This window comes from Streptomyces violaceus, assembly GCF_036014075.1.
GTDB classification, from domain to species: Bacteria; Actinomycetota; Actinomycetes; order Streptomycetales; family Streptomycetaceae; genus Streptomyces; species Streptomyces violaceus.
On the sequence record NZ_CP107911.1, the window covers coordinates 5808333 to 5923675 of the forward strand.

The following is a 115343-nucleotide window of genomic DNA, read 5'->3' on the forward strand; positions in this document are numbered from 1 at the left end:
CCGGTCCTGCTCTCGCAACAGCAGGGCCCGACGGTCATGAGCGGGCTGCTCTCGGACGCCGTGGCGGCCTACTCCCACCTGTGGAGCGTGCTGGAGACGATGCCCGACGACAAGCGGGCCCTGGTCGTCAGCAACAGCTGGGGTTCCTTCTCGCCCCGGTGGGACTTCCCGCCCAGCCACCCCGGGAACTACTCGGACAACCCCGGCCACCCCTTCAACCTGATGGTGACCGCGCTGGAGAGCGCGGGCGCCGACGTCCTGTTCGCGGCGGGCAACTGCGGCCTGGACTGCCCTGACGGCCGCTGCGAGTTCCCCGACCGGCCCATCGTCGGCGCCAACTCGCACCCGCGTGCGCTGTCCATCGGTGGTGTCGACACGCGGGGCAACCGGGTCGGCTACTCCTCGCAGGGCCCCGGCCGGCTCGATTCCAACAAGCCGGACATCTGCGCGTACACCCACTTCGAGGGCTCACACGCCTTCGGGGCGGGCGAACCGGACTCCGGGACCTCGGCCGCCTGTCCGGTGGCCGCGGGCGTGGTCGCCGCCGTACGCACGCAGTGGTCGACCAACGTCATCAAGCCGGCCGAGCTGCGCACCCTGCTGCAGCGGACGGCCGACGACCGCGGCGCCGCCGGCTTCGACCACGACTACGGCTTCGGCATCATCAACGTACCGGCGATCATGGATGCGCTTCGCCGCCGCAGCAAGAACGGGCACGGCACCCGCAGGTAGCCGCTTCACATCGGAGGAGAGACCGATGGCTCCCGACAAGCCAACCAGCCTCATCACGGTCACGCTCCCGTCGGGAGCCACGCTCGAGGACGCCCTGCGACAGCTCGGCATCGGCCGCGACGCGGTCGACACCGACTACGGACTCGTCGACCTGCACAACGGCACCTACGCCCTGCTCGTCACCGAGGCGGTCGCCGAGCGCGTCCACGGCACGCCCGGTGCCCAGGGGCCGTACGCGAACCCGAAGATCGAACCCTTCGGCCCGCCCCATCCCCGCCCCGACGAGGACTGAACCCCCACGACACAGGGGCCGACCCGCCACAACGGCGGGTTAGAGCTCGTTCCAGAGTCGGGGCTGGACGCGAGCGAGCGCGTCACGGCGATGCCGCTCATGTTCCAAGGCGAGTCCGGCGGCATCCTCGCCGGTTCCGTCATCCGCCGGACATGGCGCAACGCCCGTAAGGCGGTACTGCCCCCGCACGCCTTCGAGTCACCCACCGGACGACGCGTCTACGACAAGGGCCAGCTGCCCGACCTGAAGAGGCGGCTCGAAGCTGCCGGAGATCTCCCCGAGCGGCCGTACGCTGACTGACCTCACGGCCCGCAAAGATTTCGGCAGGTCTTCGACACGGCCACCCGCGAAAACCCGATGACAGCCGGGCAGCGCCGGAGCCCCCCTTGATTATCAAGGGGGGGTCCGGGGCTTCGTCGTGTCGGCTGGCGTGCACCCTGACCAGCAAAAAGCCCTCCCCAAAGGGAGGGCGGAGACTTGCGCCCCCGGCAGGACTCGAACCTGCGGCCAAGCGCTTAGAAGGCGCCTGCTCTATCCACTGAGCTACGGGGGCCGGGTGTGGTGGCCTCTGTCGTGGTGCCCTGGTGTGGGCGGATCCGTGACGTTGCCGGGGACAAGGATAGGGCTCCCGCGTCCTTGTCCCTGTTGCTTCGCCTCCGTGGCTCGATGTGGAGGTTCGGTGAAGCGGTCCTGATAATCGCAGGCAGGTACGAATCGTGCACCGCTTTTGGCGTCAGAGGCATCGGGTGTTGTGCACTCGTTATGCCTGGAGTGTGCCTGTGCCCCAGTCGTCCCTTCCATCCCTTGTGTCCTGTCGGCGCGCAGACATGCTCATATGCTTCAGAATTCCCCTAAAATTGGGCATTCTTCACATGTGGTGACCTTGGACGTAAGGCCTCAGCTGCTCGACGCACTCTCCGCCCTGCGCGACCGTGTCGCCGCCGCACGCTTCCCGCTGCCCCTGGCGGGGGCCCCACGCGCGCGTGCCAACCGCGACGAACTGCTCGCGCAGCTCGACGACTACTTGGTGCCCCGGTTGCGGGAGCCCGAAGCGCCGCTTCTGGCCGTCGTGGGGGGATCGACCGGAGCCGGGAAGTCGACGCTGGTCAACTCCCTCGTAGGGCGGCGGGTCAGCGAGGCGGGCGTGCTCCGGCCGACGACACGGACCCCCGTGCTGGTCTGCCATCCGGAGGACCATCACTGGTTCGGCGGGATGAGGGTGCTGCCCGATCTCACCCGTGTCTGGGCGCCCCAGCACGATCACACGGACGACCTGCTGCTCCCCGGCGAGGACCCCGCGCGCGTGCTGCGCGTCGAGAGCGCCGACACGCTGCCGCCCGGCCTCGCCCTGCTCGACGCGCCCGACATCGACTCCCTGGTCTCCGACAACCGCGTCCTGGCCGCCGAGCTCATCTGCGCGGCCGACATCTGGGTCATGGTCACCACCGCCGCCCGCTACGCCGACGCCGTGCCCTGGCACATGCTGCGCACCGCCAAGGAGTACGACGTCACCCTCGTCACCGTGCTCGACCGGGTGCCCCACCAGGTGGTCGCCGAGGTGTCGCGGCAGTACGGGGCCCTGCTCACGAAGGCCGGTCTCGGACACGTGCCGCGGTTCACCGTGCCCGAACTGCCCGAGTCGGCCTTCGGCGGCGGCCTCCTGCCGCTCACCGCCGTCGCCCAGCTGCGCACCTGGCTGATCCACCAGGCCCAGGAGCCCGCGGCCCGGCAGCAGGTTCTGGCCCGTACGGCGTACGGCGTCCTCGACTCGCTCAAGTCCCGGATGCCCGAGCTGGCCGGTGCCGCCGCCGCGCAGTATTCGGCCGCCCTGCGGCTCACCAGCGCCGTCGAGGGGGCGTACGACAGCGAGCACAAGCGCGTGCGGGGCCGGTTGCAGGCAGGGGCCGTCCTCGCCGGGGACGCTCTCAAGCGGTGGCGCGCCTTCCCCCTGGACTGCACCGCCGGTGAACTCCTCGACGCGCTCGTGGAGAGCCTCAGCGCGCTGCTGCTGTGCGCCGTCACCGCCGCCGACGAGCGCGTCGACGACGCCTGGCGGCGCGAACCGGCGGCGGCCGCCCCCGAGCTCGCGCCGCGCGATTCCGCGGCGGAGAGCGCCGAGCACCGGATCGGGCTGGCCGTACGGCGGTGGCGGCGGGAGCTCGAGGAGTACGCCGAGGACGAGGTGAGCGAGCTCGACCGGAACGCCGCGCCCGACCCCGAGCTGGTCGCCGCCCTGGTCGCCACCGGCCTGCTGGGCGGCCGCCGGGGCCGGATGGCGGGGGAGGGGCTCGCCGAGCGGATCGGCGCCCACGGCGCGCTGCGGCTGCGCGACCGGGCCGGACGGCTGCTCACCCAGCACGTCGACCGGGTCCTGTACGCCGAACGCGAGCGCCGGCTCGCCCCGCTCGACGCACTCGACGTCCACCCCGAGCACCAGGCCGAACTCATCGCCGCGCTGTCCGTACTGCAGAAGGAGAGGTGACCGGTGACCGCCGTCACTGACCAGGACCACACCGAGCACGCCGATCAGCCGGGCGACGGGGACAAGGCAGGATCCGCCGGCGGTTCCGCCGGAGGTTCCTCCGGACAGCCCCCTCAGGCGGCCCAGAACGGCTCCCACGCGCGCGTGCAGGATGCCCGTACGGACTCCACCGGCGCCTGGGACGACGGGCTCATCGCGCGCCGCGTCAACGAGACGACGGACGGAAGTCAGTTCGCCGCCATGGACAGCCGGTCCGCCGCCCCGCCCGCGGTGAGACCACTGGTGTACGACGGGGCGTTGCGCTCCCGCCTCGAGGCGCTGCGCGAACTGGTGGGGCTCTCCCGTACCCGGCTCGACAGCAGGACGCTGGCGGAGGCGGGCCGGGTGCTCGACGAGGCGTCCGCGCGGCGCAGGCTCTCCGGGCAGCACACCGTCGTCGCCATCGCGGGCGCCACCGGCAGCGGCAAGTCACAGCTGTTCAACGCGCTCGCCGGCGTGGCCATCTCGGAGACCGGAGTGCGCAGGCCCACCACCGCGGCGCCCATCGCGTGCAGTTGGAGCGACGGAGCGGCGAGCCTCATCGAACGGCTCGGCATCCCGCCCCGGCTGCGTCGCCGGCCGCTGCCGACCGGGGACGCGGAGTCCCGGCTGCACGGGCTGGTCCTGATCGACCTGCCCGACCACGACTCGGCGGCCGTACAGCACCGCGAGCACGTGGACCGCATCCTGGCGCTCGTCGACGCGGTCATCTGGGTCGTCGACCCGGAGAAGTACGCCGACGCCGTCCTCCACGAGCGCTACCTGCGGCCGATGGCGGCCCACGCGGAGGTCATGTTCGTGGTCCTCAACCAGGTCGACCGGCTGCCCGGGGAGGCCGCCGATCAGGTCCTCGACGATCTGCGGCGACTCCTGGACGAGGACGGCATCGCCCTCGGGGAGTACGGCGAACCGGGTACGACCGTGCTCCCGGTGTCCGCGCTCACCGGGGAGGGCATCGGAGACCTGCGCGAAGCGCTCGGCCAGTTCGTAGGGGAGCGCGGGGCGCCCGCCCGCCGCGTCTCGGCCGATGTGGACATCGCGGCGGCGCGGCTGTGGCCCGTCTACGCCACCCGTCGGCGGACGGGGCTCAGCGAACAGGCCCGGGAGGAGTTCGCGGACCGGCTCGCCGACGCGGTGGGCGCCACGGCGGCCGGGGAGGCGGCCGAAAGGGCGTGGCTGCGCAACGCCAACCGCGCGTGCGGTACGCCCTGGCTGCGGTTGTGGCGCTGGTACCAGGACCACGGCGAGCCCACCACGGGCCGGCTGCCCTCGCGCGCGCAGGCCGACGAGGAGGCCACCGCCAGGCAGCGGGTGGAGCAGGCGGTCCGTACCGTGGCCGACCGGGCCTCGGCCGGGCTGCCCGTGCCCTGGGCGCAGGCGGTGCGCGAGGCGGCCGTCCGCGGCTCCCAGGGGCTGCCCGAGGCGCTGGACGAGCTGACCGTGCGCGCGGGAGTGCCGACGGGGCGGCCGCCGCGGCCGGGGTGGTGGCCGGTGGCCGTGCTGTCCCAGGCCTCCATGACGATCCTTCAGTTCCTGGGCGGGCTGTGGCTGCTGGGGCAGATCTTCCAGATCATGTCGCCGAACCTGGGCGTGCCGGTGCTGCTGATGGTGATCGGCATCGTGGGCGGTCCGCTGGTCGAGTGGAGCTGCCGGATGGCGGCCCGTGGCCCGGCCCGCCGTTACGGCCTGGAGGCAGAACGCCGACTACGGAAGGCGGCGGCCGGGTGCGGAAGGGCCCGGGTGCTGGATCCGGTGGCAGCGGAGCTGCTGCGGTACCTGGAGGTGCGGGAGCAGTACGGGAGGGTGGTGGGGGCCGGGCGATGACCGCGGGGGCGTGATGACCGCGGGGGTGTGATGACCGAGGGGGCGTGGCGGCTGTGACGGGCCGCATGCGCGGGTACGGCGAGGGCGGCGTCCGGTCGGGCGTCGCCCTCGCCGCGTCCGTGTGTGGTTCGGCGTCACCCGTCGTGACGTCCCCTTCCGTGAGCTGGCGGGTGCGGGTGCGGGTGCGTCGCGTGGCTCGGCGTCACCCGTCGGGGTGACGGCGTTGTCCACAGGCGGACGGTGATCCACAGCGCTCAGCGGGCTCGGCCCGGTCGCGGCAGTCTGGCGGACACAGCCGTACGGGACGGGCCCGTACGGGGCCCGGCCCGGTGTCGGAGTCCGGGCGAGGGAGGGGTTCACGATGAACGAGACGATGGTCTGCGCGGTCGGCAGGGTGGCGACGCAGCCGGTGTACCGGGAGATGGCGTCCGGCCCGTCGGCGAGGTTCCGGCTGGCGGTGACCGCGCGCTACTTGGACCGCGAGAAGAACACGTGGACGGACGGGCACACCAACTTCTTCACGGTGTGGGCCAACCGCCAGCTCGCCACGAACACGGCGGCGTCGCTGACGGTGGGCGAGCCCGTGATCGTGCAGGGCAGGCTGAAGGTGCGGACCGATGTGCGCGAGGGGCAGAGCTGGACCTCGGCGGACCTCGACGCGATCGCGATCGGTCACGATCTCGCCTGGGGCACCTCGGCCTTCCGGCGCGGAGGCAAGCCGGAGACGGCGGCCGCGCCGGCATCACCGGAGCCCAACTGGGAGACACCGCCGAACGATTCGGCGGAGTCCTCGGATGCAGTCGCTCAACAGCAAACGGAGCCAGCTGTGCTGACGTGACGTCAGTCACCCCGACTCTGTCCGGACTGCGGCTTATCAACGAGTGTGCGCTGTACGGCCAGGGGTGGATTTGTCGATAAGCCCTGCCCGCAAGGGATCTTGGCGATAACGATTCCGAGTCGGATCACTCATCCGACCGTCTGACCGGCGGGCGAGGTCCGACGCCTCCCTAGGATGCCGGACATGGCTCTCGGGGCTCTCGATGCCCGTGAGGCTTCTGATTTCTGCTGGTGGGACCGTACCCCCCACGTCAACGGGTCCTGCTCGAAAGGAAATTTGGTGTTTGCTTCGTTCTCGGCGGTGTTCGTACGCAGGCGAGGGGCGGCGGCCCGCCTCGGCGCCGCGACGCTGATGTCCGGGCTCGTCGCCGCGGGCGTGCTGGCCGGTGCCGGCCAGGCGGCCGCCGACGAGACGACTCAGGGTGAGGGCGGGGCGACCGCCACCATAGCCGGGCTCAAGACGTACGGCACCGCGGTGATACACGGCGGCACCGGGGACCAGCAGGTCTCGGCGGGCCTGTTCGAGATGTCCGTCGAGGGCGGCGGCATGCTGCAGACGTACTGCGTCGACCTCCACAACCCCACGCAGCGGGACGCCAAGTACCACGAGACACCCTGGGGCGGCACGTCTCTGGGCGCCAACAAGGACGCCGGCCGGATCCGCTGGATCCTGCAGAACTCCTACCCGCAGGTGAACGACCTCGCGGCGCTCGCGCGGAAGGCGGGTGTGCGCGGTGCGCTGACCGAGCAGGACGCGGCGTCCGGCACGCAGGTGGCGATCTGGCGTTACTCGGACGACGTGGCCGTCGACGCCCTCGACCCGCAGGCCGAACAGCTCGCGGACTTCCTGGAGAAGAACGCGCGGAATCTGCCCGAGCCCCGGGCCTCGCTCACCCTCGACCCGCCCGCGGTCTCCGGCCGGCCGGGCGAGCGGCTCGGCCCGGTCACGGTGCACACCAACTCGGGCGGCGTGACGGTGGCCCCGCCCGCGGACGCCGCCACGAGCGGGGTGCGGATCGTCGACAGGCAGGGCAGGGCCATCACGTCCGCGGCCGACGGCGGGCAGGTGTTCTTCGACGTTCCCGAGGACGCGGCGGCCGGCACGGCCGAACTGACCGTGCAGGCCTCGACCAGCGTGCCGGTCGGCCGGGCCTTCGCCTCCGAGAGCCGGAGCCAGACGCAGATCCTGGCCGGCTCCAGCGAGTCGACGGTGTCCGCGGCGGCCGGGGCGACCTGGGCGAAGCAGGGTGCGATACCGGCACTGTCGGCGGCGAAGAACTGCGCCAAGGGCGGTGTGGACATCATCGCGGCCAACAAGGGCGACGAGCCGTTCACCTTCGAACTGGCCGGACTTGAGCACACCATCGCCGCGGGCGAGACCCGCACGGTGACGGTCCCGCTCCAGGAGGACCAGGCGTACGACTTCACGATCCACGGCCCCGGCGGCTTCACCCAGCGCTTCACCGGCATGCTGGACTGCCAGACCCGGAGCAGCGAGACGGGCACGGCCACGCAGACCCTCAGCGAACCGAGCCCGGCCACGGTGGGCGGCACGGCCTCCGACACCAACCTCGCCGAGACCGGCTCCACCGGCGTCACCCCGCTCATCGCGGGCATAGCCATCACCCTGGTCGTCATCGGCGGTGCGACCCTGGTCGTCCTCCGACGCAAGGCGACACCGACGAACGACTGACTGGGCGGGACGGGCCTATGGCGGCCGGACAGGGACGCCGGTTCTCGGTGAGTCGCGCTCGCCCTAGGCTCGGCCCATGAAGATCACGGTGCGATCAGCGGCCGAAGCGGACCTGGCGGCGCTGTTGGCCCTCTACCGGGAACTGAACCCGGACGATGCGCCGTTGCCCGAGGCGGCTGCGGATGCCATCTGGGCGGCCATATCCGGGCAGCAGGGGCGGACCGTTCTGGTGGCGGATGCCGACGGCACCGTGGCCGGGACAGCCGACTGCGTCGTCATGCCGAATCTCACCCGCGGCGGCCGGGCCATCCTGTTCGTGGAGAACGTCGTGGTCGTCGGCGGCTTCCAGCGGCGTGGCGTCGGGCGTCAACTGATGGAGGCAGCCGTGCGGCTGGGGGAGTCCGCCGGCTGTTACAAGGTGCAACTGCTGGCGGCGGACGACGCGTACGTCCACAGCTTCTACGAAGCGTGCGGCTTCAAAGCCCTGGCACAAGGGTTTCGCCGCTACGTCGAGTAGCCGCGCGCATCCGTGCGGGAACCGAACCGATCGCCCTGACGTGTTCCTGTGCAGGGGTGGTGGTTCACGCTGCGATCCGATCAAGATCGAGGCAAGGCCGGTGCGGATGTCAGTGCCGGCAGCGATACTTGCGGTGACGGATGACCATGGGGGAGGTCACAGTGACACACCTGCCGAAGAGCAGCCCACCACCACCGGGCCCGAGCCTGCCCATTCTCCCGGCCGTTCCGGCGCAGCCGACACCACCGGCCCCGCCTCCCGGCAGCAGCCCCGCCGCATCCCCACCCCCGGCGCCCCGCCGCACCGCCTTCGCGGAGGGCCTCGACCAACTCCGCGCCGCCGCCACCACCGAGCCCGGCCGCCTGCGCATCATCGGCGCCCTCCTGGCCCTCCTCGTCGTCGCCTTCGGCACCGTCACCGCCTGGCAGATGACCGACCGCGCGGCCGCCGCCGACGACGTCCTCACCAGCAGTCAGCCCCTCAGCTCGGACGCGGCCGACATCTACCGCTCCCTCGCGGACGCCAACACCGCCGCCTCCAGCGGCTTCCTTGCCGGCGGCCAGGAAACGGCCGCGTCCCGAGACCGCTACGAGAAGGACATCCGCACGGCCGCCGACAAACTCGTCAACGCAGCCGCCAACGCCGACCCGGACTCCCCGTCCACCGCGACGATCGCCAAGCTCAACAAGCTCCTCCCGGAGTACAAGGGCCTGGTCGAACGCGCCCGTACCTACAACCGCCAGGGCTTCCCGGTCGGCGGCGCCTACCTCCGCTACGCCAACGAGAAGATGCAACAGCAGATGCTCCCGGCAGCGGAGGACCTGTACAAGAAGGAGAACCAGCGCCTGCGCGCGGACTACGCGGACGCCACGCCCTATCCCTGGGCGGCCATCGCCCTGGGCCTCGCCGCCCTGGCCGCCCTCGCCTGGGCCCAGCACCGCAACTACCGGCGTACGAACCGCGTGCTGAACCACGGCCTGGTCGCCGCCACAGCCACCGCGACGGTGGTCCTGCTCTGGCTGGTCGTCGGCCACAGCGTCGCCCGCGCGGGCCTGAACGACTCCTACGACCACGGCGTCCGCTCCCTGAACGTGCTGCACGACGCCCGCATCGCCTCCCTCAAGGCGCGGGGCAACGAGAACCTGACCCTGGTGGCCCGCGGCGCCGAGACGAAGAAGGTCGGCGCGCAGACCTACGACGCCTACGACTACGACTTCCGCACGGACATGGCCGACCTCGGCAAGTACCTGGCGGACGCCGCGAACCTCGCCGACGACACATCGGGCGAACAGCCCGTCACCGCCGCCGTCGGCAACATGACGGAGTGGAAGAAGCGCCACACCGCGGCCCGCGAGCAGGACGCGAACGGCAACTACCAGCAGGCGCTTGACAAGGTCATCGGCACCAAGGACGCGACCGGCGAATGCTTCGACAGCGTCGACGCGAACCTGCGCACGGCACTCGCTCACGAGGAGACCGAGTTCAAGCGTGCGGCCGGCGACGGCCGGGACGCCCTGACGGGCCTGTCGGCGGGCGCGGCCGTCCTCGCGGTCCTGGGCGCCGCGGGCGCGGTGCTGGGCATCGGCCGCAGGCTGTCGGAGTACCGATGAACGGGGCACGGGGTACAAGGGGAGACGTGAAAGGGGGCGTGAGCATGCGAGCACGACGTCTGCGGGCCAGCCTGAAGGGCTGGGGCGGGGTGGCCACGATGGCGGTCGTCTGCGCCCTGGTGGCGGTCTTCGCGCTGTGCGTCCCGCTGTCCGGACCGGGCATCGGCGACGGCCGGGCCGTCACACAAGCCTCCCAGGCCACGATCGAAAAGGCCGAGGAGGACTGCGAGGCCCCCGAGAAGCAGACGCTGTCCCCCTCCTCCGCCGACGGCGACACCATCCGGGCGATCAAGGACCGCGAGGGCGAGAAGCGCAAGCTGATCGTCGGCGTCGACCAGAACAGCTACCGCTGGGGCTACCGCAACCCCAACAGTGGCAAGACCGCGGAGCTCGAGGGCTTCGACATCGACCTGGTCCACCGCATCGCCGAGGACATACTCGGCGACCCGGACGCCGTCCAGTTCAAGGCGATCCCGACCGACCAGCGCATCCCGGCGATCCAGGACGGCCGCGTGGACATGGTCGTCCGCACGATGACGATCAACTGCGCGCGCATCGCGGACGTCGCCTTCTCCGCGCCCTACTTCAAGACGGGACAGCAGGTCCTGGCCCCGAAGTCCTCGCCCGTCAAGGGCTACGACGACACGCTCGCGAACCGCAGGATCTGCACGGCGGCCGGCTCAACGGCGTACTCCACGCTGGAGGCCGACCAGAAGGACGGCAAACTCCCCGCCACCACCGACATCTCCACGACCGTCCCCAACCAACTCGACTGCCTGGTAAGGCTCCAGCTCGGCGAGGTCGACGCCGTGGTCACCGACGGCGCCCTCGCGGCGAGCCAGGCGGCACAGGATCCGACGGTCCAGCTCAAGGGCGACGCCTTCACTGCCGAGTACTACGGCGTGGCGATGAAGAAGGACGCCGACGATCTGGTACGCCGGGTCAACCAGATCCTGGTGGACTACCGCAAGGACACCGCGAACGGCTGGCAGGCGTCATACGACAAATGGCTGTCGGCGACACTGGGCAAGGATGCGAAGAAGTCGGAACCACCGGCTCCGCAGTATCTCCGCAGTACCTGACCGCTCGACCGGCAACCCGACCGAAACCCAACCGCCCATCCACCCGCCAATCCAACCGCCAACCCAACCGGCACTACCGCAGCGAGAGGTGATCGATGGGCGTCACGGGATCCACCGGGCCGGTGATGGACCGGGACGAGGTGGACCGTGCGCTGGCGCGGCTCGGCGCGGAGCACGAGGCGATCGAGACCTCGCTCCTCGCCCTGCAGGACCACGCGGGCCGCAGACTTCTGGAGGGCGCCGGGCTCACCGGTGTCACCCAGGAACGCTGGACGTCCACGGAGGCGTCGATCACGCTGCTGTGGACGTACTTCGACGCGTACACGGACGCCCTGCGTACCGCTCGCGACATCCGCTCCCGCCGCCGCTGGTCCAGTCGCGAGGATCTGGTGGAGCTGACGGAACTGCTGACCGGCGAGTCCGTCACCGTCGCGGGCAGCGCCACCGCGACGGCCAACGCCCCCACCCTGCACGGCGCTGCGAACAAACTCAGCGAGCGCTTCTCGCTCACCACCCTCGTCGACCGGATGAACGAGCTGTACGCGACGAGCCTGGACATGGTCGTCGCCGCCGACGCGGTCTGGTCGGCGCTGCCCGCCCGGATCGACCTGCTGGCGGCCGAGCTCCAGCGCACCCGCCGGCTCGCGCACTCGGTGGGCGTGCGCCCCGGCGAGCACCCGGCGGGCGACGACCTGGAGCGCATCACGCGCACACTGACGAAGCTGCGCGAGCAGGTGGTCTCGGACCCGCTGGAGTTCTGGCTGGCCGCGGAGGGCAGTTCGGCTCCGGGCGGCGGCCGGCCGGACACGACGGTGTACGACCGTGAGGCGCGCGCCCTGGAGGACGTACGCCGGGAGATCGACGCGGTCTTGACGGTCCGGCAGGATGCCGAGAAGCGGATCGTCCGGCTGCGGGACATCCTCAGCCGCGCGGACCGCACGCTGGCCGAGGCGCGCACCGCCCGCGGCGAGGTCCTCGCGAAGATCGCGGCGACGGAGGTGCCGGTCGTCAGCGGACCGCCGACGGTGTTGCAGGAGCAGGTGGCGGCGGCCGCGGATTACCGCAGGCAGGGGCAGTGGCACCGGCTGTCCCCGCTGCTGGAGTCGCTGGAGCAGAAGGCGGAGGACGAACTGCTGCGCGCCCGCGAGTCGTTGACCGCGGTCACCGCGCCCCTGGCGGTCCGGGCCGAGCTGCGCGGCCGGCTCGACGCGTACAAGGCGAAGGTGGCGCGACACGGCTTCGCTGAGGACGCGCTGCTGGTGGAGCGGTACGAGAAGGCGCGCCGCATGCTGTGGAGCGCCCCTTGCGATCTGCGCGCCGCCGAAGGGGCCGTGCTGCGCTACCAGCACGCGGCCGCGGAGCTGATCGGCGGCCCGCGGGTGCCGGACCAGGGCGTACGCGAGGACGACCGGAGGGGGCCGGGCGCATGAGCGACAAGGGGGAGTCCATGACCGAGGCACGCACATGTCAACGCCCCACCTGCACCGGCACCTACGAGGACGTGGGTGGCGGCGAACTGTACTGCGACACCTGCGGCCTCGCCCCGGTCGTCGGAGCGAACGGCATGGTCGCTTCGCCCCCCACTGGCATCACCGCCGGCGGTAAAGGGGGCTCGCGCGGTTCTGGTACCAGCGGCAGCTCCCGCTCCAGCGGCCGCAGTTCCCGTACGTCGTCCCAGTCGTCGAAGTCCCGCCGCTCGGTGTCGGGACGCCTCTCGCGCTCCCTGTCGGGCAAGTCGACGAGCCGCTCGGTTTCGGTGCGCAGCTCCGGCTCCGGCGCCGGTTCCTCGTCCCGGGGCCGGCTGGGCGCCGGGCTGGTGCAGGTGCCGCCGATCCCGCGGCCCGACCCGCGCGAGATGGTCCTCGACAACCCCGAGGTGCCCGAGCGGAAGCGGTTCTGCTCGCGCTCCGACTGTGGCGCTCAGGTGGGCCGGGCGCGCGGTGACCGGCCGGGGCGCACGGAGGGCTTCTGCACCAAGTGCGGCCACCCGTACTCCTTCGTGCCGAAGCTCAAGGCCGGTGACGTCGTGCACGGCCAGTACGAGGTGGTCGGCTGCCTCGCGCACGGCGGCCTGGGCTGGATCTACCTCGCCGTCGACCGGGCGGTCTCGGACCGCTGGGTGGTCCTCAAGGGCCTGCTGGACACCGGCGACCAGGACGCGATGGCCGCGGCGATCTCCGAGCGGCGCTTCCTCGCGGAGATCGAGCACGCCAACATCGTGCGGATCTACAACTTCGTGGAGCACCTGGACCAGCGCACGGGCTCCCTCGACGGCTACATCGTCATGGAGTACGTCGGCGGCAAATCGCTGAAGGAGATCGCCAACGGCCGCCGCACAGCGCAGGGCAGGCGTGATCCGCTGCCGGTGGAGCAGGCCTGCGCGTACGGCATCGAGGCGCTGGAGGCGCTCGGCCATCTGCACAGCCGCAACCTGCTGTACTGCGACTTCAAGGTCGACAACGCGATCCAGACCGAGGACCAGCTCAAGCTGATCGACATGGGCGCGGTGCGCAGGATGGACGACGAGGAGTCGGCCATCTACGGCACGGTGGGCTATCAGGCGCCGGAGGTAGCCGAGGCCGGTCCGTCGGTGGCGAGCGACCTCTTCACCGTCGCCCGCACGCTCGCCGTCCTGACCTTCGACTTCCAGGGCTACACGAACGTCTACGCGGACTCCCTGCCCGACCCGGACCACATCGAGGTCTTCCGGCAGTACGAGTCGTTCTACCGCCTGCTGGTCCGCGCCACCGACCCGGACCCGGCCCGGCGGTTCGCCTCCGCGCAGGAGATGACCGAGCAACTGACCGGCGTCCTGCGGGAGGTCGTCTCCCTCCAGACGGGCCGCGCCAGGCCCGCCCTGTCCACCCTGTTCGGGCCCGAACTGCGGGTCACGGACACGGAGCTGTTCCCGCGGCTGGACGGTGAGGTGTCCCGGCTGGGGGCGCGAGTGGTGCGGACACGGCGCGGTTCCCCGACCGCTGCCGCGCTGCCCGCCGCCGCTTCCGGCCCGGCCGTCGCCCAGCTCCCCGCTGGCGGGGAGCAGCCCCACGCTCCGCTGCCCGCCGGCCTCGTCAGAGCCGTCGACGCGCCCGCCGCCGCCCTCGCCCTGCCCGTTCCGCGGGTCGACCCGTCCGACCCCAACGCCGGTTTCCTGGCGGGCCTGATGACCTCCGCGCCGGCCGAGCTGCTCGGGGCCCTCGCGGCAGCCCCCGCCCCGTCGACCGAGACGCGGCTGCGGCAGATCCGGGCCTGGCTGGAGACCGGCGACCCGGCCGCCGCACTGGAGGCCCTGGTCGTGCTGGAGGGCGAGCGGCCCGACGACTGGCGGGTGGTCTGGTACCGGGGCGTGACCGCACTGGTCACCGGCGACGACGAGGGCGCCGCGCTCGCCTTCGACGCGATCTACGACGCCTTCCCCGGCGAGATCGCGCCCAAGCTCGCGCTGGGCCTGTGCGCGGAGGTGCTGGGCCAGCTCGACAACGCCGCCGAGTACTACCGGCTGGTGTGGTCGACCGACCCGAGCTACGTGAGCGCCGCGTTCGGGCTGGCCCGCGTACAACTGGCCACCGGGGACCGGCGCAGCGCCGTACGGACGCTGGAGTCGGTCCCGGAGTCCTCCATCCACTACACGGCCGCGCGCGTGGCGGCCGTTCGGGCGCGGCTGCGGCAGCGCACGGCGGCCGCCTCCGACGTACCGTTCCTGGAGGACCTCACGGCCGCCGCGGCACAGGTCGAGGCGCTGGAGGCGTACGGTCTGGACCCCGCGCGGCGGGAGCAGTTGTCGGCCGAAGTCCTCGGCAGCGCGCTGGACTGGGTACTCTCCGGGGGCCAGGGTTCCGCCCCTCCCGCCGCCGGGGGACGGACGCTGCTCGGCAGCGGCCTGGACGAGCGGGGCCTGCGTTTCGGCCTGGAACGCTCGTACCGCACGCTGGCCCGGCTGGCGCGGGGCGGCGAGGAGAGGATCGACCTGGTGGAACGTGCCAATCGTTACCGCCCCCGGACGTGGGTGTAGTTGATGTCGCAGATGCCCCAGTTGTCCGCCTGCCCGAGTTGCGAGGAACCCCTCGAATCGGGTGACCGCTTCTGCGGCGCGTGCGGATATGACCTGTCCGCCGTGCCGGAACGGCCGCAGGACAACCCGACCATCACCATGAACGGCTCGGTGCCCGCCCAGGGCACTGCGGCCGGTGAGTATCCCGAGCGCCCATCGGCGCCACCCGCCGGCGCGCCCTGGCCGGCCCCAGGGCCGCCGAACCCCCAGGCCACGGCCGCGGGTGGCCCCATGCCACCGGAGGCGCCCCCGGCCGCCGGCGTGCGGTTCGACCGGCGGCCCGACGGACATGCCGCCCCGCCGGAGACGTATCAGACCCAGCCCGATCAGATGCAGCCCGACGAGTACCTCCTCCAGGCACCGGACCCACGGGTGTCCGCCGAGCCCGCGGCCCCGGCCGCCGGCGCCGGCGGCAAGGTCTGCGTGGCCTGCCGTGCCGGCCGCGTGGACGACGACGGCTACTGCGAGAACTGCGGCCACGCCCAGCCGCGCGAACGGGACCACATGGAGCAGGAGTCCGGCCCGATCGCCGCGGTCAGCGACCGCGGCCTGCGCCACCACCGCAACGAGGACGCGTTCGCCATCGGCACCACCGCGCTGCCCGACGGCACTCCCGCCTCCGTGGCGATCGTCTGCGACGGCGTCTCCTCGGCGACCCGCCCCGACGACGCCTCCCAGGCCGCTTCGCGGGCCGCGAGCGAGGCGGTGCTGGCCGCCCTGCCGCGCGGCGCGCACCCGCAGCAGGCGATGCACGACGCGATCGTCGCCGCCTCACGCGCCGTCAACTCGCTCGCCGACGAGCCCGCCACGGCCCGCGAGCAGGCCCCGCACCAGAACGCCCCCGCGTGCACCATCGTCGGCGCCGTGGTGACGTCGGGCCTCCTGATCGTGGGCTGGGTCGGCGACAGCCGCGCCTACTGGGTCCCGGTCGACCGGAGCGCTCCCCCCGCCCGGCTCACCGAGGACGACTCGTGGGCCGCGCAGATGGTCGCCGCGGGCCTGATGAACGAGGCCGAGGCCTACGCCGACGAGCGCGCCCACGCGATCACCGGCTGGCTCGGCGCGGACGCATACGAGCTGGAGCCGCACACCGCCGCGTTCAAGCCGGACCGGCCGGGCGTGGTGGTGGTCTGCACCGACGGCCTGTGGAACTACGCGGAGGCGGCCGAGGAGATGGCCCGGGTCCTCCCGCTCGACGCCGCCGCGCATCCCCTGCACAGCGCCCGGGTGCTCGTCGGCCACGCCCTGGACGGCGGGGGCCACGACAACGTAACAGTGGCCCTCGTGCCGTTCCCCGCCGTGCCCCAGGGGGCAGGATCGGCCTGAGGCCACGTACGGGGACGCCTCGGCGGACCGGAGGGGACCGGTCCGCCTACCGTCATCACCCCGCTCCGGTGGGGGCTTTCGAGGGGGATCGAAGCAGGCATGGCCAATTTCTCGAAGTCGAACGTGCCCCAGTTCTCGGTGGACGTGTACCAGAACGAGTACCTGCCGGAGGGCGCCGGCGAGGTCAACGCCATCGTCACGGTGACGGCCACCGGCGGCGGCACGATCGGCACCGCGGTCTCGGCGCCCCATCTCTTCTCGCCCGGCCGGGGCCCGTCCGCGGCCGTGGCGGTCATGGTCGACTGCTCGGGGTCGATGGACTACCCGCCGACCAAGATGCGCAACGCCCGGGACGCCACGGCCGCCGCGATCGACACTCTGCGCGACGGCGTGCACTTCGCCGTGATCGGCGGGACACACGTGGCCAAGGAGGTCTACCCGGGCGGCGGTCGCGTCGCGGTCGCCGACGCCACTACCCGCGAGCAGGCCAAGCAGGCGCTGCGCTCGCTCAGCGCGGGTGGCGGCACGGCCATCGGCACCTGGCTGAAACTCGCCGACCGCCTGCTGTCCTCCGCGGACGTCGCCATCCGGCACGGCATCCTGCTCACCGACGGCCGCAACGAGCACGAATCGCCCGAGGATCTGAAGGCCGCGCTCGACGCGTGCGCCGGGCGCTTCACCTGTGACGCGCGCGGCGTGGGCACCGACTGGGAAGTGAAAGAAGTCACAGGGATCGCCTCCGCCCTGCTCGGCACCGCCGACATCGTCGCCGATCCGGCCGGGCTCGCCGCCGACTTCACACAGATGATGGAGACGGCGATGGGCAAGGAGGTCGCGGACGTCTCCCTGCGGCTGTGGACCCCGGTCGACACCACCGTGAAGTTCGTCAAGCAGGTCGCGCCGACGGTCGAGGAACTGACCGGCAGGCGCACGGAGGCGGGTCCCCGCGCGGGCGACTACCCCCTTGGTTCCTGGGGAGACGAGTCCCGTGACTACCACGTCTGTGTCGAGGTCCCGGCCGCGCACATCGGGCAGGAGATGCTGGCGGCCCGGATCTCGCTGGTCATTCCGCAGCCCGACGGCAGCGCCCAGAACCTCGGCGCGCAGGGCCTGGTGAAGGCCGTGTGGACCGACGACATGGTCGCCTCGACGTCGATCAACCCCCAGGTCGCCCACTACACCGGGCAGGCCGAACTGGCACAGGTCATCCAGCATGGACTGGATCTTCGCAAAGCGGGGGATATGGACGGAGCAACGGCCAAACTGGGCCGGGCCGTTCAGCTCGCGAGTGCCTCCGGGAACGCCGATACTGCGAAACTGCTTGCGAAGGTGGTGGACGTGGTCGATGCCGCGACCGGTACTGTGCGACTGAAGGCGAAGGTTCAGGAGGCCGACGAGATGACGCTCGAGACCCGGTCCACCAAGACCGTTCGTGTAAAGAAGTGACCTAGAAGAGATCGAAGGAGGGACGGGCCGACATGCCGACCTGCCCGAACGGACACCAGTCGGGTTCCGACGACTGGTGCGAGGTCTGCGGTCACCGCATGGCGGGTGCCGTGCCTCCGCCCCCTCCGCCACCCCCGCCCGGCGGCTACGGCTTCCCGCCGCCTGGGGGCCCGGGCGGCCCCGGTGGCCCGCCCGGCGGTCCCGGTGGGCGGCCTCCGCACCTGTCCGCCGTACCGAACGCCGAGCCGGAGCTCTGCCCGCAGTGCCGTACGCCGCGTGAGGGCGGCGCGCCGTTCTGCGAGGAGTGCCGGTGGAACTTCCTGACGAACACGGCGACTTCGTACACCCCCGCGGCCCCGCCCCCGCAGGCGCCCGGCCCGGGCGTGCGTTTCCAGCCTCCGGGCCAGCCCGGTCCCGGCCCGTCGGGTCCGTCCTACGGCGGCGGTGACTCGTACGAGTACGAGGGCTCCCGCCCGTCGCAGATGAACCGCCCGGCCGAGCCGATCCCGCCGTTCGGCAGCGATCCCTCGGGCCCTCCGCCTCCTCCCGGCGGCGGTTTCCCCGGACCGGGCGGACCCGGTGGCCCCGGCGGTTACCCCGGCCCCGGCGGCCCTCCCGGACCTGGTGGGCCTCCTGGCCCTGGCGGTCCTGGTGGCCCCTCCGGTCCTGGCGGTCCTTCCGGTCCTGGCGGTCCTTCCGGTTTCGGTGGCCCCTCCGGTCCTGGTGGGCCTTCCGGCCCTGGTGGCCCCTCCGGTCCTGGTGGCCCCTCCGGTCCTGGTGGTCCCCCCGGCCCGCCCGGATTCGGTGCCGACCCCTCGCGGCCGTTCCCGCCGCCGCCCGGCCCCGGCGGACCTGGTGGTCCCGGCAGCCCCGGCGGCTCCGGTGCGCCCGGCGCTCCGCAGGCCTTCCAGCAGTCCGGCCCGCCGGCCCCACCCGGCTTCCCGCAGGAGACCCAGCGGCCGCCGCAGCAGGGCGGCCCGTTCGGCGGCGGTGAGGACGACTGGGTGATCTCCCCGCCGACCACCGGCCCGGGCGGCCCTGGTGGTCCGGGTGGCCCCGGCGGCCCCGGTCCCGGTCAGGGCGGTGGCTACGGCTTCCCCCAGCCCGGTGCGACGCAGGCTCCTCCCGGTCCTGGTCAGGGCGGCTACGGCTACCCGCAGCCCGGTGCGACGCAGGCTCCTCCCGGTCCTGGTCAGGGCGGCTACGGCTACCCGCAGCCCGGTGCGACGCAGGCCCCTCCCGGCCCCGGCCAGGGCGGCTTCCCGCAGCAGCCCCAGGCGCCGCAGGGACCGGCGACCTGGACCGCGACCATCGGCCCGGACCGCGATTACTTCATGGCGATGATGCAGCGCTCCGGCCCCGAGGCCGCGGGCCTGAACCTGCCCGCGTACTCGCCCGAGCAGCAGCGCACGCTCACCGGCAACCAGATCACGATCGGCCGCCGCCGGCACTCCACCGGCGACACCCCCGACGTCGATCTGGCGGTGCCGCCGGAGGACCCGGGCGTCTCGCACCAGCACGCGGTGCTGGTCCAGCAGCCGGACGGCACCTGGGCGGTCGTCGACCAGAACTCGACGAACGGCACGACGGTCAACGGCTCGGACGAACCGATCCAGCCGTTCGTCCCCGTCCCGCTGCAGGACGGCGACCGGGTGCACGTGGGCGCCTGGACGACGATCACGATCCGCCGGGGCTGAGCCCTTCCGGGCTCAGGACGGGAGGGGCCAGGCGTACGGCCCCTCCGGGTCGTCCAGCCAGGCCCACTCCCGGTCGCCGCTGATCGTGACGCCGTAGCGCTCCCGCTGCGGCATGCCCTCCTGCTCCCACAGCGCGTGCGCCTCCTGCGGGTCGAGGCTGCCGCGGGTCAGCGTCAGCAGGAAGCGGAACAGGTCGTCCTCCCTGGCCCGGCGCGGTACCCCGCCCAACTGGGCGGGTTCACCCCAGGGCCGGCTCCCGCCGCGCAGCGGCACGAAGTAGGCGGGCGTGTGCAGGAAGCGGCCTTCGGCATGCCCCGCGTCGCTCACCGTGAGCACGATCAGGCCGGTGCCGAGCGGCATGAGGATCCGGCCGCCGGGACGGCTCTGCGCGAGCCAGGCGCGCGGCACGGTGCTCAGGGCGCAGGTGGCGATGATCCGGTCGAACGGCGCACGTTCCGGCACGCCCCGGGCGCCGTCGCCGGTGACGACGACCGGCTGGTATCCGGCCACGGCCAGGTGCCGGCGGGCCGACTCGGTGATCTCCGGGTCGAGGTCGATGGTGGTGACCTTGTCGTCACCCAGCCGGTGGGCGAGCAGCGCGGCGTTGTAGCCGGTGCCGGCGCCGATCTCCAGGACCGTGTCCCCGTCCGTCACGCACAGCGCGGCCAGCATGTCCGCCATCAGGGAGGGCTGGCTGCTGGAGGAGAGCAGTTCGCCGTCGCGCAGCCGGGTCGCCAGCGGGGTGTCCTCGTAGGCACCGCGCACCCACCGCTCACGCGCCCGAGGGTCGGGGCTCTCGCCCCAGCGTCGTTCGTAGCCGCCGGCGACGCCGACGTAGTAGTACGGCACGAAGAGATGGCGCGGGACCGCCGCGAACGCCTCGCGCCACACCGGGTCGGCGGCCCAGGCCCCGCTCGCGTCGATCCGGCGCACCAGCGCCGCCCGCGCGGAGGCGGCGAGGCCGCCCGGTTCCGGTTCCCTGTCGGGAGCATGCCCGCCCATACCCCCACAGTAAGGGCCGCGGGGGGCGGTCCTAGGCCTTGAGTCCTATGTCCCCGCGTCTGAGAGCATGGAGGGCGTGAATGAGATTCGGCGCGGCACGCTTCAGGAGCAGACCTTCTACGAGCAGGTCGGCGGGGAGGAGACCTTCCGCCGGCTCGTTCACCGTTTCTACGAGGGAGTTGCCGAGGACCCGCTGCTGCGGCCCATGTACCCCGAGGAGGACCTGGGCCCGGCCGAGGAGCGCCTGGTGCTGTTCCTCATCCAGTACTGGGGCGGCCCGACGACGTACAGCGACAACCGCGGCCATCCCCGCCTGCGGATGCGGCACGCGCCGTTCACGGTCGACCGTGCGGCGCACGATGCCTGGCTGAAGCACATGCGGGTCGCCGTCGACGAACTCGGGTTGTCCGAGGAGCACGAGCACACGCTGTGGAACTACCTGACGTACGCGGCGGCCTCGATGGTGAACGCGCCGGGCTGACCGGCGGGAGGGGGCGGTGGTCAGCGAACGCTGACGTCCAGCGCCCCGAGCCCGGCCCGCCGTACGGCGATCGACCCGTACGGCGTGCGCAGCCTCAGCCACGCGCCCGACGAGAACAGCCCCAGCGGCACCTCGGGCCGCAGGAAGCCGAGGGACTGCGCCGCGTGCACGGCCCGGACCGGGAGGCGGGTGTCTGCGACCGTACGGGACCAGATGTCCCGCCCGATCCGGTCCAGCTCGGCCCTGGTGCGCTGCTCGGACGGCAACTCCTGCGTACGGGACCGGAACTCGGCGACCACGGCGGCGACCAGGGACCGCAGGGCGTCCGGTGCCGGCAGCCCCGGCTCGGGCCGCCAGCCGCCGCGCGGCGGCAGCACACCGGCCCACGGAGGCCCGGTCACGGCACCCGGCACGACAGCGGTGGCCGCCTGCTCGTCCACCGACTCCAGCAGCTCACCGGCGGAGACGGTCACGTCGAGCGTGGCGTCCAGCCCGTTCTCGTACGGCTTGGCCAGCCGCACCGCGCGCACGGCCAGCACCTCGAAGGACGGCGGCCGTCCGAAGACGGCCAGTGCGGTGCCCGCCGCCTGCAGGCGCACCGCGGCTCCACGGTCGTAGTGGAGCAGCCGGGAGAGGAAGGCCGCGAGATCCGCCGCCTCCCCCTCGTCGGCGAGGTGCAGGACCGTCATGCGGCGACGGCCTCCTCCTCGGCGTCATCCGTGTACCCCTGGAGGAACTCCCGTTCCTCCGAGGTGATCCGGCGCGGGCGCTGTGCCTCGAAGTCGAACGGCACGACCACCGTCGAGGCTCGCACGTAGACCACGTCGTCGTCCTTCACCTCGTAGGTGATGGTGAACGACGCGGCCCTGATCTCGGTGATCCACAGCTCGATGTCCACCGGGTGGTGCCGGTGGACGAGCTGCCGCTTGTAGTCGATCTCATGGCGTGCCACCACGGACCCCTGCTGGAAATCCTTCTCCGGCCGGAAGAGGAAGTCGATACGGGCTTCCTCCAGGTAGCGCACGAAGACCGCGTTGTTGACATGGCCGTACGCGTCCATGTCCGACCAACGCAGCGGGCAGCGGTAGATGTGCCGCAAGATCGATCAGCCCCGGGTCAGCTTCTTGTAGGTGGCGCGGTGCGGACGGGTGGCGTCCGGGCCGAGCCGCTCGATCTTGTGCTTCTCGTACGACTCGAAGTTGCCCTCGAACCAGAACCACTTGGACTCGCCCTCGTAGGCGAGGATGTGCGTGGCGACGCGGTCCAGGAACCACCGGTCGTGGGAGACGACCACGGCGCAGCCGGGGAACTCGAGCAGCGCGTTCTCCAGGCTGCTCAGGGTCTCGACGTCCAGGTCGTTGGTCGGCTCGTCGAGGAGCAGCAGGTTGCCGCCCTGCTTGAGGGTGAGCGCGAGGTTCAGCCGATTGCGCTCACCGCCGGAGAGCACCCCGGCCGGCTTCTGCTGGTCCGGGCCCTTGAAGCCGAAGGCGGAGACGTAGGCCCGGCTCGGCATCTCGACCTGGCCGACATTGATGTAGTCGAGCTCGTCGGAGACCACGGCCCACAGGGTCTTCTTCGGGTCGATCTTCTCGCGGCTCTGGTCGACGTAGGAGATCTTGACGGTGTCGCCGACCTTGATGGAACCGGAGTCCGGCTCCTCCAGGCCCTGGATCATCTTGAACAGGGTCGTCTTACCGGCACCGTTCGGACCGATGATCCCGACGATGCCGTTCCGCGGGAGAGTGAAGCTGAGGTCGTCGATGAGGACCTTCTCGCCGAAGGCCTTGCTGAGGTTGTTGATCTCGACGACGACACTGCCCAGACGCGGGCCCGGCGGGATCTGGATCTCCTCGAAGTCCAGCTTCCGCATCTTCTCGGCCTCGGCGGCCATCTCCTCGTAGCGGGCCAGACGCGCCTTGGACTTGACCTGACGTCCCTTGGCGTTGGACCGCACCCACTCGAGCTCTTCCTTGAGACGCTTCTGCCGCTTGGCGTCCTTCTGGCCCTCGACCTTGAGGCGGGCGGCCTTGGTCTCCAGGTACTTGGAGTAGTTGCCCTCGTAGGGGTAGAGGCGGCCGCGGTCGATCTCGCAGATCCACTGGGCGACGTTGTCGAGGAAGTAGCGATCGTGAGTGACCGCTACGACGGTGCCCGGGTACTTGGCCAGGTGCTGCTCCAGCCAGTTCACCGACTCGGCGTCGAGGTGGTTGGTGGGCTCGTCGAGCAGCAGCAGGTCGGGCTGCTCCAGCAGCAGCTTGCACAGCGCGACGCGGCGGCGCTCACCACCGGAGAGGTTGGTGACGGGCCAGTCGCCGGGCGGGCAGCCCAGCGCGTCCATGGCCTGCTCAAGCTGCGCCTCGAGGTCCCACGCGTTGGCGTGGTCGAGCTCCTCCTGGAGCTTGCCCATCTCGTCCATGAGCGCGTCGGTGTAGTCGGTCGCCATCTGCTCGGCGATCTCGTTGAACCGGTCGAGCTTGCCCTTGACCTCGGAGACACCCTCCTGGACGTTCTCCAGGACGGTCTTGTCCTCGGTCAGCGGCGGCTCCTGCAGCAGGATGCCGACGGTGTAGCCGGGGGTGAGGAAGGCGTCACCGTTGGACGGCTGCTCCAGACCGGCCATGATCTTCAGGATCGTCGACTTGCCGGCGCCGTTCGGGCCGACGACGCCGATCTTCGCTCCCGGGTAGAAGCTCGTCGTCACGTCGTCGAGGATCACCTTGTCGCCGTGCGCTTTGCGCGCCTTGCGCATGGTGTAAATGAACTCAGCCAAGAGAAACCGTCCGGCAGCTTGAAACTGGCAGTGGGCAGATACACCCCATCTTGCCGCAACGCCACGTCTGGGTGGTAACTCGTTTGGGCGGGGGGCTGTGACCTGGGGGTTCGTGGGTGGGTGGCTGAGATCGACTGGTGGTGTCGGTTGGTGTCGGCCGGCCGGGGCCGCCCTCGCACGGCCCCGGCCGAGGGTTCCTCGCACCGCGCCGGGCCATCGGGCCGCGGCGTTGCGCTGCGATCTCGTGTGGGCCGGGGAACGTCGGACCAACCGCTCAACACATCAAAGAGACACGCTCTGGCCCGCGCCTCTTTGGCATTTCTGCACGAATGCGGCGTTGTACGCTCGGGCGCCCGGAATTGACTGCCTCGAGCCGGCGGCAAGGAGTGTGGCATGAGTGGGGTGCAGAACCTTGGCAGGGATCCCGCACCTGACCCGACATCCGAAATGATCCAGGCCGGCATCGGAAAGCGCTTGGAAGACGTTGCCAGAATCCTCGCCGGCGCCCTCGTCGCCGTCACGGGAGTCATGACCGCACTCGGGCTCCGCAGTGAGTTTGTTTTCGTGGCTCTCAACAACGAGTCGTGGCCGATCTATGTGGCCTCGCTCTGCGCCATCGTCGCCATCGTGTGCAGCATCGTGGCTCTGCTCATTCACCCCACACGGCGGGGAAATCTGTGGGAGACCGCCGTGCTTATTCTCGGGGTGGTCTTCTACATGGTGGCGCTGAGCGTGGCGGTCATCGGCGCGGCCAAGGCCGCCGGGGGCAACGGGCGGCCGAGCATCACGGATGTCAGGGTCGACGGTTCTCGGTCTTCGTTGCGGCTGAGCTTCGACATTCGCGCCGACGGTGTCGAAACGTGGTCGAGTATCGGCGTCTACGTAGCCGCCGAGACGGCTGACGGCGAGCCGGTCGACGAAAGCGTCGACCTCTACTCAAGCTCCCTCAGGCCGAACGACAAGGGCGTGGTCGAGCAGCGGGTCAGTGTTCCCCTCTCGCCCCCGCCACAGGCAGGGGCCATCCACATCATCGCCCTCAACGCTGGTGACGGGACCGAGGACGAGTGTGAAACTCGTACACAGCAGGGGCCGGCCTGTACGACCTACTTGCTCCCATAGCGGACCGGGTCTCCGACCTGGGGCGTGACTGTCGGCCCGCGCGAAATGCCGCCGCCACGTCAAGCCGCTGGGCGCAGTCCGGCAGGAAGTTCTCGCCCAGCGACTTCGGGGGCCGTTCGCCTGTTTATGTGAGGCAGGTCACTGCCCGTCCTCGGACACGGAGGGCTCGTCCTCTCCGAAGTCCGGGGCCTGGAAGGGGTTCCTGGCCGGCGGGGGCGATGCTGTGGCAGGGCAGTGGGGCGGTCCGTCCGGAGCGGAGAACGGCGAGGTCAGGTCGATGAGAGGTCTCCCTATGAATCCAAGCCCCCCGTTGGGACCTGGCGTGCGGTGAGCGGGTGCTGCGGTCCTAGAGCTTGGTCATCTTCGCGTACGGGCTCAGGATCCGCTGTTCCACCGAGCCGCCGAAATTCACGAGCGCCGCGATTCCCTCCTCGATGCCGATCACCCGGCCGAGACCGTAGATGTCGTGGTTGACCTGGTCTCCGACGGCGAAGTGCTTGGGAGCCGGCACGACCGGGGGTTTGAAGGGGCTGGTGGGCAGGTGACGCTTCGCGGAAGGCTTTGTCATTGCCTCAGTATGCGCCCGCGGGTACCCCAGTCACAGCGCCCGTCCACGGAGGCTGTTCGAGCGCCCGCCCGCCCGGCCCCGTCTCACACCCCGAAATGCGCCCGCAACCGCCCCTGCGCCCCCTCGCTCGCCCCCACTCCGTCGAGCCCGAGCAGGGCCGCGCCGAGGACGGGGCTGGCCGTGACCACCTGCGGGATCGCCTTGGGGGCCCGGTCGGCCAGCAAGTTATGGATCATGGTGTCCAGTTGGGGGTGCTCGGCCGCCAGGACGCCGCCGCCCAGGAGGACCGGCGTCGGTTCGTCCACGAGGTCGAGGCGGGTGAGGGCCACCACGGCCATGGAGACCACCTCCTCGGCCTGACGGTCGACGATCATGCGGGCGATGGTGTCGCCGTCCGCCGCCGTCGCGAAGAGGACCGGCGTCAGTTCGTGGCGGCGGGATTGCGCTACCTGGCCCAGGTGCAGCGCCTCGATGAGCGCGTACATGGAGGGGAGACCGAAGTGGGCGGGGAGGGTCCGGGACAGGGCTGTGGCAGGCCCGCGGCCGTCCTCCGCACGTGACGCATTCCACATCGCCTCCTCCGAGAGGCCCCAGCCGCCGCCCCAGTCGCCCGAGACCCTGCCGAGGGCCGGGAAACGGGCCGTGCGGCCGTCGGGGTGCATGCCCACACAGTTGATGCCGGCGCCGCAGACGACGGCGACGCCCCGGGGTTCCGTCACCCCCGCGCGCAGGATCGCGAACGTGTCGTTGCGGACCGTCACGGTGGTGCCCCAGGCGCGTGCGTGCAGCGCCGTCGCCAACTGGTCCTCCTCGACGGGGAAGTCGGCGTTGGCGAGGCATGCCGAGACGTGTGTGACGGAGGTGAGGCCTGCGGTGGTGAGGGCCTGGGTGACCGTGTCGGCGAGGGTGTTCATGGCAGTGTCCAGGCCTACTGCGGGTGGGCGGAAGCCGGCCCCGCGTGCCGTGGCCAGGACTTCTCCGTCCGCCGTCACGATCGCCACGTCCGTCTTGCTGTTGCCGGCGTCGATGGCGAGGACGGATGCGGTCAGGCCCACGCGAGGTGCTCCCGGTTGTGTGCGATCAGCCGGTCCGTGAGCGCCTCGGCGTACTCGTACTGGCCGATGAGGGGGTGGGAGAGGAGGGCCTGGAAGACGCGCGTGCGGCCGCCGTGCAGGGCCGCCTCCAGGGCCAGGTGCTCGTACGCCGTCACATTCGCCATCAGGCCCGCGTAGAGGGGGTCCACCGGGGCGACGGGGAGGGGGGACGCGCCCTTGGCGCCCACCGCGGCCTGCACCTCGATCACTGCGTCGTCGGGGAGGAAGGGAAGCGTGCCCCGGTTGTACGTGTTCACCACCTGGTACGGCGTGCCGCCACCGCCCAGCAGGGCCGCCGCCAGGTCCACCGCCGCCTCCGAGTAGTAGGCACCGCCCCGCTTGGCGAGCAGCTCCGGCTTCTCGTCCAGGGCCGGGTCCGCGTACATCGTCAGCAGCTCCCGTTCCATCGCCGCCACTTCGGCCGCTCGCGACGGTTTCGTCCGCAGTTCTCGTACGACCTCGTCGTGCGCGTAGTAGTAGCGCAGGTAGTACGACGGGATCACGCCCAGATTGTTCAGCAGAGCGCGTGGGAGGCGCAGGTCGCTCGCGATCGTGTCGCCGTGGTCCGTCAGGAGTCCGGGCAGGACGTCTTCGGCTTCGGGGCCGCCGACGCGTACTCCCGTCTCCCAGGTGAGGTGGTTGAGGCCCACGTGGTCCAGGTGGACCTCCGGGGGCTCCACGCCCAGCAGGGCCGCGAACTTGCGCTGGAGGCCGATCGCCACGTTGCACAGGCCGACCGCCTTGTGGCCCGCCTCGAGCAGGGCGCGGGTCACGATGCCGACCGGGTTCGTGAAGTCGATGATCCAGGCGTCCGGGTTCGTGCGGCGTACCCGGTCCGCGATGTCGAGGACGACCGGGACCGTGCGCAGGGCCTTGGCAAGGCCGCCGGCGCCGGTGGTCTCCTGGCCCACGCAGCCGCAGTCGAGGGGCCAGGTCTCGTCCTGTTCGCGGGCCGCCTGGCCGCCCACGCGGAGCTGGAGGAGGACCGCGTCCGCGCCGTCCACCGCCCGGTCGAGGTCGGTCGTGGTGGTGATGCGGCCGGAGTGGTCCTGGCGGGCGAAGATGCGGCGGGACAGCCCGCCGACCAGGGCCAGGCGGTCTTCCGCCGGGTCCATCAGGACCAGTTCCTCGATGGGCAGGGTGTCCCTGAGGCGGGCGAAGCCGTCCACGAGTTCGGGGGTGTAGGTCGAGCCTCCGCCGACCACGGTGAGTTTCATGTGCGTCTAACCCTTTACTCCGGTGAGCGTGACACCCTCTACAAACGCCTTCTGGGCGAAGAAGAACACGAGGATCACGGGGGCCATGACCAGCACGGTGGCGGCCATGGTGAGGTTCCAGTCGGTGTGGTGGGCGCCCTTGAACGACTCCAGGCCGTAGGAGAGCGTCCAGGCGCCCGGGCTCTCCGAGGCGTAGATCTGGGGGCCGAAGTAGTCGTTCCACGCGTAGAAGAACTGGAAGAGGGCCACAGCGGCTATGCCCGGTTTCGCCATCGGGAGAACGACCTTGAGCAGGGTGCGCAGCTCGCCGCAGCCGTCGACCCTCGCCGCGTCCAGGTACTCGTCGGGGATCGTGGTGAGGAACTGGCGCAGCAGGAAGATCGAGAACGCGTCGCCGAACGCCATGGGGATGATCAGCGGCCAGAGCGTGCCGGACAGGTCCAGCTGCTTCGCCCAGAACAGGTACATCGGGATGATGACGACCTGCGGCGGCAGCATCATCATCGAGATGACCAGCATCAACGCCAGATTGCGGCCCCGGAAGCGGAACTTGGCCAGGGCGTAGGCCACCGGGATCGAGGAGATCACCGTGAGGGCCGTGCCCAGGAACGCGTAGAAGAGGGTGTTCCGCCACCAGGTGAGGAAGCCCGGGGTGTCGAAGACCCTTCGGTAGTTGTCCCACTCCCAGGTGTGCGGGATCAGGTCGCGGCTGAGCGCCTGGGAGTCGCTCATGAGCGAGGTGAGGAAGACGAAGACGAAGGGGAGGGTGAAGAAGAGGGCGGCGGCGATGCCCAGGGAGTGGATCGCGATCCATTCCAGCAACGCCCTCCGGTGGGCCGTGCGTTCCGCGGGGGAAGGCGGCGCCTTCAGATCCAGGGGTCTGTCGAGCAGTTGCGTCATCGGTCACCTGCGGTGATCAGGCCGCCCCTGCGGCGCATCAGGAGTGCGGTGAAGGCCATGGAGAGGGCGAAGAGGACCAGGGCCACCACACAGGCGGAGCCGTAGTCGAAGCGCTGGAAGCCCAGGTTGTAGACGAGTTGGGGGAGGGTGAGGGTGGACTTGTCCGGGTAGCCGGGCTCGAACTGCGTTCCCGCGCCCTGGATCACGCCCGAGGCGACCTTTCCGGCGATCAGCGGCTGTGTGTAGTACTGCATCGTCTGGATCACGCCGGTGACCACCGCGAACATGACGATCGGCGAGATGTTCGGGAGCGTGACATAGCGGAAGCGCTGCCAGGGCGTCGCGCCGTCCAGTTCGGCCGCCTCGTACTGCTCCCTCGGTACGTCGAGCAGTGCGGCCATGAAGATGACCATCAGGTCGCCGATGCCCCACAGGGCCAGCAGGGTGAGGGCCGGCTTCGACCACGTGGGGTCGTTGAACCAGCCGGGGGTGGGGAGCCCGGCCTTCTCCAGGAGGGAGTTGACCGGGCCGGTGCCGGGGTTGAGGAGGAACGCGAAGGCCATGGTGGCCGCCACGGGCGGGGCCAGGTAGGGGAGGTAGAAGAGGGTGCGGAAAACGCCTGTCCCTGTCCTGATCTTGGTGATCAGCAGGCCCACGCCCAGGCCGAAGGCGACCCGGAGCGTGACCATGATGACGACCAGCCACAGGGTGTTGCGCAGGGCGGGCCAGAAGAAGGGATAGTGCTCGAAGACGTACGTCCAGTTCTTCGTGCCCGTCCAGGCCGGCGGCTTGAAGCCGTCGTAGTGCATGAAGGAGAAGTAGACGGTGGAGAGCAGGGGGTAGGCGAAGAAGACCGTGAAGCCGATCAGCCAGGGGGCGAGGAAGGCGAGGGTGCGTAGCGTCGAGCGGCGGTGTTTCGCCCGCAACGTATAGGTGCTCATGGCTACTTCGCCTGCGCGATGTCCGTGTCGATCTGCGCGGCCGTCTTCTTCAGGCCGGCCTTGAGGTCGGTCGCCTTGCCGCTTTCGTAGTCGTAGCCGAACTCCTGGACCGTGGCGAGGTAGACACCGCCGTTGACGGAGGCGGGGGCCGTGGTGGAGTTCGGGTTGGCGGCGATCTCCAGGAACGTCTTGAAGCGCGGGTCGTACTTCAGCTTCGGGGACTTCAGCGCCGCGAGCGTCGACGGGACGTTGTGGATGGCGTTGGAGAAGCTCACCACCGCGTCCGTGTTCGTGGTCATGTACTTCACCAGCTCCCAGGCCGCGTTCTGCTTCTCGCTGGTCGCCGCGATACCGGCGATGGTGCCGGTGATGTAGCCCTTGCCGTACTGGTCGGCCTGGTCGTCGGGGACGGGCAGCGGGGCCACGCCGATGTCGAACTTCGGCTTGGTGTCCAGGGCCATGCCCAGGCGCCACTCGCCGTCGAGCTGCATGGCGACCTGGCCGGTGTGGAAGGGGTGCTTGGGGCCCCACTCGTCGCCGAGCTTGGAGCGGTAGGTCTCCAGCTTGCGGTAGCCGCCGAGTTCGTCGACCAGCTTCTTCTGGACCGTGAACGCGGCCTCGAAAGCCGGGTCCTTGGCGACGTTCGACTTGCCGTCCTTGTCGAAGTACGTGGGGGAGAACTGGCCGAGGTAGTGCTCGGTGGTGGTCTCCCAGCCGTGGTAGTTCGGCATGAAGCCGAGCTGCTCGTAGGTGTCGCCCTGGGTGATCGTCAGCTTCTTGGCGACCCGCTCGAACTCGGACCAGGTCTTCGGCGGGCTGGTGATACCGGCCTTCTTGAACGCCGTCTTGTTGTAGTAGAGGCCGTACGCGTCGCCGAGGAGGGGGACCGCGCAGCGGTTTCCGTCGAACTGGGTGTACTCGTTCATCGCCTTCGGGAAGGTCCTCTCCGGGTCGACGCCGGACTTCTCGAAGAACGGGTTGAGGTCCACCAGGGCGCCGGAGGAACAGAACTTTCCGACGCTGTTCGTCGTGAAGGACGAGATCACGTCCGGGGCCTTGGCACCGCCGGTGCGCAGGGCCTGGTTCATCTTGTCGTCGGTCATGTTGCCGACGACGTTGACGTGGATGTTGGGGTGCGCCTTCTCGAAGCCGGTGACCAGGTCCTTGACGGCCTTCACCTCGGCGGGCGCGCTCCAGGCGTGCCAGAAGTTGATGGTCGTGTCCTTCGAGGCGTCGTCGCTCGCGGCGGAGTCCGACTGTCCCGTGCACGCGGTGGCGAGGAGGGCGAGGGAGGCGGAGGCGGCGAGAGCGAAGGTCGTTTTTCTGTGCATTCCGGGCATGGCAGAGCTCCCTGAGGTACGGGGGAAGGAGGGGAAGGAAGGGGAAATACCGGGAGGGGGGTGGAGTCAGCGGGAGGTGTCGAAGACCTCGTCGCGCGTCGTCGCGAGCGCGCTCTCCAGCGCGCCGCGCAGCACGGGGTGTTCACGGACGTCGCCCACGACCAGGCGGGGGCGTGACGCGGCCAGTTCCTCCAGCTCGGCCTGGACGAGGGCGCGCAGAGTCTCGCCGCCCGAGGTGAGGGACGTGCCGCTCAGCACGACGAGTTCGGGGTCGAGGACCGAGACGAGGGAGGCCAGGCCGGTGGCCAGCCGGGTCGCGTAGGTCTGGAGGAGGTGGCGATGGGGTGCGTCGTCGGTCTCCGCTGCCCGGGCCACCAGGTGTGCGGCGGCCTCGGCGTACGAGGCCGGGGGGATGTCCTCGATGCCGAGTTCGCGGGCCAGCCGGGGAACGGCCTGGGAGCCGGCCAGCTCCTGGTAGCCGCCGCTGTTGGCCTTGGTGACCTGGCGGACCAGGGGGGTGCCCGGCACCGGCAGGAAGCCGACCTCGCCGGCGCCGCCGCTCCAGCCGCGGTGCAGTCGGCCGCCGAGGACCAGGGCGGCGCCCAGGCCCTCCTGGTTCCACAGCAGCACGAAGTCCGCGTGGCCCCGGGCCGCGCCGAGCCGCTGCTCGGCGAGCGCGACCAGGTTGACGTCGTTCTCGTACTCGAACGGCATCGGCAGGGCGGCGGCGAGCTCGTCCAGCAGCGTGGGGGAGTGCCAGCCGGGGAGGTGGGAGGCGTAGCGCAGGCGGCCGGTGGTGGGGTCGAAGGCGCCGGGGGTGCCGATCACGAGGCGGTGGATGTCGTCCCGGGCGAGGCCCGCCGCCTTCACCGCGCCGTCCAGGGCGTCGGTGACCTGCTGGACGACCGGGGTGCCGGTGCGCCTGCCGGGGGTGGGCAGTTCGTGCCGGCCGACCGTGCGGCCGGTGATGTCGGCGACCGCGGCGAGGATCCGCTGGGGGGTGACGTCGAGCCCGGCGGCGTGACCGGCGGCCGGGTTGACCTCGTAGAGCTGGGCGTTCGGGCCCGGCCGGCCTTCGGTGGTGCCGGTGGCCAGGACGAGGCCCGCCGCCTCCAGGCGGGCCAGGAGCTGGGAGGCGGTCGGCTTGGACAGGCCGGTGAGCTTGCCGATCCGTGTACGGGACAGCTGTCCGTGCTCCAGCAGCAGGTCGAGGGCGGCCCGGTCGTTCATGGCGCGCAGGACGCGTGGGGTGCCCGGCGTGCCGGCGGTTCCTGCCATGCGTGTCCACACCTGCCCTTCGGCTGCTCAGCTTCTCAGTGATCAGGCGGGGAAGTCCATCGGACGATCGGCGTCGGCGGGACCCTCGGATCACTGTTAGGAAAGTTTCCTATCGGTGGGGAGGAAGGTAAGCCCGGTGCCGCGCGGGCGTCAATAGGGGACGCCCTGCCGTTATCCGGACATGCGAAAGGGCGGCACCCGGCCGATCCGGATGCCGCCCTGCCGGGAGGCCGCTGCTTCCGCTACTTCGGGTACTTCGTGGTCCTCGTCTTCCGCTACTTCGTGGTGCTCGTCGGCGCCGCGGGAGCGAGCGGGGACGCCGCCGCCGACTGCGGAGACGTGGCGTTCGCGTACACCGACGGAGCCGCCATTCCCGCCGTCGGATCGGCGAGCTGCTCCTCCGTCGGGGCCGTGGCGCCGCCGACGATCCGGATGCCCGCCGCGTCGAAGGCCCGCTTGATGCGCCAGCGCAGCTCGCGCTCCACGGTCAGGGACTTGCCGGGCATCGTCTTGGCCGAGACACGCACGACCATGGAGTCCAGCAGGACGCTGTCCAGGCCGAGGACCTCGATCGGGCCCCACAGCAGCTCGTTCCAGGGCTCCTCGGCGCCCATCTTCTCGGCGACCTCGTCGAGCGTGGCCTTGACCCTGTCCAGGTCCTCACCGGAGTGGACCGTGACGTCGACGTTGGCGGTGGCCCAGCCCTGGGAGAGGTTGCCGATGCGCTTGACCTCGCCGTTGCGGACGTACCAGATCTCGCCGCCGTCGCCGCGCAGCTTGGTCACGCGCAGGCCCACCTCGATCACCTCGCCGGAGGCGACGCCCGCGTCGATCGTGTCGCCGACGCCGTACTGGTCCTCCAGGATCATGAAGACACCGGACAGGAAGTCCGTGACCAGGTTGCGGGCGCCGAAGCCGATCGCCACACCGGCGACACCGGCCGAGGCCAGCAGCGGGGCGAGGTTGATCTGGAAGGTGCCCAGGATCATCAGCGCGGCCGTGCCGACGATCAGGAACGACGCCACCGAGCGCAGCACCGAGCCGATGGCCTGCGAACGCTGGCGCCGGCGTTCGACGTTGACCAGCAGTCCGCCGATCGCGCCGCCGTCCAAGGACGGGACGTTCCGGTTCATGCGGTCAATCAGCTTGGTGATCGCCCGTCGTACGACGACCCTCAGCACCACCGCTATCACCACGATGAGCAGCACCCGCAGGCCGATCGCCAGCCACGTCGACCAGTTCTGCTCGATCCAGCCGGCGGCGTTCGTCGCCTTCTCCTGGGCGTCCTCGAGCGAGGGCACTCTCGGGCTCTGTGAATCCGAGGGGGTCGGCGACGGCGTGGGGCCGGCGGCCATCAGAACGGCGTCCGCAGGGGACATGGACACGGCGGGTACCTCCAGGTGCAGCGGTCTGCCCCGGTGGGTGGTTCGGGGGTCAAGGTCACGACTGGGTCACCAATGGGGCAGAACCACCACACTAACGGGGCATTGTGTGTGCTCCCTCGGAATGTGTGAAGGAGAGACCGTGCTCACCTGGGCTTGAACAGGCCATGATCTGGGGGATGAATCAGATGTGGTCGAAAACACTCCCAGCCCGTTACCGGGACATGGTGGCGCTTCCACCAGGCATGAGGAGAGACTGACTACGAATCGTCCCGGCGCGAGCCACGCGCCGCCGGCGTCCAAGGAGGCATCCGTGCCGCATGTCCTGGTCCTCAACGCGTCGTACGAGCCGCTAGGTGTCGTACCGCTCCGCCGCGCGCTCGTCCTCGTCCTCGAGAACAAGGCCGTATGCCTCGAGGAGTCCGGCGCCTTTCTGCACAGCGCGACCGTCACAGTCCCCGCACCCAGCGTGGTCCGGCTCAAGCGATTCGTCCGGGTTCCCTATCGGGGGCCCGTTCCACTGACCCGCCGGGCACTGTTCGCCCGTGACGGGGGCCGGTGCATGTACTGCGGTGGCGTCGCAACCAGCGTCGACCACGTCATCCCGCGCAGCCGCGGGGGCAAACACGTCTGGGACAACGTGGTGGCGTCCTGCCGCCGCTGCAACCACGTGAAGGCCGACCGACATCTCTTCGAGATCGGCTGGCGGCTGCGCCACAAACCCGCCCCGCCCTCCGGCCTGGCCTGGCGCATCATCGGGACCGGCCACAGGGACCCGCGCTGGTTGCCGTACTTGCAGCCGTACGGCGCGGAGGACGCCATGGCCCGGATCGACGGCATTCCTGCCTGACGACGATCCGGGCTTTCGTATTGCCGCGTGCGGCCGGCTGACCGGCCCGGGGAACCCCCCGTTCCCACGGGCCGGCCTGTCATGAGGAGGCGCCTGCGCGTACCGAACTCGGTGCGGCGCAGCTCGGTCAGTCGCTTCTCGGGCAGTTCCTCCAGACGCCGTCCGTCGTACGTCACCGAGCCCTCGTCCGGGCGGACGATCCCGGCGAGGCAGTGCAGCGGCGTCGACTTCCCGCTGCCGCTCGTGCCGGTCACGGCGAGGATCTCGCCGGGGCGCAGTTCGACCGAGGCACCGCGCAGGGCGGGTGTCCTGCCGTGCGCCTTGGTGAGGCCACGGGCCGTGATCGAGAGGCTGAGGCTCCCCCGGGATCACTCCGTGATGGCGTACGCCTCCGCCGACCACAGCGAATACCCGAACCGCGTGGCCCGCTTCTCGCCCTGGACGCGTACGAAACGCACGTCCCGCTCGTCCATGCGGACGCTCTCCCGGCCGCCCCGGCTGTCCCGTACCGTCGCCGCCGTGCGCCAGCGGCGGCCGTCCGCCGACACCTGGACGCGGTACGCCGAGGGGTGGGCGTCCTGCCAGCGCAGCGCGACCTGGCCGAGCCGCGCCGGGCGGGGGAGCTCGACCTGCCACCAGGCGCCGTCGTCGACCGGGGACGACCAGCGCGTGTCCGGGTCGCCGTCGTTCGCCGCCGACGCCGGGAAGTCGGGCGTCTCGTCGCCCGAGGAGCGCGCCGTGCCGGTGCGGGCCAGGTCGGGGCCGCCGGTGGGCGGGAAGGCGCGGACGGTGAGCGTGCGGGTCGCTCCCGCGAAGCCCAGCCGGATGTCGTACGACCGGATCGGCGTGCCGCGCGCGACGGTCACCTCGACCGGGACCTCCACGGTCGAGCCGCGCCGCACGGTGAGCTCGCCCTTCGGCGCCCGGACCCGCACGCCCTCGGGCGCCTCGACGGTGAGCCTGCCGCGGGCGTCGGCGGGTCGCAGCGAGCCCAGCCCGGCCGTCAGCCGCAGGACCCGGCCGGTCTCCGCGTCCACCTCGTCGCGCTCCAGCTCCAGGGAGGTGGCGGGGGAGTCCGTGAACCAGGGAACGAGGTGGCGCACACGGGCCGGAGCGGGTCCGACGACCCGCACGGCGTCCATCGGCGTGCCGGCCCGCGCCCCTCTCGCGCCCGAGCCGGCGGTGCGGTCGGTGTCCTGCCGGTTCTGTCCCGGCACGGGCCCGTCCGTGCCGCCTGGACCGGGGGCTCGGTCGGCGTGCCGCTCTTTCTGCCCCGGCGCCGGCCCGTCCGTCCCGCCTGGACCGGCGGCCCGGCCGGCGTCCCGCTCTTTCTGCCCCGGCATCGGCCCGTCCGTCCCACTCGAGCCGGCGGTGCGGTCGGTGTCCTGCCGGTTTCGCCCCGGCACGGGCCCGTCCGTGCCGCCTGGGCCGGGGGCTCGGTCGGCGTGCCGCTCTTTCTGTCCCGGCGCCGGCCCGTCCGTGCCGCCTGGGCCGGGGGGCCGGCCGGCGTCCCGCTCGTTCTGTCCCGGCGTCCGCGCCTCGCCCGGGCCTGAACCGGCGGTCCCATCGGCGTCCTGGCCGCCGGCGGTCCCGTCGGCGTCCTGGCCCTGCACCCGCACCTCGGTCGCGCCCGACCCCGAGAGCCGGCCGATCGGGCGCCAGCCCTCGCCCGGGACGTGGGCCTCGACCGTGCCCTCGGTGCCCGGGTCGGTGAGGACCGTCACGGCTGTCAGCGGGCGGGGGCGGGGGAAGTGCAGGGTGCGGCCGTCCGACGGGTCGCCGGGGTTGGGGGGCGGCTCGTGGTCGATGCCGGCCCAGGACGCGTACGCCTTCTGTGCCCGCCGCAGGAAGGGGTCCAGGACGTCCGTGCCGACCTCGACCCGCGCCGACTCCAGCCCGGCCCGCAGGGCGCCCAGCCTGCGGTACGCCGTCCAGGCCGCCGCCGTGTCCCCGGCGCGCTGCGCGTCCAGCATGTCGAGCGCGGCCGTACCCGCCTCGCCGTAGCCGGCCAGCTGCTCGGACCAGGGGGCGACCTCGGAGGCGAGGGCGGTGTCCGAGAGCCGCCGGGGCAGCTCGCGCAGGACGGTGAAGGCCTCGCGCAGCCGCCGCGCGGCGTCGCCGCCCGCCGCACGGTCCCGCCAGTACGCCTCGGTCAGCGGGCGCAGATACGCCGACTCCTCGTCGTCCAGCACCGACGACGCGTCGTTCCCCGCGAGCGCCGCCAGGGCCTGCTCGCGCCGCCGGTCCCCGCCCGCCAGGTCGGCGATCGCCGCGCGCCAGGACTCCCTGGGGCTGTATGCACGCGGGTTCCACGCGTAGTCGGCGGCGGTGAACAGCGGGATGCGGGACGCCTCCGGCTGCTGCATCGCGTTGGCGAGCAGGGCGGCGGAGCCGGTCGCGACGGCCGGCTCACGGCCCTGATAGGGGCCGAGGAAGATACGGCCGGGGTCGTAGTCGTTGACCGGGTAGTTGTCCATCGTGACCAGCGGGTGCCCGAGCGCCTCCCGCGCGTCGGCCAGTTCCCCGCCCGTGATGGTGCGGGGCACCACCCCGACGCCCGTCCACGCCACCTCGACACCCCTGTCCAGCTCGCTCGCCAGCGCCCGCCGGTAGTCGGTCGTGCCGTCCTCGTAGTACTCGGTCGGCATCAGGGACAGACCGGCGGCGCCGGGGTGCCGCTCCGCCAGGTGCCGGGCCACCGCGTTCGCCACCCGGGACTGGGCACGCGCCGCCGCCCGTGGGCCGGAGCCGAACCGGTCGGCGTCCGCGCCGCAGTGCCACTCGCTGTAGCTGACGTCCTGGAACTGGAGCTGGAAGGCCCGGAAGCCCAGTGCCCACATCGCGTCGAGCTTGCGCGTCAGCGCCCGCACGTCGGCGTCCGAGGAGAAGCACATCGCCTGCCCCGGGGCCACCGCCCAGCCGAGCTGCACGTGGTTGCCGCGGGCCCGCTCGGCCAGCTCCCGGAACTGGGCCCGCTGCTTCGCCGGGTACGGCTCACGCCAGCGGGCCTGCCGGTAGAGGTCGTCGCCGGGGGCGTACAGGTAACGGTTCTGCTTGGTGCGCCCCATGAAGCCGACCTGCGCCATCCGCTGCCGGTGCGTCCACGCGGTGCCGTAGAAACCCTCGGTGATGCCGCGTACGGCGGTGCCGGGCCAGTCGCGTACGACGGCCGCCGTGATCGTCCCGTCGGGGCGCAGCAGCTGCCGCAGTGTCTGCACGGCGTGGAACAGTCCGTCCTCGCCGGTTCCGGTGAGGGAGACGCCGCCCCGGCCGACGGCCAGCTCGTACCCCCCTGAGGGGAGGGCGTGGCGGTCGTTCCGGCGGGCGGGCTCCGTCCCGGCCCGCACGACCAGGGCACCGGGCCCGGCGGAGTCCGTGACGCGGCGGGCCCCGGCCTGTCGCAGCAGCGCGCGCAGGGCCTCGACGGCGTGGGGATCCGCCGACGGGTCCGTGAGCAGCGCGACCTCGTCGGTGACCGCGACCGGGTCGCCGTTCGCGCGCAGCGACTGCGGGCGCGGCCAGACGGAGAGGTCGGCTCCGGCCGTGCCGGGAGTCGGTGTCGCGGTCGTGCCGGGGGCGGGCGGAGCCGCCACCACGGCGGGCGGGGCGCCGAGGCTTCCGGCGACGACGGCGACCGCGAGGGCGACCGCCCGCTTCCCACGCCGCAGTCCCACAGGCCCCCTCCAGGTGTGTCCGACCGGAACGACGAGCCCACCACCCGCCCCGTGAAGGTGTCAACGAGAGTGGCCGTTGTGACCGATTTACCGGAATCCTGACAGAGTAGAGGGGAGTGGAATGTGAGCAGCAGCACGATGTTCGGCCTGGGACGTCTGTCATCGCGTCGACTGGGTAGGGCTGCGATAACCATCGAAAGTTGAACCGACAAGCCCGTAACAAGGAGGCCCCCGTGGCTGCGATGACTTTCCTTCCGCTCCCGGCCCCGTCCAAACCCGTGGCGGACACGTCCGCCGACCTCGACCCCCACTATGACGATCCGCGTTACGAAGACCCCCACTACTGCGTCTTCAGCTCCGAGAACACCTGCGCCGAGCCCCCGCTCACCAGCGAGCCGCCGCTCCCCGACGCCGAGCCCCTCACCAGCGAGCCGCCGCTCGCCGAATCCGCCCCGCTGACCAGCGAGCCCTCCGCCTTCATCCCGGACTTCCCAGGCATCTAGGGGCCCAGATGACCGCACCGCGGCCGGCCGAACCGCCCTCCGAGGACCTGTCCCGCCTCGCCGAGCTGCACGGCGTCGCGACCTCTTACAGCCCGTCCCCGGACCGTACGGTCGCGGCCTCGGCCACCGCGGTCACCCTGACCCTGGCCGCTCTCGGCGTGGACGCGAGCACGCCCGGCGCCGTCCGCGCCGCGCTCGCCGCCCGGGAGCGGGAACAGGGCGCACGACTGCTGCCGCCCACGGTGGTCGGCTGGGGCACCAGCCCCCCGGCCGCCCTGGTGGCGCTCCCCGAGGGAACCCTGCTGCGCATCGAGACCGAGCAGGGCGAGACACGCGCCTCGGCCGAGCAGCTCCCGCCCGGCGTCCACCGGCTGACCGCCACTGCCCCCGACGGCCGCACCGCGGACGCCCACCTGATCATCGCCCCGGCCCGCCTGCCCACGCCCCCGGGACGCTCGTACGGACTGCTCGTCCAGCTCTACTCCCTCCTCTCCCGCCGCTCCTGGGGCATGGGCGACCTCGGCGACCTCGGCGAACTGGCCGGCTGGGCCGGGCGGTCGCTCGGCGCCGGGTTCGTCCAGGTCAACCCGCTGCACGCGGCCGTGCCCGGCGCCCCCACCGACCCCTCCCCGTACCGGCCCTCCTCGCGCCGCTTCCCCGACCCCGTGCACCTGCGGATCGAGGACGTCCCCGAGTCCGCGTACGTCGAGGACCCCGAGCGGCTGCGCGCGCTGCTGGAGAGATCCGGCAGGCTGCGCGAAGCGGTGCTGGAGAAGGGCGCGCTGATCGACCGGGACGCCGTGTGGGAGCTCAAGCGAGAGGCGCTCGAGCTGCTGTGCGAGGTGCCGCTCGGTCCCGGCAGACGCGCCGCCTACTGCGACTTCCTCGCCGAGCAGGGCCAGGCCCTGGAGGACCACGCCACCTGGTGCGCGCTCGCCGAGGTGCACGGCCCGGACTGGCACCGCTGGCCGACCGGCCTGCGCGACCCGCGCTCGCCCGACACCGTCCGCGCCCGCAACGGCCTGCTGGAGCGGGTGGACTTCTGGTCCCGGCTCGCCTGGCTCACCGACACCCAGCTGACCGCCGCGCAGCGCGCCGGCCTCGAGGCCGGGATGCCGGTCGGGATCGTGCACGACCTCGCGGTCGGCGTCCACCCCGGCGGCGCCGACGCCTGGGCACAGCAGGAGTACTTCGCCGCCGGCATGTCGGTGGGCGCGCCCCCGGACGCCTTCAACGCGCGCGGCCAGGACTGGGGCCTGCCGCCCTGGCGCCCCGACCGCCTCGCCGACTCGGGCTACGCCCCGTTCCGCGAGCTGCTGCGGGCCCTGTTCCGCTACGCCGGAGCGCTGCGCATCGACCACGTCATGGGCCTGTTCCGGCTGTGGTGGGTACCGCAGGGCCGGCCGCCGACGGAGGGCACCTACGTCCGCTACGACGCCGAGGCCATGCTCGCCGTCCTCGTCCTGGAGGCCTCGCGGGCCGGGGCGCCGGTGATCGGCGAGGACCTGGGCACCGTGGAACCCGGCGTCCGCGAGGCGCTGCGCGAGCGCGGGGTGCTCGGCACGTCCGTGCTGTGGTTCGAACGCGACTGGGAGGGCGACGGCCGTCCCCTGCCCCCCGACCGCTGGCGCGCCGACTGCCTGGCCACCGCCACGACCCACGACCTGCCCTCCACGGCCGCCCGCCTCACCGGCGAACACGTCGAACTCCGCGACAGCCTCGGCCTGCTCGCCCGCCCGCTCGAGGAGGAGCGCGCCGAGGCCGCCGCCGACACCGGCGAGTGGCTGTCCCTGCTCGCCCGCCTCGGCCTGCTGCAGGGCACCGGCGGCGGCACCGACACCTCCTCGGAGGAGGCCGAGATCCAGGCCGTCCACCGCTTCCTGATGCGCACCCCGGCCCGCATGGCCGGCGTCTGGCTCCCGGACGGAGTCGGCGACCGCCGCCCGCAGAACCTCCCGGGCACGTGGGACCAGTACCCGAACTGGAGGCTCCCGATCGCGGACGCGGGGGGCCGCCCCGTGACGCTGGAGGAACTGGCGGCGTCGCCCCGACTGCATGCCCTCGTCGAGGTGTTGCGGGAACCGGCCGGCCCGTCCGGCGGCTGAGGGTGACTCTTACGGCACCCCGGGCGCGCGGCCCGAAGCGGCGTTGGATACTTTTGACACCGTGGACAAGAAGAACGCCCTGCGCGCCGGCGCCCTGGCAGCCGGTACGACGCTCATGATGCTGCTCATGTCGTCCCCCGCCTCCGCGCTCAGCCGCGACGACGGTGACGACCCCGGTCCGGGCCTGAGCGTCATCGAGACGCTGGGCCTCTTCGTCGTGGCCCCCATCGTGCTGTACCTGGTCATCCACGGTCTGGTGATGATCGGCGACAAGACGCACAAGCAGAAGGACACGACCAGCTCCAACATCAACACCAAGGCCAAGGCCGAGGCCGAGGCCGGCTCCAAGGCCTGATCAGGGGCGTTGTGGAGGGGGAGTCACCGCCCGGCTGCCCCCTCCGTCCCCGCCAGCAGTTCCCGCAGCAGGCCGGCCAGTTGGCCGGCCTGTTTCTCGTCGAGGCCGGACAGGGCCTCCGTCTGGACGGTCAGCCCCGCGACGGCCGCCTCGTCGATGAGGCGCAGCCCCTCCTCGGTGAGCGTCACCTGTAGGCCCCGCCGGTCGTGCGGATCGGGGGAGCGGCGCAGGAGCCCGGCCCGCTCCAGCTTGTCCAGGCGGCCGGTCATCCCGCCCGTGGTGAGCATCAGCGTCTCCGACAGCCGGCGCGGTGAGAGCGTGTAGGGCTCGCCGGAGCGGCGCAGGGTCGCCAGGACGTCGAACTCGCCGCGCGAGATCCCGAACCGCCCGTAGGCGTGCTCCAGGCGGTCTCCCATCGCGCGTGCGAGCCGGGAGACCCGGCCGAAGACCTCCATCGCCCGGGTGTCGAGCTCGGGCCGGACCGTCCCCCACTGGTCGATGATCGCGTCGACAGGGTCCCTGCGCTGCGGGTCCTTGCGCTGCTCGGGGCGTTCGTTCATGGCACGAGTATCGGCCGCCTATCGGTCACCCGCAAGAAAGTAGCTTGACGGAAAGTTGCTTAGAGCTAAGCTACTTTCTACCGACCTACTTCGAAGGGTGCCTCCCATGGCCTCCTCCCGCCCCGCCCTCATCGCCCTCATCGCCCTCACCGCCCTCGCTCCCGTCTCCTGGGGCACGACCTACGCGGTCACCACCGAGTTCCTCCCGGCCGACCGCCCCCTGTTCACCGGACTGATGCGCGCCCTGCCCGCCGGTCTGCTGCTGCTCGCCCTCGCCCGGGTGCTGCCGCGCGGTGCCTGGTGGGGGAAGGCGGCGGTGCTCGGCGCGCTGAACATCGGTGCGTTCTTCCCGCTGCTGTTCCTCTCCGCGTACCGGCTGCCCGGTGGCATGGCGGCGGTCGTCGGCTCCGCCGGGCCGCTGTTCGTGGCGGGCCTCTCGGCACTGCTGCTCGCGCAGCGGCCGACGGGGCGCACGCTGCTGACCGGGGCCGTGGCCGCCTTCGGCGTCAGCCTCGTCGTCCTGCGGGCGGCCGGGGCGCTGGACGGGCTCGGCCTGCTGGCGGCCCTCGCCGCCACCGTCTCCATGTCCGCCGGGACCGTCCTCACCCAGCGATGGGGGCGCCCCGCCGGCGTCTGCCCGCTCGCCCTCACCGGCTGGCAGCTGACCGCGGGAGGCCTGCTCATCGCGCCGCTCGCCTTCCTGGTCGAGGGCGCGCCGCCGGCGCTGGACGGCCGGGCGGCAGGCGGCTACCTCTACCTCGCCGTCGCGAACACGGCGGTCGCGTACTGGCTGTGGTTCCGCGGCATCGGCCGCCTCACCGCCACCCAGGTCACCTTCCTCGGCCCGCTCTCCCCGCTGACCGCGGCCGTCGTCGGCTGGGCGGCGCTGGGGCAGGCGCTGACGCCGGTGCAACTGGTGGGCATGGGGCTGGCGTTCGGGGCGACGGTGGCGGGGCAGTTCGGGGCTCGGAGCAAGGCGGCCCCGCGCACGTTCAGTTTCTCTGAGACGAACGGTCGGAAAGAGTCGATGGACGTGACGGACGGGGCGTTGCGACGGTAGACCACCGCGCTCACCGACCGGCGACAGAGAAAAGCGGAGGGGCGCCCGGCAGACCACCGGGCGCCCCCTGAGACAGTCGGCGACGGCTACTGCGCCGCCGCGTCCGCCTGCTGAGCCCGAAGCGCGCGCTCAACGCCCGCACGCGACTCCGAGACCAGACGCCGCAGGGACGCGTTCGGCGCCGCGGCGGTCAGCCAGGCGTCCGTCTTGTCCAGGGTCTGCTGGGAGACCTGGACGGTCGGGTAGAGGCCGACGGCGATCTGCTGGGCCATCTCGTGGGAGCGGGACTCCCAGATGTCCTTGACCACCTCGAAGTACCGGTCCGCGTACGGGGCGAGCACCTCACGCTGGTCGGTCTGGACGAAACCGCCGATGACCGCTTCCTGCACGGCGTTGGGCAGCTTGTCGGAGTCGACGACCGACGCCCACGCCTCCGCCTTGGCCTCCTCGGTCGGGCGGGACGCCCGGGCGGTGGCGGCGTGCCGTTCACCGGCGGCCGTACGGTCCCGGTCGTACTCGCCCGCGATCTCCGCCTCGTCGAACCGGCCGACCGCCGCGAGCCGCTGCACGAACGACCACCGCAGCTCCGTGTCGACGACCAGGCCCTCGACGGTCTGCGAGCCGTCCAGCAGCGCGTCCAGCACGTCCAGCTGCTCGGGCGTGCGGGCCGTCGCGGCGAACGCGCGCGCCCACGCCAGCTGGTGGTCGCTGCCCGGCGCCGCCGCCCGCAGATGGGCCAGCGTCGCGTCGGTCCAGCGGGCCAGCAGTGCCTCGCGGGCGGCAGGGTCGGCGTACAGGTCGATGGCCAGCTTCACCTGGCGCTGCAGCGACTGCACCACGCCGATGTCGGACTCCTTGCCGATGCCGGACAGCACCAGGGCGAGGTAGTCGCGGGTCGCGAGCTCGGCGTCGCGGGTCATGTCCCAGGCCGAAGCCCAGCAAAGGGCGCGCGGGAGGGAGGACTCGAAGTCGCCGAGGTGCTCCGTGACGACGGCCAGGGACTGCTCGTCCAGGCGGACCTTCGCGTACGACAGGTCGTCGTCGTTGAGCAGGATCACGGCCGGACGGCGCTTGCCCACCAGCTGCGGTACGGCGGTCAGCTCGCCGTCCACGTCCAGCTCGATGCGCTCCTCGCGCACCAGCTTGCCGCTGTCGTCGTCCAGTTCGTACAGGCCGACGGCGATCCGGTGCGGCCGCAGGGTGGGCTCGCCCTTCGCGCCCGCGGGCAGGGCCGGGGCCTCCTGGCGGATGGCGAAGGACGTGACGACGCCGTTCGCGTCCGTCTCGATCCGCGGGCGCAGGACGTTGATGCCGGCCGTCTCCAGCCACGCCTTCGACCACGCCTTCAGGTCACGCCCCGAGGTCTCCTCCAGGGCGCCCAGCAGGTCGGACAGGCGCGTGTTGCCGAACGCGTGCGCCTTGAAGTACGTCTGCACGCCCCGGAAGAACTCGTCCTCGCCGACGTACGCGACCAGCTGCTTCAGCACGCTCGCGCCCTTGGCGTACGTGATGCCGTCGAAGTTGACGAGCACGTCGTCCAGGTCGTTGATCTCGGCCATGATCGGGTGCGTCGACGGCAGCTGGTCCTGGCGGTACGCCCACGTCTTCATGGAGTTGGCGAAGGTGGTCCAGGAGCGCGGCCAGCGGGACTCGGGGTGGGCCGACTGGCAGGCGATCGACGTGTACGTGGCGAACGACTCGTTCAGCCACAGGTCGTTCCACCACTCCATCGTCACGAGGTCGCCGAACCACATGTGGGCCAGCTCGTGCAGGATGGTCTCCGCACGCACCTCGTACGCCGCGTCCGTCACCTTCGACCGGAACACGTACTGGTCCCGGATGGTCACCGCGCCCGCGTTCTCCATCGCGCCCGCGTTGAACTCCGGCACGAACAGCTGGTCGTACTTCTTGAACGGGTACGTGTAGTCGAACTTCTCCTGGAACCACTCGAAGCCCTGCCGGGTCACCTCGAAGATGGCGTCCGAGTCGAGGTACTCGGCGAGCGAGGGACGGCAGTAGATGCCGAGAGGGACGGACTGGCCGTCCTTCTCGTACACGCTGTGCACGGAGTGGTACGGGCCGACGATCAGCGCCGTGATGTACGACGAGATGCGCGGCGTCGGCTCGAACACCCAGACGTTGTCCTGGGGCTCCGGGGTGGGCGAGTTGGAGATGACGGTCCAGCCCTCCGGCGCCCTCACGGTGAACTGGAAGGTCGCCTTCAGGTCCGGCTGCTCGAAGCTCGCGAACACCCTGCGGGCGTCCGGGACCTCGAACTGGGTGTAGAGGTAGGCCTGGTCGTCGACCGGGTCGACGAACCGGTGCAGGCCCTCGCCGGTGTTGGTGTACGCGCAGTCGGCGACCACCCGGAGGATGTTGCGGCCCTGGAGCAGGCCGGGCAGGGCGATCCGGGAGTCCGCGAAGACCTCGGCCGGGTCGAGGGAGTCCCCGTTCAGGGTCACCTCGTGCACCGCCGGGGCGACGAGGTCGATGAACGACTCGGCACCGTTCTCGGCGGTCACATCGAAGCGCACCGTGGTCACGGACCGGTAGGTGCCGCCCTCCTGCGCGCCGGAGAGATCGAGTTCGATCTCGTACGAGTCAACGGCGAGCAGCTGCGCCCGCTGCTGCGCCTCTTCGCGGGTCAGGTTTGTGCCAGGCACGCGGTCATCTCCTCGTTATGGGTGGGTTGCGCCATCTTTCCACGGCAGCTTCGCATCGGGCGACGACCTGGGCGTCTCTAGGGATACCCCTCGGGCGGCGAGGGTGTGGGCGAACTCCCGTACCGCCGCCGTCTCCCCGTCCCGGTGCCGCACCAAACCGGCGGCCGTACCGGCGGTCGTAAGGGCCGGGCACCCCGGGGGAGGGCGACGTCCGGAATCCGCCAGCGCTCCGGGCCCGCGCGAGCGAGCCTGAGGAGTATGAAGACGACCTACAGCGCACTGCCCATCGCCCCGCAGGCCCTGAAGGACCTCCGCACGACGGACGACGCGGGCCGCCCCACCACCCCGTTCACCGACGCCGAGGGCGGAGTACCGCTCCGCTGCTGTCTGCGCCGCGGCGAACCGGGCGAACGCATCGCCCTGGTCTCCTACGCTCCGCTGCGCCGCTGGGCGTCGGAGCGGGACGTCGACCCGGGCGCCTATGACGAACAGGGCCCGGTCTTCATCCACGCCGAGGAGTGCGCGGGGCCGGACACCGACGCCCTGCCCTTCACCAACAGCCACCGCACGGTCCGCCGCTACTCCGCCGAGGGGCACATCCTGGGCGGCCGGCACGTCGAGGACCCCGCCGACTTCGACGAGGCCTTCACGGAAGCATTCGACGACCCGGCCGTGGCGCTCGTCCACGTCCGGGCCGTCGAGTACGGCTGCTTCCTCTACGAGGTGCGCAGGGACTAGCCCTTCAGCTCCGCCGCCACCAGCTCCGCGATCTGGATCGCGTTCAGGGCCGCGCCCTTGCGGAGGTTGTCGTTGGAGAGGAAGAGGGCCAGGCCGTTGTCCACCGTCTCGTCACGGCGGATGCGGCCGACGTAGGAGGGGTCCTGGCCGGCGGCCTGGAGGGGGGTGGGGATGTCGGTGACGACGACGCCCGGGGCGTCCGCCAGCAGCTCCGTCGCCCGCTCGGGGGAGATCGGGCGGGCGAAGCGGGCGTTGACCTGGAGGGAGTGGCCGGAGAAGACCGGGACGCGCACGCAGGTGCCGGAGACCTTCAGCTCGGGGATCTCCAGGATCTTGCGGGACTCGTTGCGGAGCTTCTGCTCCTCGTCGGTCTCGTTCAGGCCGTCGTCGACGATGTTGCCCGCGAGCGGCAGCACGTTGAAGGCGATGGGGCGCTTGTAGACGTCCGGCTCGGGGAAGTCGACCGCCTCACCGTCGTGGGTGAGCTTGTCGGCGTCGGCGACGACCTTCTGCGTCTGTCCGTGCAGCTCGGCCACGCCCGCGAGACCGGAGCCGGAGACCGCCTGGTACGTGGCGACGACCAGGGCTTCCAGACCCGCCTCGTCGTGCAGCGGACGCAGGACCGGCATCGCGGCCATCGTCGTGCAGTTCGGGTTGGCGATGATGCCCTTGGGGCGGTCCTTGATCGCGTGCGGGTTCACCTCGGAGACGACCAGGGGCACCTCGGGGTGCTTGCGCCACGCGGAGGAGTTGTCGATCACGACCGCGCCCTGGGAGGCGACCTTTTCGGCCAGCGCCTTGGACGTGGCACCGCCCGCGGAGAACAGGACGATGTCGAGGCCGGTGTAGTCGGCGGTCGCCGCGTCCTCCACCGTCACGCCGTCCAGCTCCGAGCCCGCCGAGCGGGCCGAGGCGAACAGGCGCAGCTCGGTGACCGGGAAGTTCCGCTCCTTGAGGATCCTGCGCATGACCGTGCCCACCTGTCCGGTGGCTCCGACGATTCCGACCCTCACGGTGACTCCCTCTCCTGCGTTCTCTTCACATGCTCGTTGCTTGGCCGAGGCTTTTCCATCATGCGGCCGACCACGGCCCACCTGTCCACTTCTTTCCCCGGACTGTCCGGAGAGTGGGACGACGCGTCCCACTCTTTGGTTGCGGGCCTGCGGTATCAACCGCTCTGAGCTGGAGAAATTTCGTTCGACAGGGGTCGTGCGCCGCAAGCTCACCTGCCCCTCCCTTCCTCCGCCACACGGGAGTGTGACGTATACCTCGATAGCCCTGACCGAAAAAAGAGCCGAACGTTCCGGGCCGAACCGGCGTCGTAGGAGAAACACCGCGAGGGAGGGGGTGGCTTGTGCTGCTGCGCGGAAGGGCCCGGCGGGGCCGGGAGACGCCGCAGGACGGTGCCGGCGACGATCCGCTGAGCGCGGCTGATCCTCTGGACGCGGCACAGGAACGCCGGGTGCGGGCGGTGCTCGCGCTGGGCGGGGTGCCGCAGGCGGACCTGCCGGACGGGGTGCAGCAGGTCCGCCTGCGGCTGCTGGAGCGGGCCGCGACCGGGCGGGAGGCGCCGCGGGACGTTTCGGCGTGGGCGGCGGTCGTAGCCTCCAACCTGGCCATGGACTGGCACCGGGCCAAGCGCCGCCAGGAGCGGCTCGGGGAGCGGCTGGCCGCCCTGCGCCAGCCGGCGCATCCCTCCGGCGAGGACAGCAGCGTGCTGTCCGTGGCCGTCGCGCAGGGCCTGGACGAGCTGCCCGACGCCCAGCGTCAGGTCGTCGTTCTGCGCTTCTACGCCGATCTGCCGGTGCGGTCCATCGCCGAGCAGCTCGGCGTCCCGGAGGGCACGGTCAAGAGCAGGTTGCACACGGCGGTACGGGCTCTGCGCGCCCGCCTGCACGAGGACGAGGTGGTGTGACGTGACCGCCCGGAACGAGAACAACGAGAACGCTGACGCCCGGCGTGACGGTAGTGGCGGTTGTGGCGGTGGCGAGTACGACGGCATGGACGCGCTGATGGCGGCGCTCGTCGGCGGCCCCGTACCGGAGGGCGCCCGGCAGGACGCCGGCTACATGGCGGCCCACCGCGCGGCCGTGACCGACGTCGCGCTGCTGCGGGAGCAGCTCACGCTGATGGGGGACACGCTGGCGCGCGGCGACGGGGCCCAGCTGGAGGCCGGCGTCGGCGCCGGGACCGAGGCCGGGGCGCAGGCTCGGGCGGATGCGGGGGATCCGGCGGAAGCCGGGGACCCGGGGGAAGCGGGAGAACCGGCGGGGCGAACCCCGGCGGCAGGGCCGTCAGCGGGCCCGGGGGCTGCCGCGCACGCCGCCGGGCCGGGGGCGGCCGCCGACCCGTCGGTGAGGGTGCTGCCGGTGAGGCCGCGGGGGGCCGCGCCGCGGCGCAACCGTCCCCGGCCCCTGTCCCTCGCCCTGCGTGGCTTCGTCGCCGCCGCGGCCGCCACTGTCGTCGTGGGCATGGGCTGGCTCGTCGTGCAGGGCGGTGCCGGTTCCGGGGACGACTCGGCGGGGAGCTCGGCCGCCGATTCCGCGGCGAGGCCGCAGCACGGCAGTGAGGACGCCAAGCTCGGTCACGCCGGCTACCTGGCCTGCGCCCGGCTCGTCGTCGAGGGCACCGTCGCCGGGGTCGAACCGGTCCCCGGCACCGGACAGGACCGCGTCACCCTCGACGTGGAGCGCTCCTACAAGCCCGCCAAGGGCCAGGAGCGGGTGGTCTTCCCGATGAGCGAGGACGTCGACCCCAGGCTGCGGCCGGGCGACCACGTCCTCGTCGGGATCACGGGCGCGCAGGCCCAACCGGACCTGTGGAGCGTCGGGGAGAAGGAGATCGCCCGCGAACGGGCCTGGATCACCGCCGCCCTGCCCGAGTCGCGCACGATCCCCTGCCCGTAGACGCTCATGAAGAAGGGCGGGCGCCCGCACGGACGCCCGCCCACCTGGACCGTCAACTGTCGTTACGGCACAACCTTCTCGATCTTCACACTGCCCAGGCCCGCGACCGTGCCGCGCGCGTTGACCAGCTGGACCTGCCCGAAGAACTCACGCCCCTCGGGAGCGGCCGCCGCGGCGGTGACGCTGCCCGAGACCGTGGCCGACGCGCCCGTGCCGAGCTTCACCGGCGCCGAACCGTCGACGCCGACGCTGCCGAGGGTCGGGGAGAAGAACACGTCCTGGTAGTCGTACGCGGTCGTGCCGGCCGGCACCGAGTAGCCGACGACCTCGACGGTGTACTTCCCGGCGGCAGGCGAGGGCACGGAGACCGACTCCTCCGAGTCGCCGTCGGCGGAGCTGCCGACCTGCGTGCCGGCGGCGTCGTAGACCGCGAGGTCCAGGTCCGCGGCCGCGTCCGAGACACCGCCGATGGCGACGTCCAGGGACTTCGCGCCGGCGGGCACCTCGACGGTCGTGGTCTGCGTCTCGCCCTGCTTGATCGACGGACGGGTCGTCTTCGCGGAGCCGAGCGGGCCGCCCACCAGCTTGCCTTCGAGCGCGGCGAAGCCGTTCGTCACCTTCCAGGAGGCGGCGGCCGGGGTGCCGACCTTCGCCTCGGGCACGGTCACGGTCTCCGGGTCGAAGGCCGCGCCGAGCACGGCGACATCCAGCTTGTACGGGTTGTCGAGCAGCGGCGACGTACGGCGCGACTCGACCTCGATCTCCCACACGCCCGGCTGCGGGTTCGCGTACGAACGCAGGTCGGGGCGGCAGGTGTTGGCCGGGTTGGCGTAGTTCGGGTAGCAGTTGATCGTCGACGTCGGGTCGGACGGGACGCCGTAGGGGTGGATGGAGATGAACCGGGTCTGGCTCTTGTCCTTCAGCCCGCTCATCGCGACCTCGAGCGTCTTCGCGCCCTCGGGCACGGTGACGTAGTAGTGCCGCGAGCTGTTGCGCTGCACCGAACCGGAGGCGGAGAAGGTGTACTTCAGCGGGGCCGAGACGACGACCGTGCTCAGCACCTGCTTGTCGATGCCCTCGGTCTTCGGGTCGTCGACCTCGAGGATCGCGCTCTTGATGCCGGCGGACTTCGGCGCGGCCTGGACCTTGACGGTCACCGGCTTGTTCAGCGGCAGCTTCACCTCGTCGGAGCCGACGACGCGGAACGTGCCGCCCGCGTTGTTCTCGAAGTGCAGCTCGTGCCGGATCGCCTTGTCGGCGCCGGACGTACGGGTGACGGTGACCTCGTAGGTCTTCTTCTGACCGGCCTTCAGGCCGCCCTCACGGTCGTAGAGACCCGTGCCGGAGCCCGGGGTCTTCAGGAACTGGTCGATCGCGGTGTCGACCGGCGCCTTGACCGTGTAGGAGTGCGAGGTGGCGTCGTCGCGGATCGAGTCCCAGGCGTCCTCGATGTTCATGAGGCCCGCGCCCTCCTCGTACGCCTGCACACCCTTGATGTGGTCGGCGGTCGAGGTGAGGGCCGTGCGCAGGGTCGCCGGCGTGAGGTCGATCTTCTTCTGCTTGGCGGCGGACAGCAGCAGCGCGGCGGCGCCGGCGGCCTGCGGGGAGGCCATCGAGGTGCCCTGGAGCATGCCGTAGCCGGCCGGCAGGGTGTAGCCCGCCTCGGCGACCGGCTGGCCCGGCATCCAGGTCTGGATGGTGTTGATCGCCGCGCCCGGGGCGACCAGGGTCGGCGTGAAGCCGCCGTCCTCACGCGGGCCGCGCGAGGAGAACGGCATCAGCGCGTACTTCTTCTCCACGGCCGAGCCGTAGTTGGCGGCCCAGGTCTCCTTGGAGACGGACGCGCCGACCGAGATGACCTTGTCGGCCAGGGACGGGTCGCCGATGGTGTTGGTGCCGGGGCCGGAGTTGCCCGCGGAGATCACCAGCTGGACGCCGTACTCGTCGATCAGGCGCGTGTACAGCTCGGAGCGCGCGTTGTTGCCGTCGTTCAGCGCCGGCAGGCCGCCGATGGACATGTTGACGATGTCGACGCCGCGCTTGGTGACGAGGTCGATCATGCCCTCGGTGAGCGCGACGTTGGTGCATCCGCCGGACCAGGTGCAGGCGCGCGAGGAGACCAGCTTGGCGCCCGGAGCCGCGCCGTCCATCTTGCCGCCGAACAGGCCGTTCGCCGCGGTGATGCCGGCGACGTGCGTGCCGTGCTCGGACTCGATGACGCCGATGTTGACGAAGTCGGCCTTCGCGCCCGACGCGTTGACGACGACGTCCTTGCGGATCTCGACGACGAACGGCTGCCGCTCGGCGATGTCGGTGGCCGGGTCGTCGGTGCCGAAGTACCCGATCTGGAAGCCGTCCTTGTACGGCTTCATCGCGGCGTCGTCACCGAAGTCGTTGTTGTTGTTCAGGTCGACGCGGACCGTTCCGGACGCCGCGTCGTACAGCACGCCCCAGGAGTCGGTGGTGTCGCCGTCCCGGTTGGCGTCGCCCGCCGCGTCGCCGCCGGTGGTGTACGACTCCAGGAAGGTGCTGACCCGGTAGGAGCCCGCCGGGGCCGTCCAGGTCTTCCCGCCGTAGGTGAAGGTGGGCCCGGCGACGGAGGTGGTCATCGGGCGCCAGGTGCGGTCGTTGTCGACGACCGGGTCCGTCGCCGTCACCCAGTCGACGATCTTCCGCTCGCCGGTGGTGGTCTTCTGCAGCGCCGGGTGGCCGAGGTCCACGCCGGAGTCCAGGATGCCGATGGTGATGCCGCGGCCGTCCGCCTTCGGGTGGTCCTCGACGAAGTCGACCGCGCCCGTCTCGAAGGACGGGTTGTACGGGTTCTCGGCCGGGGTCTTCTTCCCGGGCGCCGGGTAGGTGCCGGTGGCCTTGGCGCCCTTGGCCGCGTCCGCGCTCGGCGTCGGGTCGTCCAGCGGGATCTCCTCGCGCAGGTCGATGCCGTGTACGGAGGAGAGCTTGGCGGCGGCGGCGATGGCCGAGTCCGCCCGGGAGGTCGGGACGGTGGCGCGGACGTAGCCCAGCTTGTCGTCGGCCCGGCCCACCGAGCCGCCCTTGACCGCGTCCAGCTGCCCGGCGACCTGCTCGGTCTTCCCAGGCGCGGTGGCGATCATCATCGTGACGGTCTTGTCGCCGTCGGCCTTGGCCTCCGCGAGGAGGTCCGCGTCGTCCGAACCGAGCTTTTCGGGCGCGGACTTGACGTCCGGGTCGGCGGGGGCGGAGGCGCCCGGACCGTCGGCGGCGAAGGCCAGGGGGATCGGCCCGGCCGCGGAGAGCGCGGCGACGAGACCGGCGGCCACGGCTATGCGCGCCACGCGTCTCGGGCCCGATATCGGGTCGCGCTGGGGGGTGAGGGTCATCGGCATCCCTTGTAGGTAAAGGAACGAGCGGGAACGACCAGGACCGATCGACCCTGGTCGCAACGGTCCGAACGCGAGCCCGGACGATCGCACAGCTTTGCGTAAGGCCACGCTCTTTGGGGACTGTTGACCGAAACGAGATGGATGTATGGGGAAAACCCGCGATGCGTTTTGCGGGCATGAGTCCTGAAGACGGCGAAATCGGTTAACGTCCCGGAGTGCGAGAGAAGTTGAGGGTGGCGGCCTACGCCGTATGCGTCCGTGACGGACAGATCCTGCTCGCCCGCTCACCCGCCCAGGACGGCACCCCCGAGTGGGTCATGCCGGGCGGCGGCATGGAGCACGGCGAGGATCCCTACGACACCGTGCGACGGGAGGTGGAGGAGGAGACCGGGTACCGGATAGAAGTGACCGGGCTGCTCGGCGTGGACTCCTCCCACCGCGTTTTCCGCGACGGCTTCGGACGCCCCGTGGACCATCACGGCGTCCGGTTCGTCTACGAGGGCCGTATCACCGGCGGCGAACTGCGCCACGAGGTGGGCGGCTCCACCGACCTCGCCGCCTGGCAGCACCTGGACGCGGTGCCCGGACTGGTCCGCATCGGGCTGGTCGACACGGCACTGCGACTGTGGCGGGAACGCCCGGCCGGCGGACGGCTCAACGGCGTCCCGGAATAGGTCAGGAACGGGTCCGGAATAGGTGCAGTACCCCAGAAGATGAACACCGAGTGACCGACTCCGGGCCGTTCCCGGAGCGGTCGTCGACGCGCGGGGTAGTCCAAGATCCACGTACGGTGATCGGCGCTGCCCGTTGCCACCGCGTTTACGCGCAGGTCATTCCCGATGCCAACGATTCAGTGTGAGCGGGGTGTTCGTATGACGAACGCCCCGCGACCACTGCCGACGCGTTCGCACTCGGGGAGAGAAGCGCATGTCGCGCACACGCTCAGTCGCAGGCTCCGGCCAGGGCCTCCACCGTCGTTCCGTCCTCGCCGCCGGCGGCGCGGTCGCCCTCTCCGCGGGCGTCGGCTACGCCCTGCGGCCCAGCGACAGCCAGGCCGCGACGGCCAAGGAGGCGACCGAGGCCGTGGCCGCCTCCTCGCGTCAGGCACCGGCCGCGCCGCTGGCCCCCTACACCAAGGGCACCACCCTCGCCTCCGTCGCCGCCCCGCGCGGCAGCTCCGGCTACCGGCGCCTGGGCGACGGACCCGGCTGGCAGCGGGTCGTGCGCTCCGACCTGGCCGCGCCCAAGTCCGGCCGCACCGGGCGGCGTACCGCGCTCGCGGCGTTCGTGCAGCTCACCGACCTGCACATCATCGACGCCCAGCACCCGCTGCGTCTGGAGTATCTCCGCTCGGCCGACATCCACGCCTGGCGGCCGCACGAGGCGCTGACCGTGCAGGGCGCCATCGCGCTGGTGGAGCGGATCAACGCGCTGCGCGGCGCCCCCGTCACCGGCGCCCCGCTGCACTTCGCCATGACCACCGGCGACAACACGGACAACAACGCCAAGTCCGAGCTGGACTGGTTCCTGAAGATCATGAGCGGTGGGCGCATCACGCCCAACACCGGGGACCCGCGCCAGTACGAGGGCGTCCAGAACAGCGGCCTCAAGCAGTACTGGCAGCCGGACGCCGCGGCCCGCGACAGCGACAAGCAGGTCGGCTTCCCGCAGCTCGACGGCTTCCTGAAGGCCGCCGTCCGGGAGGTTCGCAGCCCCGGCCTCAACCTGCCCTGGTACTCCACGGTCGGCAACCACGACTCCCTGCCGATGGGCTGCTACGCCTCGCACGACGACTCCTACCTCACCGAACTCGCCGTCGGCGGCAAGAAGCTGATGGACGTGTCCGCAGCCGAGGCACAGCAGCTGCTGACCCTCATCAAGAAGGCCCGGGACCCCGAGGGCGTCCGCTACCACGACTTCCTCAAGTCCCATGCCCGCTCCATGCGCTCGGTCACCCCGGACGAGAGCCGCGCCCCCTTCACTCAGGCCGAATACCTCCAGGCCCACCTGGACCCGGCCTACCGCGGTGTCGGCCCGGCCGGCCACGGCTACTCCTCCGCCAACCTGGACTCGGGCACTCAGTACTACGCCTTCCGCATCTCCGACGACGTCATCGGCATCAGCCTGGACACCACCGACGCGGGCGGCCACTACGAAGGCTCCCTCGGCACGACCCAGATGAAGTGGCTCGAGAGGACCCTGCGGGAGAACAAGGACTCCCACGCGGTGATCTTCAGCCATCACACCAGCAAGACGATGACGAACCTCCGCAGCGACCCGGCCCGGCCCGAGGAGCGCCGGCACGACGGCCAGGAGGTCCTCGCCCTCCTCGGCGGCCACCGCAACGTGCTCGCCTGGGTGAACGGCCACATCCACAAGAACGTCATCACCCCGCACTCGACGTCCGGCGGCGGCTCCTTCTGGGAGATCTCCACCGCCTCCCACGTCGACTTCCCCCAGCTCGCCCGGGTCATCGAGCTGACCGACAACAAGGACGGCACCATCTCGCTGTTCACCACGCTGGTGGAGTCCTCGGCCCCGCACCGCACGGACTTCTCCGACCTCTCCCAGACCGGCCTGGCGGCCCTCTACCGCGAGCTGTCCCTCAACGCCCCCGGCGCGAACGCGAACCTCGGCGGCGACCCGGAGGACCGCAACACCGAGCTGGTGCTGAAGAAGGGCTGATTCCCGCTCAACCGTCCGGACCCGGTCAACCCGGGCCGCACGGTCGAGGTCCCACCCCCTGACACAGCTCGATGTGACAGAGCTCGATGTGACAGGGGGAAACGGGGACATGAGGAAACACCTGCGTACGACCCTGACGGCGGCGACGGCCGTGGCCCTGACGGCGGCCCTGGCCGCCCCGGCACTGGCGGCCACCCCGGCCAAGGGGACCGGCGACCATGACGCGACCCGGCAGGCGGTACGGGCCGCGGTCGCCGACGGCGTCCCGGGCGTGACCGTGACCGTGCGGCGGGGGCACGGCACGTGGGCGGCCACGGCCGACGTCGGCGACCTCGACACGGGCAAGCCGCGTTCGACGGCGGACCACTACCGAGTCGCCAGCATCACGAAGACGTTCGTCGCGACCGTCGTCCTGCAACTGGAGGCCGAGGGGAAGCTCTCGCTCGACGACACGGTGGAGAAGTGGCTGCCGGGCGTGGTCCGGGGCAACGGCCACGACGGCCGGCGGATCACGCTGCGCCAGCTCCTCAACCACTCCAGCGGCATCTTCGACTATCTGCGCGACTCCGGTTTCCAGCAGAAGTACATGACCCCGGACGGCTTCATGAAGCACCGCTTCGACCAGGCGTCCCCCGAGGACGCGATCGCCATCGCCATGGCGAACAAGCCGCACTTCAAGAAGCCGGGCACGTCGTTCGCGTACTCCAACACCAACTACGTCCTGGCCGCGCGGGTGATCGAGAAGGCCACGGGCAGCGACGACTACGCCGATGAGATCGAACGGCGGATCATCGCCCCGCTGAAGCTGTCCTCCACATCGGTCCCCACCCGGGTCACCCTGCCCCGGCCCAGCAGCCGTGCCTACTCCAAGCTGGCCAAGACGGCCACGGGCCCGACGTACGACGTTACGGAGCTGAACCCGCGCCTGGCCTACGGCTCCGGCCAGATGGTCTCCAGCTCGGCCGACCTGACCCGCTTCTACTCGGCCCTGCTCCGGGGCAAGCTGCTCCGGCCCGAGCAGCTGAAGGAGATGAAGACCACGATCCCCTCCAGCCGTGACACCAGCCGCTACGGTCTGGGGCTCGTCGACCGCAAGCTCGAGTGCGGTGTCCACGTCTGGGGCCACGACGGCGGCATCTTCGGCTCGAACTCGGACGTGGTGACGACCGAGGACGGCCGGCACTCCCTGGCCGTCAACTTCAACGGGGACTGGTCGGGAAGCACCGACGCGATCATCGAGGCGGAGTTCTGCGGCGACGGCTGAGCCACTCCAGGCCGACGTGACAACTCAACATGACTGGCCCTCCACCGCGATCGCCGGCCGGGGCGCGATGCCGGTGCCGCAGTCGGCGGCACCGGTGTGGGTGCCCCAACGACCGCATCGGCTTCGGAAACGGCCCGAGCATGCCCCGCTGATCAGGCTGCTGCACCGGGAGACTTCAAGGTCCACGACAGTGGCAAGATCAGTCCAGAGTCGGCCTCCATCGCAGCGCGGCTCTGTTCGTGGATCGCCAACCCCAAGCACACAGTGCGACGGCACATACTCCGGCTCCGACCCCGAGAAGGACGTACGTACCCCCTGGAACCGGAGCCCCGCCTTCGACGGTTATGGGCGTAGTCAGCCACATCGAAATGATGCTCCCTAGCGCAGCGGCCAGTAGCGCGGGGAACAGAAGAGACCACGCGACGACGGAGCCGTTGATTCTGGTGTCCGCTGCCAGGACTGACAGGGGGGCCATTTCCCGGCTGAACCGCAGGAGTTCGGCCAGCGCGCTGATGCCGATTGCCAGCATGGTCAGGCAGGCGCCGATTAGACCCAGGAGTCGTACCCACGCAGCCGAGGAGGCAAGGTCGTTGGAGCCGAGCAACCAGCTGTGACCCAGTGGCTCGGCACTGGCATCCGCAGCCAGGTGTGCTCGTGCCAGCTCCCGAAGGAGGGGCAGAGACAGCGCCTCTCCCGGCTTGGAGACGGCGACGAGCGAGAGGGACTCCTCTCCTTGTGCCGTCGCTCCATGCACTGGCCCCCGGGAAACGGTCACCAAGCCATCACCCCCGGCCAGGCTCCATCGGGCGAGTTCCCGGACTCTGGGGTCGAGGCCACTGCGAGCGGGGTGGAACTGGGAAGTCTTGCAGGGCAGTTCTAGGGCGTGAAGGGCGCCGCAAGCCCCACTGAGAGCGATTTTTCCAGGTGACTCTTCAGTCGGTGGAGTCTGTCGCACGAGTAGCAGCTCGGTGTCGGCCGGCATCGCTGCAGCGAAATCTTGTACTCGTTCGGCGGCAACGTAGGGAGAGACGGAAAACAGAGTTGACCCGATCCGGTCCTGCGTCTGCTTCGCAAGCATTGCGTTCTGACCCAGCAACCCAGTCCACAAGTGCACTTGAGCGACCAGCCCAATCATGACAATCAACGCGGTCACGAAACGGGCCGTACCACGAGGTTTGGCAGACATCCTCCGGCCTGCAATCAGCAGACCTGGGATCCCCAACTGTCGGCCGGCAACGGCAAGCCGAACACCGATCCATGCGCAGAGCGCACCGATGACGGCAGGCAGCGTCACCAGTACGGCTGCCACACCGAGGGCGTAGACCGGAAGCCGCACATCATCACCGGCAAATTCCGGCCCTCGTACAGCGAAGAGGAACACGAAAGGAAACATCCAAGGCCACCATGTAGGCAGGCGCTGAGATCCGACTGTTGGCCTGACGGCCCTGGCCGTCTTCCGTCCTCTGGAGTGGAGCAGCACTGCAACAGTCCATACTACAAGGACCGCGGCAACTCCGGCCGCCAAGAGCCGAGCTACGCAACGTCGCGCGTCTTCCGCGCTGAGGGTGAAGTCGACTAGCGGGAACGGAATGTCGAGCACGAATGCAGGGAGTAGAACACAAGCTGCGAAAACTGCCCCTAGGGTGGTTGGAATTGCTACTTCCCCAAGGGTGTAAATTCCCCTCGCACCTCGGCTCGCGCCCAGCGCTTCGAAGAGTGCCAGCCTGCGCTCGCGAGCCGTTGAGCCTACGCGGGCACTGACCAAGACGAGGGCACCGGCCGGCAGCAGAACGAATCCAGCGATTCCGGCCGCGAAAACCGAAAAGTCCGGAATCGACATGCTTTCTCCAACGCCGGTGGCCGATGCTGCGGGCACACCAAAACCCCTCAGGGGGTACATGCCTTGCCGGTCGAGCAAGTTCGCTCGAGGCCGTACATAGGCAAAGCGTTCTTCTGGAGCCTGCAATCCCACCTTTCCGATTGTGCCCGCAAACTTCCCGTACCGAGACTTGATCCCCTCATGTGCCCCGGCCTCGACGAGAGCGGATGAAAGTATGGCTTCACCCGGCTCGGGCCACTTGCTCAAGCCGGGCGGCAACGGAGCATTTTGAACAAGCGGTTCGACGTATGTAACAGAGTGCTGGCGTCCTGCGACGTCATCCCTGCCCCAAGCCCACAGCGCCACAGCTCGGTCGGCCGAGCCCGGTCGAAGAATTTGCGGAGTGCGGGAGGCCCCTCGGATATCCCGACCCTCGTACGTGGCGTGCGCCAAGACGAGTCCGCTCAGTCCGAGCATCATCAAGCCGCCGGCCAGGAAGATTCCCCAGAATCGGATACGTCCACCTTCGGTGGACAAAGCTGTTGTGCGCCCTGCGCCCAGCAGCTGAAGGGCAAGAGCCCGGCGCTTCATGCGTGAACTCCCGCAGCCGGGACTGCGCTGGCAGTGAGCGCTCCGTCCTGAAGAAACAGTTGGCGCTGCGCTCGAGCGGCAACGGAGCTGTCGTGCGTGACTAGGACGAGGCCGCACTGCCGACGTTCCGGCAGGCTGTACAGCAGCTCAGCAACAATCTGCCGATTGGCTGAGTCCAGAGCACCGGTCGGCTCATCCGCGAGCAGCAAGGCGGGGCGGTTGATCAGTGCGCGAGCCACCGCAACACGCTGCCTTTCGCCGCCGGACAGCGACTCCGTCTCTGCAAAGGTGCCCCCGACGTTCAGTTCGTCCAGGAGTTCCGCTGCTCGTGAGAATGCTTCCACCCGTGGTAGACCAGCGAGCATCCCTGCGATTGCCACGTTCTCCATAGGGGAGAGTTCTGGCAGCAGCTCGCCCGCCTGGAATACCATGCCCACCGATTCGCGACGGTGCCGGAGCATTTTACGACCAGATAGCTGCTCCAGCTGCTTGCCGCACAGCACCACGGATCCCTTGTTCGGTCTGATCAGCCCCATAACGCACATGAGAAGGGTCGATTTACCGCTGCCGCTTGGGCCTGAGATAGCGACAGACTCTCCCGGCTTGACGCTTAATTCAATGCCGTGAAGTAGCACTCGGTCTCCTGCATTGTACTGAAGGCCAGAGATCTCCAGTACCTGTCCTTTCGTGTCCACTATCTCCACTTTCGGGGCATGCTTGCATATCGAGAAAGTCGCGCGAAGAGATTGTTGACCTCCACTTCGCGCGACTTATGTAAAGTTTACTCGGGTCAGTCACTATCCCAAGCGCTGCAATCATCCGGCCACTGGTTGATGTACTCGCAGGCCTTTATTCGCCAGATTTGGTCTCTCTTGTATGCGCTCTTATTCGCGTGTCCCTTACCTCGCTTCTCCCACAAATTGTAGACGTCATCGGCAAAGTATGGGTAGCTATACTGAGCCTTTACAGGGTGACCATCGGCCTTTATGTCGGCGATGTTCGCATAGTGCTTTTGGCCTGTAGTGTAGGCGTCCGCCCCATCAGTGGCCGAGTCGATCTCCCCGGCAAAGGCTGGCGTGGACGCGGTGAGCGCCGCCACCACGATCAGGCTGGCCGCCGCTTTCTTGATTTTCATTGAGACCCTGTCCCTGTACTTGATTCCCTGAGGGCGTCACTCAAGCCCTACGAGATACGGAAACGCCTGATTATGTCAGTCGCCGTCCCAGGCGCTGCAGTCATCTGGCCATTGGTTGATGTACTCGCAGGCCCGGATCTGCCAAATCTTCGCGCCGTACCCGCTCTTCGCGGTATTTCCGTACCCTGACTTCTCCCACAGGGTCGATACATCATCCTTCGGGAAGTTTCGTGAATACTGAGCCTTGACCGGGTGACCATCCTTCGCCGTATCCTTGATGTTGGCGTAGTGGTCGGAGCCAGACGTGTAGGCGTACGCCCCATCGGTCGATGCGTTGATTGCAAACGCCGGCGCGGACGCTGTTAGTGCGGCTGCCGCGAGAGCAAGGGCAATGCCTTGCTTAACATTCACCATTCTTCTCCCCTTTTTTGCTGCGGTGGGCAACCTAATTGGAGATCTCGGCATCGGATCAGCAAGGTAGCCGCACGAATGTGCGCGCAGGCCATTGAAGCCAGGTGTAAGGCTATTTGCCGTCCAGTAAAGCCGTCATGGCCTGTGGAATCCGTGTCAGGTCTCGCAGGCTTTGATTGCCGTCCAGTCGAATGTAACTGCCGGGCTGGTGATCATCGGCAAGGATTTCCAGTGCGGATATCGCTACGCCTCCAGCTTGCCTCTTGCTGATCGATTTCGCTTGCAAGCTGGCAGAGGCGCTTGCCCTGGGCCAATGTGATCACCGGCGCCCTGGCCTGGCTCGAAGCTCTCGCGAACCTGGCTGGCCAGTACGCTCAACTCTGTAAGCAGTGCTCGCTGAAACAGCAAGGAAGATCTTGGAAGGCTCAAGCTTCGCTGTAAAGATGTCGCGACGATAATGGCTGAAAATACGCATGCTCTTTTTGTCGCGTTCGATGGCATTGCGTGAGTTTCTTCGGTGTTGCCGCTCCAGGGTGAGGGCAGGTTTGTCGATTGACGGCATGCGGGTTTGACTGCAGCGGGATCTGTGGAAGATCCGCCAGGCTTTCAGCGCCCCGATCTCCGCTCTCGAACGCCGCCACCGGCAGCCGGCCCGGGTCGAGGGCCGCATTCCCGGCGCCCGCTCCACCGTCTGCGCAGCCTGTCCCTCCGTGACGCCGCGAAGAACCGGATCTGGCTGGAGATCGCCCAGATCGCACTCGACCTCCTGGGGTGTGGATGCCGAAGCTCCCTGACGGCACCGCCCGATTTGCGAGATTCTCCCCGCCTGTCGGCGTAGACGTCGACCGCATCAATGTCGTGAGTGGCCGAATTGAGTCATGACGGGACCGTGGGTGCGGGATACAGCCGGCGTGGGTGCCTGCCGAACTCCCGGGTCCGGTGGAGGAGTTACTCAAGTTGGTGCGATCTGTGCGGTGCATGTCAATCAGCCAATCTCGCAGCCACCCCTTGCTGAGTGATCTGCGGGGCGTACATGATCTTGCACTTGTGTGCGAGGCGTGTCGTTTTGTGTGTTTACCGTGATGGGGGTGGGGGAGTGCTGACGCTTTCGTCTGCACGTGTGCGGTCGTTGATCGTGCTCCTGGTGCTGTCCGTTGTGGCGGGTGGCGGCTGGTTGATCAAGGTGACCACCGACAGCACCGTAGGCGACGGTGCCAGTAGCGCGGCCCAGTACCGAGGCCCGCAGCCCGCCGCGCACCACAGGGCGGTCACGCCGCAGGAACGGCGGGCGCAGACCAAGGACCGGGCCAAGGCGGGGAAGTCTCGGGCACTGCCGACGACACAGAGCAAGCCGGCCACGGCAGCGCAGATCAAGCTGCTGAAGCAGAATCAGCGGCAGTTGCGAAACTCCGGGCTCAAGTCCTCGGATGCCCCTGCCCCTTCCCGCACTCCTGGCAGCAGCGTCAAGCAGGCCTCATTCACCACCAGTGGCGACGCGGCTTCGTACTCCAGCGGGGCCCTCTACCAGGTGTCATCCGATCCCTTCGGCAACGCCGCAGCTCAGCAGGGCGGTTGGCTGATGGCGCTCGGCAACCACATCGGCGCGGCCGTGCCGGGCGAGCCCTTGCAGGTCTCCGCGGCGATCTGGCAGTCGGGAGGCGCGGACACCGAGGTGCATCCGGTGAAGGTGCGCTGGAAGGTGGACTACTACGGCTGTCGCCTGAGCAACGACGACGTTCAGTTCGTCGACTTCGGGCAGACGGCCCAGGCGCCGACCTTGAACACGGACAAGGTGTTCCCGGTGGTGAACGCGTCGTTCACGGTGCCGGCGACGGAGTGCACGCAGGAGTTCCCGAGCCTGGTGATCTGGGCTTGCACGACGGTGACGGACGATCCCACCGACACCGAGTCCTGCGGCTCGTACAACATGTTCTACATCGTGCCGTCCCTGCCCGAGGGCGCTGCATGTGCTGCGGTTTGCGGTGACGCGAGCGGTGCGGCCGGTACGACGGTGATGCGCGCCGATCCGGTGAACACGGCGACTGGCGCGTTCACGGAGGCGTTCACCGACGCTCAGGTTCCGGCTCCCGGCGTGCCGTTGCAGGTTGGACGGGTCTACTCGTCCGACAACACCGATGTCGGAGCGCTCGGCAAGGGCTGGCAGCTGCCGTGGGAGACGCGGCTGAAGATCGAGGCCGACGGTGATGCCGTGCTGGTCGGGGAGGGCGGCACCCGGCACACGTACACCAAGAAGTCCGGGGGGACATTCACGGCTCCCGGCCAGGCGCGTTCAAAGCTGGTCACCGACGGCAGCGGCTACAAGCTGACGACCGCCGATCAGTCTGCGTACGCCTTCAACGCCTCTGGCCAGCTGACCGCGGTCAAGGACCGCACCGGCCGGGGCCTGTCCCTGGCGTACACGGGTGGCAAGCCCACGACCATCACGGACGCGGTCGGACGCGCCGCGAAACTTGCCTATGCCGGTGACCGGCTGGACACGGTGACGCTGTCGGACGGCCGGGTGGTCGACTACAGCTACACCGGCGACCGGCTGACCGGCGCGACAGCCCTGGACGGGAAGACGGAGACCTACGGCTACGACGCCGCTGGCCGCGTCAACAAGGTGACCGACGCCCGGAACAAGCAAGTCACGTTCAACATCTACGACACCCAGGGCCGGGTGACGTCCCAGGCGGACGCGCTGGGGCACGAGACGAAGTTCGCCTATTCCAAGAACGGGGTCTTCGACCAGGTCGACGTCACGGCTCCGGACGGCGGCGTGTGGACGGACGTCTACTACAAGAACGTCCTGTTCACCCAGATCGACCCACTGAACAACAAGAGCTACTACCGCTACGACAAGTTCTTCAACCGCACGAGCGCGATCGACGCGGAGGTCCGCGAGTCCGAGTGGGAGTACGACAACCAGGGTCGCCTGAAGCGCCGGTCCAATGCCTCCTCGGACGAGGAGTGGGCCTACGACGCCAAGGGCAACGTGGCCACGTACACGGACGGCGAGTACAACGACTACACCTTCGGCTACAACACGGCCAACCAGGTCACCTCGGTCAAGGACCCGTCGGGCAAGACGACGTCGTACGGCTACAACGCCACTACCGGGCTACTGGAGACTGTCACAACCCCGCGTGGCAAGGTCACGAAGTACGGCTACGACGCCGACGGCAACCTGACCTCGGCCATCAGCCCGAAGGGCAACAAGGCCACCTACACCTACTTCGCCTCCGGGCAGGTGAAGACGGTCGTCGATCCGCGCGGCAACGTCAGCGGCGCGGACCCGGCGAAGTACACGACCTCGTACACCTACGACGCTGCCGATCGTGTCAAGACGGTCACCGACGCGCGCGGCAACACCACGTCCTACGACTACGACGAGGTCGGCAACCTCCGCACGGTCACCGACGCCGCCAACCGCGTCACGGCCTACGCCTACAACGACGCGAGCCGACTGAAGACCATCACGGACCCGGCACTGAAGCAGACGGTCCTGGACTACGACCCGGCCGGCCGGCTGAGCAAGGAGACCAACCGCCGGGGCGCGACCGTCACGTACACGTACGACAAGGCCGGCAACCAGGTCCAGGTGGTGACCGCCCGCGGCAACGCCACCGGCGCCGACGCGAAGCAGTACACCTGGAGGATCGGCTACGACAAGGTCGGCAACCGCAAGACCGTCACCGACCCCCTCGGCAAGACCACCGCTTTCACCTGGGACGCCGACAATCGGCCGCTGTCGGTCACCGATCCGCTCAGCCACACCCGCAGCGTCAAGTACGACGACAACGGCAGCGTCGTGAAGACCACCGACGGCCTTGGCCACGGCATGACGCTGGACTACGACGAGAACAACCGGCTGAAGTCGTCGAAGACCTGGGCCGGCTACCTCACCACCTACGAGTACGACGACGACAGCCACCTTTCGGTCGAAGTCTCCCCGGAAGCCGAGCGCACCACCTACACCTACGACGACGACGGCAACCTCGCCACCGCCGTCGACCCGCGCGGCAACGCCACCGGCGCGGACCCGGCGAAGTACACCTGGAGCTACGGCTACGACGCGGCGGGCAATCCCACCTCCCTCACCGACCCGCTCGGCCACCAGCGCAAGACGGGCTACGACGCCGTCGGCAACGTCGCCTCCGTCACCGATGGCCGCAACAAGCAGACGTTCTACGAGTACGACGAGCTCAACCGGCCGAAGAAGGTCACCGCTCCGGACACCGGAGCGACCGCCTTCACCTACAACAAGGCCGGCTTCCTCGAGACCAGCACCGACGCCAACACGCACACCAGCACCTACGGCTACAACGATGAAGGCCAGCTGACTTCGGCCAAGAACCCGCTGGGCAAGACGGTCGCGTACGAGTACGACCTCGACGGCAACCGCACCAAGTACACCAACGCCCGCGCCCAGGCGATCACCACCACCGTCGACGCGCGCAACCTCCCGACGAAGATCACGTACTCCGACGGCACCGCGGCGCAGACGTACGGCTACGACGACGCGAGCCGGCTGAAGACCGTCACCGATGCCACCGGCACCCGCACGCTGTCGTACGACGACGACGACAAGATCAAGACGATCACGTCGCCGGGCGCGACCAAGCCGTTCACCTACGTCTGGAACACCGACGACACCCTCAAGTCGCGTGCGTACCCGGACGGTCGCACCACCAGCTACGGCTACGACAAGGTCGGCCGGACCAAGACCCGGACGACCAACGGGAAGGCCGTGGCCTACGGCTACGACAAGGCAGGCAACCTCGCCTCGGTCACCCTGCCCACCACCACGGCCCGCACCGAGGCCCGCACCTACGACGAGGCCGGTCGCCTGACGAAGCTGACCACGCCCACCGTCGACAACACCTTCACCTACGACGACAACAACCGCCTGATCGGCGACAAGCCAGGCACCGGCTACCCGACCCGCTACGCATACGACGACACGGGCCGCATGTCCCGCGTCTGCACCGACACCTCAGCCACGTCCTGCCTGACAGGCACCGCCGGCACCACGTACACCTACGACAAGGTCGGCAACCTCAAGACAGCGGCCAGCTCGGGCTCGACGACTACCTACGCCTACGACGACGGCGACCAACTGCAGTCGACGACCAACGGCACGACCACCACCAGCTACGGCTATGACGCCGACGGCAACCAGACCAAGGACGACGACGGCACCTACGCCTACGACCCGTCGGGCCGCCTCAAGTCCGCCACCATCGGCAGCGACACCTACGGGTTCACCTACGACGCCGACGGCAACCGCACAACGGTCAACAAGAACAACGCGCTCGCCGGAACGTCCCGCTGGGACATCAACAACCCGCTCCCGCAACTCGCCACCGACACCAACGCCTCCGGCGCCCTGCTCGCGGACTACCACTACGACCCCGACGGCACGGCCCGATCCATGGACCGCACCGCTGGCACCTACTACTTCACCCAGGACCGCCAGAGCTCCACCAGCGCGGTCTACGACGCAGCGGGCGCGGACAACTACCGCTACACCTACAGCGCCTGGGGCTCCCCGACCGGCAAGGCCACCATCACCGGCGGCCAGACCAGTCCCTTCGGCTACACCGGCCAGTACAAGGACCAGTACGTCCCCGACCGCCTCCAGCTCCGGGCTCGCTCCTACGACACGGCCCAGCGCCGCTTCACCACCCAGGACCCGATCCCGGCCGCCGCGGACAACCCCAACCAGTCCCCCTACAACTACACCGACAACGACCCCGCCAACCTGGCGGATCCGTCCGGCCAGTGCGCGATGTGCGTGGGCGCCCTTATCGGCGGTGTTGTCGGCGGTGGCGTCTATGCCCTCACCCACCAGGACGACTTCGACTGGGGCGATTTCGCAGCCGCCGCGGGACAAGGAGCCGTCGTCGGGGCGGTCGGCGGATTCCTCGCCCCGGCGGGTACCGCCCTAGCAACCCAGCTCGGCCTGCAGGGCGGACGGGCCCTCGCGGTCACGGTTGCCACAGACGCAGCGATAGGAATGGGACTGACCTGGGCCATCAACACTGCCCAGTGTCAGCCCACCACTCCCATCGACCTGCTTGTCGGGGCTGTCACTGGTGGACTCAATGCGCTAGTCGGACCGGCGTGGAACGCACTTAAGGGAAGGTTCTTCGGTCCAAAGTCGCCTGGCCTGGTCCTGGACCTGCCTCAACTTCCGTCGGTCCGAGGGCCGGCGGGAGCGAAGAAACCGGCCCCAGCAGTAGAGGTGTACGACGCGCCGCCAGGGTGGACGCACGAAGGTCAACTCGCCCAGTCTGAGGCCATGGTCGATGACTTTGCGCTGAAGAACCACAGCAGCCGGACAGGCACGCGGACGTACGTGGGTGGTTACAACACTAAAACGGGACAGATAGCTCTTGCGTCATCAGGCGGCAGGTACCCCGGGAACAGCTACTGCGCCGAAGGGAACGTATGCTTTGCTCTCGGTGGCGACGCATCGGACATCATCTTCACCAATGCCAAAACGGTGGAGAAGGTGAACGGTGTCAAGATCCCCAAACTGAAGCCGGTATGCCGCGACTGTCAGGATGATTACGACCCCTCCCAGTTCATCAGAGGGGCGGAGCCTGCGCCGGGCGGTCGCTGGGAAGGGCTGGGCTGACGATGCAGCGATTCGATATTCTGAGCATTGAAATCGGACTTCACGAATGGTCTGGGATGGCCTGTGGGTGCGGTCGGGGCGCCGACCATATTCCGACGGACTTCCAGAAGTCCCTACAGTCGCCCCCACCTGATCAAACGGGAGAGGGTTGGGCTGAAGGGCACGCCTATGTCCAGTCCAATCTGATGCAGCCGGCTGTGGCTACTGCATCCATGGTCATGGCTGCGCTGGCAGGCGGCGTCCCTGATGAACACCGACGCCAGCTCTTCATTGTCTTGGCCACGCTGGTCAACGGAGAGCAGGATGACATCGCGGACAGTTGCCTTGAACTCGTCAGAAGCGGGTCATGGCTCCTCTACGAAGAAATCGCATCAGGCCGTGATGTCGACTCCGCCTCGTACGCCTTTGAAATTCTGGCACTGATCGACGGCGAGTCGGCGAGGCTCGATTCCTTTCATCGGGTCGTTGCGGCCAACCTGTCCCCAGATCTTCGGTGACGTGCCTCGGATGAAGAAGCAATAGTCCCTGAGATACCCGAAAGTGCAACGTCGTCGAGCGGATATCAGCTGCCTCAAGAACCATCGGGCTGTCGCCATCCGCTACGACAAACGTGCCCGCATCTATCTCGGGACCGTCACCGGCGCGTCCTGGGTCATCTTGCTCCGCACATGATCCAGAAAACAGAGCCTATCCGTGCGTATCGACCGCCGCTGGGAGAACGGAAAGCGGCAGGTCCAGGAAACGGTCTACGCCGTCACCAGCCTCGATAATCTGCCCAGGCCAGCCTCGCTGACCTGGGCAGGTACGTGTGCGGACACTGGGAAATCGAGAATTTCCAGCCACCATGTCAGATATGTGGTGTTCGCCGAGTATGCCTCCACTGTCCCGGGCGCAGGCGGGCGCGGTCCCGATCTGGGGCATCACCGACAGCCCACTCCTGCCGGGACGTGAAAACGCTCTGAATCCTGGCCGCGCAGGTGGTCGATAAGGCTACGGGCAAAGACGACTACGGTGACGAGGTCGACCGCTGCATCATCGCCCCCTGAAGCTGGCCTCGCCGTCGACCTCAACGGGAATTGGTCACGGAGCACCGAAGGGATCGTCGAGGCGAAGTTCTGTGAAGGGTAGCGGCTACGGCTTCTCTTCCCGGCCTACATAGGTGAGGAACGCCGTCCACGCGGCCGGGGGGAGAAGCAGGGCGGGGCCGGTGGGGGTCTTGGAGTCGCGGATGGCTATGGAGGGGGTGGGGGAGGGGGAGAGGTGGGCGGCTTCCAGGCAGTTCTGGCCGGGGTCGCTGTACGACGACTTGAACCAGGACTCGTCAGGGGCGAGTTCGGTTGCGATGAGGTGAGTGGTCATGGGCCTACAGCTCTCGTTCTAGTCGGTGCAGGAAGTCGGGCGTGTCCTCGGGCGGCAGCGCCGATGCTGTCATGGCGTCGAACCTTCGGTGAAAGCGGTCGACTTCACGTGGCTTGTCCGCGGTGGACACGGAACCCCACGCGCTGTCGGTCTGCACACGTGGCGGCAGCTCGTCACCGAAGTCGAGGATGGCGAAGTCATTGGTCGAGCGATAGCTCCGGCGGAACGGCAGGACCTGAATCGTGAGGTGATCCCAGCCGGACAGCTTCTCGATCTTCGCGTACTGCTCACGCATTCCCTCTGCGCCTCCAACCGGATACCGCAGCGCGGCCTCTCCGAGGATGACGTGCAGTCTTACCGGGTTCTCGCGGGTGAGTACCTGCTGTCGTTTCATCCTCAGCTCCACACTGCTGCGGATGAACTCCGACGTGTACTCCTCGACCGGCTTGTGCAACTCGTGGGTCGCGAGGGCGTACGCCTCGGTCTGCAGCAGGCCGTAGACCACTGTCGGGTGATAGGCCTTCATGGCCCGAGCCTCCGGCTCCAGCCCAACGAACCCCGGCATGCCCGCAGGCATGAGCCCTCGGTACTGCGTGAGCCAGTCCTGCTGGTTGGACTCCTTGTTGAGGCTGATCAGCGACTCGACGACCTCCTCATCGGTGACGCCGTACTTGTCCAGCAGCTTGCGTAGATCGCCGATGTTGCGGAAGTTCAGTGAGCCCGACTCGATCCGTTGCAAAGAGGCCTCGGAGATCCGCAGTCCGACGACCGCTTGCCTGCGGGTGAACCCGCCGCCTCGGTCGCCCAGACCACAGTTCTCCCGCAACTGACGCAGTTGCAAGCCGAGTTCCAGCCGCTGCGCTGTGCGCCCGCGTTTGGCCGCCATGTGCACCGCCCTACGATCCAGCACGTTGTGCTCGTATCCGTGTGCAGAGTGTGACACTGCCTGCTGGTCCCGCGCAGCCGGTTGTGCAGAACTGGGCATAGTCCATTTTTCAGTCGCCTGATTAATCAGCTGCGTTTCGATTGAAGGCGAAAGGCGCGGCCCGTCACCGTAAAGGGGCAGCTCAAGCGAAAGGGACCCCCATGCCAAACCCCCACACGCCTGCCCTCCTCACCCACGACTGGTCCATGGGCTACCCCATGACCCTCCGCAGCGTCCGACTGGCCCGGCTGCACACACGGAGACGGCTGACGATGTGGAACTGGGCCGGGGACCTCGACGACGCCGTGCTCGTCACGTCGGAGCTCGTCGCGAACGCGGTGCTGCACGGCAGGGTCGTGGGACACGAACTGTGGTTGCGGCAAGCCGTGCTGGAGGACGGCCGGCTGTCCATCGAGGTCTCGGACCCGGTACGGGCGTTTCCGGAGGTCAAGGAGTGGGCGGGAGTAGAGACCGGCCGGGGTCTGGTGGTGGTGTCCCGCGTCGCCGAGGAACTGGACTGGTTCCTGCGCGCGGAGGTCGGCAAGACGGTGCGGGCACGCCTTGCGGCCGGTAGGTGACACAACTGTCGGGGCCGCCCGCTTCTTTGCCAGTGTCGTGCTGCGGCGAGGTGAGTAAAGGGCGCTGCGCGTCGCCTTCGGCGATCGGCCTCCGGCCGACCCTTGACTCACCTCGCCGCAGCACGGGAGAGAAGCGAGCGAACGGCCCGGAGAGGCGGGTGGCTGAGCCCCGTGCGCGGTCATCGGCCCGTTACCTTGCCGGACGGCGTGAGCGGACGCGCCCGCACCCCGCAAGCACGCCGGGTGGTCGGAGCGTGATCGGAGCGTCTGGGCGCTCTCGAAGGGCATGGGCCCTGGCAGGCCGAGTTGCTGGTGGCCGATGTGCTCCGATCGGCGGCTGGTGAGGCATCCGGCTGGTGAGATATTCGCTCACGTTTCGAGAAGAACGCCCGGACCTTCCATACCTCGGCTGCCCGGCTACGAACCCCTCAGTGAGGCAAGCACGCGACAGCTGGCAGTCGAGGGGGTCCTCTCATGACGGGACAGCAGCTCCAGGAGGCGATGAAGGGCCTCGTGGAGGAAGCCCGGCCCTGCGCGGCGCCGCCGGATCCAGCGACATCCGCTGCCGCGGAGCGGTTCGCCGCGCTGCTGGCGGAGGTCGCGCACCTGGACGAGGTGCGGGTCGACAGCGACTTCTTCGATGATCTCGGTGCCGACTCCCTGGTGATGGCGCACTTCTGCGCGCGGGTGAGGAACCGGCCGGACCTGCCGGCGGTGTCGATGCGCGATGTCTACCGGCATCCGACCGCCGGCGGGCTGGCGGTCGCACTGGTCGACAGCACCCCGCCGCCACCACCCGAACCCCAGGCACCCAGCCCCTCGGGACTGTCTGCGGCGCCGGTACCGGCACCGGCGCCGCCCACCGGCCGCCCGCACCGCGTGCTCTGCGGGGCACTCCAGCTTCTGGCCTTCCTCGGCTATGCCTTCCTCCTCGCGGCCGTCGCCGCCCGAGGCTACGAATGGATCTCCGCGCAAGGACACCTGCTCGACGCCTATCTGCGGAGCGTCGTCTTCGGCGCCGCGCTGTTCGTCGTACTGTGCGCCCTGCCCGTGATCGCCAAGTGGGTACTGATCGGCCGGTTCACGCAACGGCGGTTCCGAGTCTGGAGCCTCACCTACTTCCGGTTCTGGCTGGTCAAGACGCTGATCCGGTCGAGCCCGCTGGTCCTGTTCGCCGGATCGCCGCTCTACCCGCTCTACCTGAGGGCCCTGGGCGCCCGGATCGGCACAGGAGTGACGATCCTTTCGCGCAGCGCCCCCGTCTGCACCGATCTGCTGACCGTCGGCGACGGCGCGCTCGTGCGCAAGGACGCGCTGCTCAGCTGCTACCACGCGGTCGACGGTGTGATCGAGACAGGGCCGGTCACCCTGGGCCGGGGCGCGGTCGTCAGCGAGGTGACGGTGCTGGACATCGGGACCCGGCTCGGCGACGGATCCCGGCTCGGGCACGCGTCCTCCCTGCACACCGGCCAGGCGGTCCCCGACGGCGAGCACTGGCACGGCTCTCCTGCCCAGCCCGCGGACGGCGACTTCCCGGAGGTGGAGGCCGCCCGGTGCGGCACCGCACGGCGAGCGGTGCACGGCTCTCTGACGCTCCTCACGGCGCTGCTGGTGTATCTGCCGCTCGCCGTGGGCTGCCTGGACGTGCTGCTCTCCCGGATGCTGGAGGGATCCGCCGTACTGAAGGGCGGGGCGACGGTGCTCTACCTCGACCTGCTGGTGGTCACGGTCGTGGTCTTCTTCGGCGGGGTGCTCGCCGCTCTGGTGGTCCTGGCCACCGTCCCCCGGCTGCTGGGCCGGTTCGTCCCGTCCGGCCGGACGTACCCGCTCTTCGGCTTCCGCTACACCGTGCACCGGACGATCGTCCTGATGACGAACAGGAAGTCCCTGACCCGTCTGTTCGGCGACAGCTCCTGCATCGTGCACTACCTGCGCTGGATCGGCTATCGCCTCTCTCCCGTGGAACAGACCGGCTCGAACTTCGGCACGGCGGTCAAGCACGAGAGCCCCTATCTGAGCAGGATCGGCACCGGGACCATGGTCGCGGACGGGCTGTCCCTGATGAACGCCGAGTACTCCAGCACCTCCTTCCGGCTGTCACCGACGGCGGTCGGGGCGCACAACTTCCTCGGGAACCGCATCGCCTACCCCGCCGGCGGGCGGACCGGCGACAACTGCCTGCTCGGTACCAAGGTGGCGGTCCCCGTCAGCGGACCGCTCCGGCGCGATGTGGGCCTGCTCGGCTCCCCCTGCTTCGAGATCCCGCGATCGGTGGCGCGGGACAGCACCTTCGACGACCTCAGGAACGGGAACGGTCTCGGCCGCCGCCTCGCGGCCAAGAACCGGCACAACGCCGTCACCATGGCATGGCACCTGCTCACCACATGGCTGTTCTTCTTCTGCGTCGTCCTGCTCTTCGCGCTCGCCGCGAGCCAGTACCCGGTGTGGGGCACGGCGGTCCTGGCGCTCGCCAACGCCGTCGTGCTGCCGTTCACCCTGCTGTACTTCGTCCTCCTCGAACGGGCCGTCACGGCCGCGCACCCACCGGAGCCGCTGTTCTGCTCGATCTACGACCGCCGGTTCTGGCGTCGTGAGCGGTACTGGAAGGTCCCCTCCGAGACGTATCTGCACATCCTCGACGGCACCCCCTTCAAGGCCGTCGTGTGGCGCCTGCTGGGCGTCCGGATCGGGGCACGGGTCTTCGACGACGGCTGCCATATGACGGAGCGCCCCATGGTCGCCATCGGGGACGACTGCACCCTCAACTCGGGCAGTGTCCTGCAGTGCCACTCCCAGGAGGACGGCACGTTCAAGTCGGACCGCAGCGCGCTCGGTGCCGGCTGCACCGTCGGCGTCGGAGCGCTCGTGCACTACGGCGTGACGGTCGGTGACGGCGCCGTACTGGCGGCGGACTCCTTCCTCATGAAGGGCGAGACGGTCCCCGAGCACACCCGCTGGGCAGGGAATCCGGCCCGCCCGGCCCTCGACGAAAGGGACGAAAGGGGAGGTGTGCGGTGATGGCAGCGACAGCGACCGAGGCCCGCGTCCCCGCAAGCGGCAGCCGTGCCGAGGGCGGCTTCACGGCCGTGCCCCGATGGGCGAAGGATCCGATGCCCGGCACCGGCGAGCACATCAGCCGTGTCACCGGCGAGGTGACGGCGGCCCTGCGGGCGCGGGCCCGTGAACTCGGCGTGCCGCTCACCGCGATCCTCCTCGCGGCCCACGCGAAGGTGCTCGCCCTGCTCTCCGGCGACCCCGAGGTGCGCAGCGGCTACCTGGCCCCGGGCCGGACCGCGCCGGGGCCCTTCGAGCTGACGGCCGGGCCCGGCACCTGGCGCCGACTGGTGCTGGACGCCCGGCGGGCCGAGGCGGCGGCGCTGTCGGCCGGGACCGGCCCACCGCCCCCGGCCGGCGGCCCCGAGGCGGTGTTCGCCCCCACAGGGCACGAGATCGACGTCCCGCTGGACGGGGGCGTGCTGCTCGGCATCTCAGTGAGTGAGGATCGCGGCCGGCTCGTGCTGCGTCTGCGGCACCGGACGGACCTGCTGGACGCGGACTGTGCCGCCCGGATCGGGGGATACCACCGAGCCGCGCTGGAGGCGATCGCCGCCGACCCCGACGCCCCTCACGACCGGGGCAGCCTGCTGTCCGCGGACGAACTCCGGTTCCAGCTCGACGGGCTGGCGGCGGGGCCGCGCCGTGCGCTGCCCGACCGCCGGTTCCACGAACTGTTCGAGGAACGGGTGCGCCGGCATCCGGACGCCGTCGCCGTGGTCCACCGGGGCCGCGGCCTGACGTACGCGGACCTCGACACCCGGGCCAACCGGGTGGCCCGCGCCCTGCTGGCCGAGGGGCTCGGCCCGGAGGACACGGTCGCCGTGGTGACCGAGCGCGACCTCCACTGGGCGGCTGGCGTGCTCGGCGTTCTCAAGGCCGGCGGCGTGTACCTGCCCGTCGACCCGCATCACCCGCCCGGCCGCGTCAGCGCGATGCTCACCCGAGCCGACTGCTCGTACGTCCTCACCGCACCCGGCAGCACCACTCGGCTGGACCGGGCGCTGGCCACACTCCCCGGAACCCGGCGGCTGCTCGTCCCGGACCTCACCGGGCGGGCGGCCACCGACGGAACGGACCTCGGCCTGGACATCCCGGCGGACCGGCTCGCGTACGTCTTCTTCACCTCCGGCTCCACCGGCGAGCCGAAGGGCGCGCTGTGCGAGCACGCCGGCCTGCTCAACCACCTCTACGCCAAGATCGACGATCTGGGCATAGGCGAGGGCACCGTGGTGGCGCAGACGGCCTCGCAGTGCTTCGACATCTCGCTGTGGCAGTTGCTCGCCGGGCTGCTGACAGGCGGGCGGACCCTGCTGGTCGAGCAGGAGGCCATCCTCGACGCGGACCGGTTCCTGGACCGGATCGCCGAGGAACGCGTCAACGTCCTCCAGGTGGTGCCGTCCTATCTCGACGTCATCCTGTCCGCGCTGGAACGCGTCCCCCGGGACCTGCCGGACCTGCGGTGCGTCTCCGTCACCGGCGAGGCGCTGCGCGGTGAGCTGGTCCAGCGGTGGTTCGCCGGCGGACCCGCCGTGCGCCTGGTCAACGCCTACGGGCTGACCGAGACGTCCGACGACACCCACCACGAGGTGATGGACCGGGCACCCGCCACCGACCGGATCCCGCTCGGCCGGCCCATCGCCAACGTGCACCAGTACGTCGTCGACGAGAACGTGCTTCCGGTGCCGCTCGGCGCGCCCGGCGCCATCGTCTTCTCCGGGGTGTGCGTCGGGCGCGGCTACGTCAACGACGCCGAACGCACCTCGCTCGCCTATCTGGAAGACCCCCACCGCCCCGGCCAACGGCTCTATCGCGGAGGCGACTTCGGCCGCTGGCGGCCCGACGGAAAACTGGAGTTCCTCGGCCGCCGGGACGCCCAGGTCAAGATCCGGGGGTTCCGGGTCGAGATCGGCGAGGTGGAGAACACGCTGCTGCGGGTGCCCGGCGTCACGGACTGCGCGGTCGTGGTGACCGGAGCGGAAGGCCACGCCCGCCAGCTGGCCGCCTTCTGCACGAGCGAGGGTGCGGTGAGGGCCGAGGACCTGCGGGAGCGGCTCGCGGACCTGCTCCCCGCGTACATGGTCCCGGCGTCCTTCCACCGGTTGGACAGCCTGCCGCTCACCGCCAACGGCAAGACCGACCGCAAGGCGCTCGCGGCACTCGCCGAGGACCTCGGCCCGGCCCGGGACTCCCACGGCGCCCCGCGGACCCCGTCCGAACGGCGGCTCGCGGCTCGATGGGAGGCGGAACTCGGCCTGCCGCCCGGACGGGTCCGCCGGGACGACAACTTCTTCGATCTGGGCGGCACGTCCCTGTCGGCGGTACGGCTCGCGGTCTCGCTGGACCGGATGATCTCCCCGCGCGACCTCGCCGGCCGCCCCGTACTGGCCGACCTGGCCCACCTGATCGACACCCGGACCGGCGGAGAACCGGGCCGACCGTGACAGACACGAGCAGTACGAGAGGAGAGATCGACATGCTGTCGGCACTCTTCCGCAAGAACAGGGCCACCACGACAGAGTCCCCGGAGGGCTTTCCGGTACTCGACGCGGAAGACACCACGGACACCACGGGCACCACGGACGCGGCGGCCTGGGCGGCCGGACGGCGGGGCGAGCTGCGCGAACTCGTCGCCGAGCGGGGGGCGGTCACCGTCCGGGGCCTGGGCCTGCGCACCCCGGCCGACGTCGCGTCGGTCCTCCGCCAGGTGGCCGGGCGCCCGCTGGCCGAACACGAGGCCTTCGCCGCCCGCGACCGCCACGCGGACGGCGTCTACTCGTCGTCGGCCTGGCCGCCCAACCAGCCCATGTGCATGCACAACGAACTCAGCTACGCCCTCGAGTGTCCCGGCCTGATGCTGTTCGCGTGCCTTGAGCCGCCCGTCGAAGGCGGTGCCACCGCCCTGGCCGACGCGACCGCCGTGCTGCGGGCGCTGCCCGCCGACCTCGTCGACCGCTTCGCCCGGGAGGGCTGGCTGCTCACCAGGGCCTACAACGAGGGGATCGGCGCGACGCTCGCCCAGTCCTTCGGCACCGACGACCGAGGCGAGGTCGAGGCCTACTGCCGTGCCCACGCGATCGACTGGTCCTGGCAGCCGGACGGTTCGCTGCGGACGTGGCAGCACCGGCACGCCGTCGTGCGGCACCCGGTCTCCGGCCGGTCCTGCTGGTTCAACCAGATCGCGTTCCTGAACGAGTGGACGATGGCGTCCGAGGTCAGGGAGTTCCTGATCGACGAGTACGGCCCCGACGGTCTGCCCTTCAACACCCGTTACGGCAACGGCGATCCGGTGCCTCCGGACGTCGTCGAGCAGATCAACAAGACCTACGAGACCCACACCGTACGCCGGGCCTGGCAGCGCGGGGACCTGATGCTCGTGGACAACATCCGCACCGCGCACAGCCGGGAGGCGTACCAGGGGCCGCGGAACGTCGTGGTGGCGATGGCCGACCCGGTGCGTCCCGGCCTTCCCGGACCGCAGAGGGGGAGTGAAGCGGCATGACCACCGTGCACACCGTTCCGCAGACCGCCCGGGCCGACACCCCGGTGGTGCCGTCCTTCGCCGTCATCCCCGGAAGCCAGGTCAAGGAGGTGCTCCAGGGCCGAGAGAAGACCGTGGTGGAGGTCGTCGAGGCGACGTACCGCCAGCACGGCGCCGGCCGTACGGTCAATCCGCCGTCCTCCTTCCTGCGCTTCCCCGACCGGCCGACGGCACGGATCATCGCCCTGCCCGCTTCCCTCGGCGGCGAGGGCGGGGTGGACGGCCTGAAATGGATCTCCAGCTTCCCGGCCAACGTCGCCTCGGGCATCCCCCGGGCGTCCGCCGTCCTCATCCTCAACGACCCCGTCACGGGCTACCCCTTCGCCTGTATGGAGAGCTCGATCATCAGCGCCGCCAGGACCGCCGCGTCCGCCGCTTCGGCGGCCGACCGGCTCAGCAGGGGACGGCCGCGCCCGGTCCGGCTGGGGTTCGTCGGGGCGGGTCTGATCGCCCGTTACATCCACACCTACCTGGAGGGCACCGGCTGGTCCTTCGACGCCATCGGCGTGCACGACCTGTCCCCCGACAGCGCCGCCGGCTTCCGCACCTACCTGGAGCAGTCCGGCGCCGTCGGACGCGTCACCGTGCACCGCGGCGCCGAGGAGCTGATCCGCCTCAGTGACCTGATCGTCTTCGCCACGGTCGCCGACCGGCCGCACATCACCGAGCCGTCGTGGTTCCGGCACAACCCGGTGGTCCTGCACGTGTCGCTGCGCGACCTCGCCCCGCAGGTGCTGCTCAGCGCCACCAACGTCGTCGACGACATCGACCACTGCCTCCGGGCCGCCACCTCACCGCACCTCACCGAACGCCTCACCGGCAACCGCGACTTCCTGCTCGGCACGCTCGACGACGTGATGGCCGGCCGGGTGACGGTCCCGGCCGGCCGGCCGGTGGTCTTCTCACCGTTCGGCCTGGGCGTGCTGGACCTCGCGGTCGGCGGCTACGTCTACGACGAGGTGGCCCGATCCGGGGGACTGCAAGTCATCGACCACTTCTTTCACGAACTGAGCCGGCACGGCTGAGGGGCGCCCCCCGGTCCACCGCCGGCCCTGTACGAGGAGACCATCGTGCCAGTCATATCCGTCCCCCAGGCCTTCAACGAGGAGGACCTGTACGTCGACCTGGAGCCGATGACGGGACACCGGCTCTTCCTCAAGTGCGAGGGCTTCAACTTCGCCGGTTCGATCAAACTGAAGGCCGCGACCGAGATGGTGGAGTCCGCCGAGCGGAGCGGAACCCTCAGGCGGGACTCGATCCTGGTCGAGTCCTCCTCCGGCAATCTCGGCGTGGCACTGAGCATGATCGCGGCGAGCAAGGGCTACCGCTTCGTCTGTGTGACGGACTCCCGGTGCAACCTGGCCACCCGGCTGATGATGGAGGCCCTGGGCAGCCAGGTCCACGTCGTCTCCGACGAGCACGCCACCGGCGGTCTGCTGGGCGCGCGGCTGGCGCACCTGCGCGCCCTGTGTGCCGCGGACGACCGCTATGTGTGGCTGAGTCAGTACACCAACCCCGACAACTGGAGGGCGCACTACTTCAGGACGGCCCCGGCCATCGCCCGCTGGTTCCCGCGTCTGGACGTCCTGTTCATCGGCGTCGGCACGACCGGCACCCTGATGGGCTGCGCCCGCTGGTTCCGCTCCTGGCACCGGCCCGTGCGGATCGTCGCGGTGGACAGCGTCGGCTCCGCCATCTTCGGAGACCCGCCCGGACGGCGGATGATCCCCGGCCTCGGCATGAGCCTCCGCCCACCGCTGCTCGACGAGAGCTACGTCGACGAGGCGGTCCGCGTCGAGGAGGCCGACGCCATCCGTACCTGCCGGAACCTGGCGAGGCGGGGCTTCCTGTTCGGCGGGTCGACCGGCACGGTCGTCAGCGGGGCGACGAGCTGGCTCGCCCGGCACGGAACGCCGGGCCTCACGCCCGTCGCGATCGCCCCGGACCTCGGTGAGCGCTATCTCGACACGATCTACCAGACCAACTGGGTGCAGGCCCTCTACGGCAATGACGCCCTCGCTGACCCCCGCGCTGTGCGGGCGCCCTCCGACTGACCGAAGACGGCCGTGCCATGTGCCTCCTCCCCGCGAGACCGGCCCTGCGCCCCGACCGGCTGACACCCGCCGCCTGGACCCGGCCTCCGGAGCCGCCTCGCCCCGGTCGGCCCCGCCTGTGGCTGGCCCGGGTGGAGGACCTCCGTGGCTCTTTGACCCCGCTCGCCGGCACGCTGCTGGACAGCGGGGAACGGGCGCGGGCCGCGGCACTGCACCGGACGGCGGACAGGGACGGCTACCGGGTCGCCCATGTGTGCCTGCGCCTGCTCCTCGGCGCCTACCTCGGGGTCGAGCCGTCGGACGTCACGTTCGTACGGCGACCCTGCCCGGTGTGCCGGGGCCCGCACGGCCGTCCCGACGTGCCCGGCGTGCCCCTGTGCTTCTCCGTCTCCCGTACCGACGGCCGCTGCCTTCTCGCGTTCGCGGACACACCGGTCGGCGCGGACATCGAGCGGCTGCCCGGCTCGGACGTCGTCGCCGCCCTCACGGACACGCTGCACCCCCGGGAGGCCGCCGAGCTCGCCGCGTGTCCGCCTCAGGGGCGCCCCGCCGCCTTCGCCCGGGTGTGGACACGCAAGGAGGCGTATCTGAAAGGGCTCGGCACCGGACTCGGACGTGACCTCCGCTCCGACCACCTCGGCGCCTCCGTGCGCGGGCCCCGCCGGATGCCGGGCTGGACGGTCGACGATGTCGCGGTGGGCAGGGGGCACGCGGCCGCCGTCGCGGTGGCCGAGCGGTGACTGTCATGCGGCGGTGATCGTCATGCGGGGACGGAGATGACACCGACCGGGTGGGTGGTGGGCCGGCGGGAGCCGCCGGCCGGTTCCACCGTCAGGCAGACGGCGGTGGCCCCGCCGAGGCGCCCTTCCAGGACTTCCGCATGCCCCCCGCCCTCGGTGGACAGCAGTCCGGCCGGCCGGAACCGCCCCGGTTCGGCGTACCAGAGCTGGTAGACCCGGTCGTCGGTGAGCGGCGGCAGCCCCGACGCGAACACCGCGGACCGGTTCTCCGTCCGGGAGGCGACCACGCTCGCGGTCCCGCCGTCCGCGAGCTTCTTGGTGCTGATCGTGGCGTCGGGGGCGGTCACGACATCGGCGAGTTGCCGGTACTCGGCGTGCTCCTCGGCGGACTGCTCGCGCGCGTTATCGGCCTCGGAACTCTGCCACCAGGCGACACCTCCGAGAGCCGCGGCCGCCGCCAGGGAGGCCGCCAGCGCCAGCCGGAGCCCTCGCTGCCGGCGGCGTCGGCGCCGGGACTCCGCCGCGACGGACCGGTCCTGAGGGACGGCCGCGATCCGGTCGAGCACCCGGCGGCGCATCTCCGCCGAGGGCGCGCTCGTCTCGGCCGCCCCCATCTCGACGGCCGCCCCGGACAGCTGATCGACCTCCGCACGGCAGGGGGCGCAACCGGCCAGGTGGTTCTCGAAGGCGGCTTCCTCCTCGGCCGGCAGCGCGTGCAGCACGTACGCGCCGACATCGAGATGGGGGTCGTCGGTGAGGTTCACGAGCCGGCCTCCATACAGTCGTGCAGGCGCTGCAGCCCCTGACGCATCCGCGACTTGACGGTGCCCGCCGGCATCGAGAGCGCCTCGGCGACCTCCGCGTACGTCAACCCCTCGTAGTAGGCCAGCACCAGGGGCAGCCTCAGCTCGCTGGTCAGCTGGGCCAGGCAGCGGAAGACCACCCGCTGCTCCTCCCGCGTCTCGACCTCCTCGGCGACGGTGTCGAAGGACCGCTCCTGTTCCCGGACCGCGGCGCGCAGCTCGCGGGCGCGGCCCGCGGCGACGGACCGTACCCGGTCCACCGCGCGCCGGTGCGCGAGGGTGAGCACCCAGTTCCGGGCGGCTCCGCGCGCCGGCCGGAACCGGTCGGCGGTCCGCCACACCTCCACCATCACGTCCTGGGTCACCTCCTCCGCCTGGGCCTCGTCCCTGACCACGCGGCAGGCCAGTCCCAGCACCGGGTGAGCCAGGGCGTCGTACAGTTCGGCGAAGGCCCCTTCGTCGCCGTCGGCGGCGCGGACGAGCAACTGGTCCAGCGCGGTGTCGTCCGCGGCCCCTGCTCGTCCCCCTTGTGTGTCACCTTCCCTCTGAGCTCCGGCTCGTCGGTCCATCGCGCCTCCTCGGCTCAGCTCGACACTGGCCCTCTTCCACGGGCGGCGCATCCGGTCCGAACCCGTCCGTCTGACAGATTCACCTGTCTGCCGCAGCAGACGGCCGGCCGGTCTCACGCGCGCCGAGGTGGCGCGTTTTCCCACTGCTGGTTCGTAGCGGCAGGCCCGGCAGATCAAGATCAGTCGCCCTCGGTGCACGAGGAGGGGCCGCCGGCGACTCCGGCGGCCCCTCCTCCCCCCTCCTGGTCCCACCCCTGGTCCCGCCCCCGGGTCTTGTCCCTACCGGGGCAGCACCGCGACATACGCGGCCGGTTCGCGGTCGGCCGCCGCCATCAGGGCGGTGCGGACCACCGCCGCCTGCTGCTCCACCGAGTCGCGGAGCTTCCTGGGCGTGATGTGGACGACCGTGATGCCGAGCCGCTCCAGGTGCTCGCGCTTGCGGGCGAACTCCGACCACTGCGCCTCGTCGTTCTGCCGGGGCGCCCGGGTGTCCAGCTCCAGCGCCACCGCCTGCTCCGGCCAGTACGCGTCCAGGCCGCCGAGGTAGGGGCCGCCGGGCAGGCGCAGGTCCACGTTCCACACCGGGTCGGGCAGTCCGTACTCGCGCACCATCCGGTACAGGCGGTCCTCCGCGATCGCCCGGCCCTCGGCCAGCAGGGAATCCACCGCGTCCACCACGTGCGGGCGGCTCAGCAGCCGGGCCTGGTTCAGCTCCCGCACCACCGCGGCCGGCTCGCAGTACGCCCCGCGCACCGCCTCCGTCATCAGCCGGCGCACGACGACGGCGTCCGCGAGGCCCGCCACCGCGTCGGCCAGCGCACGGGCGACGGGGGCCACCGGCAGGCCGGTGACCTGCTCGGGGACCGGCAGCGCCACACCCCGGACGATGCGCGCACAGCCCGTCGAGCGCAGCCGGCGCATCCGCGGGACCAGGACGTCGATCACGTCCAGGGACGGCAGCGGGGGAGTGGACGAGAAGCCGTGCAGCGTCAGCGCCGCCAGTCCCGTGATCATCGCCTCGGGGTGGGCGGGGGCGCCGGAGCCGTCCGCGCCGGGCTGGGCGGGAACACCCGTGCCGCGCTCCCGTGCCGCGTACCTCAGCACCGCGTGCAGCCGCTCCTCGCTGGTCGGCGGGCCCGGGTGGAGCAGGACGACGCCGGGGAGGAGCTGCTGCCAAGGGCCGCCGGGGGTGCACTGCTCGTTCACCTGGGCCGTCGAGACACCGTGCGCGCGGAGCTGCGCGACCGTCATCACCCGGAGCCGGCCGCGGCCGGACAGGTCGTGGAGGGGGCGGGGGGAGAGCGGGGTGTTGTGCGTCATGACCGGCAATTTCCCGCACCGGGCCCGCCTTTTAACCCCTGTTACAGGCCCGTCGACACATACGGACAATCCGGCACTAAAGGACGGATGTTCGGATGCCGAAACGCCCTGGTCCGTTCGGGTGCGGACCAGGGGTTACGGCTGTGATTGCCTGTATTCCGTAACGGTGACGGAACCCGAAATCTCAGGCCAAAGGTGTCAGGTCGGGGCTACCCGGCCGCCGCGTCGCACGCCTGCCCCCGCAGGGCCCGCGCCAGATCGTCCTGGGCCTCCAGCACCAGCCGGCGCAGGGCCGGGGCCGCTTCCCGGTGGGACTCCAGCCAGGCGTCCGTGGCGTCGAGGGTCTCCTGGGACTGCTGGAGCGACGGGAACAGACCCTGCACCACGTGCATCCCGATCTGGATCGACCGCTCGGCCCACACCCGCTCGATCGCCGCGAAGTACTTCTCCGCGTACGGCGCGAGCAACTCCCGCTGCGAGCCCTGCGCGAAGCCCGAGATGGTCGCCTCGACCATGGCGTTGGACAGCGCGTCCGACTCCACGACCTGCGCCCACGCCTGCGCCTTGACCGCCTCCGACGGGCGGGCGGCCAGACAGCGCACCTGGTGACGCTTGCCGGAGGCGGTGTCGTCCCGGGCCAGCTCCTCGGCCAGCACCTTCTCGTCCACCACCCCGTGCGCGGCCAGCGGCTCCAGGAACACCCACCGCAGCTCCTGGTCCAGGTCGAGGCCCTCGACCGCCACCGCGCCCGTCAGCAGGTCCCGCAGCAGCTCGAAGTCGGTGTCGGCGGCGGCCACCCGGGCGAAGAAACGCGCCCACGCGAGCTGGTGCTCGCTGCCCGGCCCGGCCGCGTACAGCTCGCGTCGCGCGCCCTCGGAGAGCAGCCGGGCTGCCGCCTCCCGCCGGCCGGGCGCCGCGTAGTGCGTCACCGCCGACTCGGCCCACGCGTGCAGCATCTGGAGCACGCCGATCTCGGACTCGCGCCCCGCGAACCGCAGCACCAGATCCACGAAGTCCCGCGCCGGGAGCAGCGCGTCCCGCGTCATGTTCCACAGCGCCGACCAGCACAGGGCACGCGCCAGCGGATCGGTCACCGACCCCAGGTGCTCGCGCAGCGTCGCCAGCGAGGTCGAGTCGAAGCGGATCTTGCAGTACGTGAGGTCGTCGTCGTTGACCAGCACCAGATCGGGGGCGTCGGCACCGGCCAGGTCCGCCACCACCGTCCGCGCGCCGTCGACGTCGGTCTCGGCCCGCGCGTACCGCTCGAGCGAGCCGCCGTCCGTCACCCGGTACAGGCCCACCGCCACCCGGTGCGGCCGCAGTTCCGGATGCGACTCGGCGGCCTCCTGCACCACCGCCAGCTCCTCGACGCGGCCCTGCGGGCTCAACAGCACCTGCGGAGTCAGCGAGTTCACCCCGGCCGTCTGGAGCCAGGACCGCGCCCACGCGCTCATGTCCCGGCCGCTGGTCTCCTCCAGCACCGACAGCAGGTCACCCAGGCGCGTGTTGCCGTACGCGTGCCGCTTGAAGTAGCGCCGGGCGCCCTCCAGGAACGCGTCCTGCCCGACGTATGCCACGAGTTGCTTCAGCACCGACGCGCCCTTGGCGTACGTGATGCCGTCGAAGTTCAGCTTGGCGTCCTGCAGGTCGCGGATGTCCGCCGTGACCGGGTGCGTGGAGGGCAGCTGGTCGGCGCGGTAGGCCCACGCCTTGCGGCGGTTGGCGAAGGTGACCCAGCCGTTGCCGAAGCGGGTCGCGCCGACCAGCGAGAACGCGCCCATGAAGTCCGCGAAGGACTCCTTCAGCCACAGGTCGTCCCACCACTCCATGGTGACCAGGTCGCCGAACCACATGTGCGCCATCTCGTGCAGGACGACGTTGGCCCGGCCCTCGTAGGACGCCTGCGTCACCTTCCCCCGGAAGATGAGCTCCTCCCGGAACGTCACGAGACCCGGGTTCTCCATCGCGCCCAGGTTGTACTCGGGCACGAACGCCTGGTCGTACTTCCCGAACGGGTACGGGTAGTCGAAGTGGTCGTGGAAGAAGTCCAGGCCCTGCTTGGTGACCAGGAAGACGTCGTCGGAGTCGAAGTGGGGCGCGAGGCCCTTGCGGCACAGCGCGCCGAGGGGGATCTCCAGCGTCGTGCCGTCCGCGAACGTACGGGAGTAGCTGTCCGTCACGTGGTGGTAGGGGCCCGCCACCACACACGTGATGTACGTCGAGATCGGCTTGGTCTCGGCGAACCGCCAGACCCCGTCGCCGAGTTCACCGACGCCGTTGCTCCACACCGTCCAGCCCTCCGGGGCCCGCACCTCGAAGCGGAACGGGGCCTTGAGGTCGGGCTGCTCGAAGTTCGCGAAGACCCGGCGGGAGTCGGCCGGCTCGTACTGCGTGTACAGGTACACCTCGCCGTCCTCCGGGTCGACGAAGCGGTGCAGGCCCTCGCCGGTGCGGGAGTAGGCGCACTGGGCGTCGACGACCAGCTCGTTGTCGGCGGCCAGGTCCTCCAGCGTGATCCGGGAGCCGTCGAAGACCTCGCCGGGGTCCAGATCCCGGCCGTTGAGTGAGACGGCCGTCACACTCGGCGCGATCAGGTCGGCGAAGCTGCTCGCCCCGGGCTCGTTGCAGCGGAAGCGCAGGGTCGTCACCGAGCGGAAGGTGCGGGGCCCGGAGCCGTCGTCCTCGCCGACCGCGGACCGCAGGTCGAGGGACACCTCGTACCCGTCGACGCTCAGCAGGGCGGCCCGCTCCCGGGCCTCGTCGCGGGACAGATTCTCACCGGGCACGGGCGGCACTCCTCATATGTCGTGGGGCACTGCTGAACAGCATCGATCCTGCCACGTGCCCCTGACGCCAGGGGCCGGGAATGACCGGAGCGAGCACCGGCGTTCCCGGAGGAAACAGTTTCCTCATGAGGAGAGACATGTCGGACAAGACCCCCGTCGACTTCTGGTTCGACCCGCTGTGCCCCTGGGCATGGATGACCTCCCGTTGGGTGCTGGAGGTGGAGAAGGTCAGGGACATCGAGGTCCGCTGGCATGTCATGAGCCTCGCCGTCCTCAACGAGGACAAGCTCGACGACCTGCCCGAGGAGTACCGCGACATGCTCGAGACCAAGGCCTGGGGTCCCGTCCGGGTCGTCATAGCGGCACAGCAGGAGCACGGCGCCGAGGTCCTCGGCGACTTCTACACCGCACTCGGCACCCGCATCCACAACCAGGGCGGGGGCCCCGGCAAGGAGATCGTCGCCGCCGCCCTGGAGGACGCCGGCCTGCCCGCGTCCCTCATCGAGCACTGGGACTCCACCCCCTACGAGGCCGAGCTGCGCGCTTCCCACAAGGAGGGCATCGACAAGGTCGGCCAGGAGGTCGGCACCCCGGTCATCGCCGTGCCCGGCTCCGACGGCGAGCAGATCGCCTTCTTCGGCCCGGTCGTCACCCCCACCCCGCTGGGCGACGAGGCCGGCCGCCTCTGGGACGGCACCCTCGCGGTGGCCTCGGTCCCCGGCTTCTACGAGATCAAGCGCACGCGCACCAAGGGTCCTGACTTCTCCAACCTGTAGGGCTCACCCGGCGGGGGCGGCCTCCTCCTTGAATCGCTCGGGGAGGACGCCGCCGCCGTCCGTGTGCAGATACGGCTGGTACCAGAGGCAGCCCTTCACCGTGCACCGCCAGAGGTTGTCCACGTAGTGGCGCGGATCCTTCTTCTCCGCACGGACCGCCGCCCGCTCCTCCTCGTTGAGCTTCCGGAAGTCCTGCATGGTGCCGCAGGTCTTGCACGCCCTGCGAATCATCAGCTCCTCCTCGCGATCACCGCCAAGTCCGGGAAGTCGGTGACGACCGCATCGACCCCCATGCGGTAGTACAGCGCGTATTCGGCGAACGCGTCCCCGAAATCGTTCGCTCCGCTCCCGCGCCGGAACTCCGCCGGCAGGAACTGGTTCTCCGCGCGGAAGGTGTACGGCCCGATCCGCAGCCCCGTCGCGTGCGCGTCCGCGACGAGGGGGGTGGCGGCGACCGACGACTTGTCCGGCCCGATCCAGTCCGCGTACTCCGCGATCTGCGCCAGGCCCGCCGGCGTCATCATCTCCTTGTAGGTCCTCCCGGGCAGGTCGTACGGCCCGCCCGTCGTCCCCAGCGCCTGCCACAGCGGCACACCCAGGCCCGTCATGCGCTTGAGGCTCGTCGGCTCGAAGGACTGCACGACGCACTCGCGCCGGCCGAGCCGGTTGCGGCGGATCGTGGCCGCGAGCTTCGGCTCCAACGGCAGCCCGATGGACCGGAAGTACGTCGGATGCTTGGTCTCCGGGAAGACGGCGATCGTCCGGCCGTGGGTCCGCGACAGCCGCCGCGCCAGCTCCACGACCTCCTGGAAGGTCATCACCTCCTCACGGCCGTCGAAGACCGTGTTGCGGTTGCGGACCTGCGGCAGCCGCTCCACCGCCCGCAGCGTCTTCAGTTCGGCGAGGGTGAAGTCCTCCGTGAACCATCCCGTCACGGCACGGCCGTCGACCGTCTTCGTCGTACGGCGGTCCGCGAACTCGGGGTGGCGGGCCACGTCGGTCGTCTGGGAGATCTCGTTCTCGTGCCGGACGACGAGCACATGGTCCTTCGTCGGCACCAGATCCGGTTCGATCCAGTCCGCGCCCGTCTGCACGGCGTACGTGTACGAGGCGGCCGTGTGCTCGGGGCGCCAGCCGGCCGCGCCCCGGTGGCCGATGACCACCGGGCGCCCCTCGGCAGGGGCCGCGTGTGCGGGTACGGCCGCGACCGCCGGTGTGGCGGCGGCCGCGAGCAGGAGAGATCGGCGTCTCAGGTGCATCCAAGTCCCTCTCGTGGTCCGGGTGTTCAGGTCCTTGCGCGGGTCCGTGCCTCGGCGAGCCGGCCCAGGTGCTCCTCGTAGCCCCGCGTGTGGAACGCGGCCCGCCCCGGATCCGGCTCGACGACCTCCGTCGGCCGTGTCCACGCCTCCGCCTCCAGCGGCACCCCGTACCGCTCGGCAGCCGCCAGGACCGCGCCCCGCGCGCCCACCTCGCCCTCGACGACCCGCAGGGGCCGGCCGAGCACATCGGCGAGCAGCCGCATCCAGGCGGGGCTGCGAGTGCCGCCGCCGCAGACGGCCAGGTCCCCGTCGAGGCCCGCCGCCTCCAGGCAGTGCCGGGCCGCGTACCCGATGCCCTCGCAGGTCGCGCGGACCAGATCGCCCCGGGTCGACTCCAGGGAGACACCGAGGAGTTCGGCGCGCAGCCGCGGCTCCACGAAGGGGGCGCGTTCACCGGAGGGCGCGAAGTACGGCAGCACGCGCACGCCGTTCGCGCCCGGCGGGGTCTCGGCCAGCAGGCCGTCCACCTCGTCGTGCCGCACCCCCGTCGTCGACAGTACCCAGTCCAGCGCCGCCGTGCCCACCATCGCGGGCATGGCGCGCAGCCAGTGACCGGGCCGGTCCGTGGAGATGTACAGCCCCGCCGGCTCGCCGGTCAGGTCCAGCTCGGTCGTGGCGACCAGGCTGGCCAGACAGGTGCCGACGATCAGCAGACCGTCGCCGGGGGACGTCACCCCGGCGCCCAGCGCGCAGGCCGGCAGATCGTACGGCCCGTTCGCGATCCGGGTGCCGGACGGCAGGCCCTCGCCCAACGCCTCGGCCGTCGCGACGGGGTCGCTGACCGGGGCGAGCAGACCCCGCCGGTGCGTCAGCCCCAGCAGCTCGACGACCCGGTTGTCGTAGGTCCGCGTACGAGGGTCCAGGAAGGGCATCGAGGCGTCCGACACATCCGTCGTCGGACCGGCCCCCGTCAGCCGCTGGAACACCATGTCCTTGCAGTACAGGGCGGCCTTCGCGGCATCCAGCGCCTTCGGTTCGCTGCTGTCCAGCCAGGCCAGCAGCGGCCCCGGGCACCCGGGGAACATCGCGCTCCCCGTCCGCCGGAACACCGTCTCGAAGGTGCCGTCGGCCAGCCACCGGTCGACCAGTTCGTGCGCCCGGCCGTCCATCCAGGAGGCCGCCGGCCGCACGGGCCGCCCCTCGCCGTCGACCAGCCACACCCCGTCGCCCTGCCCGGTGAGCCCGGCCAGCTCCACCGGTTCCGCAACGGCGGCGGTCAGCGCGCCGAGCACCTCGACGACCGCCCCGTACACCTCCTCCATGTCCTGCTCGACGACCCCGCCGTGCAACGACAGGCCCACCGACCTGGACTCCACGGCCAGTTGGCGGCCCGCCGCGTCGAAGGCCGCCGCCTTGACCATGGACGTGCCCACATCGATACCGACGTACATGCGGCTCTCCTCCCGGTCCTCAGGTCAGGCAGTGCGCGAGCGGCTCCCCGCGCACCCAGCGGCCCACCTCTTCGGCGGCGATCCGCGCGGCCTTCTCCGCCACCGCGCGCGACGCCCCGCCCAGATGCGGGGTCAGCACGACACGGTCACCCAGCCCCAGCAGCCGGGACTCCGCGGGCAACGGCTCCCGCTCGTAGGTGTCGAGCGCCGCCGCCGACAACCGCCCGCTCTCCAGCGCGTCGCACAGCGCGCCCTCGTCCAGCAGCGGGCCCCGGGCCACGTTCACCACCACCGCGCCGGGCGGCAGCAGCCCCAGCTCCCGGGCGCCGATCAGCCCCCGGGTCTCGGGGGTGAGCCGGGCGTGCAGGGTGATCACCTGGGAGCCGCGCAGCAGGGCGTCGAGGGAGTTGACCCGCAGGCCGTGGATCTCCCCGTGCACATACGGGTCGTACACCATCACCCGCGCCCCGAACGCGCACAGCACCCGGGCGACCCGGCTGCCGACGGCCCCGTATCCGACCAGCCCGACGGGCAGGTCCTCCAGCTCCAGACCGCTCTGCTCGTACGTGTAGTACGTCGCGCCCTCCCAGCTGCCCTGCCGGACCAGCGGGTCATGGGCCTGCGGGATGCGGCGCAGGGCCGACAGCATCAGGCCGACGGTGAACTCGGCCGTGGCGGCGGCGTTGCGGCCCGGCGCGAAGCACACCCGCACATCACGGTTCCTGGCCGCGTCCAGGTTGACGTTGACCGGCCCGCCCCGGCACACCACGACCAGCCTCAGATCCGGGCAGGCGGCGAGCACACGCTCGGTGACCGGCCCCATCTGCGTGACCAGGACCTCCGCCCCGGCCAGCGCCTCGATCATCTCGTCCTCGGCGTCACTGGCCTCCTGCACCTCGGCGACCGGCCCGAACGGCTCCAGCGGCCACCCGAGTTCCAGTTCCTTGATCTGCGCCCGCTCCACCTCGTGCTCCACCGCCCGAGTGATCAGCGACGGCAGAACGAAGTGGTCACCGGCGGCCACGACTCGCACGCTGTTTCCGTCAGTCATCGCAGGGCATCTCCCGTCTCGGCGTCGAAGACATGGGTGTGCTGGGGGTCGGCGGCGACGCGGACCCGCTCGTCGTGGGCGAGCCGTACCTCGGGGTCGGTGAGGACGACCAGATGCCGTTCGACACCCTCGAGGGCGAGGGTCGCCAGGCCCGACTCCAGAAGCGGCTCGTGCGCGACGACCCGGGCGGGCAGGCCGCCTTCGGCCGTGAGCGAGACGTCCTCCGGGCGGATCCCGACCACCACCTCCCGCCCCTGCTCCACCGGCACGGGCAGCGCGATCCGCACCGAGCCGGAGAGGCGGGCCTCGCCGTCGCCGGTGGCGAGGCCGGGCAGCAGGGTGATCGCGGGCTCGCCGACGAAGTCCGCGACGAACACGTTGGCCGGGCTGTCGTAGATCTCGTACGGCGTGCCGAGCTGCTGGATCACGCCGTCCCTCATCACGGCGATCCGGTCGGCGAGCGAAAGGGCCTCCTCCTGGTCGTGGGTGACCAGGATCGTGGTGTGGCCCAAGTCCTGCTGGATGCGCTTGAGTTCACGGCGGGTGGTGTCGCGCTGGGCCGCGTCCAGATGGGACAGCGGCTCGTCGAGGAGCAGCACGTCCGGTTCGCGGATCAGGGCCCGGGCCAGGGAGACGCGTTGCTTCTGGCCGCTGGACAGGCCGGCCGGGCGGGCGCCGAGGAGGTCGGTCAGGCCCACCCGCTCGGCGATCTCCTTCACCTTGCGGTCGACGTCACCCCTGGAACCGCGCGCGGCCTTCTTGCGCGCCTTGAGCCCGAACGCCAGGTTCTCCGCGACCGACAGCGGCGGATACAGCGCGTAGTTCTCGAACGCGACCCCGATGTTCCGCTGCTGAGCGGGCCGTTCGACGACCGAGTCCCCGCCGACCAGGATGTCCCCGCCGGTGACCGGCTCAAGACCGGCGATCATGCGGAGGGTCGTCGACTTGCCGCAGCCGGACGGCCCGAGCAGCCCGAGCAGCTCCCCGGACCCGAGGTTCAGATCGATCCCGCGGACGGCGTCCACCGAAGGCCGTCCCCGCGACTGATACGTCTTACGCAGCTCACGTAGTTCCAGTCCCGTCATGGCCGCCCTTCGTCGCGCAAACCTCGTAACGGACCTTGTGCTCGTCCAGATCCCGCAGTGCCTCCGGCGACGCCCCGTCGTCCACCAGGAGCGTGTCGAAGCGGGAGAGCGGGACGACCCGGTGCAGGGCGACCCGGCCGAGCTTGGTGTGGTCGATCAGCAGGACGTTCCGTGCCGCCGCGTCGAGCATCGCCCGCTTCACGGACACGATGTGCTGCTCCTGGTGATAGGCGTACCCCCCGTGCACGGCCGACGTCGACGCGAAGCACACGTCCACGCGCAGTTGCTCGACCGCCTCCACGCAGGACACCCCCAGGAAGGAGGAGTGCAGCGGGTCGTAGTCGCCGCCGAGCGCCATCAGGTGGATGCCCCGCTGGTCGGACAGCAGGTTGATCGCCTCCAGGAAGTTGGTGACGACCGTCAGCGGCGTGACCTCACCCGTGCGCAGCCGCCTGGCTATCTCCAGGGTGGACGTGGAGTCGTCCAGCAGGATCGCCATGCCGGGCTCCACCATCCGCAGCGCGTGCTCGGCGACGGCGGCCTTCTCGGCCCGCATGGTCTTCAGCCGGTACTGCACGTTCGACTCGAAGACCCCCGACGGCTGCGCGGTCACCCCGCCCCGGGACTTCCGTACGATGCCCTGCCGTTCGAGCTCGTCGAGGTCGCGGTGGATGGTCATCAGGCTCACCCCGAAGCGCTCGGCCAGCTCCGCCGCCGTCGCCGAGCCGTCGGCCAGCACCTGCTCGGTCATGGCGGCCTGCCGCGCCGCGGGCCCCTGCTGTCCACCACTGCTACCGCTCATGATCGTGTCTCTATCCGTCGTCCCGGTCGCTCCGGCCGGTCGGCCTCGAACAGCAGCAGGTTCTCAGGCCGGACCGCGAGCCGTACGGGATCGTCCGCACGAAGGCGTGCCGCGTCCGCCCGGGGCGCCACCAGCGACACCCGCTGCTCCCCGGTCCCGAGCCGGACGGTGACCTCCACGGACCGCCCGAGCACCTCGGTGACGTACACGGTCCCGGTGAGCTCGTGCCCGTCGCCGTGCAGGGCGATGTCCCGGGGCCGCAGACCGACGAGGACGTCCGTGCCGGGCGCGGCCGATGCCCGGACCGGCAGCTCGACCCCGCCGTCCGCCCGCACCCCGCTCTCCGTCACCACCCCGGGCAGCAGATTGATCCGGGGCCGCCCGAAGGCCCGCGCCACCTCCGTGTCGTACGGCGTGTACCAGATCTCCTCCCGGGTGCCCGTCTGCACGATCCGCCCCTGACGGATGACCCCGATCCGGTCGCCGAGCGCCAGGGCCTCGACGGAGTCATGCGTGACGTACAGCGTGGTGGTGTGCTGCACGGCCCCGATGGCCTTCAGCTCGGCCCGCATCTGCTGGCGCAGCTTGGCGTCCAGGTGGGAGAGCGGCTCGTCGAGCAGGAAGGCCCGGGCGGGCCGCACCAGCACCCGCCCGAGGGCCACCCGCTGCCGCTGGCCGTTGGACAGCTGGCCCACGGGCCGGTCCAGCAGGGCGGAGATGCCGAGCAGCTCGGCGACCGCGCCGATGCGCTGCCGGGCCTCGGCGGCGGGCAGCCGGTGCCGGGGGGAGCGCAGCGGCGAGGCCACGTTGTCGTAGGCCGAGCGGTGCGGGTAGAGCGCGTAGCTCTCGAAGCACATGGCCACGCCCCGGTCGTAGGGCTCCACGCCCCGCATGTCCTCGCCGTCGAGCACGACCGTGCCGGAGTCGGGCTGTTCGAGCCCGGCGATCGTCTTGAGCGTCGTCGTCTTGCCGGCCCCGGACGGGCCCAGCAGACAGAAGAACTCGCCCTCCCTGACCTCCAGTTCGAGCTCGTCGAGCGCGACGGTCCTGCCGTACGCCTTCCGTATCCCGCTCAGCGTGATCACGATTTCACCGCCCCGAACGACAGGCCCCGCACCAGATACCGCTGGATCGTCAGCGCCAGCAGCAGCGGCGGTACGACGGAGACGAGGGCCGCGGCGGCGGTCAGGTTGTACTTGGGCCGGTCCCCGCCGAGGAAGGACAGCGCGCCCACGGTCACCGTCTGAGCCTCGTTGGAGGTGAGGATCAGGGGGAAGACGAAGTTGTTCCAGGCGAAGATGAAGGCCAGCAGCGACACGGCCGCGATGCCCGGCTTGACCAGCGGAAGGGCGACGCGGAAAAACGCCTGCTTGCGGGTGTAGCCGTCCAGCAGGGCGGCCTGCTCCAGCTCCGGTGTCAGATCGGCGAAGTAGGACCGCATGATCCACACGATCAGCGGCAGCGTGACCAGTTGCAGCACCCACACCATGCCGACGTACGTGTCGAACAGGCCGAGCTTCTGGTACAGCACGAACAGCGGGATGATCACGGTCAGTTCGGGCGCGAAGCGGAACGACAGCAGCGTGAACATCAGGTTCTCGGAGCCCTTGAACCGCCACCGCGCCGAGGCGTACGCCGCCGGCAGCCCCACCACCAGCGACAGCACGACCGCCCCCACCGACACCACCAGACTGTTGACGAAGAACCGCACGAACGGGATGCCCTCGCTGTCGCCGAGGACCGTCCGGTAGCCGTCGAGGGTGGGGGAGAAGGAGAAGTAGGTGGAGAAGAGCTGGTCGGCCGGCTTCAGCGAAAGGATCACCATCCAGGCGATCGGGAACAGCGCGAAGACGAAGTAGAGGATCAGGGCGGTGTCGCACAGCCACCCCACCAGGCGTTTCCTCATGTGGTCACCTCCGCGGCCTTCCGCTGGATCTTCCCCAGGTGCTTGACCAGCACCATCGCGGCCAGATACACCACGGCCCACAGCACGATCGTGTAGCTGATCCCGAAGGAGTACCGCTGGAAGCGGATGGCTTCGAGATACGCCCGGATCTGGAGCACCACCGTCGAGTCACCCGGCCCGCCCTCCGTCAGGGCGTAGATGATGTCGAACACCTTCAGCGAGTCCATGAACCGGAAGATCACCGCGACCAGCACATACGGCCACAGCATCGGCAGCGTCAGCCGCCGGAAGGTGTACCACCACCCCGCGCCGTCCACGGCCGCCGCCTCGAACGGGGAGGCGGGCAGCGACCGCAGACCGGCGAGGGCGAGGATCGCCACGAACGGGGTGTAGACCCACACGTCCACGGCGATCGACGACAGCAGCGCACCCGTCGGGGTGTCGGTCCACTGCACCCCGCCCAGGCCGAAGGGCCTCAGCAGGTAGTTGACCACCCCGACCGACGGCTGGAGCATCAGCTTCCAGATGATCGCCGCGATCACCGGGGCGATCATCAGCGGCAGGATCAGGATCTTCTCCAGGACCCGGCCCAGCAGGGTCGAGCGGTGCAGCAGCAGGGCGACGGCCACCCCGAGCACGGTCTCGACGAAGGCCGCCCCGACCGCGTACAGCACCGTCACCCACGCCGAGTTCCAGAAGGCCTCCTGCGTGAAGACGGTCGCGTAGTTCTCGAACCGCACCATGTCCGGCTGCGGTTTGCTCGCCGAGAAGTCGAACAGCGTGTAGTACAGCCCGAGCCCGAAGGGATAGAGAATCCCGCAGGTCAGCAGCAGTGCCGGGACGATCAGGACGTACGGGCGCAGGGTGAGCCGCCACCCCATCGGCTAGCCCACCTTGCCGGCGAGGTCGTCGGCCAGCCCGTCCAGGACCGACTTCGCGCCCTGGCCGCCGTAGATCTCCTGGAGGGCCGCGGCCCAGCTGGTCGTCGCGTCGAAGAACTGCGCCTGCGGGGTGAACTGGATCTTCGTCTGGTCGACGACCGTCTCGAAGGTCTCCAGGAACCCCGGCAGATGCCGCATCTTGTCCTTGTACGCGGCGTCGTCGGCGACGGACTTGCGCACCGGGTCGATGTGGTTGTGCGTGATCGCGCTCTTGCGCAGGTGCTCCTTGCCGGTCGCCCACTGCAGGAACAGCCAACTGGCGCTCTTCTTCTTGCTCTTGGCGTTCATGCCGAGCGACCAGATCCACATGTTGGTGGCCAGCGACCCGTCCGGCCCCTTCGGCCCCGGGTGGAAGGCGATCTTCCCGGAGGCGGGGCTGGCGCCCTTCACCGCCTGGAAGTAGGCGGCCGTGTCGGCGTCGAACAGCATCCCGGCCTTCTTCGCGCCCAGGTCACTGGAGCACTGGTACCAGGTGTACGACGTCCAGGACGGCGGCCCGCCACGCTTGACCATCCGGGCCCAGTCCTCGGTGAAGGCGACGGCCTCGGGGCTGTTCATGGCGGGTGTGAGCTTCCCGCCGTCGACCGTGAAGTCCTTCAGCCCGTTGCGGGCGTACATCGTCATGAAGCCGGGGTGGATGGTGGCCCAGCTGCGCGACCCGCGTACGGCGATCCCGTACATGCCGTCGTAACCGGCGCCCGGCGCCTTGCGCTTGATGGTCCCGGCGAGTTCGGCCAGCTCGTCGAAGGACTCGGCGGGCTTCACACCGAGCTTCTCGAACAGCTCGGTGTTGTAGGCGACGACGTTCGTCTCCCAGCCCCACGGCAGCGCGTACTGCCCGCCCTGGCCGAGCGGCGCGCCCGCCTTCAGCGACCACTGGTCGGCCTGGAGCAGGTTCGGGAAGAAGTCCCCCTGGTCCCACTCGGCGCCCGTCGCCGAGGAGTTGCGCATCCAGGGCCCGAGGTCCTCCAGCCAGTTCGGCGGCCCGTACTGCCACACCATGTACGCGCCGAGCATGAACACGTCGTAGGAGGCGCGCCCGCTGGACAGGTCCACGGTGAGCTTGTCGAAGTAGTTGTCCTCGGGGAAGACGTCGTACTCGACCTTGATGCCGGTCTTCGCGGTGAAGGACTTCAGGTCGGCTATGAGGGCGTCCGTGTACGGGTGCTTGTTGAGCAGGGCCTTGACGGTGGTGCCCTTCTCCCGCTTCCAGTCGAAGGAACCGGTGATGTCGTCCGCCGCTGACCCGTCGCTCTTGCTGTCGTTCCCTCCGAAACCGGAGCCGCAGGCCGTGAGCAGCGGGGCCGCGGCAGCCCCGGCGGCGAGGGCGAGGAAGCGCCGGCGGTCGTGCACGTGCGTGTCCATCCGTACCTCCACGTGGAGCCTGGTTAACACGTCGAGTCGACTCGTTAACAGAGGGTGGAACGGCTGAAGTTGGGCGTCAATCCCTCGCGCACGGGAAAATATCGGGGCACAGTGAGAAGTTCACAGATCCGACTGCGACGGCGTGGGAGGTTCCGGATGGTGGACGAGGGTGCGGGCGAGGGTGCGGGCTGGCTGGGCGTCGACCTGGGCACGCAGAGCGTTCGCGTGCTGCTCGTCACCGCGGACGGCACGGTCCTCGGCAGCGGCTCGGCCCCGCTGGCCGGGCGCCGCGAGGGGGTGCGGCACGAGCAGGACCCGGAGCGCTGGTGGGAGGCGCTGTGCACGGCGTCCCGGGCGGCCCTCGGCTCCGCCCCGCCGGGCCTGCCGATCGGCGGACTCGCGGTGTGCGGCACGTCCGGCACGGTGCTGCTCACGGACGGCTCGGGCCGGCCGGTGAGCCCCGCGCTGATGTACGACGACGGGCGGGCGGCCCCGGAGGCGGCGCGGGCCCGGGACACGGGGCTCGCGGTGCAGGACACGTGGGCGCTGCCGAAGGCGTTGTGGCTGGTGGGGGAGTACGGCCCCGGCCTGCGGCTCGCCCACCAGCCCGACCTGATCGTCACCCGCCTCACCGGCGAACCGCCCCCGGCCGACTCCAGCCACGCCCTCAAGACGGGCTACGACCTGCGCCGGGAGGCCTGGCCGGAGGCCGCCCTGGCCCAACTGGGCGTCCCGGACCGTCTGTTGCCCGACGTCGTACGCCCGGGCACCCGCCTCGGCGAGATCTGCGCGCAGGCCGCCGAAGCCACCGGCATCCCAGCCGGCACCCCGGTGCTCGCCGGCATGACCGACGGCTGTGCGGCCCAGATCGCCTCGGGAGCGCTGCGGCCCGGCTCCTGGAACTCGGTGCTCGGCACCACGCTCGTGCTCAAGGGAGCCGCCCGGGACCCGGTCCGGGACCCCACCGGCGTGGTCTACAACCACCGTGCCCCCGACGACACCTGGCTGCCCGGCGGAGCGTCGAGCGTGGGCGCCGGGGCGCTCGCGGCGCACTTCCCGGAGGCCGACCCGGCGGTCATGGACGAGCGGGCGGCGGCCTTCGAGCCGTCCCGTGCGGTCGCGTACCCGCTGGTGTCGCCGGGGGAGCGGTTCCCGTTCCGGGCACCCGAGGCCACCGGGTTCGTCCTCGGCGACCCCGGGGACGACGCCGAGCTGTGGGCCGCGCTGCTCCAGGGCGTGGGCTTCGCGGAACGTCTGTGCCTGGACTATCTGCACCACCTCGGCGCCCCCCTCGACGGCCCGCTCACCTTCACGGGTGGCGGCGCCCGCAGCCCGTACTGGAACCAGCTGCGCACCGACATCCTCGGCCGCCCGGCCCGCGTCCCGGAGCAGACGGAACCGGCCCTGGGGATGGCGGCGTTGGCCGCGTACGGGGTATCGGGGGCCGGAGCGCTCGCCGACGTCGCCGAGCGCATGGTCCGCGTCCGGACCGTCCTCGAACCCCGCCCCGGCCGCACGGCGGCCTTCGCCGAGCCGTACGCGCGTCTCGTCGACGCCCTGAGGGACCGCGGCTGGCTGCCCGGCCCGGTCGCCGCGCACGCGCTCGGCCGGCTGAACCGGGATACTTCCGGGTCATGAGTACGACCCTTCTGCTGGTCCGTCACGGACAGACCGTCTGGCACGCCGAGAACCGCTACGCCGGCATCAGCGACATCGACCTCACCGACACCGGCCGCGCCCAGGCCGAGGCCCTGGGCCGGTGGGCCGCCGCCCACCCCGTCGACGCGATCTGGACGTCCCCGCTGTCCCGGGCCGTCGCCACCGCCGAACCCGCTTGCCGCGCCCTCGGCCTCACCTCACAGAGCGAACCCCACCTGCGTGAATGCGACTTCGGCGTGCTCGAGGGCCGCACGCTCGCCGAGTTCGAGGCCGAGGACCCGGAGTGGGCCGCGGCCTACCGGGCCGACCCGGTGGAGCACTCCTTCCCCGGCGCCGAGGACCCGCTGGCGGCGGCGGCCCGTGGAGTGCGTGCCCTGCGGGACATCGCCACCGCCCACTCCGGCGAACGCGTCCTGGTCGTCGCCCACAACACCCTGCTGCGGCTGGTGCTGTGCACACTGCTGTCGATCCCGCCCCGGGACTACCGCAGAGTGCTCCCGCGGTTGCGGAACGCGGCGATCAGCGAACTGCGCATGAACTCCGACGGTTCCGCCGCACTCCTCTCACTCAATGTGCCCTGCGAGGCGGAAGTGCCGTAGCACTATGGGCCCATGACGCAGATCGACACCTCGGTGCCGCACTCGGCCCGGATCTGGAACTACTGGCTGGGCGGCAAGGACAACTACCCGGTGGACGAGGCGGCCGGTGACGCCTACACCGCCGTGTTCCCCGGCATCGTCACCATCGCCCGTGGCAGCCGCGCCTTCCTCGGCCGCACCATCCGCCACCTCGTCCGGGAGGCGGGCGTACGGCAGTTCCTCGACGTCGGCACCGGCCTGCCGACCGTCGACAACACCCACGAGGTGGCCCAGCGCCTCGCCCCCGAGTCGCGCGTCGTCTACGTCGACAACGACCCCCTGGTACTCGCGCACGCCCGCGCCCTGCTCACCTCCACGCCCGAGGGCGCGACGGCGTACGAGCCCATCAGCCTCTTCGAGCCGGAGCGCATCATCGAGGCGGCCGGGAAGACACTCGACCTCACCCGCCCCACCGCCCTGATCCTCAGCGGCATCCTGGGCCACGTGGCCGACTACGACCAGGCCCGCGACCTCGTCCGCCGCCTCCTGGCCGGTCTGCCCGCCGGCAGCCACCTCTCCCTCAACGAGGGCTCCCGCGGCACCGACCCGGCCTACGAACAGGCCCAGGACGCCTACAACGAGACCGGCGCGGTCCCGTACTTCCTGCGGCCGGTCGAGCAGATCGAGGCCTTCTTCGAGGGCCTGGAGCTGGTGGAACCCGGCGTGGTCTCGGTACCGCTGTGGCACCCCGAGCCGGGCGCGTCCACGGAGGCGATCGGCCAGCACGGCGGGCTCGGCCGCAAGCCCTGACCCCGCCGGACACGGGAAACCCCCGCGAGTCATGTCCTCGCGGGGGCTTCCTTCTTTCCGCCCGCCGCCGTGAAGGGTGAGAAGACGATCACGAGGCAGGACGCTTCAATCGGCCTCAGGGGGCCAGCAGCAGCACGTCCGCTCGGGACTTGGCGGCCTCGTAACGCCGGGCCACGTCCTGCCAGTTGACGACCTGCCACATCGCCTCGATGAAGTCGACCTTCTGGTTGCGGTACTGCAGGTAGAAGGCGTGCTCCCAGGCGTCGAAGACGAGGATCGGGGTGGCGCCCTGGCCGACGTTGCCCTGGTGGTCGTAGACCTGCTCCACGATCAGCCGCCCGCTCAGCGGCTCGTAAGCGAGCACGCCCCAGCCCGAACCCTGCGTGGTCGCGGAGGCCTTGGTCAGCTGGGCCTTGAAGTTCGCGTAGGAACCGAAGGACTCGGTGATCGCGTCCGCGAGCTCACCCACGCCGTCGGTGGCCAGCGGCTCCCCGCCACCGTCCTTGGGGCCGGTCATGTTCTGCCAGTAGATGCTGTGCAGGATGTGCCCGGAGAGGTGGAAGGCCAGGTTCTTCTCCAGCCCGTTGATCGACCCCCAGGTCTCCTTGTCCCGCGCCTCCGCAAGCTGCTCCAGTGTGTCGTTGGCACCTTTCACATAGGCCGCGTGGTGCTTGTCGTGGTGCAGCTCGATGATCTCGGGGCTGATCACGGGGGCGAGCGCGGAGTAGTCGTACGGGAGCTCGGGCAGCGTGTAGACGGGCATGGCGGATAACCCTCCGAACCTCTTATTGCAACAAGCTTGCAACTACAAGCTAGCAGCAGGATGGCGCCGAGGGGTGAGCAGGGCACGCAAAAGGCCCCCGCGTGTCTCGCGGGGCCTTCACCATGGGAGTCCTACTGCCTGGCGCGCGCCTTCTGCCACGCGTACCCGACGGCCGCCAGCACCAGCGTCATCCCGCCCGTCGAGTACAACTGCACCCGCGTGTCCGGCTCCCGGGCCATCAGGACGAAGACGGCGGCCATCCCGGCCAGCGCGACCCACGTCAGCCACGGGAACAACCACATCCGCACGACCAGCTTCTCGGGCGCCTCGCGCTCCAGACGGCGGCGCAGTCGCAGTTGCGAGACGGCGATGAAGATCCAGACGACCAGGATCACCGCGCCGATCATGTTCAGCAGCCAGGCGAAGACGTCGTCCGGCCGCCAGTAGCTCAGCAGCACGCACAGGAACCCGAAGACGGAGGACGCCAGTACGGCGATCCGCGGCACCCCGCCCGAGACGCGGCCCAGCACCTTCGGGCCCTGGCCGCGCTCCACCAGGGAGTAGGCGATGCGCGAGGCGCCGTAGACGTTGGCGTTCATGGCGGACAGCAGGGCCACCAGCACGACCACGTTCATCAGCTGCCCGGCGCCGGGGATGCCCAGCTCGTCCAGGGCGGCGACGTACGGTCCCTTCTCGACGACCTCCTTGGAGTCCCAGGGCACCAGGGTGACGATGACGGCCATCGAGCCGACGTAGAACAGCGCGATGCGCCACATCGCCGTACGGACCGCGCTCGCCACGCCCTTGACGGGGTTCTCCGACTCGGCCGCCGCGATGGTGACCGTCTCCAGGCCGCCGTAGGCGAAGACCGAGGCGAGCAGGCCGATGACGAGGCCCTCGCCGCCGTTCGGCATGAAGTCGGTGAGATGGCTCGCGCCCGGCGAGTCCGTGCCGGGCAGGACACCGGCGATCGCCAGGACGCCGAGCACCAGGAACAGGGTGATCGCGCCGACCTTCAGGGCCGCGAACCAGAACTCGAACTCGCCGAAGTTCTTCACGGCCGCGAGGTTCGTCCCGCAGAAGACGACCATGAACAGCGCCACCCACGCCCACTCCGGGGTGCCCGGCAGCCAGCCGCTGACGATCTCCGCGGCCCCGATGCCCTCCAGGCCCACGGCCGTACAGAGGAGCACCCAGAACGCCCACCCGGCGGTGAACCCGGCCCAGGGGCCGATCGCCCGCTCCGCGTGCGCCGAGAACGAACCCGACGAGGGATACGCGGCCGACATCTCGCCGAGCATCCGCATCACCAGCATCACGAGGAGACCGGAGAGGGCGTAGGCGACCACGATCGACGGACCTGCCGCGGCGATGCCGGCGCCGGAGCCGACGAACAGACCGGCACCGATCACGCCGCCGAGGGCGATCATCGAGAGGTGGCGCTGCTTCAGGCCATGGGAGAGGGAGACGTCGTCCGTGCTGGGCGGCGTCCCGGTGGTGGTGCTGGGCATGGGCGCGGCTCGTCCAATGCGTGAGAGGCGAGAGAGGGCAAAAACGCCGCCAGTCTGGGTGGTCCCTTCGCCCGGAAGGGAGAGCTGTCCAGCATGCGGACATGTGGAACGCACGCCGTGAGGCCCCGGGAACGGAGGGTGGACGCCGGTCGCGGAAGTCAAGGGCACCCGTGGTGGAGGGCATTTGGCGAAACCCTACAGTCCGCTTCACCGCCGAGTCCGTGACCGAAGCCGCGCTGCCTCAGTGACCGGCATCACGTCACGCTCGGTGTAACGCCCACCTTTTGTTCGGATTCAACCAACCGCGCGTTCGCCGCTTTGTGGAGCGCTGACGGTGATCAGGGCGAGGGCGCTGGGATAGCGTCACCGTGTCCCGACCGACCCTCATCCTCGCGGAGTCCCCATGAGCACCGCTGCCGCCACGCCCGCCCGCACCGGGCAGGTCCTCGCCGACCTGCTCCCCGCTTCCCGTGTCCGGGACGCGGCCCTCGTGCTCGGCGGCGCCGCGCTCACCGGGCTCGCCGCCCAGCTCTCGGTGCCCGTGCCGGGCTCCCCGGTGCCGGTGACCGGACAGACCTTCGCCGCGCTGCTCGTCGGCACGTCCCTCGGCGCCGGCCGCGGCCTCCTCGCGCTCGCGCTGTACGCGGTGGCGGGCGTCGCGGGCGTGCCGTGGTTCGCGCAGGGCACCTCGGGTGTCCTCCCCTCCTTCGGCTACATCCTCGGCATGCTCCTCGCCGCCACCGTCGTGGGCGCCCTGGCCCGCCGCGGTGCCGACCGCTCGATGCTGCGCATGGCGGGCACGATGCTGGTGGGCGAGGCGATCATCTACGCCGTCGGCGTGCCCTACCTGGCCCTCTCCACCGGCATGTCCGCCACCGCCGCGATCGCGGCCGGCCTCACGCCGTTCCTGATCGGCGACGCGCTGAAGGCGGCGCTGGCGATGGGGGCGCTGCCGACGGCCTGGAAGCTCGCCGACAAGCGCTGACGCAGTCGCCGACGCAGCCGCTGACGCAGCGGTCGCGCAGGAGAGGCTCGCCGGGGGTGTTCCCTCAGCCCGGCGAGCCTCTCGTGCGTCATGGCACCGTTCCTGACATGTCGCGGCCGGTTCAGCCCGCCTGACGCCCTGGCACCCGCCGCCGGGACCACCACATTCCGGCCGTGCCCGCCGCGAGCAGCGAGGCCCCCGCCGCGCCCAACGGCAGCAGATCACGTGCCGGACCGGTCTCCGCCAGCTCCTTGCCGCCCGGGGACACCGGCTTGTTGTCGGTGCCGAGCAGCAGGGGCGTGGCCGGGGCGTCCGGCGACGGGTTGGCCGTGCCGAACGGCACCGGGCCCTGCTGCCAGAACGTCTTCTTCCCGTCGTCGGTCTGGACGGGCAGACAGATCTTTCCGACCTTGCTCAGGTCGTACGTCGCGTCGACGGAATAGGACTTCGACTTACCGGCCGCGAGATTGTCGACGGTACAGGCGAAACCGCTGTTCGAACCCTCCGGAAGGGCGTTATCGGGTATCGCGGAACAACCCTCGACGTTCTTGACCACGAGCCCGTCGAAACCGACGACCAGCAGCCTGATCCTCCCGCTGTCCTTGCTCCCCTCGTTCTTCACGGTGGCGGTAATCGCCGTCTTTTTCGAACCGTTGTCGACCGAGATCTTCTCGGGCAGCAGCGTGGTGAGCTTCACCCCGGCCGGTGCTTCGTCGACTACCTTTCCACCCTTGCTGCTTGCGGGTCCTCCGCCCTCCGCGCCGGCAGTGCCGGAAAGGATCAGCACCGCCGAGAATGATGCCGCGACCAGTGGCCCCACGACCACGGCCGTACGACGAGAACTCATGTTCGCCCCCCTTGCGTCCCCCTGGGCTGCGCCTGAATTCGCAGCACTGAAAGAGGTACCACAAGATTTCGCCGCACTATCCTGGTACGGCGCGAAGTGTGACCGTTGTGTTTCACTGGAGGCGGTCGCGGCGTCGTGGAGGGGGTGCAGCGAATTGCCGGTGAATGCGAATAGCGGCGGTGTTCCAGGGATATTGGTGACGGGGCGCTATCGGTTGGTCGAAAGTATCGGTCAGGGGGGAATGGGGCGGGTGTGGCGAGCCGCCGACGAAATGCTCGACAGACCGGTCGCCGTCAAGGAAATGCGGATCGACGGTCTCGACGCGGAGGACAGCAGGACGCGCCGCGAACGCACCCTGCGCGAGGCCAGGGCCACGGCCCGGATCGACCACCCCAACGTCGTACGGGTCTACGACGTGGTCGACGAGGGCGAACGTCTGTGGATCGTCATGGAGTTGGTGGCCGGCCGTTCCCTCGAACGGATCCTGGCGGAGGACGGCCCCCTGCGCCCCTGCGAAACGGCCCGGATCGGGCTCGGCCTGGTCGCGGCCTTACGGCAGGTTCATGCGCGGGGCGTTCTACACCGGGACATCAAGCCCGGGAACGTCCTGGTGGAGAACGCGGTCGGGTCGGCCGGATCAGGACGCCGTGGCGTCGCGGGTTCCGGCCGGGGCCCGGTCCCCGGCTCCCCTGAACGGCGCGTCGTCCTCACGGACTTCGGCATCGCCGCGATCCAGGACGCGAAGGCACTCACGATGGTCGGGATGCTGGTCGGCTCGCCCGACTACATGGCCCCCGAGCGCATCTCCGGCCGCCCGCAGGGCCCGCCCTCCGACAACTGGTCCCTCGGCGCGACCCTCTGCGCGGCCCTGGGCGGCCGCTCTCCCTTCGCCCGCGACACCACGCTGGCAACCCTGCACGCGGTCCTGTACGAGGAACCCGAACTCCCCGCCGCCTCCAGCCCGTTGCGCGACATCCTGACGGCCCTCCTGCAAAAGGACCCGTCGACCCGCCCGAACCTGGAGGACCTGGAAACGGCCCTGGAAGCGGTGGCGTTTCCGGTTCCCACGCCGACGGTGTCGGTGGGGCTGGGAGCGTCCGGCCTCGAGGACACCTTGGGGGGAGAGGGTCTTGAGCAGGGACGGCCGGAGCGGGAAACGGGACCGGAACCGGACCTGCACGCGGAACCGGAACGGGACCTGCACGCGGAACCGGAACCCACCACGAAACCCGCCGCGAAGGCGCAGCCGAACACGGCCCGTTCCGACCGCCGCGCGACCACCACCCACAGCCCGAGCCCCGTCTCCCTCACCCGCGCACAGGCAGCGACCGAGTGCCGTCCCCATGCCACGCCGCTACCTGCCCCGATGCCGCCGGGCGAACTCCCCGGCCCCGTGGTCCCGGCCGTGACCCGCGCCCGCGCGGGCCACCGCCGCAGGATGCTCGCCGCCGCGGCGGCCACGCTCGCGGCGGCCGGTGCCGTCGTAGGAATCATCCTGGCGACGTCGTCCGGCTCACCGGGCGACGACGACACCCGCGCGGGCCCCTCGGTCTCCGCACCCCCCACCACCGGCTCCACCCCGACACCCACACCCACATCCACCGTCGAGGGCACGGCCCGGCCGCGGAGCCTGCCGCCGGGCACGCACCGGGAGGCCGGTGGGTTCGCCTGGGCGACACCGGACGGCTGGCGGCGGGACGTGAAGACGGGCGCGGAGGTGCACTACACCTCCCCGGACGGCGCCCAGGAACTGGTCGGCAAGTCCGCCCTGGCCCGCGGCGACCTCCTGGAGACCTGGCAGACCTCGGAACGCAACGCCCACCAGGGCCAGGACTACCGCAAGATCCGCCTGGAGGAGACGACGTTCCGCGGTCACCCGGCGGTGGTCTGGGAGTACACCTTCACGCTGGAGGACGTCCGCTGGCACGCCCGTCTGCTCGGCTTCAACGTGGGCGGCAAGTCGTACCAGATCAACACCTGGTACCAGTCCGGGATACAGGAGGAGGCCCTGTCCACGTACGAGAAGGTCAAGGACAGCTTCACGGTGCTGTAGGGACAAAAACACGGTGCTGTAGGGACACAAAAAAAGGGGGGCCTGCGGCGCGCGTCCGGAAAAGAAGAACACGCACCGCAGGCCCCCCAACGAAGAGGCGAGCGCCCGCCGGTCAGCCGGCCGAGACCTCGTCCCGGGACTCGTCCGGAACCTGGACCTGCGCGGCGTCGGCGCCCCGGCGGCCGCGGCCCCGGTGCTTCACGAAGGCGATGGCGAGCACCACCGCCGCGACGAGCAGCGACAGCAGAATCGTCCTGCGCCCGTCGTGCTCGGTGTCGGTGAGCATGTAGCCGAGGATGAACACGATCAGCCCGGCCGTCGCCCAGGTCAGATACGGGTACAGCCACATCTTGACCACGAGCTTCTCCGGCGCCTCCGCCTGGATGATCTTCCGCATCCGCAGCTGGGAGAAGCAGATCACCAGCCACACGAACAGGGCGACGGCGCCACTGGAGTTCACGAGGAAGAGGAAGACGGAGTCCGGGAACTTGTAGTTGAAGAAGACGGCGACGAAGCCGAACGCGACGGAGGCGAGGATCGCCGTGCGCGGCACACCGTTGCCGGTCGTGCGGGCGAAGGACTTCGGCGCGTCACCGCGCTGGCCGAGGGAGAAGGCCATGCGGGAGGCGGTGTAGAGACCGGAGTTGAGACAGGACAGCACCGAGGTCAGCACGATGAAGTTCATGATCTGACCGGCGTGCGGAATGCCCAGGGAGTCGAGCGCGGCGACGTAGGAGCCGTCGTCGGTGATGGACTTGCTGTCCCACGGCAGCAGGGCGACCACGACGAAGATCGAACCGAGGTAGAAGACGGCGACTCGCCAGATGATGCTGTTGGTGGCCTTGGTGACGGCCTGCTGCGGGTTCTCGGACTCACCGGCGGCCAGGGTGGCGATCTCGCTGCCCATGAAGGAGAAGACGACCAGGAGCACACCGGTGAGGATGGCGCCGGCGCCATGGGGCAGGAAGCCACCGTGCTGGGTGAGGTTGCTCAGCCCGGCCTGTTCGCTGTCGACACCCGGGAGCAGCCCGAAGACCGCGAGACCGCCGATGACGATGAACGCGGCGATCGCGACCACCTTGATCCCGGCGAACCAGAACTCGAACTCGCCGTAGGACCCAACGGAGACCAGGTTGGTCGCGGTGAGGACCAGCATCACGATCAGGGCCCAGGCCCACTGCGGCACGGCCGGGATCCAGCCCTCCAGGATTACGGCACCGGCGGTCGCCTCGACCGCGAGCACCACGACCCAGAAGAACCAGTACAGCCAGCCGATGGAGAAACCGGCCCAGGGGCCGAGCGCCCGGTCGGCGTGCGCGGAGAAGGAACCCGAGGTCGGGTTGGCGGCCGACATCTCACCGAGCATCCGCATCACCAGCACCACGAGCGTGCCGACGAGGGCGTATGAAAGGAGAATGCCGGGGCCTGCGGTGGCGATACCGGAGCTGGACCCCACGAAGAGCCCGGCTCCGATGACGCCACCGATGGCGATCATCGACAGATGCCGGTTCTTGAGCCCGGCCTGCAGCCCGGAGCTGCCGCCCGGTCCGCCGGGTTCTCCGGTCCCTCCGGGGTCGTTTCCTGTCGTCTTCGGTGTCGGCTGCGAGGTCATGGAACGGATTTCCTTTGCGCCGGGGAGCTGTTCTTCCGTACGGAGCCGCACGAGCCGTACGAACGGGGTGTGTCGCGGCATGACGGTGTACGGGTCCTCGTACGGGCGGGTGTACGAGCCGGTCCAGTGAATCTGAGGCGAACAGTTTCGAGAACCTTTGAATCCAGATTGTTACTTGAGGTTTTCCTGAGGTTCCGTAATGCGGCTCACATTCGCCTCACGTTTTCATGAGCGCCACCCCGCGCGCCTTCCCCGAAACACCCGTGTCACACTCGTCCCATGCGCGTGTACCTCGGCTCGGACCATGCCGGCTACGAACTCAAGAACCACCTCGTCGACTGGCTGAAGGCGGCGGGTCACGACCCCGTCGACTGTGGCCCGCACATCTACGACGCCCAGGACGACTACCCGCCCTTCTGCCTCCGCGCCGCGGAGCGGACGGCCGCGGACCCCGACGCACTCGGCGTCGTCATCGGCGGTTCCGGCAACGGCGAGCAGATCGCGGCCAACAAGGTCAAGGGCGTCCGCGCGGCCCTCGCCTGGAGCGAGGAGACGGCGGCCCTCGGCCGCCAGCACAACAACGCCAACGTCGTCGCCGTGGGCGCGCGCATGCACTCACAGGACGAGGCGACGGCCTTCATCGAGACGTTCCTCGCCACCCCGTACTCCGGTGACGAACGTCACACCCGTCGAATCGACATGCTCAAGACGTACGAGACAACGGGCGACCTCCCCCCGATCCCGCCGCACCACCCCCAGCAGGGCCCCGACGCCTGAGCTGCTGAGACCGGCCATGTGAGCCGAGAGGCGAGCTCGCGGCATAGGGACGCGAGGCGCAACCCCCGCCCCGCGGCTCCGGACTCCGGCTCCCGTGGCAAGCCCCCCGGTTTCGCCTCGACCGCGACTCGGGCACGGCTCAAGCGCGCCGCGACCCCAGGGCCGAGCCGCCCGCAGGTCCGGGCCCCGAGCCCGCCGCGGGCCCCGCGCCGAGCCACGGCAGGTCTAGTGCGGACCCCGGCCCAAGTCCATCGAGGAAGCAGGAGCGGTCCCAGCTACGAAGCAGGCTCAAGCCCAGTGACGAAGCGGGCGCAGGATCTGTGGCGAAGCAGGCGCAGGCTCCGTGATGAAGCGGACGCGGACTCCGTGACGAAGGGGCGGGCCTCGTGGAGAATCAGGCCCAAGCTCAGCGACGAGGCGGGCGCGGGCCCTATGACGAAGCAGGCTCTAGCCCAGCAACGGAGCAGGCGCAGGCTCCGTGATGAAGCGGACGCGGACTCCGTGATGAAGCAGGGGCGGGCCTCGTGAAGTATCAGGCCCAAGCTCAGCGACAAAGCAGGCGCGGGCCCAGCGACGAAGCAGGCGCAGGCTCAGAGATGAGTCAGACCCAGGCCCAGTGACCAGTCCGACCCGGTCCGGTGACGAGTCAGACGCCGGTCCAGTGTCCGAGCCCAGCGCGGGGTCCAGGGGGCGCACCCCCTGGCGGGGTGCGGGGGCGGAGCCCCGCGAGGGGTGCGGGGGACGCAGTCCCCGCCGGGGTCCGGGGCGGAGCCCCGATGCCTTTCGGCCTCAACCCCTTGACGAACTGCTTCGGGCGGGCGGGTGGGAAAGCTCGGTCCCGGGCGGAGCCCCGAGGCAAAGGCAACAACCACAGGAGAACCCGTGCCAGAAGGCCACACCATCCACCGCCTGGCCCAGGACTACGCCGCCGCCTTCCTCGGCACAGCCCCCCGAACCACCAGCCCCCAGGGCAAGTTCACCGACGCCGCCACCCTCCTCACCGGCACGGAGCTCACCCACACCGAAGCCCACGGCAAACACCTCTTCCTCGGCTTCCGCGACACTGACTGGATCCACATCCACCTCGGCCTCTTCGGCAAGGTCACCTTCGGCCCGGCCCCCGCACCCCCGCCCACCGACACGGTCCGCCTCCGCCTCGCGAACGACACCGCGTACGTAGACCTCCGAGGCCCCACCACCTGCGCCCTGATCACACCCCCGGAGAAGCAGGCGATACACGACCGCCTCGGCCCCGACCCCCTCCGTGAGGACGCCGACCCGGACACCGCGTACCGCCGTATCGCCCGCAGCCGTACGACGATCGCCGCCCTCCTCATGGACCAGAAGGTCATCGCAGGCGTAGGAAACGTCTACCGCGCGGAGGTCCTCTTCCGGCACCGCATCGACCCGTACCGCCCCGGCAAGGACATCACCCCGCCCGAGTGGCACGCGATCTGGACCGACCTGGTCGAGCTCATGCACGAGGGTGTCCGCAACAACCGCATCGACACCGTCCGCCCGGAACACACCCCGGAGGCGATGGGCCGCCCACCCCGCGTGGACGACCACGGCGGCGAGGTGTACGTCTACCGCAGGGCCAACCAGCCCTGCCACCTCTGCGGCACCGAGATCCGCACCGCCGACCTCGCCGCCCGCAACCTCTTCTGGTGCCCGACCTGCCAACGCCCCTGAGGAACCCCCGACCTCAGAAGTTGTACGGCAACCACGGCGCCACACCGGCCCCGAACCCCAGCGAGGCCTCCGCCAAGGCCCCCTGCCGCACCTCCCGCACACGCCCCGCCGCTCCCAGCGAGGCCAGCGACACACCCCCGAGATACGCCGCCCCCAACTCCCGCACGGACAGGGCGACATCCGCCGCATCCGCCGTACGCTCACAGGACGCCCCCTTCGCGTCCCCGCTGAGCCGCCAACGCCCGGCGTTCCAGGGACAGAACGCGTCCTCCACCTCGAACACCACATCCACCGGCGCCTGATACGTCCGCGCCGCCAGCGCGGCCCCCAGCTCCACCGGCCGTACGTACAGCGAGTCCCCCAACCGCGGCCGGCACCGCCGGATGTCGGACACCCAGTGCCGCCACGCGTCGTCCACCGGCCGGCCCCGCCCCCGCACCACCAGCGACGACGTCAGGTCGATACCGAACAGGAACCGCCACAGCGCAGCGTCCGCCGCGGGGTCCAGCGCGGCCGAGTTCTCCAGAATCACCGTGCCGTTGGGCCCGCTGGCCTCCCAGCCCGGTTTGATGCGATACCGCGCGTACCCGACCGTCTCGCCGTCCCGCTCGGCGACGACGCACTGCAGCGGCGACGCCCCCTCCCGCTCGCTCTCCGGATCGAGCAGCCCGAGCCGCTCCCAGCCGGGCTGCCGGGCCAGCATCCCGGGCCGCGCCGGAACCAGCCTGGCGTACACCGCCTCGCACACGTCGAGGACATCGGCCGGAACGGCGTACCGCACGCGCACGGCATCCGTATCCGCCGGCAGCGACGTGAGCCGCACCCGGGTCGTGTCGATCTCGGCGTTCAACTGGAAGGTGGCACTCCCGTATCCGAACCGCCCGTAGATCGCCGGCTCGGAGGCCGTGAGCACGGCCAGCGGCTCACCCCACGCACGGACGTCGTCCAGCTGCCGCCGCATCATCGACGTCAGAACCCCGCGCCGGCGATGCGTGGCGGCCACGCTGACCATGGTGACGCCCGCGGCCGGCACCGCGGCGCCGCCGGGCACCGTGAGCCGGAAACTGAACGCCCCGGCCGTCCCCACGCACTCGTCCCCGTCCCAGACGCCGAGTGAACGGTCAAATTCGGTCAGCGAGTTCCACAACTCCCGTTCCTCGGCGGACTCCGGCACCCCGCCGAAGCCCCGGATCAGGGTCTCGTACCACTTGTCCCAATCATCCCGCCGCAGCACCCGCAGGTCGTACGCGGAGCCGGTCGCGTCAGTCACCATGAACCATGCCTACCAGGGCGATGCGGGACGAGCGAGCAAATTTCTCGCAGGTGGCGGCGAGGCGGCGCGCTGTGAAGTTCACTGTGATCTCGGCCCTCGGACGGGGGACAAGTGGGACCTCCCGTGCCAAGCAGCCGGTCCGATGGATAGGGTCCCGAACTAATGGCATCAGGACGAGAGCGGCGCGCGGAAGCCGACACGTTCACGGCCCGGTTGAAGAAGCAGTGGCACCGGGCCCGCGTCGGCCTGCGCCGAGCCGCCGTGGACTACTTCCGCGGTGACGGCTCGGACTGGATCGCCCTGGCCGGTCTGCTCCTGACCGTGCCGCTGATCGCGGCGGCGACACTGGCGAACTCGGTCTGGTTCTCGCCGGTCGCGCTCGTCCTGCCCGTCGTCGTGGGCGGCCTGGTGCTGCGCCCGGCGAGCCTGCTCGGCCTGTACGCGGCGGCGGCCACGGCGCTGATCGTGGAGTCGGTGCAACTGGGCCCGTACACGGAGGGGCCCTCGAGGGTCACTCCGGGCATCGTGCTGGTGGTCGCGGCCTGCGGTTTCTTCGGGCTGCTGCTGGCCCAGTTCCGCAGCCGGGTGGGTGTGCCCTGGCGACGCGGCGGCACCATGCTCTTCGACCTGCGCGAACGCATCCGGGTGCAGAGCAAGCTGCCCGACCTGCCGGGCGGCTGGCACCAGGAGATGGCGCTGCGACCGGCGGGCGGCCAGTCCTTCTCGGGCGACTTCGTGGTGGCGGCCCGCACCAACGGCGGCCGTACGCTCGAGGTCGTCCTCACCGACGTCTCCGGCAAGGGCATGGACGCGGGCTCCCGCGCCCTGCTCCTGTCCGGCGCGTTCGGCGGCCTGCTGGGCTCCCTCCCGCCGCACGCCTTCCTTCCCGCCGCGAACGGCTACCTGCTCCGCCAGGACTGGGACGAGGGCTTCGCCACCTCCATCCACCTGGTCCTCGACCTGGACTCCGGCGACTACGAGCTCTACTCCGCCGGGCACCCGCCGGGCCTGCAGCTCAGCGCGGGCACCGGACGCTGGGAGGAGAAGGCGGCCGAGGGCCCGCTCCTCGGTGTGTACGACGGCGCCCAGTTCGACCCCGTGAAGGGCTCGCTGCGCCCGGGCGACGTGCTGATGCTGTTCACGGACGGCCTGGTGGAGACCTCCGACCGCGACATCGTCGAGGGCATCGACCGCCTCACCGGCGAGGCCGACCGCTACGTCGCAGGCGGCTTCCACGGCGCCGCCTGGCACCTCATCGAAGCGGTGGCCAAGGACGTCAACGACGACCGGGCCCTGCTGCTGATCTGCCGAGACGGCATGACGGTGGCGTCCGCCCGCTGACGCACGGCACGGCCGACCCAACACTTGGTCATGGTTCCGTGCCGCTTCTGTGAGCGGCTCGGACCTAGATTGCATAGGCAACTGTTGTGTTGATAGAGACTACAGAGAGACTTGAGGCGGCTTTGAGGGCCGCCGTTGTGGCCCATACGGGGGAGGCGAGCCAGCAGGATGAAGTTCGACATGGGTGCGCAGACACTGTCGTCGTTGCAGCGTGACACGCGTGGTTCGACGGATGACCTGGGTGGTCTGGTCCGGCAGTTGGTGGCGGCGGCACAGCCGCTGGAGGGCAAGTTCAACGGTTCTGGTCGTGTGATGTTCGACCAGTTCAAGACGCGGGCGGACCGGATCGCATCGGATCTGAACTCGTCGCTGTCGGCGATTCTGGGCGGTCAGTCCGGCATGGACTCGGCGTTCTCCTCGGGCGACCAGGAGCAGGGTGACAACGCGCGTCAGCAGATGTCGGCGGCGAACTTCGACGCCGCGCGCTTCCGCTGACCCGTCTGTCCTTTCTGTGCTTGGTTCTGTCTGTTCGGTTTTTCGGGGAGTGGTGTGTGATGGCAGGCGCGGGTTCGGACCGTCGGTCGTATGACCTGGGTGCGTCGACGGATGCGCAGTCCAACATTCAGGTGGTGATCGGCCGTCTGGAGTCGTTGATCGCCCAGCGTGACAAGCAGGTGAAGGCGGCGATGGCGGACTTCACGGCGGACGGTGTGGCGGATGAGTACCACGGCAAGGAAAAGCGGTGGAACAACGCCTCGCAAGAGGTGAAGAACATCATTCATCTGCTGAAGTCGACGCTGGAGAAGAACGACGGGACGGCGCAGTCGACGATTCAGCGGGCGAAGGCGGCCGTGGACAACATCGGCTGAAGTGTCGCTGGTTGTCGTGTCCGTTTCTGTTCGGTGTAGTCGGTAGTGATGTGTGACGGGGGTTTGTGGTGCCCGGCTGGGATTTGAAGCCGCAGGGTATTTCTCATGTGCTGACGACGACGGGTGACGCGGCGTCGAAGCTGGAGAAGTATGCGACGGCGTTCGGGGAACATCTGACGTCGGCGGCGTCCAGCGCGGGCACGGTTTCCGCCGAGGGTGGCGGTGAGGGCGGAGAGAAGGCGCAGGGCGGTCTGGTGGCTCTCGCGTTGTCGCAGTTCGCGGAGCATGCGGCGAAGGATCTGAAGTTCGTCGCGGCGCGGGCGGGTAAGTCGTTGCAGGGCGCGGTGGATGCGACCACGGCATATCTGAACGGTGACGAGGAGATGGCGGCGGAGGCGCAGCGCAACACGCTGAAGGCGCCCCCGGTGGATCTGCCGGGAGCCGGTAAGAAGTGATTCAGCCGGAGAAGATCCCACAGTTCACGGGGAACTTGGAGCAGCTGGAGACGGATTACGCCGACCTGAAGAAGGACGCGGGTCACATCCGGGATACCGGTGGTGACATCCACTCCCGCTTCCAGGGGCTGTCGGCCTACTACCGGGCTCCGGAGGCGGAGCAGCTGTTCGGCACGACGAAGCCGGTGAAGGAGAAGGCGGACGCATTCGCCGACGATCTGGAGACCGTGTCGGGTGCGCTGTCGTCGTATGCCACGGAAGTCCGGCCGTTGGTGGCGAAGCTGAAGCGGTTGAAGGCGGATGCCGCAGCCTTTGTCACTTCGGTGAAGGACGACGACGAGTGGGAGTACGACGAGGACAAGGTCGACGAGCACAATCAGCTGCGGGACGACATCACCGCGACGGTGGCGGCGTTCTGGGCGGCGGAGCGGACCTGCCACAACAAGATCACCGCCCTGTGGGGCGGAACGCAGATGGTGGCCGGGGACGGTTCGAAGAAGAAGAACCAGTACGGCTTCAACGCCGGGGACATGAAGAACGCGAAGCTTCCCTGGGGTGACCCGGTGGAGGAGAAGCACAAGTGGTACGAGGTCGGCCACTGGGTGAAGTCCTTCGTGTGGGACGGCCTGATCGTCGACGGCGTGTGGGGCACGATCAAGGGCCTGGGCACGCTGGTGGGTTTCGGCGGCTGGGATGCGATGAAGCAGGCCTGGAAGGGCCTGGCGCAGCTCGCCACCGGCCTGGTCATCACCGCGATCCCCGGGGCGAACGCCCAGTTCTGGACGGCGTCGGACAAGGACATGCCGTCCTGGCTGCGTGAGTCGCGTACGGCGATGAAGGAGACGGGCAAGGCTCTGGTGGCCTGGGACGAGTGGGGCAAGAACCCCGCTCGTGCGGCGGGTGCGGTCACGTTCAACGTGCTGACCACGGTCTTCACCGGCGGTGCGGGTGCCGCCGCCGCGGGTGCGGGCAAGGCCGGCGCGGTCGCCAAGGCCCTCTCGGTGGCGGGCAAGGCAGGCCGGGTCATCGACCCGATGACCTACATCGCCAAGGGCGCCGGTGCCGGCCTGTCGAAGATCGGCGACATCACCAAGGGCCTGAAGGGCGTCGGCAACATCGACATCCCCACCCTCCCCGACGGCTCGGTCCACCTCCCGGACGGCCACCAACTGGCCCCGAACGGCAATCTCGTCGCGCCCACCGGCACCATCGACGCGACGCCGGTTCCCCACAGCACAGGCCCGACGGTCCCGCACGGGAACGCGCCGACGCTTCCGGCTCACTGGACGACACAGGGCGCCGAGACCTCCCCGTACGCGGGGGCGCACGGGGGCGCCAACGGAGCCGTGCACACGGTGGACAACGCGGCCCAAGCCGGTCACTACAACCCGCCGAACGCCGGCCCCTACAGCGTCCCCACGCCGGCCACGGCAGCGAGCCACACCCCGGGCGGTGCCTTCGACACGACGCCGGCCCCGTCCGCGTATGACCACGTGCCGCAGCCGCCGGGCACGTACGGTCAGGTGCCGTCGCCAGGTATGTACGATCACGCACCGGCTCGCTCGACGTACGACCAGACACCACCGCCGTCCTCGTACGACACGACCCCGACCACCGCGCCGCACACAGGCGGTCACGACATCCCCGGCGCTGGTGGTCACGGCTACGACGCCCCTGACGCCGGTCACGCCGACGATGCCTCGCACAGCGCCGGACACGGGGACGACGCGGTGCACACCGGCGACCATACGGACGTCGGCCACGGAGTGGCGGACGCCGCTGCACATCACGGCACCGACACGCCGGTGACTTCGGGACACCAGGGCACTGACGTACCGGGGCACAGAGGGGCCGGAGAGCCGTTCGAGTACAAGCCGATCATGTCGGCGGACGACTTCGACGACCTGGCCACCGACGCGGAGCGGCACGCGGTGGCCACGGCGGAGCTGGAGCGGGGCACCAACCCCTACCCCAGCACCAGCGACGAAGCGGGCAAGGCATACGGCGACACGTACTGGAACGACTTCCTGGACAACCTCGACTCCAAGCCCATGGGGGCGCTGGAGAGGTACAGCAGTTTCTACTACAAGAGCATCAACGGCCAGCTGCGGAACATCGACGTGCCCCTGAAGCCCCAGGTTCAGGAGCTCGTCGACGACATGGACCGTGTCATGGGCGGCCGTCCTGTCCCCGAGGACGTCATGGTCGTCCGAGGGACGGAATACGACCACGTCCTCAAAGAGGTGAACTCGCTACTGGACATGGAGGGTAGAACCTTCACGGACGATGGGTTCACCTCCACGTCGCTCGGCAAGACCGCAGCCTTCGACCACCAGCCGATGATCATGCACCTCCGGGTACCGAAGGGCACACCGGCCCTATGGATCGACCACATCTCCCTCAACAAGGGCGAGCGGGAGTTGTTGCTCGCTCGCGGTTCGCAGTACAAGGTGACGCGCGTCTTCCAGGACACGGCCGGCAAGTGGCACGTCTATGGAGAGGTCTTGCCGAGGCGGCCTTAGCGCACGCCTCCGGAGAGACTTAGTCGCGGGCCGTGCCGACACACAGGAGAATGGACTTCATGAGCAGCGAGAAACCAATCACGTCACGCTTCGAAGAAAACCTGCAGTTCAAGCAGGTGGCAGGCCCGGAGACGTACAGCGTCACCACGGATGGGCCCGTCGTCTACTTGAGCGTCGCCGACAGTACAGG

Annotated in this window: 92 protein-coding genes, 1 tRNA gene and 2 pseudogenes (2 of these 95 cut by a window edge); 52 read left to right on the plus strand and 43 right to left on the minus strand. The window is 70.3% G+C overall.

Translation table 11 applies throughout. The features are described 5' to 3' along the window. From OG542_RS26265 to OG542_RS26275, 3 genes are all read left to right on the plus strand, one after another. Positions 1-732, plus strand: the 3' portion of a protein-coding gene (locus OG542_RS26265; RefSeq protein WP_328413899.1) for a S8 family serine peptidase. Its footprint begins 636 nt before the window's first position; only the last 732 of its 1368 coding nucleotides appear in the window; the start codon falls outside the window, past its left edge; the stop codon is at positions 730-732. A 25-nt stretch (positions 733-757) separates the two neighbouring features. Further along, the gene (locus tag OG542_RS26270; RefSeq protein ID WP_328413900.1) at positions 758-1024 is read left to right on the plus strand and encodes a hypothetical protein; all 267 of its coding nucleotides are present in this window, start codon (positions 758-760) and stop codon (positions 1022-1024) included. Between the two features lie 99 nt (positions 1025-1123). Further along, positions 1124-1324 carry a hypothetical protein gene (locus OG542_RS26275; RefSeq protein ID WP_328413901.1) on the plus strand — a complete coding sequence of 67 codons (201 nt, stop codon included), beginning with the start codon at positions 1124-1126 and terminating at the stop codon, positions 1322-1324. Between the two features lie 180 nt (positions 1325-1504). Here the strand turns inward: OG542_RS26275 and OG542_RS26280 are convergent. After that, a tRNA-Arg gene (locus OG542_RS26280) sits at positions 1505-1577 on the minus strand. 321 nt (positions 1578-1898) lie between these two features. On the opposite strand from OG542_RS26280, the gene OG542_RS26285 reads away from it, so the two are divergent. The 12 genes from OG542_RS26285 (at position 1899) to OG542_RS26340 (ending at position 19628) form a co-directional block, all read left to right on the plus strand. Beyond that, a complete protein-coding gene (locus OG542_RS26285) occupies positions 1899-3506 on the plus strand; it encodes a dynamin family protein (protein WP_328413902.1) in 1608 nt (535 codons plus the stop codon). Positions 3507-3509: 3 nt separating this feature from the next. After that, positions 3510-5369 (plus strand): YfjP family GTPase, encoded by a 1860-nt coding sequence (locus OG542_RS26290; protein WP_328413903.1) that lies wholly within the window; start codon positions 3510-3512, stop codon positions 5367-5369. 361 nt (positions 5370-5730) lie between these two features. Continuing rightward, complete coding sequence (locus OG542_RS26295; protein WP_328413904.1) at positions 5731-6207, plus strand: single-stranded DNA-binding protein; 477 nt, start codon at positions 5731-5733, stop codon at positions 6205-6207. Positions 6208-6486: 279 nt separating this feature from the next. Then, positions 6487-7899 carry a Cys-Gln thioester bond-forming surface protein gene (locus OG542_RS26300; RefSeq protein ID WP_328413905.1) on the plus strand — a complete coding sequence of 471 codons (1413 nt, stop codon included), beginning with the start codon at positions 6487-6489 and terminating at the stop codon, positions 7897-7899. A 76-nt stretch (positions 7900-7975) separates the two neighbouring features. After that, positions 7976-8416, plus strand: coding sequence for a GNAT family N-acetyltransferase (locus tag OG542_RS26305; RefSeq protein ID WP_328413906.1), 441 nt, complete (start codon positions 7976-7978; stop codon positions 8414-8416). 161 nt (positions 8417-8577) lie between these two features. After that, positions 8578-10026, plus strand: a complete 1449-nt coding sequence (locus tag OG542_RS26310; RefSeq protein ID WP_328413907.1) for a hypothetical protein — start codon at positions 8578-8580, stop codon at positions 10024-10026. A gap of 44 nt (positions 10027-10070) precedes the next feature. Then, the gene (locus OG542_RS26315; RefSeq protein WP_328413908.1) at positions 10071-11108 is read left to right on the plus strand and encodes a glutamate ABC transporter substrate-binding protein; all 1038 of its coding nucleotides are present in this window, start codon (positions 10071-10073) and stop codon (positions 11106-11108) included. A gap of 95 nt (positions 11109-11203) precedes the next feature. Next, on the plus strand, positions 11204-12538 hold the full coding sequence (locus tag OG542_RS26320; protein WP_328413909.1) for a hypothetical protein: 1335 nt from the start codon (positions 11204-11206) through the stop codon (positions 12536-12538). A gap of 17 nt (positions 12539-12555) precedes the next feature. Continuing rightward, on the plus strand, positions 12556-15120 hold the full coding sequence (locus OG542_RS26325) for a serine/threonine-protein kinase (RefSeq protein ID WP_328418110.1): 2565 nt from the start codon (positions 12556-12558) through the stop codon (positions 15118-15120). Between the two features lie 3 nt (positions 15121-15123). Then, positions 15124-16485 carry a PP2C family serine/threonine-protein phosphatase gene (locus OG542_RS26330; RefSeq protein ID WP_311125765.1) on the plus strand — a complete coding sequence of 454 codons (1362 nt, stop codon included), beginning with the start codon at positions 15124-15126 and terminating at the stop codon, positions 16483-16485. 99 nt (positions 16486-16584) lie between these two features. After that, positions 16585-17931 carry a vWA domain-containing protein gene (locus OG542_RS26335; RefSeq protein WP_328413910.1) on the plus strand — a complete coding sequence of 449 codons (1347 nt, stop codon included), beginning with the start codon at positions 16585-16587 and terminating at the stop codon, positions 17929-17931. A 32-nt stretch (positions 17932-17963) separates the two neighbouring features. Beyond that, positions 17964-19628, plus strand: a complete 1665-nt coding sequence (locus tag OG542_RS26340) for an FHA domain-containing protein (protein WP_328413911.1) — start codon at positions 17964-17966, stop codon at positions 19626-19628. A 12-nt stretch (positions 19629-19640) separates the two neighbouring features. Here the strand turns inward: OG542_RS26340 and OG542_RS26345 are convergent, their stop codons facing one another. Beyond that, positions 19641-20630 (minus strand): methyltransferase domain-containing protein, encoded by a 990-nt coding sequence (locus OG542_RS26345; protein ID WP_328413912.1) that lies wholly within the window; start codon positions 20628-20630, stop codon positions 19641-19643. Between the two features lie 67 nt (positions 20631-20697). Here OG542_RS26345 and OG542_RS26350 point away from each other — a divergent pair, with 67 nt between their 5' ends. After that, the gene (locus OG542_RS26350; RefSeq protein WP_184592781.1) at positions 20698-21111 is read left to right on the plus strand and encodes a globin; all 414 of its coding nucleotides are present in this window, start codon (positions 20698-20700) and stop codon (positions 21109-21111) included. A 20-nt stretch (positions 21112-21131) separates the two neighbouring features. Here OG542_RS26350 and OG542_RS26355 read toward each other — a convergent pair whose 3' ends face one another. The 3 genes from OG542_RS26355 to ettA are packed head-to-tail and all read right to left on the minus strand — an operon-like array spanning position 21132 to position 23881. Continuing rightward, a complete protein-coding gene (locus OG542_RS26355) occupies positions 21132-21800 on the minus strand; it encodes a hypothetical protein (protein ID WP_328413913.1) in 669 nt (222 codons plus the stop codon). Next, entirely contained in the window at positions 21797-22210 is a 414-nt protein-coding gene (locus OG542_RS26360) for an acyl-CoA thioesterase (protein ID WP_328413914.1), read from the minus strand. Before OG542_RS26360 ends, OG542_RS26355 begins: the two co-directional genes overlap by 4 nt. A gap of 6 nt (positions 22211-22216) precedes the next feature. Next, a complete protein-coding gene (ettA, locus tag OG542_RS26365; RefSeq protein WP_311125759.1) occupies positions 22217-23881 on the minus strand; it encodes an energy-dependent translational throttle protein EttA in 1665 nt (554 codons plus the stop codon). Between the two features lie 393 nt (positions 23882-24274). On the opposite strand from ettA, the gene OG542_RS26370 reads away from it, so the two are divergent. After that, the gene (locus OG542_RS26370; RefSeq protein ID WP_328413915.1) at positions 24275-25000 is read left to right on the plus strand and encodes a hypothetical protein; all 726 of its coding nucleotides are present in this window, start codon (positions 24275-24277) and stop codon (positions 24998-25000) included. Positions 25001-25346: 346 nt separating this feature from the next. Here the strand turns inward: OG542_RS26370 and OG542_RS26375 are convergent, their stop codons facing one another. From OG542_RS26375 to OG542_RS26410, 8 genes are all read right to left on the minus strand, one after another. After that, complete coding sequence (locus tag OG542_RS26375; protein ID WP_193478135.1) at positions 25347-25568, minus strand: hypothetical protein; 222 nt, start codon at positions 25566-25568, stop codon at positions 25347-25349. An 83-nt stretch (positions 25569-25651) separates the two neighbouring features. Further along, entirely contained in the window at positions 25652-26623 is a 972-nt protein-coding gene (locus OG542_RS26380; protein WP_328413916.1) for an N-acetylglucosamine kinase, read from the minus strand. Then, a complete protein-coding gene (locus OG542_RS26385; RefSeq protein ID WP_328413917.1) occupies positions 26614-27879 on the minus strand; it encodes a 6-phospho-beta-glucosidase in 1266 nt (421 codons plus the stop codon). The genes OG542_RS26380 and OG542_RS26385 overlap by 10 nt, the downstream gene beginning before the upstream one ends. A gap of 6 nt (positions 27880-27885) precedes the next feature. Then, positions 27886-28779 carry a carbohydrate ABC transporter permease gene (locus OG542_RS26390; RefSeq protein ID WP_261682755.1) on the minus strand — a complete coding sequence of 298 codons (894 nt, stop codon included), beginning with the start codon at positions 28777-28779 and terminating at the stop codon, positions 27886-27888. Next, on the minus strand, positions 28776-29720 hold the full coding sequence (locus OG542_RS26395; RefSeq protein ID WP_328413918.1) for a carbohydrate ABC transporter permease: 945 nt from the start codon (positions 29718-29720) through the stop codon (positions 28776-28778). Before OG542_RS26395 ends, OG542_RS26390 begins: the two co-directional genes overlap by 4 nt. A gap of 2 nt (positions 29721-29722) precedes the next feature. Further along, on the minus strand, positions 29723-31060 hold the full coding sequence (locus OG542_RS26400; RefSeq protein ID WP_328413919.1) for an ABC transporter substrate-binding protein: 1338 nt from the start codon (positions 31058-31060) through the stop codon (positions 29723-29725). 66 nt (positions 31061-31126) lie between these two features. Beyond that, the gene (locus tag OG542_RS26405; protein WP_328413920.1) at positions 31127-32338 is read right to left on the minus strand and encodes an ROK family transcriptional regulator; all 1212 of its coding nucleotides are present in this window, start codon (positions 32336-32338) and stop codon (positions 31127-31129) included. A gap of 275 nt (positions 32339-32613) precedes the next feature. Beyond that, the gene (locus tag OG542_RS26410) at positions 32614-33717 is read right to left on the minus strand and encodes a mechanosensitive ion channel family protein (RefSeq protein WP_328418112.1); all 1104 of its coding nucleotides are present in this window, start codon (positions 33715-33717) and stop codon (positions 32614-32616) included. A 316-nt stretch (positions 33718-34033) separates the two neighbouring features. On the opposite strand from OG542_RS26410, the gene OG542_RS26415 reads away from it, so the two are divergent. Continuing rightward, positions 34034-34570, plus strand: a complete 537-nt coding sequence (locus OG542_RS26415; RefSeq protein ID WP_189723698.1) for an HNH endonuclease — start codon at positions 34034-34036, stop codon at positions 34568-34570. Between the two features lie 101 nt (positions 34571-34671). Here the strand turns inward: OG542_RS26415 and OG542_RS26420 are convergent. Further along, positions 34672-34914, minus strand: a pseudogene (locus OG542_RS26420) (ATP-binding cassette domain-containing protein); the annotation flags it as partial. Positions 34915-34938: 24 nt separating this feature from the next. Beyond that, positions 34939-38244 (minus strand): beta-N-acetylglucosaminidase domain-containing protein, encoded by a 3306-nt coding sequence (locus tag OG542_RS26425; protein ID WP_328413921.1) that lies wholly within the window; start codon positions 38242-38244, stop codon positions 34939-34941. Between the two features lie 233 nt (positions 38245-38477). On the opposite strand from OG542_RS26425, the gene OG542_RS26430 reads away from it, so the two are divergent. The 3 genes from OG542_RS26430 (at position 38478) to OG542_RS26440 (ending at position 41207) form a co-directional block, all read left to right on the plus strand. Continuing rightward, positions 38478-38747, plus strand: a complete 270-nt coding sequence (locus tag OG542_RS26430) for a hypothetical protein (protein ID WP_311125744.1) — start codon at positions 38478-38480, stop codon at positions 38745-38747. A gap of 8 nt (positions 38748-38755) precedes the next feature. Next, positions 38756-40852: a 4-alpha-glucanotransferase gene (malQ, locus tag OG542_RS26435; protein WP_328413922.1), complete on the plus strand. Its 2097-nt coding sequence runs from the start codon at positions 38756-38758 to the stop codon at positions 40850-40852. 61 nt (positions 40853-40913) lie between these two features. Continuing rightward, positions 40914-41207 (plus strand): hypothetical protein, encoded by a 294-nt coding sequence (locus tag OG542_RS26440; protein ID WP_193478122.1) that lies wholly within the window; start codon positions 40914-40916, stop codon positions 41205-41207. Between the two features lie 23 nt (positions 41208-41230). Here OG542_RS26440 and OG542_RS26445 read toward each other — a convergent pair whose 3' ends face one another. Further along, a complete protein-coding gene (locus tag OG542_RS26445; RefSeq protein ID WP_193478121.1) occupies positions 41231-41767 on the minus strand; it encodes a MarR family winged helix-turn-helix transcriptional regulator in 537 nt (178 codons plus the stop codon). Between the two features lie 106 nt (positions 41768-41873). On the opposite strand from OG542_RS26445, the gene OG542_RS26450 reads away from it, so the two are divergent. Beyond that, on the plus strand, positions 41874-42827 hold the full coding sequence (locus OG542_RS26450; protein ID WP_328413923.1) for an EamA family transporter: 954 nt from the start codon (positions 41874-41876) through the stop codon (positions 42825-42827). 86 nt (positions 42828-42913) lie between these two features. On the opposite strand, the gene pepN (OG542_RS26455) is transcribed toward OG542_RS26450, so the two are convergent. Further along, positions 42914-45490 (minus strand): aminopeptidase N, encoded by a 2577-nt coding sequence (gene pepN, locus OG542_RS26455; protein ID WP_328413924.1) that lies wholly within the window; start codon positions 45488-45490, stop codon positions 42914-42916. Positions 45491-45748: 258 nt separating this feature from the next. Between pepN (OG542_RS26455) and OG542_RS26460 the strand changes: the two genes are divergently transcribed. Beyond that, positions 45749-46228, plus strand: a complete 480-nt coding sequence (locus OG542_RS26460) for a DUF1203 domain-containing protein (protein WP_328413925.1) — start codon at positions 45749-45751, stop codon at positions 46226-46228. Here the strand turns inward: OG542_RS26460 and OG542_RS26465 are convergent. Next, positions 46225-47241, minus strand: a complete 1017-nt coding sequence (locus OG542_RS26465) for an aspartate-semialdehyde dehydrogenase (protein WP_193478117.1) — start codon at positions 47239-47241, stop codon at positions 46225-46227. The genes OG542_RS26460 and OG542_RS26465 overlap by 4 nt on opposite strands. Before the next feature lie 344 nt (positions 47242-47585). On the opposite strand from OG542_RS26465, the gene OG542_RS26470 reads away from it, so the two are divergent. Together OG542_RS26470 and OG542_RS26475 are read left to right on the plus strand one after the other, a co-directional pair. Then, positions 47586-48143, plus strand: coding sequence for a sigma-70 family RNA polymerase sigma factor (locus OG542_RS26470; protein ID WP_328418114.1), 558 nt, complete (start codon positions 47586-47588; stop codon positions 48141-48143). A gap of 1 nt (position 48144) precedes the next feature. Then, positions 48145-49134 carry a hypothetical protein gene (locus tag OG542_RS26475; protein ID WP_328413926.1) on the plus strand — a complete coding sequence of 330 codons (990 nt, stop codon included), beginning with the start codon at positions 48145-48147 and terminating at the stop codon, positions 49132-49134. Between the two features lie 62 nt (positions 49135-49196). On the opposite strand, the gene OG542_RS26480 is transcribed toward OG542_RS26475, so the two are convergent. Next, positions 49197-52490, minus strand: coding sequence for a S8 family serine peptidase (locus OG542_RS26480; protein WP_328413927.1), 3294 nt, complete (start codon positions 52488-52490; stop codon positions 49197-49199). A 218-nt stretch (positions 52491-52708) separates the two neighbouring features. Here OG542_RS26480 and OG542_RS26485 point away from each other — a divergent pair, with 218 nt between their 5' ends. The 3 genes from OG542_RS26485 (at position 52709) to OG542_RS26495 (ending at position 56442) form a co-directional block, all read left to right on the plus strand. Continuing rightward, positions 52709-53167, plus strand: coding sequence for an NUDIX hydrolase (locus OG542_RS26485; RefSeq protein ID WP_328413928.1), 459 nt, complete (start codon positions 52709-52711; stop codon positions 53165-53167). Between the two features lie 253 nt (positions 53168-53420). Then, on the plus strand, positions 53421-55178 hold the full coding sequence (locus tag OG542_RS26490; RefSeq protein ID WP_328413929.1) for a TIGR03767 family metallophosphoesterase: 1758 nt from the start codon (positions 53421-53423) through the stop codon (positions 55176-55178). A gap of 109 nt (positions 55179-55287) precedes the next feature. Next, positions 55288-56442: a serine hydrolase domain-containing protein gene (locus tag OG542_RS26495; protein WP_328413930.1), complete on the plus strand. Its 1155-nt coding sequence runs from the start codon at positions 55288-55290 to the stop codon at positions 56440-56442. 2406 nt (positions 56443-58848) lie between these two features. On the opposite strand, the gene OG542_RS26500 is transcribed toward OG542_RS26495, so the two are convergent. The 3 genes from OG542_RS26500 to OG542_RS26510 all read right to left on the minus strand — a co-directional run bounded on the left by OG542_RS26500 (position 58849) and on the right by OG542_RS26510 (position 60401). Next, positions 58849-59547: an ABC transporter ATP-binding protein gene (locus OG542_RS26500; RefSeq protein ID WP_328413931.1), complete on the minus strand. Its 699-nt coding sequence runs from the start codon at positions 59545-59547 to the stop codon at positions 58849-58851. Between the two features lie 95 nt (positions 59548-59642). Further along, positions 59643-59987, minus strand: a complete 345-nt coding sequence (locus OG542_RS26505; protein ID WP_328413932.1) for a hypothetical protein — start codon at positions 59985-59987, stop codon at positions 59643-59645. Between the two features lie 75 nt (positions 59988-60062). Continuing rightward, on the minus strand, positions 60063-60401 hold the full coding sequence (locus OG542_RS26510; RefSeq protein ID WP_328413933.1) for a hypothetical protein: 339 nt from the start codon (positions 60399-60401) through the stop codon (positions 60063-60065). Positions 60402-61012: 611 nt separating this feature from the next. On the opposite strand from OG542_RS26510, the pseudogene OG542_RS40850 reads away from it, so the two are divergent. From OG542_RS40850 to OG542_RS26530, 3 genes and pseudogenes are all read left to right on the plus strand, one after another. Beyond that, positions 61013-61187, plus strand: a pseudogene (locus tag OG542_RS40850) (IS1380 family transposase); the annotation flags it as partial. Positions 61188-61518: 331 nt separating this feature from the next. Beyond that, the gene (locus OG542_RS26525) at positions 61519-67041 is read left to right on the plus strand and encodes a DUF6531 domain-containing protein (RefSeq protein ID WP_328413934.1); all 5523 of its coding nucleotides are present in this window, start codon (positions 61519-61521) and stop codon (positions 67039-67041) included. Positions 67042-67043: 2 nt separating this feature from the next. Further along, positions 67044-67538, plus strand: a complete 495-nt coding sequence (locus tag OG542_RS26530; protein ID WP_328413935.1) for a hypothetical protein — start codon at positions 67044-67046, stop codon at positions 67536-67538. Between the two features lie 634 nt (positions 67539-68172). On the opposite strand, the gene OG542_RS26540 is transcribed toward OG542_RS26530, so the two are convergent. Then, entirely contained in the window at positions 68173-68400 is a 228-nt protein-coding gene (locus OG542_RS26540) for a DUF397 domain-containing protein (RefSeq protein ID WP_328413936.1), read from the minus strand. Between the two features lie 4 nt (positions 68401-68404). Next, positions 68405-69286 (minus strand): helix-turn-helix domain-containing protein, encoded by an 882-nt coding sequence (locus OG542_RS26545; RefSeq protein ID WP_328413937.1) that lies wholly within the window; start codon positions 69284-69286, stop codon positions 68405-68407. Between the two features lie 200 nt (positions 69287-69486). Between OG542_RS26545 and OG542_RS26550 the strand changes: the two genes are divergently transcribed. The 7 genes from OG542_RS26550 (at position 69487) to OG542_RS26580 (ending at position 79292) form a co-directional block, all read left to right on the plus strand. Beyond that, positions 69487-69903 carry an ATP-binding protein gene (locus OG542_RS26550; protein WP_328413938.1) on the plus strand — a complete coding sequence of 139 codons (417 nt, stop codon included), beginning with the start codon at positions 69487-69489 and terminating at the stop codon, positions 69901-69903. Positions 69904-70377: 474 nt separating this feature from the next. Beyond that, positions 70378-72921, plus strand: coding sequence for a Pls/PosA family non-ribosomal peptide synthetase (locus OG542_RS26555; protein WP_328413939.1), 2544 nt, complete (start codon positions 70378-70380; stop codon positions 72919-72921). Beyond that, positions 72921-75401, plus strand: a complete 2481-nt coding sequence (locus tag OG542_RS26560) for a non-ribosomal peptide synthetase (RefSeq protein WP_328413940.1) — start codon at positions 72921-72923, stop codon at positions 75399-75401. The genes OG542_RS26555 and OG542_RS26560 overlap by 1 nt, the downstream gene beginning before the upstream one ends. Positions 75402-75433: 32 nt before the next feature. Next, complete coding sequence (locus OG542_RS26565) at positions 75434-76459, plus strand: TauD/TfdA family dioxygenase (protein ID WP_328413941.1); 1026 nt, start codon at positions 75434-75436, stop codon at positions 76457-76459. After that, a complete protein-coding gene (sbnB, locus tag OG542_RS26570; protein WP_328413942.1) occupies positions 76456-77523 on the plus strand; it encodes a 2,3-diaminopropionate biosynthesis protein SbnB in 1068 nt (355 codons plus the stop codon). The genes OG542_RS26565 and sbnB overlap by 4 nt, the downstream gene beginning before the upstream one ends. 45 nt (positions 77524-77568) lie before the next feature. Next, complete coding sequence (gene sbnA / locus OG542_RS26575; protein WP_311125731.1) at positions 77569-78552, plus strand: 2,3-diaminopropionate biosynthesis protein SbnA; 984 nt, start codon at positions 77569-77571, stop codon at positions 78550-78552. A 17-nt stretch (positions 78553-78569) separates the two neighbouring features. After that, positions 78570-79292 (plus strand): 4'-phosphopantetheinyl transferase family protein, encoded by a 723-nt coding sequence (locus OG542_RS26580; RefSeq protein ID WP_328413943.1) that lies wholly within the window; start codon positions 78570-78572, stop codon positions 79290-79292. 20 nt (positions 79293-79312) lie between these two features. On the opposite strand, the gene OG542_RS26585 is transcribed toward OG542_RS26580, so the two are convergent. The 4 genes from OG542_RS26585 to pepN (OG542_RS26600) all read right to left on the minus strand — a co-directional run bounded on the left by OG542_RS26585 (position 79313) and on the right by pepN (OG542_RS26600) (position 84770). Next, a complete protein-coding gene (locus tag OG542_RS26585) occupies positions 79313-80056 on the minus strand; it encodes an anti-sigma factor (RefSeq protein ID WP_328413944.1) in 744 nt (247 codons plus the stop codon). Continuing rightward, complete coding sequence (gene sigK, locus OG542_RS26590; protein ID WP_328413945.1) at positions 80053-80664, minus strand: ECF RNA polymerase sigma factor SigK; 612 nt, start codon at positions 80662-80664, stop codon at positions 80053-80055. The genes OG542_RS26585 and sigK overlap by 4 nt, the downstream gene beginning before the upstream one ends. Before the next feature lie 279 nt (positions 80665-80943). Beyond that, a complete protein-coding gene (locus tag OG542_RS26595; RefSeq protein ID WP_328413946.1) occupies positions 80944-81984 on the minus strand; it encodes a hypothetical protein in 1041 nt (346 codons plus the stop codon). 209 nt (positions 81985-82193) lie between these two features. Next, entirely contained in the window at positions 82194-84770 is a 2577-nt protein-coding gene (pepN, locus tag OG542_RS26600) for an aminopeptidase N (RefSeq protein WP_328413947.1), read from the minus strand. A 137-nt stretch (positions 84771-84907) separates the two neighbouring features. On the opposite strand from pepN (OG542_RS26600), the gene OG542_RS26605 reads away from it, so the two are divergent. Next, positions 84908-85546: a mycothiol-dependent nitroreductase Rv2466c family protein gene (locus tag OG542_RS26605; RefSeq protein ID WP_328413948.1), complete on the plus strand. Its 639-nt coding sequence runs from the start codon at positions 84908-84910 to the stop codon at positions 85544-85546. A gap of 3 nt (positions 85547-85549) precedes the next feature. Here the strand turns inward: OG542_RS26605 and OG542_RS26610 are convergent, their stop codons facing one another. Genes OG542_RS26610 through OG542_RS26655 form a run of 10 tightly spaced genes read right to left on the minus strand, consistent with a single transcriptional unit; the run spans position 85550 to position 95406 of the window. Then, on the minus strand, positions 85550-85777 hold the full coding sequence (locus tag OG542_RS26610; protein ID WP_184592709.1) for a hypothetical protein: 228 nt from the start codon (positions 85775-85777) through the stop codon (positions 85550-85552). Further along, positions 85777-86805: a glycerophosphodiester phosphodiesterase family protein gene (locus OG542_RS26615; RefSeq protein ID WP_328413949.1), complete on the minus strand. Its 1029-nt coding sequence runs from the start codon at positions 86803-86805 to the stop codon at positions 85777-85779. The genes OG542_RS26610 and OG542_RS26615 overlap by 1 nt, the downstream gene beginning before the upstream one ends. A 26-nt stretch (positions 86806-86831) precedes the next feature. Then, positions 86832-88256, minus strand: a complete 1425-nt coding sequence (locus tag OG542_RS26620) for an FGGY-family carbohydrate kinase (RefSeq protein ID WP_328413950.1) — start codon at positions 88254-88256, stop codon at positions 86832-86834. Between the two features lie 19 nt (positions 88257-88275). Next, on the minus strand, positions 88276-89307 hold the full coding sequence (locus OG542_RS26625; RefSeq protein WP_328413951.1) for a 2-hydroxyacid dehydrogenase: 1032 nt from the start codon (positions 89305-89307) through the stop codon (positions 88276-88278). Then, positions 89304-90392 (minus strand): ABC transporter ATP-binding protein, encoded by a 1089-nt coding sequence (locus OG542_RS26630; RefSeq protein ID WP_328413952.1) that lies wholly within the window; start codon positions 90390-90392, stop codon positions 89304-89306. The genes OG542_RS26625 and OG542_RS26630 overlap by 4 nt, the downstream gene beginning before the upstream one ends. After that, on the minus strand, positions 90370-91194 hold the full coding sequence (locus OG542_RS26635) for a DeoR/GlpR family DNA-binding transcription regulator (RefSeq protein ID WP_261679691.1): 825 nt from the start codon (positions 91192-91194) through the stop codon (positions 90370-90372). Before OG542_RS26635 ends, OG542_RS26630 begins: the two co-directional genes overlap by 23 nt. Further along, positions 91191-92279: an ABC transporter ATP-binding protein gene (locus OG542_RS26640; RefSeq protein WP_328413953.1), complete on the minus strand. Its 1089-nt coding sequence runs from the start codon at positions 92277-92279 to the stop codon at positions 91191-91193. The genes OG542_RS26635 and OG542_RS26640 overlap by 4 nt, the downstream gene beginning before the upstream one ends. Then, on the minus strand, positions 92276-93100 hold the full coding sequence (locus tag OG542_RS26645; protein ID WP_193478095.1) for a carbohydrate ABC transporter permease: 825 nt from the start codon (positions 93098-93100) through the stop codon (positions 92276-92278). Before OG542_RS26645 ends, OG542_RS26640 begins: the two co-directional genes overlap by 4 nt. Then, a complete protein-coding gene (locus tag OG542_RS26650) occupies positions 93097-93981 on the minus strand; it encodes a carbohydrate ABC transporter permease (RefSeq protein WP_328413954.1) in 885 nt (294 codons plus the stop codon). Before OG542_RS26650 ends, OG542_RS26645 begins: the two co-directional genes overlap by 4 nt. A 3-nt stretch (positions 93982-93984) precedes the next feature. After that, a complete protein-coding gene (locus OG542_RS26655) occupies positions 93985-95406 on the minus strand; it encodes an ABC transporter substrate-binding protein (protein ID WP_328413955.1) in 1422 nt (473 codons plus the stop codon). 156 nt (positions 95407-95562) lie between these two features. Here OG542_RS26655 and OG542_RS26660 point away from each other — a divergent pair, with 156 nt between their 5' ends. Genes OG542_RS26660 through OG542_RS26670 form a run of 3 tightly spaced genes read left to right on the plus strand, consistent with a single transcriptional unit; the run spans position 95563 to position 98453 of the window. Then, on the plus strand, positions 95563-97044 hold the full coding sequence (locus tag OG542_RS26660) for an FGGY-family carbohydrate kinase (protein WP_328413956.1): 1482 nt from the start codon (positions 95563-95565) through the stop codon (positions 97042-97044). After that, positions 97041-97664 (plus strand): histidine phosphatase family protein, encoded by a 624-nt coding sequence (locus OG542_RS26665; RefSeq protein WP_328413957.1) that lies wholly within the window; start codon positions 97041-97043, stop codon positions 97662-97664. Before OG542_RS26660 ends, OG542_RS26665 begins: the two co-directional genes overlap by 4 nt. Before the next feature lie 12 nt (positions 97665-97676). After that, positions 97677-98453 carry an SAM-dependent methyltransferase gene (locus tag OG542_RS26670; protein ID WP_261679686.1) on the plus strand — a complete coding sequence of 259 codons (777 nt, stop codon included), beginning with the start codon at positions 97677-97679 and terminating at the stop codon, positions 98451-98453. A gap of 115 nt (positions 98454-98568) precedes the next feature. Here OG542_RS26670 and OG542_RS26675 read toward each other — a convergent pair whose 3' ends face one another. After that, on the minus strand, positions 98569-99216 hold the full coding sequence (locus OG542_RS26675) for a superoxide dismutase (RefSeq protein WP_328413960.1): 648 nt from the start codon (positions 99214-99216) through the stop codon (positions 98569-98571). 131 nt (positions 99217-99347) lie between these two features. Next, positions 99348-100727: an amino acid permease gene (locus OG542_RS26680; RefSeq protein WP_328413962.1), complete on the minus strand. Its 1380-nt coding sequence runs from the start codon at positions 100725-100727 to the stop codon at positions 99348-99350. Between the two features lie 403 nt (positions 100728-101130). On the opposite strand from OG542_RS26680, the gene OG542_RS26685 reads away from it, so the two are divergent. After that, complete coding sequence (locus tag OG542_RS26685; RefSeq protein ID WP_328413964.1) at positions 101131-101712, plus strand: biotin transporter BioY; 582 nt, start codon at positions 101131-101133, stop codon at positions 101710-101712. Between the two features lie 121 nt (positions 101713-101833). Here the strand turns inward: OG542_RS26685 and OG542_RS26690 are convergent, their stop codons facing one another. Then, positions 101834-102559 carry a hypothetical protein gene (locus OG542_RS26690; RefSeq protein ID WP_328413966.1) on the minus strand — a complete coding sequence of 242 codons (726 nt, stop codon included), beginning with the start codon at positions 102557-102559 and terminating at the stop codon, positions 101834-101836. 241 nt (positions 102560-102800) lie between these two features. Here OG542_RS26690 and OG542_RS26695 point away from each other — a divergent pair, with 241 nt between their 5' ends. Continuing rightward, on the plus strand, positions 102801-104612 hold the full coding sequence (locus OG542_RS26695) for a protein kinase domain-containing protein (protein ID WP_408057794.1): 1812 nt from the start codon (positions 102801-102803) through the stop codon (positions 104610-104612). 112 nt (positions 104613-104724) lie between these two features. On the opposite strand, the gene OG542_RS26700 is transcribed toward OG542_RS26695, so the two are convergent. Beyond that, entirely contained in the window at positions 104725-106224 is a 1500-nt protein-coding gene (locus OG542_RS26700; RefSeq protein WP_261682305.1) for an amino acid permease, read from the minus strand. 279 nt (positions 106225-106503) lie between these two features. On the opposite strand from OG542_RS26700, the gene OG542_RS26705 reads away from it, so the two are divergent. After that, the gene (locus OG542_RS26705) at positions 106504-107001 is read left to right on the plus strand and encodes a ribose-5-phosphate isomerase (RefSeq protein WP_193478076.1); all 498 of its coding nucleotides are present in this window, start codon (positions 106504-106506) and stop codon (positions 106999-107001) included. A gap of 882 nt (positions 107002-107883) precedes the next feature. Continuing rightward, on the plus strand, positions 107884-108693 hold the full coding sequence (locus OG542_RS26710) for an Fpg/Nei family DNA glycosylase (protein ID WP_328413968.1): 810 nt from the start codon (positions 107884-107886) through the stop codon (positions 108691-108693). Positions 108694-108706: 13 nt separating this feature from the next. On the opposite strand, the gene OG542_RS26715 is transcribed toward OG542_RS26710, so the two are convergent. After that, positions 108707-109966 (minus strand): GNAT family N-acetyltransferase, encoded by a 1260-nt coding sequence (locus OG542_RS26715; protein WP_328413970.1) that lies wholly within the window; start codon positions 109964-109966, stop codon positions 108707-108709. A gap of 162 nt (positions 109967-110128) precedes the next feature. Here OG542_RS26715 and OG542_RS26720 point away from each other — a divergent pair, with 162 nt between their 5' ends. The 6 genes from OG542_RS26720 to OG542_RS26745 all read left to right on the plus strand — a co-directional run. Then, complete coding sequence (locus OG542_RS26720; protein ID WP_328413972.1) at positions 110129-111307, plus strand: PP2C family protein-serine/threonine phosphatase; 1179 nt, start codon at positions 110129-110131, stop codon at positions 111305-111307. Positions 111308-111475: 168 nt separating this feature from the next. Next, complete coding sequence (locus OG542_RS26725) at positions 111476-111802, plus strand: hypothetical protein (RefSeq protein ID WP_053671823.1); 327 nt, start codon at positions 111476-111478, stop codon at positions 111800-111802. Positions 111803-111861: 59 nt separating this feature from the next. Next, positions 111862-112176: a pore-forming ESAT-6 family protein gene (locus tag OG542_RS26730; RefSeq protein ID WP_328413977.1), complete on the plus strand. Its 315-nt coding sequence runs from the start codon at positions 111862-111864 to the stop codon at positions 112174-112176. 65 nt (positions 112177-112241) lie between these two features. Then, entirely contained in the window at positions 112242-112631 is a 390-nt protein-coding gene (locus OG542_RS26735) for a DUF6507 family protein (protein ID WP_408057795.1), read from the plus strand. Then, positions 112628-115153: an ADP-ribosyltransferase gene (locus tag OG542_RS26740; protein WP_328413981.1), complete on the plus strand. Its 2526-nt coding sequence runs from the start codon at positions 112628-112630 to the stop codon at positions 115151-115153. Before OG542_RS26735 ends, OG542_RS26740 begins: the two co-directional genes overlap by 4 nt. A gap of 59 nt (positions 115154-115212) precedes the next feature. Further along, on the plus strand, positions 115213-115343 hold the 5' portion of the coding sequence (locus OG542_RS26745; protein ID WP_328413983.1) for a hypothetical protein. Its footprint extends 268 nt past the window's final position; 131 of the gene's 399 nt are visible here — the first part of the coding sequence; the start codon lies at positions 115213-115215; the stop codon falls past the right edge of the window.

Coding starts and splice junctions, on each gene's coding strand:
- OG542_RS26270 (WP_328413900.1), top strand. CDS start 758: ATGGCTCCCGACAAGCCAACCAGCCTCATCACGGTCACGCTCCCGTCG.
- OG542_RS26275 (WP_328413901.1), top strand. CDS start 1,124: ATGTTCCAAGGCGAGTCCGGCGGCATCCTCGCCGGTTCCGTCATCCGC.
- OG542_RS26295 (WP_328413904.1), top strand. CDS start 5,731: ATGAACGAGACGATGGTCTGCGCGGTCGGCAGGGTGGCGACGCAGCCG.
- OG542_RS26305 (WP_328413906.1), top strand. CDS start 7,976: ATGAAGATCACGGTGCGATCAGCGGCCGAAGCGGACCTGGCGGCGCTG.
- OG542_RS26315 (WP_328413908.1), top strand. CDS start 10,071: ATGCGAGCACGACGTCTGCGGGCCAGCCTGAAGGGCTGGGGCGGGGTG.
- OG542_RS26320 (WP_328413909.1), top strand. CDS start 11,204: ATGGGCGTCACGGGATCCACCGGGCCGGTGATGGACCGGGACGAGGTG.
- OG542_RS26325 (WP_328418110.1), top strand. CDS start 12,556: ATGACCGAGGCACGCACATGTCAACGCCCCACCTGCACCGGCACCTAC.
- OG542_RS26330 (WP_311125765.1), top strand. CDS start 15,124: ATGTCGCAGATGCCCCAGTTGTCCGCCTGCCCGAGTTGCGAGGAACCC.
- OG542_RS26335 (WP_328413910.1), top strand. CDS start 16,585: ATGGCCAATTTCTCGAAGTCGAACGTGCCCCAGTTCTCGGTGGACGTG.
- OG542_RS26340 (WP_328413911.1), top strand. CDS start 17,964: ATGCCGACCTGCCCGAACGGACACCAGTCGGGTTCCGACGACTGGTGC.
- OG542_RS26345 (WP_328413912.1), bottom strand. CDS start 20,630: ATGGGCGGGCATGCTCCCGACAGGGAACCGGAACCGGGCGGCCTCGCC.
- OG542_RS26350 (WP_184592781.1), top strand. CDS start 20,698: ATGGAGGGCGTGAATGAGATTCGGCGCGGCACGCTTCAGGAGCAGACC.
- OG542_RS26355 (WP_328413913.1), bottom strand. CDS start 21,800: ATGACGGTCCTGCACCTCGCCGACGAGGGGGAGGCGGCGGATCTCGCG.
- OG542_RS26370 (WP_328413915.1), top strand. CDS start 24,275: ATGAGTGGGGTGCAGAACCTTGGCAGGGATCCCGCACCTGACCCGACA.
- OG542_RS26375 (WP_193478135.1), bottom strand. CDS start 25,568: ATGACAAAGCCTTCCGCGAAGCGTCACCTGCCCACCAGCCCCTTCAAA.
- OG542_RS26385 (WP_328413917.1), bottom strand. CDS start 27,879: ATGAAACTCACCGTGGTCGGCGGAGGCTCGACCTACACCCCCGAACTC.
- OG542_RS26390 (WP_261682755.1), bottom strand. CDS start 28,779: ATGACGCAACTGCTCGACAGACCCCTGGATCTGAAGGCGCCGCCTTCC.
- OG542_RS26395 (WP_328413918.1), bottom strand. CDS start 29,720: ATGAGCACCTATACGTTGCGGGCGAAACACCGCCGCTCGACGCTACGC.
- OG542_RS26400 (WP_328413919.1), bottom strand. CDS start 31,060: ATGCCCGGAATGCACAGAAAAACGACCTTCGCTCTCGCCGCCTCCGCC.
- OG542_RS26405 (WP_328413920.1), bottom strand. CDS start 32,338: ATGGCAGGAACCGCCGGCACGCCGGGCACCCCACGCGTCCTGCGCGCC.
- OG542_RS26410 (WP_328418112.1), bottom strand. CDS start 33,717: ATGTCCCCTGCGGACGCCGTTCTGATGGCCGCCGGCCCCACGCCGTCG.
- malQ (WP_328413922.1), top strand. CDS start 38,756: ATGACCGCACCGCGGCCGGCCGAACCGCCCTCCGAGGACCTGTCCCGC.
- OG542_RS26445 (WP_193478121.1), bottom strand. CDS start 41,767: ATGAACGAACGCCCCGAGCAGCGCAAGGACCCGCAGCGCAGGGACCCT.
- OG542_RS26450 (WP_328413923.1), top strand. CDS start 41,874: ATGGCCTCCTCCCGCCCCGCCCTCATCGCCCTCATCGCCCTCACCGCC.
- OG542_RS26460 (WP_328413925.1), top strand. CDS start 45,749: ATGAAGACGACCTACAGCGCACTGCCCATCGCCCCGCAGGCCCTGAAG.
- OG542_RS26480 (WP_328413927.1), bottom strand. CDS start 52,490: ATGACCCTCACCCCCCAGCGCGACCCGATATCGGGCCCGAGACGCGTG.
- OG542_RS26490 (WP_328413929.1), top strand. CDS start 53,421: ATGTCGCGCACACGCTCAGTCGCAGGCTCCGGCCAGGGCCTCCACCGT.
- OG542_RS26495 (WP_328413930.1), top strand. CDS start 55,288: ATGAGGAAACACCTGCGTACGACCCTGACGGCGGCGACGGCCGTGGCC.
- OG542_RS26505 (WP_328413932.1), bottom strand. CDS start 59,987: ATGAAAATCAAGAAAGCGGCGGCCAGCCTGATCGTGGTGGCGGCGCTC.
- OG542_RS26510 (WP_328413933.1), bottom strand. CDS start 60,401: ATGGTGAATGTTAAGCAAGGCATTGCCCTTGCTCTCGCGGCAGCCGCA.
- OG542_RS26530 (WP_328413935.1), top strand. CDS start 67,044: ATGCAGCGATTCGATATTCTGAGCATTGAAATCGGACTTCACGAATGG.
- OG542_RS26540 (WP_328413936.1), bottom strand. CDS start 68,400: ATGACCACTCACCTCATCGCAACCGAACTCGCCCCTGACGAGTCCTGG.
- OG542_RS26545 (WP_328413937.1), bottom strand. CDS start 69,286: ATGGCGGCCAAACGCGGGCGCACAGCGCAGCGGCTGGAACTCGGCTTG.
- OG542_RS26550 (WP_328413938.1), top strand. CDS start 69,487: ATGCCAAACCCCCACACGCCTGCCCTCCTCACCCACGACTGGTCCATG.
- OG542_RS26555 (WP_328413939.1), top strand. CDS start 70,378: ATGACGGGACAGCAGCTCCAGGAGGCGATGAAGGGCCTCGTGGAGGAA.
- OG542_RS26560 (WP_328413940.1), top strand. CDS start 72,921: ATGGCAGCGACAGCGACCGAGGCCCGCGTCCCCGCAAGCGGCAGCCGT.
- OG542_RS26565 (WP_328413941.1), top strand. CDS start 75,434: ATGCTGTCGGCACTCTTCCGCAAGAACAGGGCCACCACGACAGAGTCC.
- sbnB (WP_328413942.1), top strand. CDS start 76,456: ATGACCACCGTGCACACCGTTCCGCAGACCGCCCGGGCCGACACCCCG.
- OG542_RS26580 (WP_328413943.1), top strand. CDS start 78,570: ATGTGCCTCCTCCCCGCGAGACCGGCCCTGCGCCCCGACCGGCTGACA.
- sigK (WP_328413945.1), bottom strand. CDS start 80,664: ATGGACCGACGAGCCGGAGCTCAGAGGGAAGGTGACACACAAGGGGGA.
- OG542_RS26595 (WP_328413946.1), bottom strand. CDS start 81,984: ATGACGCACAACACCCCGCTCTCCCCCCGCCCCCTCCACGACCTGTCC.
- OG542_RS26605 (WP_328413948.1), top strand. CDS start 84,908: ATGTCGGACAAGACCCCCGTCGACTTCTGGTTCGACCCGCTGTGCCCC.
- OG542_RS26610 (WP_184592709.1), bottom strand. CDS start 85,777: ATGATTCGCAGGGCGTGCAAGACCTGCGGCACCATGCAGGACTTCCGG.
- OG542_RS26615 (WP_328413949.1), bottom strand. CDS start 86,805: ATGCACCTGAGACGCCGATCTCTCCTGCTCGCGGCCGCCGCCACACCG.
- OG542_RS26620 (WP_328413950.1), bottom strand. CDS start 88,256: ATGTACGTCGGTATCGATGTGGGCACGTCCATGGTCAAGGCGGCGGCC.
- OG542_RS26625 (WP_328413951.1), bottom strand. CDS start 89,307: ATGACTGACGGAAACAGCGTGCGAGTCGTGGCCGCCGGTGACCACTTC.
- OG542_RS26630 (WP_328413952.1), bottom strand. CDS start 90,392: ATGACGGGACTGGAACTACGTGAGCTGCGTAAGACGTATCAGTCGCGG.
- OG542_RS26635 (WP_261679691.1), bottom strand. CDS start 91,194: ATGAGCGGTAGCAGTGGTGGACAGCAGGGGCCCGCGGCGCGGCAGGCC.
- OG542_RS26645 (WP_193478095.1), bottom strand. CDS start 93,100: ATGAGGAAACGCCTGGTGGGGTGGCTGTGCGACACCGCCCTGATCCTC.
- OG542_RS26650 (WP_328413954.1), bottom strand. CDS start 93,981: ATGGGGTGGCGGCTCACCCTGCGCCCGTACGTCCTGATCGTCCCGGCA.
- OG542_RS26655 (WP_328413955.1), bottom strand. CDS start 95,406: ATGGACACGCACGTGCACGACCGCCGGCGCTTCCTCGCCCTCGCCGCC.
- OG542_RS26660 (WP_328413956.1), top strand. CDS start 95,563: ATGGTGGACGAGGGTGCGGGCGAGGGTGCGGGCTGGCTGGGCGTCGAC.
- OG542_RS26665 (WP_328413957.1), top strand. CDS start 97,041: ATGAGTACGACCCTTCTGCTGGTCCGTCACGGACAGACCGTCTGGCAC.
- OG542_RS26670 (WP_261679686.1), top strand. CDS start 97,677: ATGACGCAGATCGACACCTCGGTGCCGCACTCGGCCCGGATCTGGAAC.
- OG542_RS26675 (WP_328413960.1), bottom strand. CDS start 99,216: ATGCCCGTCTACACGCTGCCCGAGCTCCCGTACGACTACTCCGCGCTC.
- OG542_RS26680 (WP_328413962.1), bottom strand. CDS start 100,727: ATGCCCAGCACCACCACCGGGACGCCGCCCAGCACGGACGACGTCTCC.
- OG542_RS26685 (WP_328413964.1), top strand. CDS start 101,131: ATGAGCACCGCTGCCGCCACGCCCGCCCGCACCGGGCAGGTCCTCGCC.
- OG542_RS26690 (WP_328413966.1), bottom strand. CDS start 102,559: ATGAGTTCTCGTCGTACGGCCGTGGTCGTGGGGCCACTGGTCGCGGCA.
- OG542_RS26695 (WP_408057794.1), top strand. CDS start 102,801: ATGGGGCGGGTGTGGCGAGCCGCCGACGAAATGCTCGACAGACCGGTC.
- OG542_RS26700 (WP_261682305.1), bottom strand. CDS start 106,224: ATGACCTCGCAGCCGACACCGAAGACGACAGGAAACGACCCCGGAGGG.
- OG542_RS26705 (WP_193478076.1), top strand. CDS start 106,504: ATGCGCGTGTACCTCGGCTCGGACCATGCCGGCTACGAACTCAAGAAC.
- OG542_RS26715 (WP_328413970.1), bottom strand. CDS start 109,966: ATGGTGACTGACGCGACCGGCTCCGCGTACGACCTGCGGGTGCTGCGG.
- OG542_RS26720 (WP_328413972.1), top strand. CDS start 110,129: ATGGCATCAGGACGAGAGCGGCGCGCGGAAGCCGACACGTTCACGGCC.
- OG542_RS26725 (WP_053671823.1), top strand. CDS start 111,476: ATGAAGTTCGACATGGGTGCGCAGACACTGTCGTCGTTGCAGCGTGAC.
- OG542_RS26730 (WP_328413977.1), top strand. CDS start 111,862: ATGGCAGGCGCGGGTTCGGACCGTCGGTCGTATGACCTGGGTGCGTCG.